We start from the raw sequence: 82,795 nt of genomic DNA, 5'->3' as shown, positions 1-82,795 counted from the left end.
GAATTTGAGACGTTCTATACCAAGAACATCTTGCTGAACGAGGGTATCCGCGCTTGGATGGCTCCTCAAGATCAGCCTCACGAAAACTTTGAATTCCCCGAAGAGGTTCTGCCACGTGGTAACGCTCTCTAATAGTTCTATGGTTGCAGGCGGTCGCGACCAAGAATCATCAGGTTACGCCTGGTGGTCTGGTAACGCCCGACTGATCAATTTCTCCGGTAAGTTGCTGGGCGCTCACGTTGCCCACCAAGGTCTGATTGTTTTCTGGGCTGGAGCAATGACTTTGTTTGAAGTCGCTCACTTTGTCCCAGAAAAGCCTATGTACGAGCAGGGATTAATCCTGCTGCCTCACCTCGCCACGCTGGGCTGGGGTGTTGGCCCTGGCGGTGAAGTTATCGACACCTTCCCTTACTTTGTTGTCGGCGTTCTGCACCTGATTTCATCTGCTGTTTTGGGTCTGGGTGGCATTTACCATGCCGTTCGCGGTCCTGACACCCTCGAAGAATATTCCGCCTTCTTCGGGTACGACTGGAAAGACAAGAACAAGATGACCACCATCCTGGGGATTCACCTCATCCTTTTGGGAGCGGGTGCGCTGCTGCTGGTGGCTAAGGCCATGTTCTTTGGCGGTGTGTACGACACTTGGGCACCCGGCGGTGGTGATGTTCGCGTCATTACCAGTCCTACGCTCAACCCAGCAGTGATCTTCGGCTATCTGTTGAAGTCTCCCTTTGGTGGCGACGGCTGGATTGTCAGCGTCGATAACATGGAAGACATCATCGGCGGTCACATTTGGGTCGGCCTCACTTGTATCTTCGGTGGTATCTACCACATTCTGACCAAGCCTTTCGCTTGGGCGCGTCGTGCATTCATCTGGTCTGGAGAAGCTTATCTCTCCTACAGCTTGGGCGCACTGTCCCTGATGGGCTTCGTTGCCTCCTGCTACGTTTGGTTTAACAACACTGCTTACCCCAGCGAATTCTACGGGCCAACGGGTGCTGAAGCATCTCAAGCTCAGGCGCTGACCTTCCTGATCCGCGACCAACGCTTGGGTGCTAACGTAGGTACTGCTCAAGGCCCAACTGGTTTGGGTAAATACTTGATGCGATCGCCCACTGGTGAAATCATCTTCGGTGGTGAAACGATGCGCTTCTGGGATTTCCGCGGCCCTTGGTTGGAGCCTCTGCGCGGTCCTAACGGTCTGGATCTGAACAAGATCAAGAATGACGTTCAGCCTTGGCAAGCTCGTCGCGCTGCTGAGTACATGACCCATGCTCCGCTGGGTTCTCTGAACTCTGTGGGCGGCGTTATCACGGATGTGAACTCGTTTAACTACGTGTCTCCCCGTGCTTGGCTGTCTACTTCTCACTTTGTCTTGGGCTTCTTCTTCCTGATCGGCCACCTGTGGCACGCTGGTCGCGCTCGTGCGGCTGCGGCTGGATTTGAAAAAGGCCTTGACCGTGAGAACGAACCAGTAATGTCTATGCCTAACCTAGACTAAAAAAGTGAAAAGGTATAAGAAATAATTTCTTTTTACCTTTCCTCTTAAAAAAGCTCCTGTGTAAAAGCAGGAGCTTTTTTTATGCCAATAGAAAAGTAAAATTAATAGTACGCAGGCTTGTTAGAAAAGCTGATAGCTGAAGGGTTAATATTATGCGCGACTCTCATTTGACTGATGTTTTAGAGTGGACGCCCGCAGCAAAGACCAAGCTGAAGAATATTCCTTTTTTTGTACGTGCCCAAGCTCGTCAAAGGATTGAGCAGTTTGTTAGGGCGGCTGGGGAAGAAGTTGTGACAGCTGAGTTAGTAGAGCAGGCGCGGTTGGAGATTGGTCAGTAAGAGCGATCGCGTTCCGCTTTTCGTTGGCTTTATTTTGTCAGGGGCGATCGCCAGCTATCCTGGCAAACCCCAAATTTGCTGGTATGTTGGTAGTTCGAGTGCGGGTAAACACTAGATATCCGCTTAAGTGACTTCCTCCTTCGCCTTACGCATTACGAATTGCTCGTGGGGCATTCTAGTCATTTACTGATTTTCGAGTATCTTCTAGAGCAATCCTAGTTTAAAGGCGATCGCATATTTTCTAGGTGATGGTGGGTTACGGCGCGATTTAAGATTTATCGTTGGTTTCATAAATTAATTACCGCACCGTAACCCACCATAAAGATGTTGGCTGGTTATTTACTCGTCTCAACTACCTTCTACATTCATTGCTGATAGCATCGACTGTTGGCTTACAGCTTTATAAATTGCATCCAAATACTGCATCACCCGTTGGGAATCTGAAGCCTTTTTGTCCCCTAGAGGAATTGGCCCCAAAACATCTAAAATTGTGTCGCCGCTGGGTGGTGCGATAACAACTAAGGATGAGTCTAGCGGCTCGTTATACTGCCAAAATTGCTCGATATTTATTGGGGTTGGCTGTCTCGGTGGTTCGCTAACTGGCGCATCAGTAATTTCCGGCTGAGACACTACATCGCCACCACCCCTCAACTTTCGCAATACATCAATAATTTGTTCTTTGGTTCGACCCCGCAACTGAAATATTACAAACGGATCTTCGCTGAAGCGATCGCCTAACTGATAATATACCGCCCCAATGTGTTTGCAGGGTATCTCTTTATCAGGACAACTGCACCGCGAATGAACCTCCGAGAGCGTAAATGGAAATACACTTAGGCCATTTGCAGTAAACACTTCTTCAATATTTGGCGGCATTTCTCCCGCTAAAAGTTGTGCTGAAAAAATTGCTCTTTCAGACATTGTTTCAATCGTATATCCCCACTGTTCATCAGTAAAAGGGTCTAGCGACAGGGAAACTTGATAAGGTTCTGGTGCTGTACCTTGCACTTTGGCTAAAACTTTTGCACCTTTAAACTCGATGCTGAGAACGTTCCCTTGCATTGCATAATTTCGTGCCCTTTCTAATCGCTTTTTGAAACGCGATTTTTCTAGCAAATCAATCCATTGTTGCGCCCACCATTCGCGGGTTTCTATTTCGTAATCGCTCATATGAACTTTGGTAATGGGTAATTGGTAGTTGTCCTATGACAAAAATTTATTCTTCGTCAATAACAGCACTGCGGTCTAACAATAGTAAATTACGCAACCCATCGGTATCGAGTTGGGTTAACCACTGTTCGCCTGCATCAACGGTTTGTTCTGCAAGCGCTTTTTTACTTTCAATTAATTCATTAATTCTTTCTTCCAAAGTTCCTGTACATACAAATTTATGTACCTGAACGTTGCGAGTTTGTCCAATGCGAAATGCCCTATCAGTTGCCTGATTTTCTACAGCTGGGTTCCACCACCTGTCAAAGTGAAAAACATGATTAGCCCGTGTTAAGTTAAGGCCAGTTCCACCCGCTTTTAGGGATAAAATAAATATTCTTGGCCCTTGGGGGTCGTTCTGAAAACGGTCTATCATCTCCTCTCGTTGTTGTTTGCGAGTCCCGCCATATAAAAACAGAGTTTCCCAGCCCATCTTTGACTCTAAATAGGGTTTGAGCAGCTTTCCCCATTCGGCAAATTGAGTGAATATTAAAGCGCGATCGCCTTCTTCTAGCGCTTCTTCTATCATTTCCTCTAAACGCAACAATTTTCCTGAACGTTGCGGAGTCCCCAGCGTGTCTTCCTTCAAATATTGTGCGGGGTGGTTGCAGATTTGCTTTAGTCTTAGTAGGAGAGTAAGAATCATCCCGTGACGCTTGATACCCTCCGCTTCATCAATATCGTCCAAAGAGCGATCCACGAGTTTTTGATAAAGTGCAGCCTGCTCGGATGATAATCCGCAAAATACATTCATTTCAAGTTTTTCTGGCAAATCTTGAATGATTTCGCGGTCGGTTTTGAGACGGCGGAGAATGAAGGGTTGGACGAGCGATCGCAATGTCTCCAAGGAATCTTTATCCCCATACTTTTCAATCGGCATCGCAAATCGTCGCTGGAAGAATTGTCGCGATCCTAAATAATCGGGGTTGAGAAAATCCAAAATAGACCACAGTTCTTGCAGCTTATTTTCTACCGGGGTTCCTGTTAGCGCAATACGAAAACCAGCCTTAAGCTGACGCACCGCTTGCGATTGCTTTGACTCGGAGTTTTTAATATTCTGTGCCTCATCTAGAACTACTCCCCGCCAGGAAATACTCTTCAAAGTTTCGGCATCTCGAAATGCTAGCGCATAACTCGTGACTACCAAATCGTTACCCTTAATCGCCTTAGCAAAAGCTTTACCTTTTGCACGTTTATCACCGTGATGTACTAAAACTTTTAGCGTTGGGCCAAATTTATTAACTTCCCGTTCCCAGTTACCCAATACTGAAGTAGGGCAAACTAATAGCGTTGGTTGGTCTAATTTTTGTTGCTCTTGCAGATGCAGTAAAAATGCAATAGTCTCGATAGATTTTCCTAATCCCATATCGTCTGCGAGACACGCTCCCAAACCCCAACCCTCTAAAAATGACAACCAACCGACCCCCCGCGCTTGATAAGGACGCAGTTGACCGTGAAAACTAGCTGGGGGAGCGATCGCCTCAATCGTCTTGTTATCACTTAAAGTTGTCAGCAGCCCTTGCAATGCCCCAGAAGCCTCAAAGCTGACTACGGGAAGTTTTTCAATTGTTTTAGTATCCCCCGTACTTAAGCGCACAGCATCTTCCAGAGAAAGAACTACCTGCTGTTTGGGCGTCGCTAAAAGTGCCTGCGCTGCCTTAATATCTGATGGTTGCAGCGCTATCCACTCGCCATTTACTTGCACGAAGGGAGTCTTGAGCGCTACAAGGCGGTCAAATTCCTGCTTAGATATGGTTTTTTCACCAATAGCTAATTCCCACTCAAAATCAAGCAAGCTCTGCAACCCTACACCCCCGGCTAGCGGCGTCGCTGCGCGGATTTTTAGACCTAAGCGGGGAGCTTTGCCATCGCGATTTGCCAAAAAAGGCGGCAAAACGACTCCTAATCCACTATCTTGCAAGCGCCATGCAGCTGCATTAATAAACTCATACACCTGAACGGGTGTGAGAGTACAAGATTTGGGATGTCGATTCTGTAAGCTGGTTTGAATTGGCGGATATATCCGGGAAGCCAACCCCAAACCTCTGAGGAATGTTTCTTGGGGATGGCCAATTGTGCGATTTTTGAAGATAAGACGCGCTTCGGCGTGCTTCCAAATGGTTTCAGCATCTACTAAAAATTCGCGATCGCTGTCCGCCTGCAAGAAATACTCCAAAGTCCAGTTGCTTGAGCTAGAAGCTGGCGGTTGTAGAACAAAACAGGTAAAAAACAGCTTTTCGCCCAAAGCCAAGCTGTTTACAAGCGATGGGGAGAATAGATGATCTTGCACTGGCTCTGTCCAAGCTTGAAGAGCCGCTTGCAGACGTTCCCAGCCCTGGGGTGCTGCCTCAACAGTGGCAGATTTTTCTCCCAAGGCTTGCAGCCATTTTCTGATAGTGGGTTCTGTTGGAGGTGGCGACTGTGCTAAGACGCGATTAATCGGCGTCTCCAGACAACTCCGCACCCTCACATCTACTGTACTGCCCAGGAATCCCAACAGTAATTCCTCTGGTTCGAGCAATTTTGCATTTTGGATTTTAGATTTTGAATTTTCTTCCTCGCTCAATCCAAAATCAAGGTGGTAGGTGCGGCAGCTTCCTGGCATAGTAGCGGCAAACTTGGCTAGGCGATCGCGATCTACGCCGCTATCTAACAGCGATCGCCACCTGGCTACTACTACACCATTCTTCTCTTGTTGGAGTGTGGGCAAAAATTTACACCGTGCCAGCAGATCTAAGCTCCACCGGGCAACTTGCGACCAAAAACGTAAATCTGGCCCCACGTATGCATCGGCTGCCTTAAACGAGCCAAGGGGCAAAGCCTGCAAAAATTTAACCGCTTCTAGTGCGTTTAGGCACAGCCCCTCAACTTTCCAGGGTTGTAGAGTGCAAAGGCGAATTTCCTCTAGTGAAGTTCCAGAATAAGCAGGGTAAGAAGCTTTACCTTTTTCCAAGATCTGAGTGGGGAGGGAAATAACCTGATGAACCCATCTCGAACCATTCTGCTCCCCCACGTCAATAAATTTAGCTAAGGAAATGCGGTTCTTTCCCAAAAAGTCTGTCAACTCCTCCTGCGTCATCGCTAAAGGATGAGATGGCACCCCCTCAGTTTTAGAAGATAACTCAGGCGTCATTCGCCGCCAGGTTTCTCCCCAAATGAACAAATAACCACCACTCGGTTGAACTAACCAACTACCGTGTAAAGTTGCCATTCCACAAATCCTGAAACTTGAGACAAAATACTAAAGACTTTTTTAAGAGCGATCGCCTTGCCCCTTCAGGTGCTGGGTAAGCGTCCTCAAGTATGCGCGGCGAACTGAGTCTAAACGATGAAAACAAGTAATTTTATTTATACAAACCAAAAATACCAGCTTCCCCCCTATTGAATTAGACATCAACCTGGGCAGTGCTATAAATTTGGGCGTAAGACTTGAATATTCATAAGTAAAACTTCCTTAGTTCCTTGTTGTTTATCATCCACATGATCCATAGTGCATAGCGTTATTACCCCCTTAGTCATCTCTCTAAAGGCAGCAGAAGTCCATCAGTGCTAGGATTGCCACAGATAAAGAAAAGAGAAGGACAAAGTACCGAATGGTAGAGCTAGATAAGTCAATATCCTTTGATGGACGGGATATTCGACTCAAAGTGGGGCTGCTTGCTCCTCAAGCGGGGGGTTCCGTTCTTATTGAGTCAGGAGAAACGACCGTTTTGGTAACTGCCACCCGTGCAGAAGCAAGAGCTGGCATAGATTTTCTGCCTTTATTGGTGGATTACGAAGAAAGACTCTACGCGGCTGGTCGAATTCCGGGGGGTTTCCTGCGGCGCGAAGGTCGTCCGCCAGAAAAAGTTACCCTTACCAGCCGTTTGATCGACCGTCCTCTCCGTCCACTATTTCCCAATTGGCTCAGGGATGACATTCAGGTTGTAGCAACCACGATGTCGATGGATGAAGAAGTGCCACCGGACGTGCTGGCTGTGACGGGGGCTTCCATTGCGGTGCTGTTGGCAGGGATTCCTTTTAATGGGCCGATGGCGGCAGTGCGCGTGGGTTTGGTAGGTGATGATTTTATTATCAACCCTACTTACAAAGAAATCGAAGCAGGCGACTTAGATTTGGTTGTAGCTGGTTCGCCCGATGGTGTCGTGATGGTAGAGGCTGGTGCCAACCAGTTGCCAGAGCAAGACATCATTGAGGCGATTGATTTTGGCTATGAAGCCGTGCGCGACCTGATTCAGGCGCAGCGGGATTTGATTGCGGAATTGGGAATTGAGATAATAACAGAAGCCCGTCCCGAAGTAAGTTCAGTACTAGAGGAATTTATTCGCGATCGCGCTGCTACTGGAGTCAAGGAAATCTTAACTCGCTTTCTAGACAAAAATGAACGCGATGCGGCTTTGGATGAAATCAAGGAATCTGTCGCAGTAGCGATCGCAGAATTGCCAGAAGAAGATCCCATCCGCGTCTCAACCCAGGAAGATAGTAAAGCACTAGGCAACCTCTTCAAAGACCTGACCAAAAAACTAATGCGCCGCCAAATTATGGAAGAAGGCGTGCGCGTAGATGGTCGCAAACTAGATGAAGTGCGTCCTGTTTCTTGTCGCGTTGGCCTGTTGCCCCAGCGAGTGCATGGTAGCGGTCTATTTAACCGGGGGCTTACCCAGGTGTTATCTGCGTGTACTCTCGGAACTCCTGGAGATGCCCAAGACTTGGCAGACGACCTGAATCCCGAGAATGAGAAGCGCTATCTGCATCACTACAACTTCCCGCCCTATTCTGTTGGCGAAACCAAGCCGATGCGTGCCCCAGGACGGCGAGAAATCGGTCACGGTGCCCTAGCTGAACGCGCGATCGTTCCTATATTGCCGCCCAAGGAAGTTTTCCCTTACGTGTTGCGCGTAGTGTCGGAAGTTCTTTCTTCCAACGGTTCCACTTCTATGGGATCGGTCTGCGCATCTACACTTGCTTTGATGGATGCTGGAGTCCCGATTATCAAGCCAGTCAGCGGTGCAGCAATGGGGCTGATCAAAGAAGGCGAGGAAGTGCGGATTTTAACAGATATCCAGGGAATAGAAGACTTCTTGGGAGACATGGACTTCAAAGTGGCGGGTACAGATAGTGGTATCACCGCTTTGCAGATGGACATGAAGATCTCTGGGTTGTCGATGGAAGTAGTTTCCCAGGCGATCGTTCAAGCAAAAGCGGCGCGGCTGCACATCCTGGATAAAATGCTATCCTGCATTGACAAGCCAAGGCCACAGATGTCGCCCTATGCGCCCCGCCTGCTGACCCTGAAGATCGATCCTGAGTTAATTGGCTTGGTGATTGGCCCTGGTGGCAAGACAATCAAGAGTATTACCGAAGAAACGGGTGCCAAGATTGACATCGAAGACGATGGAACTGTTACAGTTTCAGCCATAGATGGCGAAAAGGCGAAGCGAGCGATCTCCATTATCCAGTCGATGACCAAGAAGCTAAACGAGGGGGATGTCTACGCTGGTCGCGTGACAAGAATTATCCCCATTGGTGCTTTTGTGGAAGTGCTTCCTGGAAAAGAAGGGATGATCCACATATCTCAACTGGCCGATTATCGAGTTGGTCGAGTAGAGGATGTTGTAGCTGTCGGCGATGAGGTGATTGTCAAAGTGCGCGAAATTGACAACAAAGGCCGAATTAATCTTACGCGGTTAGGCATCCACCCTGACGAGGCAGCTGCGGCTCGCCAAGCGGCAGGACTAGGCTAAAAACTGCGATCGCCTACATTAGAGAGTTATGAGTTATGAATTTTGAGTTTTGAATTAATAACTCATAACTCATAACTCATAACTATTCGATTACTAATGAAACGCTTTTTCGTAGCTTTAATTCTTGCGATGTTGGTGTCAGCTTGTGGTATTTCTGAGGCAACCACTAGACAGATGACACCAACAGAATTAGGTTTATCATCTCTGCGGACTCTCGCCCAAAACCGGGGAATATCTATCGGTACGGCAGTAGATGTCAAGCCATTCAGAAAAGAGCCTCTTTATAACTCGGTACTGGCACATGAATTTAACCTGCTAGTACCAGAGAATCAAATGAAATTTGCATTGCTGCATCCAGAACGCGACACTTATGATTTTAAGGATGCAGATGCTATGGTCGCTTTTGCCAAAGCGAATGATATGCAGGTGCGCGGTCACACGCTTTTGTGGCATTTATCAGTACCCCGTTGGCTGAGTGAAGGCAATTTTACACGGGATGAACTGATGGACATCCTGCGCGATCACATTTATACAGTAGTAGGCCATTATCGCGGTTCAATAATAGCCTGGGACGTTCTTAATGAGGCGATTGATGCTAATGGCTATATTAAGGATTCCATTTGGCAACGAGTTATTGGGCCTGAATACATCGATTTGGCTTTCCGGTGGGCGCACGAAGCAGACCCGCAAGCACGTCTATTTTATAACGACTACGGTGCTGAAAGGCGCGGGCAAAAAGCAGACGCCCTCTATAATTTTGTAAAAGGTATGCTGGAACGTGGCGTACCTATAAATGGTGTGGGTTTACAAATGCACGTTGGTTTAACTGCATCCCCAGATCCGCAAGAATTTGCCGATAATTTAAAGCGTCTTGCAGCACTAGGGTTAGATGTAGATATTACAGAAATGGACGTGTTAATCCAAAACTCAAAAGTCAAAGGAAGCCTAGAAAAAAAATTTGCCGAACAGGGGCGACTTTACGGCGAAAATTTCCAAGTATGCGTATCAGCTCCAAACTGTAAGGCTTTTGTGATTTGGGGCTTTACTGATAAATATAATTGGGCTGTTAGTTTTACTGGCCGTCCCGACAAGCCGCTAATTTTGGATGAGTCTTATCGCCCTAAACCTGCTTACAATGCACTTTTAAAAGTGCTGAGTGAGAAATGAGGAAACAAAAATTTTGAGTTGATAGTTTTACTTCCTGTTTTATCCAACAAGGCAAATTTATCAATTGGAAAATTTGCCTTGCTGTTGGGTAATATTTACAGTTGAGAGATTTGGATAATAAAACGCTAAAGCTGAGGAAGTTTTCTGGCTAATTCACCAGAAATTTTAGCGATCGCTCTCTCCCACTGTTTGATGATTCGTCGTAAAATATCCTGTTCTGGAGCCACTACGTTATCCCTAACATACTGGTCTATGTTGTCTAGTTCGCCGCTAGCTTTAGCTAGTGCAGCAAGCCCCTCAACTAGACTGGTATCTGCTTGATATGTGGAAACAAGTATGGCGATTTTTTCCAGCCGATCGATTGCAGTCAGAACGGATGGCCTTAAAGCCTGCTGAATTGAAGACGAGTTATAAGTAGAAGAGTCTTTAAACTCCTCACCTTTAACCCTTAATTCCTCGTGCTTCATCAACTCACTCTTAACTCTTAACTCCTCGCTCTCCTCTTTTAATTCTTCGCTCTTAATTTTTAACTGTTCGCTGTTAACCGACTCATTATCGTCTTTTAATTCTTCACTCTTAACTGCTAGCTCCTTACTTTTAGCTGCTAAATCATCACCGATAGCTCCTAACTCAACACCCACTAAAAACGTAGTCATCGCATCAAAAGATTCAGCAATTTCTACACCGTCTGGGTAGTCGGTTAAACTCGTATAAATTGGACGATACGCGAACAGATCGAAATTCTCAGCTGCGATTGTTTTTTCGTCTACCAAGTGGTAGAGCAGACGGGCAAATCTAGTTAGCGGAGTTTTACGGCGATCGCGTCCAAAATTTGTCAAACTCCAAATTAACCGCTCTGCTAGTAAGTTTTCCCAACTGCCCCACACTACACACTTATTCGCCAATTCCCCAAGTAATAAGTGCTTCATTGTGGGGAATCCTTGGCTATCTTGCTTGCTTATCGGCGGTACGACGTAACTATTAAATTCTGGACAGCTTAATAAGTTATAAAAAACTTGTAGCGGTCGGGGGGATTTGTGCAAATATGCCTTTAAAGCCCGTTGGGCGGCAGCGCGTTGAAACGGGTTGCGAGCTACATCTGCCACCAAGCGCAGCCCCTCGCGTTCATCTCGCTGCAAGCGTCGCTCAATGTACTTGCTCGTACCTGGAAGCGGTAAGACAATTAACTCGTCCCATTCTATAGGATGTCCTTTTTTGCGACTCGTCAGGGCAAGGCCGAGTTCAAGCGGGTAGAATAGGGCACGCAAAGCGCCTATGGCGACTGGAATGTTGAAGAGGACGCCGACTCTGTAGCCCAGCCTCGTGCCAGAAGCCAAGCGCACTCTCCCGATGGCTTCTCCTGTGTTTACGAAGCCAGACGCTACTACGCCAACGGCTACGCCAATAATGCCGATGAAGACAATACTTGCCAGTACGCCGATGGCTTGTCTGCTGGCAAGACTGAAGGCTACGCCAACAATCGCGCCGACGGCTATACCAAACACGATAACTATCGTCTGTACGTCAAACGTCACAGCACCGAAGGTATCCCTCAACCAGGGGCTAACTTGGACTTGATCGGCCCAAAGAACTGCAAAGCTGAAGATCCAGCCGCCAGCAATTCCAAGTGCTAACGCTGAGAGGATGCTGCCTGCAACGCCGAAGAGAGCAACGCCTACAGCTAAAACAAGCGTGGCAACGAACAGGGCAAACAGGGCTGTTAAAACGGCGAATATTCTAAAAGCGATCGCGCTTCCCCCAAGTAAGCTTTGGGCTTGTTTCATGGGTATTTCTTGCCCAGAATCTAGGTTCCAGACTTTGGGTAATAAACCGCCATCAGCAGAAATTGCCCGAATACCGTCTGGCAGTGCGATCGCGCTCCTCACCCAACCGCTATTCCCTTTAAGGGTCTGTAATTCGGTTCCTGTAGCGATGTCCCACACTTTGATTGTGCCGTCAGATGATGCAGAGATTGCCTTTTGTCCCTTGCTGCCCGTGCTTACTGCGTTCACCCAACCTTTATGACCTGTAAAGGTTTTTAATTCAATCCCCCGCTCGATGTCCCAGGCTTTAACAGTATCGTCAGATGAGGCAGATATAGCTGTTTTCCCGTCTGGGGTGAGGGCGACATCTTTGACAAAGTTGGCATGGCCTTTGAGGGTGTGGAGCGCCGTTCCTTGTTGTAAATCCCAAACTTTAAGCGTGCGATCGCCTGAAGCTGAAACTACCCGTTGTCCGTCCGGTGTCACCGCAAGTGCTGTCACAGATCCGGTATGACCCTTGAGGGTGCGTAATTCCTTCCCAGCCTGCAAGTCCCAAATTTTGAGCAGTCCGTCAGCCCCGCCGGAAATGGCTCTATTTCCTGGTAAGACTGCAATAGCGCTGACAGTATCGGTATGGCCTTTGAGCGTGTAAAGTGGTTTACCGCCCTTCAGGTTCCAGATTTTGAGAGTGCGATCGCCTGAAGCCGAAATTACCCGTTCTCCATCTGGTAGCAACGCTACTGCTGTAAGCCAGTGAGAATGACCTTTAAGAGTAGAAAGCGATTTTCCCCTTTCGAGATCCCAGACTTTAAGCCTGCCATCGGCTCCCGCTGAGACTGCCTTTTTACCATCTGGCGTTACTGCTATGGCATTAACCGAGGCACTATGGCCTTTCATCGTCTGTAATGCCGATCCCCGCTGCAAGTCCCAAACTTTTACTTGGCCATCAGCCGAGGCAGAGATAATTCGATTCTCCCCGGCTAGGGCGATGGTATTGACGCCTGCGGTATGGCGCTGGGTTGTACTGGTGATATATATGGCGCCGACTAAGCCGACTAGAAGCAAAAAGGACGCGATCGCTCCTGCCAGCATCAAATAAAGGTTGCGATAAGCTTTAGATCTCAAACTACCCCTTATCTTACCCACCCCCTCTCGCTGATAAAGTTTGGGATCGGCCTGATATAGGTAGGAATGGAGCGCCGTAGGACGAAAGAAGACCCAGTAGGCTAGCAGTAAATAGTGGCGCAAATTTAGCGGATTCAGATAGTCGGGTAATTTGCCCCGATAAGTGGGGAAGTTAGGCATTACTGACTCTACTGGTTATGGTTTAACGGCGGTATAGAGGAGGGCTTAATCAGGTTTCCCGGATATATTAAGCTGTTGGCATTTAATTTGCCTATAAGCACTACCCAAAAGCATTGAAGCACATCGCTTTTCTTTCTTTTGCATGAGTGCCGTCGTTCCCAGGGCTGCTGCGGGGGGAATATTTTTGACTTGCTATCTGTCACCAACATAACCAAACCCAGCCCTACACGCTTGAACTGTAGATAAGCACCCACTGGGCTGCACAAAGCCTTAAACTTAAGTTTATTTCCTTGTTTGTAGTTGACTAAAGGTCTGTGCGAAAAATTGTAATTGCTGGTAACTGGAAAATGTACAAAACCCAGGTAGAGAGCCTGGAGTTTTTGCAAGAATTTAAGCCCCATCTTGACGAAACCCCCGACGATAGGGAAGTTGTCCTTTGCACTCCCTATACTGCCTTGGCGATCATGTCTAAGAGCATGCATAATGGCCGCGTGCAACTGGGTGCCCAAAATGTCCACTGGGAAGAGTCGGGAGCTTTTACGGGTGAAATCTCTGGCCCCATGCTGACCGAAATTGGAGTGCGCTACGTTATCGTTGGTCACAGCGAACGGCGTCAATTCTTTGGCGAAACAGATGAAACTGTTAATCGGCGGCTGAAGGCTGCTCAGCAGTATGGCCTGATTCCCATTCTCTGTGTAGGGGAAACGAAGCAACAACGAGATGCTGGTGAAACTGAATCGATTATCGCCAACCAGATAAAAAAAGACCTTGTTGATGTTGACCAGCAAAAGTTGGTTATCGCCTACGAACCCATATGGGCAATCGGCACTGGGGACACCTGTGAAACCAAGGAAGCGAATAGGGTAATCGGTCTAATTCGCAGCCAGCTGAGTAATGCTAACGTATCCATTCAGTACGGCGGTTCTGTCAAGCCTGACAATATCGATGAAATTATGGCACAGCCAGAAATCGATGGGGTTTTGGTGGGGGGAGCCAGTTTGCAGGCTGAAAGTTTTGGCAGGATTGTAAATTACAACTAGCTGTTATTGCTCATTGTTCATTGCTCATTGTCTATTGTTGACGACTATGAACAATGAACGATGAACAATTAAGTATGAACTGTGAAAATGTTATGGCAACTCTTCGTGTAAACCCAACCCCGTTAACATTGCGGGGTAAAATTTTTGATTGGGGACAGCGTACTTATTTAATGGGGGTGTTAAATGTAACCCCTGACAGCTTTAGCGATGGAGGAGAGTTCAACACGCAATCCTCTGCTTTAGCACAAGCGAAATATCTGATGGCATCTGGTGCGGATATTATCGACGTTGGCGGTCAATCAACTCGACCGGGTGCGGCTGAAGTTTCCTTAGAAGAAGAACTGCATCGAGTTATACCAGTGGTGCAAGCAATACGTGTTGGGGGGTGGGGACTGGAAAACCCCGGACTAGAGACTATCAATTCCCAATCCCTAATTCCGATTTCAGTAGATACGACGCGAGTAGCTGTGGCAAGAGCGGCTGTTGCTGCTGGGGCGGATATTATTAATGATATTTCAAGTGGCACTTTCGACCCAGATATGTTGCCTGGGGTAGCAGAATTGGGAGTTCCAATTGTATTGATGCACATCCGGGGGACGCCGCAGACGATGCAACAATTTACTGATTATGAGGATTTAATTGGCGAGATTTATGAGTTTTTGGAGCGTAGGGTTGAGGCAGCGATCGCATCCGGTATTGCCAGAGATAAGATTATCATTGACCCCGGAATCGGATTTGCAAAAACTTACGAGCAAAACTTAGAAATTCTCCGCCGCCTAGATGAGTTCCGCACTTTGGGCTGTTCTATATTAGTAGGGCCATCGCGTAAAAGTTTTATCGGGCGCATTTTAAATCAACCCGATCCAAAAGCTAGAGTTTGGGGGACAGCGGCGGCATCTGCGGCTGCGATCGCCAAAGGGGCAGATATTCTTAGAGTACATGATGTCGAAGAAATGCAGGCGGTCAGCCGCGTCGCCGATGCGATATTTAGAATAAATAAGTAAAAACTCAAAAACCAAAAGAAACAGTAAGAACAAAAATTTTATTTTTACCTAACACGCGATCGCGTAATAATTTTATTGTTAAATTTTGCCATTTCCGTTGTTACCGTTAGGTGCATCAGATTCATTAGACATCAAACCGTTAATCGCTTCATTCAAAGCTTTGGGGTCCATAAAAACCACTTTAGAGTTGGCGCTTTCACCCAGTTTTTCACTAGCATCTACATAGCGTTGAGCCACCAAAAAGTGCAATACTTCGCGAGTATTTGGATGCGACTCTAAAGCTTGCGAAAGCAGTTGTATAGACTTCACGGTTCCTTCCGCTTCTAAAATCGCCGCTCGTTTCTTACTCTCAGCGGCCCGTTCTAATTCTAGAGACTCCATCACCGTCTTGGCGGGCGTAATGTCCCGCAGCTCCACCCTCGTTACCTTAACCCCCCAAGAACCAGTAGCCTCATCTAACTGGTGCAAGAGCGTCTGATTAATCTTGTTTCTAGAAGAATAAGTTTCTTCTAGTTCTAATTGACCAAATGCAGAACGAAGGGTGGTTAAAACAAGGTTTTGAATGCCTTGTTCAACATCCTCAACAGCATAATATGCTTTTTCTAAATCTAGAATCTGCCAGTAAATAACCGCATCGGCTCTGAGAGAAACGTTGTCTTTAGTTATTGCTTGCTGCGGTTCAATTGCCAAAACCTTCTCGCGGGTTGTGTCCTCTACGACAATACTCTCGACAAAAGGAACAACTAAGTTAACGCCAGGAGATAGTTTTCGGTTATAACGCCCCAACCGCTCTACCAATGCTTGATTGCCCTCATTGATAACTTTCACAGAACCTATAGTAGAGCCAATAATAACCAGAACGAGGGGGGCAACGATGGAAAGGATGGGGTCCATAATTATATATTTTTAGTAATTGCTGCTAATTGTTAGTGTAAAACAATGTCCCGGATGTCCTTGCGGCCATCCGGGAATCAAAGTCACTATAGATAGGTCTGGGGACTAATTGTTAATAGCTGAGGCGACATCAAGCCACCTGGATACATTCGTCGGTAGCTCTGCATTTAGACGCAAAGGCAGTTCTTCGGTCGAAAGGGACTGAGCGTAGGCGGATGTTAAAAAGGGCTGGTAAGTTTTAGCCTCTGGCGTTGTTTGTTTGATGAAAGCGAGAGTAACACCTTTGAGTAACTGTTGCAGCGGTTCGGCTACTTTGCCTACGCGCTCGTTGACGAGAGTATTTTTAGTTAAAGCTTCGCCAGAACTGCCAGCAGCAAATTTACTAATGCTTAAGTGAGTGGCACCGATGGCGGTGAGCAGATACTTGGAACCTTTGATCTGAGTAAAAGGCCGCAATTGATGGGTAAGTGCTGGCGTCAGAACATCGTCGGTTGAACTCAAGATTAATGTTGAGGTACTGATTTGGCTCAGACCATTTTTGCCAAACAGTTGACCGATTAAAGGGTTGAGAGCGATCGCTTGCACTACCCGTCGATCCCGCAGTTGCGATCGCGAGTCTTTTAAGCCTGCTGCTGCACACTGCAACCAGTCTCCCCCAAGTTTAGAAAGGGGATTGCGCTGTTTGCAAAACTGTCGCACATCCTCTATATTTAGCTCTCCCCCAGCCAAAGCTAAGACTGTGTAGCCGCCTAAAGAGTGACCGAGGGCGGTGACTTGCTGGGTATTTAATTTACCCTGTAGCACCCCTGGCTGCTGATTCATTTTAGCCAGCTCGTCTAGCAAAAAGCTGACATCTTTGGGTCGGTCTACAAACTCTGATGGTGCTAGCAAGCTGCTAGGGTCGGTGCCAATGGAGCCGCTGTAAATCCAGGTAGCATTACTACCCGGATGATCTAGGGCGGCGACGGTAAGACCGTGAGAAGCTAGGTGACGAGCTAAGTAGTCTAAGAAATTGCGGTCGGCAGCAAAGCCGTGAGACAAGACGACGAGGGGGCCGTTTGTATTTTCTGCCCAGTAAATGTTTACGGGAATGGCGCGATCGCGTTGTTTGTCTTGCAAGGTGAGCGTCTGCTCTTGCACTTTCTGTTCCCCAGGCGCAGCGGCGTCAAAGGGTGCGTTGAATGCGGCTCCCTCAACATTTAGTTCCCGCTCTAGCAAGGGGCCGAGGGCTTGGCTTTTCAAGTAGGAAGGATTAAATTCGAGAGCCATACCCAGCGCCGAACTGGCATCTAGGGTAATATTTTCCCCTGGATAAGCCCGCAAGAAACTAATGGCGCTCAAGCCGTTACCCCCACGTACTGCCAGAGCTAGCGCTCCTCTCACTTGTTCAATGCTACTATTGGGGATTGCCGTGCGGATTTTATCGATTAAATCATTTCCGGAAGGCGATCGCAGCAGGTCATCGACGAATTTATCTGCTAATTTTGGGTCTAGTTGCAGGCGTCGGGTCAACAATTGCTGCACTTGTGGGGTGAGCAATGAGGCGTAGGGTTTTAGACCGCCTGCCAACTCGCCTGTTTTGGCAAATTTCTCTAAATCTTCTACGCTTATCGACTGCTCAAACGGCCCTATTTTTAATGTAAGGCGTTCAGCAGCAGACGCAGGCAATATACTTGCGCTACAAGAGAGGACGAGCAGCCCACTCCACCATAAGCAGCGCTGTGCTAGCATCGGCGCTCTTTGAGCAATACTCTGGAATGCTCGCCGCGAATACCAGTCAAGCTTTAAATTCATGATTTAAGGTTCTACGGTTTTAGTGCAGCAAGGGTGATTTTGTAGAACCAATTCTACTGTAATTGTTCCCGATTGCCTGTATTAAGTGCAATTGCCATTGGCTCAGCCTGGAGTGGTGATGACTGATAGGTGATGGTTGAAGCTAATAAGCAATTTTCACTGGCCAATTGCTTATTGTCGCGGTTCTTAAGTTTTTAAATTTTTTCTAGTTTCCAGAGCCAAGTTTCATCTTGATTTTCATCCTTGTAAACAGGTTCTATTTTATAGTCTGGAGATTCTGCAAGTTTACGCCGTAATAGAGATTTTGAAGTTACATATACAAACACATCGCTGAACCCATCAGGAATAATGGGGACTGTTGGCTTAACTATCAAAAACTTTACTTTTGAGTCGAGTATATGGCTTACAGAGATTAGATTAAATAGAGGATAACGAGAAAGTTCGCTGAGTACGAGCGGGCGGCTAGTTGTATTGATTATGTTAGCGACTGGCCGATTGCTGTCGTTGAGACCCTTAGACCACCAAGCCTCTGCCGAGGCAGAGATCGCGCAAGAGATAATGCCTACCGAAAGCAGCGCGATCGCGATTATTTGCCAGAATTTTTGTCGCCATACTTTAACAAATGGCGTGGTTATTTGAGTAGCTATTAAGTAAGAAAGAGCTAACTGATTACCTAAATGCCAAGGTAGCAAATATCGACTATGAGCCGAGCGATTTCCTCCTAAAATTAAATCTGGTAATATTAGGGTTATAGCATTAACACACATCAAGCTCAAAATAAATAACCAAACCTCTTTCCTAGTATGACGACACAAGAAATAAATTGAGTATGCCAGTATACTAAAAAGTATTAAAATAGCAGGAGCAAGAGGTATTAAATATATAACTCTTGTAGAAGAGTTAAAGCCAAAATCAATATATGTACGGCTAAAGCTAGCAGCTAATGCTACAAGTTTAGATAATATTGGTTCTCTTAATCGTTCAGATTGCCAGCTAGTTGTACTAGCAGCACTGCGTAAGTTAATAAGAAAAAGTACAACCCAAGGTGAAAAAGTTAAAATTGCGGCAAAAGAAGCGATAAGGAAATTCGCTACATCTTTAGTAAAACGGAAGCCAGCGGTAGCCACTAGATAAATTGCGTGTGCTATTACTACCAATCCCGAAAATAGATGAGTATACAGTCCTAGTGCTGTGGTTATCGCGTAGAGAGTCCAATTACCTCGAGTTTTTAATCGCATTGCTCGTAAAAGCGACGCGCTTGATAGCAAGATGGTAACAATCCACAAACTATATGGCCGAGCTTCCTGAGCATACAGTATGTGGAATGGTGATACTGCTACTATAGCGATCGCTACCCATGCGACCAAGGGCGGTTCAAATAATTCTCGGCATAGCCAGTAGAGGCAAGGGAACGCTAATAAACTAATTAGGGCAGAAAAACTTCTCGTTACTGTAGGAGTACTACCCCACATCTGCACCCAGAATCGTGTCAGCACAAAATAAAGCGGCGGCAATTGAGGTTCTTCTAGTGCCAAACCTTTTATTGTATCGACAACTGTTTTGGAGGGATTTAGCCGCTGATACTTTTGTAAATCTTCGATGCCAATTACCTTTTGTTCTGAAAGTTGCGCGATTGCTTCTGTCTCTGTGTAGCCAGCAATCCGGAAGGAGGTAAAAGTCTCATCGAACCAGTATATTTTTTTGTCGATATTTAAAAATCGAAAAAATATACCCAATACCAATATGGCAACAATTAAAAATCGTAATTTGGCTTTCATAGAATTCAGCCCCATTGGAAGCAAGACTTAACTATCACAACTTACCCAAAAACCACTATCTGCCTGCAATAGAGAGTGTAACCGCTTCCTATTGCATAAATCTCGCTTCTAGAAACTTTAATAAAAAAAACTGCCTACTTTTAAGAAGCGGCAGCATATTAACAAAAGCCACAGAATTATATATTAGTAGCGCACGAGAAGGGACAGCATGGGGAACATATTGAGAACTAAACCCTCTCTAGAGCGATTTTTAGCTAGCGTTGTTGTCCATTTCCTTTGCTAGAATCGGCCCCACGACCTATCGTGCGATCGCCTTGCTGTTACGGGGCTGTGAAACAAAATGAGATGTTTCTCGCTGTAAGTTGCATTCGCGTTAATTTTGCGAAACCTAAACAGCTTTGCGACGGCGAAACATAGCGAGAACCCCAGCAATCAATCCTAGACCAGAAAGGCTAGCTGGTTCAGGAACGCTTGCAGTATCTCGGGCTGAGACAGTCACAATGAAGTCGTTGTAGTCGATTAATTCTCTTCTGCCGTCGGTGCTGGGTAAGGATGCAAAATCATAAGGTTTGTCTTCCCATCTCAGCTCCCAGGTGTTTATCGGCAGGCTATCAACCTTAACCTGTTCTCCATATTTAAATGCAGGTGTGTAAGGGTAAGATCTACCTATATTCATACTGGTTGCCAAGTAGACGGGAACAGGGCTGTCCCACCCCTTGCTTTGGAGAGCAAAAGTGTAATCTTTACCAACCTGAAAATCAAATTTTGCAGAGCAATTTGCAACAGCCGAGGTTGCCGTACCGCAGGTTCCTAAGAAATCGTTATTTATTCCAGAACCTGGATCTGCAATTTGCGTTTCCGAAAACAGAGAATAGAAGGTTCCAAGGCTTCCATCTGTATTTAATTCCTGCACACCAAATACCGATTTGTAATCACCGTGCGATTCCACGAAACCAAAATCAAGTGTGGTAGCTTTATCAAACTTGAGGATGCTATCAGTACCCAGGGTGAAAGCTTTTGCTGGTGCAGAAACCAGGGTGAGGATAGCAGTTGCAGCGGCGGCGGTGATGAAGTTGCGGCGGAAGCTCATGAGATTTTCCTTAAGATAAAGGTTTAGTTGGGAAGTATTTTTATTTATGGATAGTCTTTTTAGGCTGCGGTGGGCACTTTGAGTTAACAAGGCTACCTGTACCGTTCGCGACAATTTGGGGTTACTTCTTTTGTTTTAACTTAAAAGCATTTGCGAACACAAGCTTTTGGCACCTCTTTGCTAAGTCTTTACACCGTCAGACAATTATGTAAAGCTTTTATCAGCTTCAATTTGTCTTGACAATATAGTTTTATTTAACCTGTCAAAAGAGAATTTATTTATTAGTAATAATACGGTTTGAAAAATAGTTATTTTTTATTAAAGACTATTTCTAAGTAATATCCCTTAGCCCTGCCAGAGTTTTGGGTACTATCAATAGACTAAAATTTGGGAAACTTGATATACGGCGATCGTTCAAAGATGGCTAGTACCTTTACGAAGGATGGTTCAGCGGATATCAAAGCAGATACCCAGTGCGATCGCCAGAGAGCTTGGGAGAACAGAGCAGCCAGTTAAGGGAGGGCATTCAGGGCATCTGAGGAGAACATTGATAAATAAGTATTAAGCCAACTTGATATTACAGAAGTAACTAGGGCGGAGTATGGGAAGCGCGATCGCTTATAAATTTCCACAGCATATATAACAAAAAAACGCTCAGAGAACTTTTTTCAGGGAGCCATCCTCGTCGGAAGCACCACCCTGTAATGTTCTTGAGCGTTTAGAGAAGAACGAGCTAACTATTGAGGACAAAAGCCTTCAGAAGCAAAGCTGGCTTTTTCCTACAATCAGACGCCTTTAGACGTGTGGATTTTCAGCCAACTGTCGATTAGTGCGATAGTACCGCTGATAAGTAGCATAGGTATTGGGAGCGTACCCTTTAATGCCATTGGCAACCACACCCAAGACGGACGCACCGGAGATTCTTAATCCGTCTAAGGATTTCTTTAGCATGTCGCGGTCTGTCTTCTCAAGCCCCACAACGAGTATAATCCCATCGGTCTGGGCAGCTATGAGGTTGGTATCAGAAATCCCGATAAGCGGTGGGGTGTCGTAGATAACTAAGTCGAAAAAGGCTTGAAATTGCTCCATTAAATACTGCATTTTTTCAGATGAAAGCAGCTTAATAGGGTCTAACGGGGTTTGGCCTGCGGTCAACACAAACAGGTTGTCGTCATCGGGCGATCGCTGGATGGCATCATTAAGGCTCAAGTCTGTGGTAATTACCTCCGTAAGCCCTTGTACATTTGGTAAGCCCAACCGAGTATGTTGAGTCGGACGACGCAAATCCGCATCCACCAATAATACTCGCTGCCCGATTGCAGCTGCGGTCTGTGCTAGGTAGGTCGCAGTTGTAGACTTCCCATCTCCAGGTACAGCGGAGCTAATTGCCAAAGAGTGAATAGGCGTACCAGCACTGAGCAAACGGATATTCGTATAAAGAGAACGGAAAGCTTCAAAAAACGGAGAAGCCCAATCACTACCTCTCTTGTTGCCCTTTGCAGGCAAAACAATACCACCTTTGTCAGTTAAACTGCCTTTCTCTACTACAGCAGGTAGTTTCTTGGTTCTCCTAGATAGTTTCTTGAGTTGCTTGGCGTAAGGAATCACTCCTAGCAGTGGCAGTTTCGTAGCACCTTTAACTTCTTCAGGAGTGTGGAATACTGTGTGGAGAACCTCTGCCAGAAAACCACTTCCTATGCCCACCAGTATGCTCAAGATCAATGCAATAGCCAACTGGCGACTGGTTTGTTTAACTGAAGCTGGCATGGGTTGCCCAAATTCATCCAGCACTATTGCGGGTGGAGCAATTTCTTCCCACGGAGTTTCCCTTTGAGCAGCATCTAGCTTCAAAGCTACTCGTTTTGCTAAAAAGACCTTGAGGCTATCTGTTGCTATTTGTAAGTCCTGCTGTAAATCGCTATATCGGCGTAAAACGGTAGGAAATTCATTACGTTGCCGATTATTAATTTGCTGCTTTTCGTCAATGATTTTAGCGCGAGCCTCTAGTTCTTTGACTTGCCCGCCCACATTTTCCAGAATCCCTTGAGCTTGTCTAGCTAGCAGATTCCGCAAATTTTCCCGTTTTTCTCTTAAAGCCTGCATAGGCGGGCTATCTTCACGAAATTGAGCGGATTCTGTGGCAATGTCAGTTTCTATCTTTTGGAGCTGCCCTACTATGGTTTCGTAGGCCTTAGAATCTTTAGATATAACAGATAGAGAACTTCCTTGTTTCAACTGTTTTTGCAGATTTATGTATTGCGTTCTTGACTGAGCCAGTTCGCTTTGAACGCCTATTCGCTGTGTTTCAAGGGACTGAGCGGTATCCGTCAGAAATCTTCCGGTAGATTCCGGATCGCTCAAACTGTACTGCTCCCGAAGTTTTTGGAGTTGCCTTTGTAGTGTGTCAACTCGCTGCTGTAGCTCGGGGAGTTGTTCATCAATAAACTTAATTCCTCGATTCAAGCTTGTCAGGCGCTCTTGAAGACTGTACGTGAGATACGCATCTCTAAGCCTTCCCAATACAAACTTGATTTTTTTCGTATCTTTATCTTGGTAACGGACTTCTAAAATCTTAGTTCCGCCTTGTTTCCCATCTTTTTCATAAGTGACGCGGCTAATGGCTAGCTTAGTCAACAGGGAGTTATAGCTATTAATGTCTGGATACGCGCTCCTCAACTGATCGATCAGCGGCTCCATTAGTTTGGGACTTCTTAAAACCCGAATTTGAGTTTCGTAATCTACCAAATCGGAGTCGGCTACGCTTAACTTGGAAACGTCTGTAACGCCTGTTGAACTTCCAGTTTGAGCAAGCAATGAGAGTTTAGCCAACCGACCTTCAGCAGTGACAGGCTCAACTAAAACCCGAAAGTAGCCTTCATATACTGGAATAATTTTTTTTGAATTCCAGACTATCAAGCCTCCACTGATCGCACCCAGCGCGATCGCTACTCCCGCCATCACAAAGAATCGGCGTCGCGCCACTGCAAACAGCCAAGCCATATCCAACGTCACGCCATCTCCGCTGTCGGCTCCAGCAGCGTACATTTGAGGCATCGGCTGATTAGTCGGCTTGCCATTTCGCTTAGTTGAATAGGACTGGTAATCGTGTTCAGTATCCATACTTTTTTATTGACGCACTAGAGAACAAATCCTAATTTCCTGCCTCAACTTAATAATCCTCAAGTTGTTAAGCAAGCTACGACTTTTGCCACGAATGCTGAAGATTCTCATACCTAAAGCAGCCGCTTCTAATACTGTAGTCAGAGTGTCTACCGCATAGTTAATGTCTGAGCGGCTTTTTACACCGCTATCATTCTTACGGAGCGTAGTATGGGTTTCCTCAGTCATTGTTATCGTTTCTCAACCTGATAATTCCCAAGTTGTTAAGCAAACCAAAAATCCTGTCAGGGATGCTCAAGAGTGCCAGACCTGCACCCGCCGGTTCTAACACGGTAGTCAGGGTATCAGCAGCACGGGCAATTCCTGAACGACTTATTACAACAATGTCATTATTGCGGAGCATCGGATTGGTTTGCTCATTCATCCCTTGGGCTAAGTCAATATTAATGCTGCGTTTCGATACGCTACCGTCTGGATTAAGGCGAATCAGCCCGACAGCATCCCTTTTTGCCCTACTACGTCTGAATCCCCCAGCTGAAAGCAGAGCTTGATTCAAAGTAGTATTGGTTGGAAGCTTCAACGTCCCAGGGGTTTCAACTTCTCCTACCACACTAATTTGAATTGTTTCAGGAGAAAGATTTGCCATAGATAATTGATTGGACTCTGCGGGATTTAGTGCCGTTGCAGTGGGGACGATAATCGTATCTCCTTCTTGCAATATTGCATCTTGATTAATATCGCCTGCCTGCAATAATTGCCAAAGGTTGATACTAATAAGTTGTTCCGGCCCTGCTTTTGTCAAACGCCGTATCTGAACCCGCCGCAGATCTGCCAGTGGCTTAAGTCCTCCAGCCTGTTGAATGGCTATGGTCAAGCTTGGTGGCCTAATATTAAGGTCTGACGGCCCTCCTCTTTGGATTAAATTGTAGCTTCCAGGACGGAGAACTTCGCCTACAACTGCAACATTGACGGGTCGAGATGGGTCTGTGCCAAAGTTGGCACTGGCTATTTCCCGTGTTTGGGGCAGGTTTACGATAGTGGTTGTGGGTACAAAAATTCTGTCTCCATCGCGCAACGTTAAATAATCACCCCTGCCACCAGTTTGTATTAGTTCTCGGAAATCTAGAACGATGACTTGATCGGGCGCTCCTCTTTGGGGGCGCCGAAGCTCAACTCGACTAATATCAGCTGTGAGTGTAATTCCCCTAGCTAAGGTAATTGCCTGCGTCACGGTGGGATACTGAACTCCAGGAATATTACCTGCTCCTGGTACCAGAGGTATTGCGTAGGAACCCGGACGATTTACCTCGCCTGCAATAAAAACATTGAGAGGGCGAGGAGCTACAAGAGTTACGGTAACAATGGGGCGCTTGAGGAAGCGAGCATATGCAGACGACAGCCTATCAGCCGCTTGTGTCAATGTCAGCCCCTGTACGGGAACGCTACCCACCAAAGGCACGTTTAGCACCCCATCCGCTGGAATCTGAGAATCTCCGCTGTACTGGGGTACGTCAAAAATATTGATGCGAATGATATCTCCTCCGCCTAATGTGTAAGCCGTTCTTAGCGGCCCACTGTTGATGGTGCGGGAAGGAGAAAGACGAGTGCCTCTAGGCGCCTGCGCCATTACTGGCATTGGACAAGAAGCAACAATTAAAGCCAAGGCGGTTACACCTGCAACTGGCTTGGTTATTAGTTTAGAAAAACTTACAGATATCATGCTGTTGTAGATTCTGATAAAAATTCTCCCAAGTATCAAAATCTTCTGCTAAACCTAGTCAATGACGAACCCTTGCGGGGTGGAAACAGTATGCCGTCTTTTGCATATCAAAAGGCGCTTGCAGAGCTGATCCGGAAATAAAATGCACTAGAACTGATCTTTTAAGCAATACTTTAGGCATATTCATTGACAATTCTAGCGTCGCACCCTTTACATTCTACTCTACTACAGAATGCTTATCAGCCACTCAAACCTGCACTGTCTGACATTTTGAGTAATTTGTAACTACCAAACATGAATATTTTTCCAATGCACCTGTTAGTATAACTAATCCCATATATAACTTTTATTTTCCTGCGTATAGTAATTTCATAGGTTTATTTGTAATAGTTTTACTATTCTAGCGGTGCTTTCACCACTATGCTGCCAATGACTACCAATAACAGCCTAAATATACATCTGTATTAGGGATGATAAACCTGGTGATGTAGAACTAACAGCGGTGGAACCAACTGTGTGTAAACGCTGTTAGGTCGGAGGGAGCTTGAGAAATTTACCCAACGCAATTAATTCGATCGCATTTGTGGTAAAGCCGGAATTGCCGCCAGTTGAAATTCTCACAGCGGATATAGCCTTAAATTCCCCTAAGTTCTCCGGAAAATGTTGATGTAATCAAGAATTTTTTTTCAATAGCTGCTCTCGTAAAAACAACGCATATTCTTCAACATCTGAACGAACTAAGTGAACGCCATCTGAAGTTGTCCAGTTTTTCGATGGGGGTTCCGGTAACCACTCAAAAGAATCTTTAGGGAAAAGCGATCGCATAAGCGATCGCGACTGCTGGTACATCTTAGTATTCTGTACGCGCTCTTCGCCTGGTACATCAAATAGAACAACTCGCCAACCTTGCTGCTTAAGTTCTGCAAGCTGATTCTTAATGTACTCAGCTTCCGACCTTATTGCCTTCTCTCGTTTATCCGATAAAGGCTTATTGCCTTCTTCTACTAACCGTCCTATTTCTTTTTGTGTCAACTCTGGATTATTTATTTTATCTTTGTCCTGCTGTTTAGACCTATTTTTTAGATAATAAACTAGAACGCTGACTGGTCGGTATTCATCTCTAAACATTGGAAAAGCAAGACGAGTCAAGTAGAAAAATGGATCGTATAAAGAATCTACCAATTTAGCATCTACTTTTCTATCAATAGTATAATTAAGTTCAACCAGCAAAGTTGATGGCTTGACAGGCTTCTTTTTAATTACCTCCAAACCAGTTTGGCTAGCACCTCCGGCCATTGCTAAGTTGGTTACATTAGAACCAATATCCTCAGGCTTAATGTTATCGGTGAGTGAACTGCCTACTAGCACCATCGAATCTGGCTGGTTCTGGTAAACGTACCTTTGAGCTTTAATTACATTAGATTCAAATTGGGTAACTCCATTACTAGGTGGTAGCAGTCCACCCCAAATTGAAACTTGATACAAACCTAGCAAAAATATGCAGGTCAATACCGGAACAAAGAAAGGACGAAACTTAGACTTGAATAAATTAGAAGGCATATAACTAGAATTGGAAGTAAATAAATTCTTGAGAACTACCGCTATTCAGGAATAAGAGTACCAGCATGATACCTAGTGCTATATCTTTACCAACACTCCATAGCAAACTTTTTGGTTTAGCCAAATCCTCTGTTTGACGGTTCCGGAACGTTGGAAAATGAGGTATGTGATAAACTACTACTGGTAAAGAAAAAATCAATACAGGAACAATGTAAGTCAGTCCTGGTGCTACTTTAACGTTTCTAACTAGAGTAGCTAAAAAATCCATAGCTTCGCCAAAATTAGGTAGTTTAAACAAAAGCCATCCTAGTGAGACAAAGCAGAATACAAAAATAACCTTGATTAAATCAAAGAAGAACTGCTTCCAGATAGGGATTGATGGAGAAGTTTGCTCGTTTGATTTTTCTAGGCCGAGAAAGCGTTCTATTGCTAATCCAACGCCATGAAAAATTCCCCATACTGCATAGCTCCAAGCGGCTCCATGCCATAGTCCGCCAAGGGTCATAACTATCATTAGGTTTATATATGTTCTAGCTTTCCCCTTTCTATTCCCCCCTAAAGGGAAATATAGATAATCTCTCAACCAAGTTGATAATGATATGTGCCAGCGTCTCCAAAATTCCGCAATAGAGCAAGAAATATAGGGAAAGTTAAAGTTGTCTGGTAGTTGGTAGCCAAAAGCAGCGGCAACTCCTATAGCAATCAGAGAATATCCTGCAAAATCGGCAAATATCTGCATAGAGTAGCCGAAAAGCAATACTAAATTTGTAACGGTTCCCAACCCTTGGTAGTACGGATAGGTAATCCAGTAGGTGTAATCTTTTAAATTATCGGCTATTACCATTTTCAAAAAATATCCCACTACCACAGTTCGGAAAACAAAATTCCAAGGAATATCCCTAAAGTATTTGATCCCAATTTGGGGATAAAAGCTTTTAGCTTTTAAAATTGGTCCTGCAATTAAATGAGGAAAGAAAGCAACAAAAAAAGAAGTATTTATTATGTGGTTAGTCAGGTTTCCATCAACATAAGATGTTTGAGTGCTAGAAGCATCTTCCGCTCCTTTAGTTGGTTGACGAAGAACATCAACTAAAAGGCTAATGCCCTCAAATGTATAAAATGAGATACCTACTGGAAGAGGCAAATGTAAAAGTAAGTATACAATTCCTGCTTCAGGTTTATTAGAAGCCTGGAACGTATCAACGAAAAAATTCGTTAATAAAGCTCCATATTTAAACAGGCTGAGGATCAATAAGTTTACTGCTACTCCCCCTAAAGCCCATACTAATTTTTCACGATAGGAGGCATTAGCAACCTTGAAGCTAACCACTGCATTGATAAGAATTGATATTACTAGGAGAATCAGCAGCGCTGGTGAACTCCAAGCATAAAATATAAAACTAGCAACAACCAAAATGGGAACTTGTATTGTCCGCAATTTGGGATTGTAATAAATCAAGAAGGTAAGCAAAACGAAAACTAAGAAAGTTGAGCTATTGAATAACATCAGGTTTTCTTTGGATTATGTGTCAGTGGTAAAAGTTAAAATTTTCCTATAGTTAGGACTGCCTGGAGGTGAAAGTAACTTTGCTAGTGTGGTTGATTTAGAAGTCTAAGCGAGCTTCTAGCGTTACACTGCCAACGTTTGAGCTAGTGTTTCAATACCTGAAAAAAGCTGGCGTAGAAGGATGTGTACTCGCTGGATGCAGAGATTGCCAATCATCGGCACTGTATGGCTCCCAAACATGGCAAGACTGAGGTTCTTGCCTAAACGATTTCCTCGATGCGGAGGTCAACTGGCAAAACCTATAGCCTTTTCTCTTCTGGTGAAAAATAGTAGGCATCTGTTCTAAAGTTACTTCTTCGTGATTATAGTCGCTGATTGTAGGACGTGTCGAAGCTAGTACTTAAGGTTTGCTGACCCTCGGGGCATAAATTTTATTAGCTTAAGGCTGCTGTTCATCATTTGCCAGTCTTAGCCGAAGCCGATATTCGGCATTTCATGGAAGATTTGTAAGTAAACGTTTCCTTTTAGGGGTGAGACTCCTAGGGAAATTTGTGGGACGGGGCTACAAGTAGACAACCGACCGGGAGCTGATTGAGCTTGGCTTGTTAACCTTCAAGTATTCAGTTATAGTTTTAGGAACGGTCTTAGGGAACAATCTATATCTTGACAAGGTGTTCGCGCAACTGCTCGCTTCTACAAGGGATATTTTGACAATTGTATGAGTTAGCCTATATGGAAGCGATCGCTAACCTTCTACCGGGCAAACCAGACCTCAACTACCTTGGCAGAACAGCCGTACTATTTTCCTTGGGTTACTCGCTGGGTAGCGATCGCTCCAGCAACAAATGCGTAGTCCTCATTTTGAGTGCATTTATTGGGTAATGTCCCAACCGCAGGGATGCACAGATGATTTGCAGAGAATTTAAATACCAGTAGCTATCACCAGTGTTTAAACGCTCACATCAGCTTGTTTTGCCAAGAAAATGCGTTTATATTCACTTCCAGTCGTCAATGGGTCTGTAATTTATCCTGTTTACAACAAACCTTGTTTTTGTGCAAAAAGTCACTTCCAATTTGTTGCCCCTGCCTGCTTCTTTATCAGTTAAATATTATACAAACTTTTGTTGAACGCGGCACAGATTAGATGAAATTAGCATAAATATTCCATAAAGTTATGAAAGAATTACTTGTCAGCAGCCCTTTAATTATCCTCCTTATACTAGCTCTTGGGATAATTATTTTTATGTTGTTATTTAACTTCTTAGGTCGCAGCCCTAAATGGGCTGCGATTTCCGAGAAAATTTATCTGGGCATACTTATGTTCCCGATAACTGGTGCAACAGGAGTGACAATAATGCCTTTTAATAAGATAAATCCTATAAATTTATATAACCTTGATACCACTCCTCCAACTATTATTGGACTGCTAGCTTTTTATATTGCTGGACTGATTCTTTTATCTTCAAGACTTCGCTATACATTAAAAAACTTTTTAAATGTTATTGCAGTACTTATTACTCAAGATCCGTTTTTTTGTACTTTCTTTTTATTAATGGGTTTATCGGGTTTTTGGTCACAAACACCAGGGTACACTTTTAGAACAAGTATAGTTGTATTAATATGGAGCTTTTATTTTATTTATATTGGCAAAGAATTTTATTGGGAACAAATATATAAAATTTTGCGATGGCTAACGTTGTTTACAGTTGTATTAAGTATATATTACGCTACATTTCAACCCTCTATTGGAGTACACCCAGCAGGCTGGATGGGTATACTAGGCCATAAAAATCAGTTTTCATTTTATATGGCTCTAAGTGCAGTAGTTTGGTTATTGAATGCCATTAATAATCCTAAACAACGTCGTTGGTCTATAGTTGTAGTTATTTTGGCATTTTATGCACTAAATAAAGGTGGTAGTGGAGCAAGTAAAGTTTTAACGGTAGTATTGTTCAGCTTGTGGGGCTACCTAGGTTTTGTAAAAAAATTGAAACCACAGTGGGCTTTTGTTTCTGTACTGCTTTTCATAATAGTAAGCGTTTGCTTGAGTATTTTGATAACAGACAATTTGGAGTTTATTGTTGTAGATACTCTCAATAAGGATATGACGATTACCGGACGTACAGATTTTTGGCCACTGGTAATAGATAAGATTAACAGCGAACCGTTGCTGGGGTTTGGAATGAATGGCTTTTGGCAACCCTGGCGAGGAAAAGAATTTGATCCGGGTGGGTCGATCATAGTGGCAAAGACCCAGTTTGTGCCGCCCCATGCTCACAATGGCTTTTTAGATCTTGCTCTAGACTTAGGGTGGTTGGGGTTAGCATTATATCTCTTTTCCTTTTTTAGCAGCATTGCTAAGGGAGTTTTGTATTTGGGTCGTAGTCAAGGAACTGAAGCAGGACTGCCACTTTTGCTGTTGACGTATATCGTTATGACGAACCTTACGGAAACAGGGCTGCATGGTATGACTGGTCATTGGATGTGGTTTGTGATTATAACAACTCGAGTGAACATGGACGCTAGTGTGAGTAGCTTGAGCGAACATAGCAGATTCCAAAAACCTGTTTACTACGAGGAGGGAGGGGTCGCTAGAGCTGGGTAATAATATACTGAGTAGTGCCGCTTGGCTCAGGCCAGTTGCGATCGCTTAACCTGTTCTCACAATTAGCTTTTTGTAAACCTTTAAAAACTTCTGATGCTAGACAAGCTCGCGGCGGTCAGTCAAAAAATTACTCCTGGTCTGCGTAAGGTTATTGGTAACACAATCTGGCTGTCTGGCGATCAAATTCTACGCCTGTTTATAGGTCTGTTGGTAGGGCGTTTGGTTGCTGATTATCTAGCACCATATCAATTCGGACTTTACAACGTATCGCTGGCTTGGGCAGGACTATTTGGCCCAATTGCTAAATTGGGTTTGGATAACATTGTGGTGCGCGATCTCACTCGCTCACCCTCGGTCAAGAACGAAATACTGGGTACTGCCTTCGTCCTCAAGGTAATTGGTGCTGTACTAACCTTAGTGTTATCTATAGTAGCAATTACGTTAATAAAAAGCCCTGATAGCGACATTACACGTTGGTTGGTAGCAATTGTAGCAGCGGCAACTATATTTCAATCTTTTGAAACAGTTGATTTCTGGTTCCAATCCCAAGTACAAGCCAAATATACCGTTTGGGCTAGAACAGCAGCAGTTTTGGTAATCAGCATCGTCAGAATCGCCTTTATTCAAATGCGATTTCCCCTCGTTGCCTTTGCTTGGGCAATGTTTGCTGAAAATGTTTTGATTGCAATAGGGCTCGTCCTAGTCTATCAAAAGAACGGGAACTCTATAAAATTGTGGACGGGCAGCGTTGAACGTGGGAAAGCATTAGTCAAGGAAAGCTGGCCTCTTATCTTATCAGGCATGGTCATTATGATTTATATGCGTATAGATCAGATCATGTTGCAGCAGATGAAAAACGCTGAAGCTGTGGGACTTTATGCAGCAGCAGTTAAACCATCAGAGATGTGGTATTTTGTCCCAACAGCGATTGTTAATTCCGTTACGCCATCAATTGTGAAAGCTAAAGCAGCGGGAGAAAAAATATATTACGAAAGAATACAGACACTTTTTAATTTAGTGGTGTTGCTATCCTACGCCGTTGCCATACCTATAACTATTTTTTCCAGCCAAATAATTATGATAGTAGCTGGCAAAAAGTATATTGAAGCCGCACCAGTTTTAGAAGTTCTTGTTTGGGCGGGTTTGTTTGTATCTTTGGGTTTGGCAAGAGTTCCGTGGTTGATAACAGAAGGATTTATGAAGTTTTCGGCTGTAACTACAGCGATCGGCGCATTGATAAATGTAGTGTTAAATTTATTGCTAATACCTAGTTATGGCGGACTAGGGGCAGGCATTGCAACTGTTATTGCCCAATTCTTTGCTGCATATGGTGCTGGTGCATTTTATCCAAAAACTAGGAAAATATTTATTCAACAAACTAAAGCCCTATTTATGATTGATGTATTTAAAATTTTAATTAAAAAATTAAAGGGTTTATAAAGACTATATAAAGCAAGAAGAATATTGGCCTTTATTAGATAAAATAAAATACACCTTTGATTAGGAGGATTATAATATACTCAGCTTAGAGCTTCTAATTCAAGTAAAACTAGGCTTGCATGCTTATAATGCCTAATTTTATGTCTTGTCTGAGGGTGCCTTTTCCATAAGCTTATCAAAAGTACCCTGAATCAAATAGTGGAGAATTAAAAAAATGGCGGATTGGCAATTGAGAACCCCTGTAGCCTTAATCATTTTCAACAGACCCGATACTACTGAGAAGGTCTTTGAGGCAATACGTCGGGCAAAGCCCCCTAAGCTTTTAGTGGTTGCCGATGGCCCCCGTGCAGATAAACCAGATGATGCCGCAAAGTGCGCGGCGACGCGGGCAATTATTGAACGTGTTGATTGGGACTGCGAAGTTTTAAAGAACTATTCAGACATAAACATAGGCTGCGGGCGTCGTCCTGCTACAGGAATTACTTGGGTATTTGAGAATGTAGAAGAAGCTATTATTTTTGAGGATGACTGCTTGCCTCATCCAGATTTTTTTAGATTCTGCGATGAAATGCTAGAAAAATATCGAGATGATAAGCGTGTTATGGCAGTTGGTGGAACTAATGTGTTGGGGGAATGGAAATCAAATATTCAGAGTTATCACTTCTCTTATCACGGTAGCGTTTGGGGATGGGCTTCTTGGAGAAGGGCATGGCAGTACTTTGATTATGATATCAAAATGTGGGAAAACCCAGAGGTTAGAACTAGGATTAGAGATGTAATGGCTGATGATGAGCAATACAAAAAAAGAGAGGAAATATTTGAAAGTGTCTATCAGAAACAAAGACCTACAGTCTGGGATTATCAATGGTATTTTGCTAGAATGAGCCAGTCCGGGTTAACTGTTATTCCCTCGGTAAATTTAGTTGTAAATAAAGGCTTTGGGCATAAGGATGCAACACATACGAAATCAAATAATTTAGGCTTCCCAGATATTGATAAGTCCCCTTTTAAATTTCCTATCAAATTTAACGAGTTTACAGTCGTAGATCGAGATTTTGAAAAAGCGCTATTCAAAAAAATTATGCCCAGCCGCAACCTAATCGTTAGAATAAAGAACAAAGTGGCTAGGCTAACCGACCAACTTACGACCGTGAGAGATTAACGTAAGTTGTGCTACACAAAAGCGTTGCACGAATGGTTAGAGTAAGCAACGCCACTAGCTTCTTACAGTACATTCACATAAGTAAGTCGCGGTGACAGCAAAAAAATCCAAGGTTTAAGTGAATTTACGGAGGTATAGAAAGCCGAGGTAGCGTTAAGTTAATTTTAGAGTGATTATCTGTGAAGGTACCTAGCAAATTTTGATGTTTGTGCAACGAAGCAATCTGCTGAGGAGTTTGAGCTTGTAATGTAAAACACTCCTACTTCCTCTATTCCACAACCTTGAGTTAAATAGTAAATCAAGATTATGGAGGTTTTGGCGAACGTGAACAATTCTAAGCAATACTATGACGAAAACGGATACTATATATTCCGCAAGCTCATACCCGGTTACTTGATTGACAAGCTATTAGAGGAATATAAAACTAATATATTACCTTCAAAAGCCCCTTTTTTTAGACAATCAAGCAATAAATGGGAAAGCCACAAAATTTCTAATCATGGCTATGCTGAAGAATCATTCCTAAACGTTCACGATTACCCCAATTATCCAGCCTTTTGCGATGCAGCGAAAAACATTTTTTGCAGCCCAGAAGTGAAGAAAGCACTGGCAGAAATTACAGGATATGAAGAACATAATCTTGTACAGTCGATGCTTTTCGATATGAATACGGCTACACCAGCTCATCAGGATTGGTACTACCTAGATTCAATGCCACCAGGCCATTTGTTGGCAGGATGGTTTGCACTAGAAGATATCCAAGAAGAAGCAGGACGGTTTTACGTTTTGCCCAAGTCTAATATGCTTGATATGGAATTGACGGAAGATGAAAAAGCTTCCAATGGCCCTTACCTAAAAAAGGTGAAGGGATATTTAGATTCTCATCTAAGCCAAATAAGTGCGCCTGCGCTGCAAAAAGGAGATGTGTTGTTCTGGAATTCGAGGACAATTCATGGTTCTTTGCCAACCAAAAATACTCAATATTCTAGAAAGTCTCTGACAGCGCATTATTTGCCTAGCAACTATCAAAGTGGTAGCCGATATGCAACAACTCCTAGCGCTGTAGATTATGCTACATATAATGGGATGAAGTATCGGTTGGTTCCTTCTGCACAAAAAAAATATTCGCTGGGTGCAAAGCTGAAGACTGATTTGTTGCAGTATTTGTGGTATCGGCCAAAACTAATGCGTATGGCTCAAGCTGTTAAGAGGATAGTAAAAAAATCTTAGCAGTAAATTGATGCAAAATCGCTACCTAGAGTGACCGCTTGACGTGATTTGGCCACTCTTAACTTATCTTGGAAAGATAAAAAGGCGAACAAAGGCAAATGTAGCCTTGCTCTAAATAAAGGTTACAGCAACTCAACAAGATTCTACAACTCTTACATTAGGCGAAAATAGGCAAATAAAATGACGAAGGTAGGAATACTAACTTATCACTGTACAACTAACTTTGGTGCCACGCTCCAAGCTTATGCTTTGTCTCAAGTAGTTAAGGGGCAGGGATATGATGTTGAATTTATTGATTATCGTCCTACTCAGTTGATGGCGTTGTTTAGAAAAAATCTTTATTTTAGTGGAAAATTATTATTTCATAGAAATTTTATAGCGAACGCTGTAAGGGCTAAAAAGATGAGAGAGTTTTTGCTTTCTCAAATGGAGTTGAGTGAAAAAACATATACAAATAGAGAAGAATTAAAAACCGGGAATCATCAATATGATGTAGTGATATGCGGAAGTGATGAAATATGGAATATTCAATCGCCATTTACAGGATTTGATCCATCTTATTTCTTTGATTTTATTTCACCTAGCAATACTCGCAAAGTGAGCTATGCAGCTAGTTTTGGCTCTACAGATAGCTTAGGAAATTATAAAGAAGCAGTATGTCAGCTACTGCAACAATTTCACGCGATCGCAGTCAGAGATAGCAATAGCGTAAAACTTGTTAGCCACTGCAATCTAAACGCTACCAAAGTTCTAGATCCAACTTTACTGGGCGATTACAGCAAAATCATTAAAATTCCCAAAGTAGACAAAAAATATATTCTAGTATATGGAGGTCTAACTAAAGAAGAAAGCAATTATGTGAAAACAGTAGCCGCGAATGAAGGCTTAGAAATTATTTCGGTTGGAGAACCTTGGAAGTATGCACCAAAAGCAAACTATGTGGGAGCGGGTCCAGGAGAATGGCTTGGCTACTTTTACGGTGCATCATATGTTTTTACAAACTTTTTCCACGGCTCTATATTCTCAATTATTTATAAAAAACCTTTTACGGTTTTTAGTAGAAGCGATAAATCGATCAAGGTGGTCGATTTATTAACCGAGTTGGGAATACCGGAGCGAATAGTAACAGCAGATATGCTTCCCAAACTTGATAAAAAATTAAATACCAACCTCAATTTGGACTATACAAAGCTGCAAGAGAAGATAGAAGCTTCTAAAGACTATCTCTATAAAGCTCTGTCTAGCCAAAAGTAAATATAAGTGACTGAAAAAATAGATGTAGGAGAAAAAAGATGAAAAGTATAATCAAGCGCCTAGTACCAGAATCTGCCAAAAAAACGTTTTACAAGATACGCTTTGCCCTGAAACTGGCTAAAAATTACTACTATGATTTCAAAAGATACCTAAAATTTTCATCAACCTATGACCCCTATCAGTCAAAGATTAGACATCAAGGACGGATTCTGGCAACTTATCACGTCATTGAAAAAGGCTTGTCTTTGAAAAGTCCTAGAGTAGGCTTTGGTGTAGATGTAGTTAATTATTTAGTGCGTCTGCTCACAGAATATCAAGAGAAGTATGGTTTGGATGAAGCTGGGCAAGTTGCGCTGAACACTTTGTTCTCTTATTACAATTACAATCTAAGTCAGGGTTTAGATAATCAAGAGTTATATAAAAATATAACTGAAATAAAAAATAAAATTCCCAAGGAAGTGAATATTGTAACAGATGGAGGCGTAATTAAAGTTACAAAAGAACAAATAAAAGAGGCAGCTAATGTAAATTTCAAAGAATTTGTCAACGCCAGACATAGCATTAGGAATTTCGATACTAACAACGATGTGGATGTCAGATTGATTGAGGAGGCAGTATCTATAGCGCTGAAAACTCCTTCAGTTTGTAATCGGCAAACATGGAAGCTACATCTTTTTAGTGATGATGATATAAAAAGAAAAGTTTTGAGCCATCAAAATGGCAATCGCGGCTTTGGAGATACTGCTAGTAAGGTATTAGTAGTTACTACGGACCTGAATTTATTTATTGAGCCTGCGGAACGCAATCAATGTTGGGTTGATGGGGGTATGTTTGCCATGTCTCTAATTTATGCCTTACATTCCCTGGGTGTAGGTACGTGCTGCCTGAACTGGTCTGCAACTTACGAAAGAGACCAAGCCGTGAGAGTCGATGCCGGGATTGGAGAATCTGAGGCAATTATAATGATGATAGCCGTTGGTAATTTGCCTGACTCTTTGAATGTGGCGCGGTCTTCAAGAAGAAAAATTGAAGAAGTATTGACTGTAAACTGAGGAGATAAAATTCTGGCGTGAAGGTTTTGCATCTGAGTAATTCTGATACTGGAGGGGCGGGCCGTGCAGCTTATCGATTGCATAATGGCTTACAGGGAATCGGTATAGATTCCCAGATGCTGGTGCAATTTAAGGAGAGTGACGATAAAACTGTCTTGGCTTCACAGAAAAGTGTAGATAAACTGGTTGGTAAGTTAAAACTAACTGAATATTTAGATGAAGTGCCAGCGAAGTTTTATCGCCAGCGCGATCGCACTGATTTTTCTATAGAGTGGGTTCCTGATGCAATCGCCGACCGAGTGGCGAAATGCCAGCCAGATGTTATAAATATCCACTGGATTTGCAAAGGGTTTCTACAAATTGAAACTATCGCTAAATTAAATAAACCCTTGGTCTGGACTTTACACGATATGTGGCCGTTCACTGGGGGGTGTAACTATGCGGCAGATTGTACGAAATATACTGATTCGTGCGGTGCTTGTCCTATACTACATACCAGCAAAGAAAACGACTTATCGCGCTGGGTATGGCAGCGCAAAGCTAAAAGCTGGAAAAATATTAAGCTAGCCCTTGTTTCTCCCAGTCAGTGGTTGGCTGAATGTGCCAAAGCTAGTTCTTTATTCAAAGATGTGCCCATCGAGGTAATTCCTCATGGCATGGATATTCAAAAATACAGGCCAATTCCAAAAGAAGTGGCGCGATCGCTCCTTAACTTACCTCAAGATAAGCAACTTGTCCTGTTTGGAGCAATATATACCAACGCTCCCCGCAAAGGACTTCAGCTACTTCAGCCAGCCTTGCAAAGCCTCAGCCAGTCGGGATGGGGGGATAAACTCGAACTCGTTGTTTTTGGTTCATCTAGGCCAGAAAATCCCATCGATACGGGTTTTAAATCCCACTATCTAGGCAGATTTACCGACGATATTTCTCTAGCCGTAGTCTATTCAGCCGCCGATGTTATGGTAGTGCCATCAACCCAGGAAGCTTTCGGACAGACAGCCTCCGAGGCATTAGCTTGCGGTACGCCAGTTGTAGCTTTTAATGCCACAGGATTAAAAGATATAGTTGAGCATCAGCAAAGTGGATATCTTGCTCAAGCTTATAAAATTGAAGACTTAGCGGCGGGAATTGCCTGGGTGCTAGAAAATCCGGAACGACATCAAAAACTGCGCGATCGCTCTCGTCAGAAAGCAGAACAAGAATTTACCCTGGAACTCCAGGCAAATCGCTACTTGTCTGTTTTTAAAAGCTTGTCTATAAATTCAAGTTCCCCATGACAGGTATCTCGCTAGTCCCTTACTGTGAAAATTTGGGTAGTGGTAAATATGTAGTAATAACCACCTAAATTGGCAACCATTCATTAATAGAATCTGATAAAACAAATAAATGTAAGATGGGCTAGCGGGCAAGCATTCCTTCCACCGAAATTCCGCTATGCGCGATCGCCCAATCAACCTTTTGTAGAAAAAGCAGAAAGCTGCTTATACAGTAGGTAGCAGCCCAAGATATAAAATATTTGCACTTGGGCTGCGATTTTCTGCTATTCAACCAAACTATGACGCTTGAGATGCCACTGCCAAGCATGAGACAAAATTTCCTTTAGGTCTGAATATTGAGGATTCCAACCTAAAATTTTTCTAGCCTTGTCGCCACTCCCTACAAGAGCAGGCGGATCTCCAGGGCGGCGATCGCCCTCTACAGTTTTAATCTCCTTTCCACTTACCTGCTTTGCTGTTTCAATCACTTCTCTAACAGAAAAGCCATTGCCATTGCCCAAATTAAATACTTCAGTATTGCCGCCCTGCAACAAATACTCCAATCCCAGAACGTGAGCATCGGCTAAATCGGTAACGTGAATGTAGTCGCGAATGCAAGTTCCATCAGGGGTGGGGTAATCAGTGCCAAAAATAGATACAGATTCCCGTTTGCCTAAAGCCGCCATTAACGTCAGCGGTATCAAGTGAGTCTCAGGATCGTGATCCTCCCCCAGCAATCCACTCGGATCTGCTCCAGCCGCATTAAAGTAGCGGAAACGCACTGATTTAAAGTCATAGGCGGCATCAAAATCAGATAGAATTTGTTCCACCATCAACTTACTAACCCCATAGGGATTGATGGGATTTTGGGGATGATCTTCCGGGATGGGAGTTGTATGCGGCGTGCCATATGTAGCGCAAGTCGAAGAAAAGACAAATTTCTTGATAGACGCCGCCAGCATTGCTTCTAGAAGCGTCAGCGTTCCTGACACATTGTTGCGGTAGTATTTGGCTGGATCGACAACAGACTCGCCCACGTAGGCATAGGCTGCAAAGTGCATTACAGCAGCTATCTGATGCGTGGAAAATAGACGATCTAGCAAGGCGCGATCGCTCGTATCCCCAACAACAAGTTCTACCTTCAGTACCTCCTCGACAATCTCCCGATGTCCATATACCAGATTGTCAAGAACCACCACCTCATATCCTGCTCGTTGGAGAGCTAAAACTGCATGGGAGCCGATGTAGCCGCCTCCACCAGTTACTAGAACAGTTGGCTTAACTTGTGACACTTTAATACTTTCCTGTTAGTTTTTTGCGAATCTTGTTCTTATAAACATATACATTTCGCTGCAAATCTTCTACTTGCAGCAAAGCCTCCGCGGCCAATCCGCTTGTTCCTGACGCATCTCGGAGAAACTTCCGCCGAAAGAAATTCATCGGTTCGGAGTAAGGGTTGGAACTTGACAAAGTTGGTTTCGGCCCGCACCAGTGAACTACGTTAGCCTCGTCCTTTAGGACAACTGGCCCTGTTTCCTCCATGGGGAAACGTTTTTTAGCGTGTTCTGAGGGAAAATCTGGCACTATGAACTGCATATCTTCTTGCCCCAAGCGCAGCCTGCCTTGATCCGCTGCGCGGAATATCATGTAGTTTAAGAACCCCATTTCTCCATACTTAAATACATTGGGGTGTGCCTTGTTGAAATCCAGTATTTCAACATACTCTTCTAAGGTAAAAATACCCTTCGTGCCGAAGAAAGTGCCCGTACAAAAATAATTATTTCGATGCTTTTGCCAGTTAAATTCCGGAAAATACTGCTCTATTTTCTCAAGATCAAAGAAATACTCAGTAATAGCTTCGTCAGAATACTCATTACAGGGTCGATCGATAATGAAGTCGTAATCCTGAAAATTGGCAAACTTCCGAATATTTCCCCAAATAACTGTATCCGCATCCAAGACTAGAAAGTTCTTCCACGGACTTTCCCAAAATGCGAGCATCTTGGTCTTTCCCCATCCAAAACTTTTTTCCCTTAGAACTCCATTACTAACGTTAAGATGATTGATTACAGTAACACTATAAGCTTTTTCTAGGTTACTGAGTGAAAAGGTTCCATCAACAATCAGACAAATCGGTACATCACCCAGGAAATGCCTGATGCTAGCGCAGGCTCCCTTAGCAAAAACATAATCCTGGTCACAACATACTACGATAACGCCAAAGTCTTCCATAAGACCTCTCTCTAATATCAAGAGCGTAGTTTACGCTCTTGATATTAGATGCTTTTCAAATAGCTGCATCTTTTATTAGTAAAACTGTCCTTGACTGCCCTAATTTCCAGTGGTGTTTATCAATTGAGGCGCAGGCTCGCCATCCTCCCCCAGCAATCGACTTGGCTCTACTCCAGAGTTACTAAAGTAAGAGAAAGTCACCCCTCTAAAAGCATAGTCTGCATCAAAATCCGACAGAGTTTGCTTCATCATAAAATTAATTGCCCCAGAACGATTAATGGCATTCTGGGGAGCATTTTCTGAGATAGGAACTATATGGAGCGCAAGTAGTAGAATATAAGCGATAAATCGCTTATATCACCAACAAAGAGCTAGAAGTGCATGGGAGCCGATGTTGCCGCCTCCACCAGTTACTAGAACAGTTGGTTTAACTTGTGACACTTTAATACTTTCCTGTTAGTTTTTTGCGGATCTTTTTCTTGTAAACATATATATTTCGCTGCAAATCTTCTACTTGCAGCAAAGCCTCCGCGGCCAATCCCGTTGTTCCTGATGCATCTCGGAGAAATTTCCGCCGAAAGAAATTCATCGGTTCGGAGTAAGGGTTGGAACTTGACAGAGTTGGTTTGGGTCCGCACCAGTGAACTACGTTAGCTTCGTCGTCTACGACAACTGGCCCCGTTTCGTTCATTGGAAAGCGCTTTTTGGCGTGTTCTTGGGGAAAATCTGGCACTAGGAACTGTATGTCTTCTTGTCCTAAACGTAGCCTACCTTGATCGGCTGCGCGGAATATCATGTAGTTTAAGAACCCCATGTCTCCATACTTAAATACGTTGGGATGTTTATCCTTGAAATCCAGTATTTCAATATACTCTTCTAAGGTAAAAATATCCCTCGTGCCAAATAATACAGCAGGACAGACAAAAGGCCTATTTTGCCAGTTAAACCCAGGAAAATTCGCTTCAAATACGGGTATATCAAAGAAATATTCTTGAACCGCTTCTCGGGAATAGTCAGAACAAGGGCGATCGATGATAACATCGTAATCTTTGAAATTTGCATATTTGAGGATATTTCCCCAAATTATGACATCTGCATCAACAAGCAAGAAATGTTTAAAAGGACTTTCCCAAAATGCAATCATTCTGGTAGTTCCCCAGCCAAAGCTTCTTTGTTTCAGAACATCATGGGTCATGTTCATGCGATTGATGACTTTGGCTCCATAAGCCTTTTGGGCATCAGCTACTGAAAAAGTTCCATCAACCAGCAGGCAAATAGGTACATCACCCAAGAAGTGCCTGATACTAGCGCAGACACCCTTAGCCATGAAGTAGTCTTGGTCACAACAGATCACGATGACGCCAAAATCTTCCATAATAAGTTATCCGATTTTTTTTGTAAGTGAGGTGCGGGTAGAAAGTCAATCTGGAAATAACTGGAGCGACTTGTTGTGGCCTCCGGCGGGTGCTATCTTTGCCATATTGTAGCAGTACCAAATTAACAAATATCTGCACATGAAGCACCTAAGTATAGCCGTACTGATAACTTGCCATAATCGCCGAGATAAAACATTGGCTAGTTTAGCCAGCCTCTTCAACCAGGTACTCTCAGAAGGGGTGACACATGACGTGTATCTAGTGGATGATGGAAGTACCGATGGGACAGCCGACGCGGTGCGCCAAGCTTATCCCGACGTTAAGATTATCCAAGGGAATGGCAACCTATTTTGGAATGGGGGGATGCGAGTGGCCTTTGAGTCGGCTGTAAAAACAGACCACGACTACCACCTCTGGCTAAACGACGACACCCTGCTTTACCCAGAAGCTCTGAAAACAATGGTTGCCACATCTAGGAGTTTAGCTGAACAAGGTTATGATCGAGCTATCGTAACAGGGTCTACTTGTGACCCCCAGACGGGTGTCCTCACCTACGGAGGTATGGTGCGAACGAGTCCGCTGCGACCCTTAAAGTTTTCCTTAGTAGAACCAGAAGAAGTGGCCAAGCGCTGTGACACGATAAACGGGAACTGCGTTTTAGTACCGCGAGAAGTAGTGCAATTGGTGGGCAACCTAGATCAGGGATTCAGCCATTATCTGGGAGATTTTGACTATGGTTTGCGATCGCAGCAACTGGGTTGTACAGTCTGGGTAGCTCCGGGCTATATAGGAACTTGTTCGCAAAACGCCCCCCCTCGCACCACCAAAAATTCCTCTGAACTTGGCGCTCAATTAAAGAAAATGGCGCAACCTAAAGGTTTAGCCGTCAAAGAACAAATCCTTTACCCCTTTGAGGAGTGGAAGGTTTTTGCTCAACGGCATGGAGGTATATTATGGCCAATTTATTGGTTGATACCTTACAGGAGGTTACTTTGGCTCTCACTTTTCGGCGGTCGGCAAGAAAAAGGCGCTTGATGCGCTTATTTTCTAATAGCCTGACTTGTCTTTAGATTTACTAAAGCTAGAAGTATGGACAATCTCCGCATTGCTTGGCTTATTCCTTCCGTAGAACTAGGAGCTTACTGGGTTCCTGTTTTAAGGGAATTCAAAAAGGTGTTTAAAAACACCATTTTTTATACTGGTCTAGTTTGGCCTGGATTCGATGCATCCGTTCCAGGTGCGGACACGATCAAGTTAGTCGGAGAAATGAAGTCTCTAGAGATGACTAAGACAGCGACGGGTTACGACCGTCGCTTAATGGTTGTTTCGCCAGGAATAGTTAATGAGTTAATCCGATTTAAGCCGGATTTGATTTTGGCTCAGGCTTTTTCTCTATGGACTCTGTTGGCACTGCTTTTGAAACCTGTATTTGGCTGGCGCTTTGTGATCATTTACGACGGAAGCTCGCCTAATTCAGATTTTCGAGATAATAAATTTCGTACTTTAGTGCGAAAAGCGATCGCCCGCTATGCAGATGCCTTTGTTGCTAACAGTCATGGGGCAAAAGAATATCTTATAGATGCTCTTGACGCACCTAGCGATCGCGTCTTCACCAGAATGTATTTGGTTCCAGATGCTGACGCTTTGCAGCAAAGCATTCAAAATGTCACTCCACCCGACACTGGCCTAAAACGTCCAATATTTCTTTACGTGGGACGAATTACAGCCAGAAAAGGAATCAAATCGCTGCTCGATGCCTGCGCTATTTTACAAACTCAGGGATACAGTGAATATACCCTGTTAATCGTTGGCGAGGGAGATCAGCGAGAGGAACTTGAAGCCTTCATCAAAGACCGGAATTTGACTAATAATGTAACGTGGGTAGGATGGGTCAATTATGGAAGTTTAGGAGCTTATTTTCAGCGAGCGGATGTTTTTGTATTTCCTACTTTTGAGGATATTTGGGGTATGGTTCCCCTAGAAGCGATGGTATTTGGCAAACCCGTTCTTTGCTCAAAATGGGCAGGAGCCGCTGAAACAATCGTTGAAGGAGAAAATGGTTACATTTTCGATCCGCACGATCCTCAAGAACTAGCCTCTGTTATGCGTCGTTTCTTAGACAATCCAGAATTGATACAGTCAATGGGGGAGAAATCGCAGCAGATGGTAGCTCAACATAGTGCAAAATCAGCAAGCGATTCTTTCGTAGAAGTTATATCTTTTGTTTACGGAGATAAAAAGTGAGCGTTGTTATCATTACGGGTTCAGCTGGTTTAATTGGCTCCGAAGCCGCTACATTTTTTGCCAAACAAGGCTTTGAAGTAGTAGGCATTGACAATAATATGCGTCGCGTGTTTTTTGGTGACGACGCATCCACAGACTGGAACCGACAGCAACTTGAGGGTTCGTTAGGTGCAAATTATCGCCATATAGATGTTGATATTAGGGATTTTGAAGCGATCGCCAACATTTTTAAAGAGTATGGTTCCAACATTTCCTTAGTTATTCATACAGCTGCTCAACCTTCCCACGATTGGGCGGCGCGGGAACCTCTGACGGATTTTACCGTCAATGCTAATGGCACGCTTAATCTTTTAGAAGCCACCCGCCAATATGCTCCCGCCTCTGTCTTTATCTTTACTTCTACCAACAAAGTTTACGGCGATACACCCAATCGTTTACCCCTTATCGAACAGGAATATCGCTGGGAAATTGACCCCAGCCATACCTATGTAACGGGTATCCGAGAGGATATGTCTATTGATCAAACCCTACACAGTTTGTTTGGCGCATCTAAAGTAGCCGCTGATGTTCTAGTACAGGAATATGGACGCTACTTTGATATGAAAACTGCTTGCTTTCGCGGCGGATGTCTCACTGGCCCCAATCACTCTGGAACTCAATTGCACGGCTTCCTCGCCTACTTGATGAAGTGTACTGTAATTGGCAAGCCCTATACAGTGTATGGATACAAAGGCAAGCAAGTCCGCGATAATATTCATAGTGCCGATCTGATTGCAGCATTTTATGAGTTTTTCAAGGCTCCGCGAGTGGCAGAAGTTTACAACGCCGGGGGCGGTCGATACAGCAATTGCTCAATGCTCGAAGCAATCCAATCGTGCGAAAAAATTGCTGGACGAGAACTCAATTGGACTTATGCCGAAAGCAATCGTATAGGCGATCATATTTGGTGGGTGAGCGACAACGGGAAATTTAGTAAGCACTATCCTGACTGGAGCCAGAAATATAATGTAGACCAGATATTGCAGGAAATTTACGAATTCAACAAAGAACGTTGGCACAAAGAATCAGCCTAATGATGAATACAAGAAAGCAAGATTTGCTTCATACTTCTTGTGCCTGTGCTTTGAACATAAACGTCTGGCAGATATTGCAGGCTACTGATAAATTAAACAAAGGACGCTGGCGAGAAGAGGGGATTTCATGATAGATGCAGGTAAGAAAAATCTCTTGGGCGTTTGGGTAAATGCGGTTGATTACGAGGCAGCTGTAAACAAAATCATCACAGCGGCCAAGCAGCAGAAAAAAATGAGCGTTTCCGCGCTGGCTGTACATGGCGTGATGACCGGAGTTTTGGACGAAATCCATCGCTATCGTCTGAATCATCTGGATCTCGTATTGCCAGATGGTCAACCAGTACGCTGGGCGTTGAATTGGCTTTATAAAGCCCAACTTCCAGATCGAGTATGCGGGCCTACGACAATGTTGCTCGTATGCGAAAAAGCAGCAGAAGAAGGGTTGCCAATTTACTTGTATGGCAGTCGTCCAGAAGTGCTTGAAGATTTATCAAAGAATCTTTGCACCCGTTTTCCTAAACTCAAAATTGCTGGTTCTCAGCCTTCTAAGTTCAGACAAGTTTCTGCTGAAGAAAAGCTGGAAATTGTCGAACAGATTCGCCAAAGCGGTGCAGCTATTACCTTCGTGGGTTTGGGGTGTCCCAGACAAGAGGTATGGGTTTACGAATATGGCGACGCTTTATCCATGCCTGCGATCGCTGTCGGCGCTGCTTATGATTTCCATGCTGGCAACTTGCCAAAAGCCCCAGAATTCCTGGCGCAAATAGGCATGGAATGGTTTTATCGCCTTTTGCAAGAACCAAAGCGTCTTTGGAAGCGTTACATTTACTTGAATCCTCTTTATCTCTGGCTGTTAACTTTACAGATGTTAAAGTTAACCTACTTCGATCCTAAAGAAGCCACTCCTCCAGAGCAAGAAATGCGTTACGGCTAAGATGTAAAAACGTTGAATTCAACGTCTTTATATTTAATTGCCGCTGATGTGAACAACAACCTCACGGAGTTGTCCGCGTTGGCGATGTTCCCAGATGTAGATTCCCTGCCAGGTTCCTAATAGCAACTTTCCCCTGGCAATGGGGATCTGCTCTGAGGTGTGGGTGAGCGCAGTGCGGATATGCGCTGGCATATCATCTGGCCCTTCGGCGCTGTGAATGTAGCTTTTACCATCCTCTGGTACCAGTTTAGCTAGGAAGTTTTCTAGATCCTTAAGAACATCAGGATCGGCATTTTCTTGGATTATCAAACTTGCAGAAGTATGGCGTAGAAATATAGTACAAAGCCCTATCTCTATTTCCGACTCTGCAACAATTGCTTGAACTTTGGAAGTTATTTTGCTCAGAGATTTGCCCGGAGTTTGAACTTTTAGTAATTGTTGGTAGTGGCTCATATCAACTCCTATTGAATACTTATATTATCTGGCAGATTGCTGCTTGTTAACTGACAATCGCTCGATTTAGATTGGCGATCCGCAATAATTAAATATGGAACTATATTTATCAAAGATAATCAACCTATAAATAAAATACTATCTCTTGGGTAACTGATATCTGACAGCTATTAGCTATTGACCTCAAAATAGCTTAGAACGGCTCTAGCGATCGCCTGATTTCCCTCCTTATCCAAAACAGTAGATAGCCTGGGTGAATGGGGCTGTTGATGTAGAAACTCCCAACTGCCCTGAAAAAACTCAGCTGGCGGCAAAATTTGATGATATGCATAATTCTCGATACCTTCTAATAACACCTTAGCTTCAGCAAAGTCTTCGCGGGTTATCGAAACTATAGGAATCTCCAAACGCAAGGCTTCGGCAAAGGTACTGTAACCAGGTTTGGAAACTATGCGCCCGCATATAGGTATGAAATCAACCGGACGGTACTGACGATCGGTAATTTTGATTAAATTGGGTAGATCGGGGGCAAAGTAATCAAATGTGATGAACTGCCAATCGGGAAATTGCTGCAAATTATTGTAGGGAATTTCTTGCAGCCCCAGCCCGCCAAAAGTAAGCAACATAGTCTTATCCGCAGGAGCCGTAATATTAAATTTAGCCCTTAATTCCTCGGTCGCATAGCGGGGGGTACCGCCAGTTAAGCCGACATCTGTAATGGTGTGGAAAGCACTCATTGGTTCGTGGAGAGGGAGGCGAAACAAGCGATCGCACTTTTTGTAACAATTACTAATCCAATCGGCCATTTCACTAAACTCCCCTCCCCAATCTCGGTATATAAAGTCCCAGCCGAAATTACTCATCATCCAACACGGAATCGCAGCAGCAGAAGCAATTTCTGTAGCCAGCGGTGGCATATCTGCCAAAATCAAACCCACGCGATTTTGCCGGATAAAATTAACCTCGCCCGCCACAATAGATCTTTCCTGTTTGCGAATCTGGCGCAGTTTTTCTAGCGTGGCGTCTTTATCCATATTCAGGCTATCTGACTGGATGACGCCAACATCAAAAGCACGCTGGCGATGAATAAAATCGCCCTGAATGTAAGACTCTAGCAACCAACGCGGTGCAGTTGTCACAAGCATCAGTAAAATTTCTGGACACAAGCGCTGAATTTCCGCCGCGAGGGAACACGCCCGGACAGCATGACCGAAGCCGTGACTGGTGATAGCCAGATACAAAATTGGTCGAGACATAAAAATTTTAGATTTTAGATTTTGGCTTTTGGATTAGTATCAAATCCGGCTGAGTAACCCTAATTAGGCATAAGCCGCATATTTCAAATTCCTTGGTACGAAATTTTAATTTTGCATAGTGGTGGCAATTAACCGCATTTGATATAGCAGTTTTAAAGGATTCGCCCTGCGAGATACCCGACAACTCCTGTGAAGTCGGGTATCTGAACTCCTGGCATCTCATAACTCTACATAGGATTGCTAGATAACCTCAAATGTTCTAACAAGCAAGTTTCAAAGTTATCTATTTTCGTGCATTTGTTAGGAATTACTTAAATGCACAACAGCTTAATCCCCAAGCTAAAATCTAAACTCCAAAATCTACAATTGCTTTTAGCAGTTGCTCGATTTCAGACTCTAGGGTGAAGTAGTGAACGCAGGCTCGCACGCAGTTGGGATTTAGAATAGTCCTGAGCATGAAACCTTGCTGTTCTAGAAAATTTACGAGCGCAGAGTGTTTTTTTTGTTCGCTCAACTCGAAAGAAACCAGACCTGCTTCTGGGGGAGATGTCCGCAGACACTTAATATTAGGCAATTCAGATAAGCGTTGCCAGAGATACTTACTTTTTTCCAGGATCTGCTGGTAACGTTCCGACGCGGTTCCCAATTGTTGGTGAGTAGCGATCGCGCTCCGCAACCCAGCATATAACGGGTAGGCAGATGTCGCCACTTCATACCGTCGTGCGTCAGCCTTCCAACCCACCAATTTACCTTCATCATCATTAACAATGCTGCGCCACCCAACAAATGTAGGGGTTAAGCTTTCAGAGATCTCCGGTCGTATGTAAAGACCGCCTATGCCTTCTGGCCCGCACCACCACTTATGGCCAGTAAAGGCATAAAAGTCAACCCCCAATTCTGTCAAATTTAGAGGCAGAAGCCCAACAGATTGAGCCGCATCCACGAGAGTAAGTAACGGTTTCGAGCCATTATGTTGCCGACAGAGTTCAACAATTTCCGCTAGGGGCAAGACGTGGCCAGTATTCCATAGGATGTGGCTGAGTACCACCAAACGAGTATTAGGGTGCAGATGAGACGCGATCGCGCTTGCTGGGTTGCCCTCATTTAACGTCGCCAACAGAGGACAGATATCTACTTCCACATCAAAGCGACGACCAATTTGCTGCGCCGCCGCCACAATGCCTGGGTGTTCGCAATCTGTGAGTAGCAGGCGATCGCCAGATTGCCAATCTATCCCCCACAAAGCGATATTGCAACCGACAGTAACATCCTCCGTTAAAGCAATCGACTGCACTGGCGCCCCTAGTTCAGACGCGATCGCTTCTCTAGTTAGATTAGACTCATGGACGATCCAGGCATTCATTCCATTGCTAAAAGGCCCTGACTTCTGGATGTAATCATAAGCTTGCACGATAGCATCTAGCGATGCTCTTGGCATCGGCCCCTGTCCGCCATAGTTGAAATAAGCTTTATTCGCCAGACCTGGAAACAACTGACGATGGGCTGCTAACTGCGTTTTTTCTGTAAAAATCGACACTATTTTTTAAAACTCAAAATACAACACTAAACTTCTACCAAGCGGTATTTTTAGCACCGCTCAAGACCTGATAATATCGCTTGATTGCGACCCATTGCCTTTGCCTGGTAAAGCGCCCGATCTGCTTTGGATAAAAGCATTTGACTTGATATTGGCTCATTTGCGTGTACCATAGCGCCCCCAAGACTAATCGTGACAGGAATCTCTTGGGCAACACTCATTAGGCAAACTGGCTCAAGAGCGATCGCTAGTCGCAGTTGTTCGCCATAAGCCAGCGCCTGTAGGGGATTGATACCGGGCATTACAGAGACAAACTCTTCTCCACCATAGCGATAGAGGAAACTGCCAGGGAGACTGTTACTTTGTAAGCGGTGGGCAACGATTTGTAGCACCTTATCCCCAATCAAATGCCCGTAGGTATCATTGATTGTCTTAAAGTGGTCAATGTCAATTATCCACACGCTCAGATATCGGTAGACACTTCCCTCAGAGCGATCGCCTACTTTTTGCAGCAATCCAGGCAAACCCGTTTCTAGCGCCCTGCGATTTAGAACACCCGTCAGTTGATCCATTAGAGTCAGAGATTGCAACAATTCGTTTTGCAGGCGCAACTGCTGGTTTGCCTCCTGTAGAGATTTAGTTACTTGTCGCAAGCGCAGCCCCACTCTAATTCGTGCAATCAGCTCTTCAGGAGCAACTGGTTTAGAAATATAGTCATCGGCTCCATTCTCCAGACCAGCCACGCGATCGGGAAGCTCTAAACGAACCGTCAACAGTATAAAGTAAATCAATTGCAAGCGTAGATCGGCTTTGATTTTCTGACAAAGCTCAATGCCAGACATCCCTGGCATCGACCAATCGCAGATAATTAAATCGGGAGGGTTTTGCACAACCAGCTCCCAAGCTTCTTCTCCATTGCTAGCCGTTTCCACCACGTAAGTCGTATCTCTCAAATGGTGTGCAATCAGCTTCAGGCTCAATATGTCGTCGTCAACGACGAGAATTCGTGCGCTCATTATTCAGCAAGGTCATCCGAATCGCAAAGGTAGCTAGAGGGTAGACGTGGCAACCAAGGCGGTGACGGCATCATAAGCTTCTTCTAGTTGAGCCAGAAGAGAAACAGCATTTTCTAAATTGCCAACTTCTGCTTGCTGTTCTAGTTGAGCCGCCAGCGTCTGCACGGCTTTTGCTCCCACATTAGCACTGGCTCCCTGAATATGATGCATGATATTTTCCAGCCTTTTGAGATCAAAGCTACGTGCGGCGACTTGAGCTTGTTGCAGCCTGGTTTGAGTATCAGCCACAAACAGCTCTAGAAGTTCTTTAACAAAAATTGTGTCTCCTCCGCAAGCTTGAGTTAGGTAATTCAAATCTAAGACTTGTGGATTATTGGCAGAAACCGGATTAATCGAGTCTTTACCAGTATTTTCCGATCTCATAAACACATAACCCCCAAATACTGCAATGCTGTTTGTAATTATGCGATTTTCACAGATTTGGTGATGTAATCGTGAATTCCAAGTGCCAGAAATTCTTCGCTCATATGTTGCGAAGGGGATATGCGGCTTTGAACGTAATAACTTTAGTACATTAGCGTGAAATCTTTAGAATCGTTGGTCGAAGCTCAAACCAGCCTTCTAGAAGCCAGAGAATTAGCGCGATCGCCATTAAGCTCAGTTAAATCTGTTATTTGTCTCCCTGGCGTACTTAAACCCAGTATTAGCGCTGATGGCGAACATCGCCGCAGTTCAGCTTTTGACTAAGCATCGCAATAGTGATGCTCTGGAATCGTTAGACTGCAAGAGGAGCGATCGCGTATATTGTCGCTTTGTGACAATGGGCAGTTTTTGCAGGTTGACTATGGGTATTTGCATCAAAATGTTGATTAAAAAATTTAACTAAAACCTATGTGGCTGACAAATGACTTGCTGCTGCATTACCAACGCTGTCCCCGGCGGTCTTTTTTAGATCTATACGGCGATCGCAGTTTGCAAAAACCCAAGAGCGAATTTCTGCTAAAGCTGCAACAAGACAGCCAGAAATATCAGCAAAATATTTTAGCTAGCTTTAGCTTCTCCGAACCAAAATATCGCCGAGGAGATTGGGAGGCTGGTGCAAAAGCGACTTTGGAATTAATGCGCCAAGGCGCAGACTGCATTTATCAAGGCGTGCTATTAACACCAGCAGACAATTTAAAATTGGCGATTTTAGATTTGGGATTAGAGCCTAGCAGCGAAAATTATGAACTTGCTGGAGAAGACGTGTATGAAGAAAATCTGGCTCAACAAGTTAATAATCCAGAACATAACATCTTCTTGGTCAGTAATCCCGATTTATTAGTCAAACATCCCGGGCAATCCAACTTTGGCGATTGGATTTATATCCCCACTACGATTAAATTTGGCAGGCGTCCCAAGCAAGAATATCAAATTTCTGCGGCTTTTCATGCTTTAGTGCTGGCAAAGGTGCAAGGAGTTTTACCAGAAAGTTCGCAATTAATTTTGCGCTATCAAAAGCCATATGCTATCAATTTTGCAAAATGGTTGCCTCGGTTGCAGAAAATTTTAAATGAATGCATTGAAACATTACTATCAACTCAGACGCCAGAAGTATTTATTTCACGACAACGCTGCAATCTCTGCCGATGGTACAACCATTGCTATAGCGTAGCTCAATCCCAGCAGCACTTATCTTTGTTACCTGGAGTAACACCCAGCCGCTATGAGCATTTGCAAACGCTTGGGCTTACTGCTGTTGAATCCCTTGCTTCGGCTAACCCAAGCCATTTAGAACCATTGTTGGGGGAAGCAGTGGCGGAAAATCTGGTGCTTCAAGCTCAATCCACAGTGCATAATCGGGCGATTTTGAAATCGGCGCAGGCTTTCTATGATGGGGATTTTTTGGCGACATCCCCGATTGAAATATACTTTGATATTGAGGCAGAGCAAGAGCTAAATGTTGACTATTTACTGGGTGTTTTAGTTGTTGATAAGGTTGCAAAAACAGAAAAATTTTATCCGTTGTTAGCAGAAGAGCCAGGTGCGGAAGAGTTAGTCTGGCAACAATTTTTAGATTTAGTTGGGAGTTATCCAAATGCGCCCATTTTTCATTTTTCCCCCTACGAAGCTGATACTGTAAAACGTTTAGCTAAATTGTACAATACGCCAGCCTCGCAGGTATATCCAGTGCTAGCCCGCTGTGTGGATCTGCACGAGCGAGTAACGGCTGCTGTGATGCTTCCAGTGGAAGGTTATTCACTTAAAGCGATCGCGACTTGGCTAGGATTTGAGTGGCGCGACAGTACGGCAAATGGTGCCCAGAGCGTTTGTTGGTATGACGATTGGTTGGAGACAGGCGATCGCGCTTTCCTAGACTCTATCGTTCGCTACAACGAAGACGACTGCCGCGCTACTTATCACCTCAAGAATTGGCTGGCTAACTTTTTGCAAAATGCACGCCCTACCGTTTAAGAAGCGCAAACTTTACCTGAGTGACTAAGCTATTATGCCGCAAGGCTAAAATTAACTTATTCTTCAGAATGTCTCAGCGCCTAAGCTTAAAACTTTTTTTGTGTAGCCCCAGACTTCATTCTGAGGGCATTTATAAATTTTTGCAAGAGGTCTAATGCCGTTTGTCGTTCAAATTAACATTAGACAAAAAAGAGGATTTTGCCATGACACAAGCCATACCTAAAAAAGTTACATTTGACGAATTCATCGCCTGGTATCCAGAGAACTCAGAACACCGCTACGAACTGCATAACGGGGTAATCGTTGAAATGCCAAAGCCAACAGGCGAACATTCAGAACTTGGGGGCTTCCTATCCTACAAGCTAAATGTTGCAATTGAAAATCAAGAGTTGAACTGTTTCGTACCGAAAGAATGCGTAGTCAAACCTTTTCGTGACGAGTCTGGATACGAACCAGATATTATAGTTTTGGATCGGCAAGCTGTGGCCAATGAACCGCGTTGGTCAAAAGAATCTATTATTACAATGGGTTCGTCAGTTCGTCTGATTGTAGAAATAGTCAGTACCAATTGGCGCGATGACTACTTCACAAAAGCTGGGAATTATGAAGAAATGGGGATTGCTGAATACTGGATTGTTGACTATCTGGGCTTAGGCGGCAGGCGATTTATTGGTAATCCCAAACAGCCGACTTGTTCAGTTCACCAACTGGTTGATGGCGAGTATCAAGTCAGCCAATTCCAGGGGAATAGCCCCGTTAAGTCCCCAGCATTTCCCAACTTTAATTTAACTGCCGAACAAATTTTTCGGTTTGGATTGGAGCGAAGTTAAAATGCTACAGAGAATCTATTTTTAGGTTATGTTTCGTTACTTCAATTCAACGACTGCTAACATCAAACTTTAATAATCGGCATCTTATGGAATCGCCAAAATTAACCAAACAGGAATATGTTCGACTCGGTACGTTTAGCGTAGCTTTGGCGCTGGGAACGGCTTGCAGTGTGCTGGGTTCATCCGTTGTGGGTGTACCCGTTGCGGTAGCGGGAACTCTTTTAGCAGGTGTTGCTGGCGGAGTTGTGGCAAATGAAGCTGGTGCGATTTCAAAGCAACTGGGGAAAGATAAAGCTCCTCTCAGAAATAATGATTTAACCAGCACTGTAGGAAAAGCGATCGCAGCCGTAATTGTTGCCGTTGCTGACTCAAAACACTTTCCCAAAGAAACCGAAACCAGCTTGCGAAAAATGGCGAAACTGGCAGAGGCAGAATGGGAAAATATGGTTAAAAATCTGCCTGGGGAATTTGCACCCATTGAGGAATCGCAATTAACAGAATTTTTTGCCTATCGTCCAGAAAATTTTAGCAATCTTACCGCCTTGGATGTGGATTTGTGGGCAGCGTTGCTGGATTATTTGCGGTGGGAAGCAGGGGTTATTCTGGGAAAACCTGTAATAACGCATACTGCCGATCGCTTACATCAAATTTTCCCCAAAGCGTTGCGAGAAGCGCTGAGAGAGGATTTTCAATCGGACGGAAAAGCCTTTGCCAGGATGGTTTTGGATCTGTTCGCGGTGATGCGAGCGCAAATTAGCGAAAATCACGCTCTAATATCGCAACGGTTTAATGAAATTAAACAGCAAAACCCGTCAACAATTCCGGCTGATTTTAATTTGTATGAATTTGAGAAACGGCTGGAATTGTTGTCTCGAAAAAATCAAGAGGAAATCGCTGCTGAAGTAAGAAGCGTTGCCAGACAAATTGATTCTGGTTTTTTGGAGGTTTTGCAGCAAATGGGGGTGGTGCAAACTGGCATCACTGAGTTATTAGTCGGTTCTAACAATATCCTCGATCGCCTTGAAGATTTGAGCCAAAAATCCCAACAGCAATATGAGAAACTCCTAGATATTATCGCAGATAGCACCGATATTCAAACCCTGCAAACTAATTTTTGGCAATTCTTGCAGGAAAAAGCTAAATCTCCTCCCAATTGGCTCTTGTTTTTCACAGAAGAAAACTTGAAAATCGCAAAAGAGCAAACACCTCCTCCTTCTGTACAGAAACTTACGCCAACAATTCCCGCCAACAAATCGCTTTGGATGCTGATTAATTGGAAGATTACTAATTATCAATTACTGTTGTTTAATCGAAGCGAACAGGAACTATGTCTACTCTGTCCATCATCAGGTTATGCACCGAATTCTATTATTGAAGAATGGCCAATTTTGCTGCCTCTAAAGAACTCTTGGGCAGATGAAAACAACAGTAATTTTGAGTTTGGCACCGGAAAGGAGGAATTTTTAGCAATTGCCTTGGAGAAACCTTTGAGTTTGCTTTGGTTAACTCCCCGTCCAGAGGAAGAACGACCAGAATTGAATGCTAAACGGATTAAGGAGTTATCTGAACAATTGCGACAGCAAGACAATTTGCAAGTTTTTTATCAAAGTTTTGACGTTGTGGAAACTGTCCGCTCTTAGTTGGTAGTCAGAAAAACAATCACATAGAAGGTAGGAAAACAACAATGGACGAGAATCGTCTCGCCGCCTATTGGCAACTCATCCAAAAACTGCTCGAATGTCCTAACGGGGAAGAAGTGCAAATCTTAAACGCACACACCGAGATACTCGATCCCGGACTTTTACAAACGATAATCGCATTTGCTAATTTGTTCGAGGAGAACGGCAACCAAACTATTGCCAATCGTTTAACCAACCTATCTTTAAAAATGGGTAAAATTTTCGGTAGTGACCAGCAGCAAACAACTATCAGAAAACAGATAGCCGATATTTTATTACAGTGGGGAATTAAGCAGTTTTACATTAGCCAGTTTCCCCTAGCCTCTCAGTGCTGGGAAGAGTGCCTCATCATTTATAAAGCCATTTGCGATCGCCAGGGGGAGGCCAATTCTCTGGGAAATTTAGGTAGTGCTTACGACTCTCTGGGACACTTTGGACAAGCGCTCGATTTCCACAAACAGTCTTTAAACATTAAACGGGAAATCAAAGACCGCATAGGGGAAGCGATTTCTCTGATAGGTTTAGGTAGTGCTTACAACTCTCTGGGACAATTTGAACAAGCGCTCGATTTATACAAACAGTCTTTAAAGATTTTTATCGAAATCAAAGATCCCCAAAGGGAAGCCAATTCTTTGGGAAATTTAGGTAGTGCTTACGACTCTCTGGGACAATTTGAACAAGCGCTCGATTTATACAAACAGTCTTTAGCTATTTTTAGGGAAATTAAAGACCGTAAAGGAGAAGGTAATTCTCTGCAAAGTTTAGGGAATGTTTACCTCTTTCTGGGAAAATTTGAACAAGCAATCTCTTACCAAGAAAAGTCTTTAGAGATTAAACGGGAAATCAAAGATCGCAAAGGGGAAGCAGCTTCTTTGGGAAGTTTAGGGAATGTTTACCTCTTTCTGGGAAAATTTGAACAAGCAATCTCTTACCAAGAAGAGTCTTTAGAGATTAAACGGGAAATCAAAGATCGCAAAGGGGAAGCAGCTTCTCTGGGAAGTTTAGGCAATGCTTACGACTCTCTAGGACAATTTGAACGAGCGATATCTTATCACGAAAAGTCTTTAGCGATTTGTAAGGAAATCAAAGACCGCAAAGGGGAAGCAGCTTCTCTGGGAAATTTAGGGAATACTTACTACTCTCTAGGACAATTTGAACGAGCAGTTAATTTCTACGAACAGTATTTATCCATTAGTCAGCAAATCAAAGACCGCCAAGGGGAAGCGAACTCTCTGGGAAGTTTAGGTAATGCTTACCGCTCTTTAGAAAAATTTGAAAACTCGCTCGGTTTCTACCAAAAGTCTTTAACTATTTTTGGAGAAATCAAATCTCCCCAAGGGGAAGGAAATTCTCTGGGAAATTTAGGCATTGCTTACCGCTCTCTAGGACAATTTGAACGAGCGATCGAATTTTACGAACAGTCTTTAGTTGTTAAACGGGAAATTAAAAACCGTCAAGGAGAAGCGAATACTCTGAACAACATTGGCTATGCTTATTACAAATCGCAGCAAACAGAGAAAGCTATTGAAAACTATCGAGACAGTCTCAAAATTGCCATACCTGAAACCATGCCAGTTGAATGTTTTCCAGCAGGTCGCAACCTCGGCAACCTCGGCTTCACCCAAGGTAACTGGCATCTCGCCTTAGAAGGATACGAACCCGCGATGCAAGCAGTGGAAAAACTCCGCAAAGGATCAACCACTGACAAACGCCGCAAAGAAATCATTAAAGAAGCCATCTCCGTTTACGCCAACGCCGTCCAATGCTACATCAACCTCAAACAATACGATAAAGCCGTCGAAACCGCAGACCGTTCCCGTTCCCGCCACCTCGCAGACTTATTTTATAGCAGCAAAGACCTCTACCCCAAAGGCGAAATTCCCCCGGAAGTCGAAGAATACTATCGCCTGCAACAGCAAAGCAACCGTTTGCGTTCCTCTGACAATGAGGGGATGAAAGCACTCGCCGCCACTCCCCAACCAACCCCCAACGGCGACGCTATCATCGAAAAGATTAAAGAATTAGAAGTAGAAAAACAGCAAGCTTGGCTGAAAATTCGCAGCAAAGACGAAGTTTTGGCGGGTCAATTGCAACCAGACCCCCTCAGTTTTGAGGATATGCAAAAATTAATTCCCGATGCCGAAACCGCCATCCTCAATTTTTACACCACTGGCGAGCATACCCATATTTTCATCTTGCGGCAAAATCAACTAACCCAACTCCACACTTGCGAAGGTCAAGGATATGAAACCTTGCAAAATTGGATATTGAACAACTGGTTAATACCTTATAAAGAAAACCCAACCGCATGGCAAAATAAAATCGTTGAATTTCTATCCGAACTCGCTAACCGTTTGCAACTCAAAAAACTGATTGAAAAACATCTCAAAGACATCAAAGAACTGATTATTATCCCTCACCTATCCCTGCATCAAATCCCCTTTGCTGCCGTACCCTTAAATGACATTCCCATTCCCCAAATCGAGACAGCATCCGACAAAACACGCGGACGGAAACCTCAAACTCCACCCAGCAAAACCGAATTCAAAACCGAATCCAAAACCCCACCCCAACAACCCGAATACCTCAGCGATAAATTCCGCCTCCGCATCGTTCCCAGTTGCCAAATACTCAACTTTTGCCACCAGCGAGGCAACCTCAAACCGACCACGATGGGAATCGTAGAAAATGCCACAGGCGACCTCGTTTGCGCTGGATACGAGTGCGAAACCCTGGCAACGATGCACGAAGTTACCCAAGATAGTCGCCTCCAATACCAGCAAGCAACTATCGGCAACTATCAAAATTTACTCGATCGAGTGCAAGTCCTCCATTCCAGCCATCACGCTGAGTCGGATCTGAATAATTCCCTTGAATCAAAACTGCACTTATTCGACGGCGATATCAACCTCGGTCGCATTTTTACCTGGAGATTTTTGGACTTAGCCGACGTCTTCCTCTCCTGCTGCGAAACGAATTTAACCCTCACCCAAATTACTGACGATCCGCTCTCTATTGCTAGTGGTTTCCTCTGTGCGGGTGCTAGAAATGTGGTAAGTACCTTGTGGGCTGTGGATGAATTACCAACGGCTTTGTTTTGCATTTTATACTATCAGGAAAAGAAATATCATAGCCGATCGGAAGCGCTGCGAAAAGCACAATTTAAGCTACGCAACTTGACAGGCGATGAGTTATCTGGTAAGTATAAACGGCAGTTAGAGGATTATTTTGAGCAGAAAGAAACTGAGGAAAATGCCACAGAAATTATCAAACTTCAGGGGCGTTTAAAGTCGCTTTGCCAGAAAAACTTGCCCTTTGTCAGTCCCCATTATTGGGCAGGATTTGTATCGCAGGGTTTGGCGTAGGAGAAGCATCTTGTTTGGTGAGGATTGAGTTTTTGTAAAAAGGGCGAATAGAATTCGCATCGCTGCAAACTAAACCTGCGATCGCTGGTTGGCGTGCAAGATAAACTGCGATGTGCGATCGCTGGGTATATTCGCTTATACCAATATCTCTCTCAGTGGAGCGATCGCCCTCTCCTCAACTCTATCCTTCGCTCTCGACTCTTTCACAAAAACTTGCCCTTGCGAAACCGACTCACCTACAATATCCTCCCCAAGTTTGAATTTTTTTATAACAGGCATTTTATAACCTGTCCTTAAGAATCTCTTAGTTTTAAGATGATAGGTTACTGGTGTAGATTGTATGCCGTAACGGGGCTGTCATGGGCAATATCCCTGAAGTTTTTAGAAAGTTACGAAATCCGTCATTTTATATCCTCAGTGGATTCACGACTGCAATACTGGCGATACATCCAGTCCAAGCATTCACGATTACAAAGGTGGATTTATTAGGGCAATCTACCTTTCCTACAGGAAGCACATTTCAGGGAACAGAACTGGGAGGTCTATCAGGTATTACCTACGACGCCAGTAAAAATATTTATTACAGTATTTCCGACGATCGTAGCGAAAAGGCTCCAGCGCGGTTCTATACACTCAACATCGATCTCAGTCAAGGTTCCTTGCAACAAGGGGGAGTGATTCCTGTTGGCGTAACCACGCTATTAACTGAAAACGGTCAACCTTTCGCGCCGTTAAGCTTAGATCCAGAGGGAATTACCCTGACTAGCAAAGGAACCGTGTTTGTTTCTTCTGAGGGAGATGCTAGCAAATTAGTCGCTCCTTTTGTTAAGGAATTTTCGTTAAATGGTGAACAACTAAATACGCTGCCAGTGCGCGATAAGTTTTTACCGACAGCAACAAGCGATCGCGGTATCCGCAACAATCTAGCCTTTGAAAGTTTAACAATTACACCAGATCAAAAGTCTCTTTTCACAGCAACAGAAAATGCGATCGCTCAAGATGGCCCTGCGGCGGCGTTAGGTGTTAGCAGCCCTTCGAGAATATTAAAATATAACCTGGGTACAGGCAAAGCAGAACAGGAATTTCTTTATTTAACCGAGCCTGTTGCAGCTGCTGCTAATCCTGCTGGCACCTTCAGTACAAATGGTTTAGTTGATTTGCTAGCTTTAGATAACAATGGCAACTTCCTAAGCTTGGAGCGGTCTTTTTCTAAGGGAGTGGGAAATACTATTAAACTGTTTGAGGTGTCTTTAGATAACGCTGATGATATTAGTGCTATTGATAGCCTCAGCACTGTCAACCTCAACACGATAAAACCTGCTGATAAAAAATTGTTGCTGGATTTCGCTACACTAAATCTGCCTCTAGATAATATAGAAGGTCTGACCTTTGGGCCTAATTTGGCAGATGGGCGGCGCTCGCTTATTGTTGTCAGCGATAATAATTTCAGCCCAACTCAATTTACCCAGGTTCTCGCCTTTGGCATTGAGTCCAGTTCAACTCGTGAAGTCCCGGAACCTTCGGCGCTAGCAGGATTGGCTCTAATAACGCTCGTCGGAATAAAAGTAAAGCATCGCGCCAAAGCCTAGCGATCGCGCCATTCCAAGTAAGTTTATGACAAGTGGCTGTTGAAAAAGTAAGCGATCGCCCCTTACTAATCCGCCTTAAAAATAAGGACAGCGATCGCTTACTTTTGCTACTTTAGGTTGAGCGAAAATATTATGGATATGCTCAAGCCATACCCGTTTGGATAAAGCTAGTAATCTAGATACTTTTCTGTTAGTTTGTGAACCGCAAAAATTTTCCAGTCCTCATCTATATTTTCCAAAATAATTGAGAAATTCTTCCGGTCATAATCGCCCTCATAGGAAGTATCAAAGGCCAAATTGTTTTCTCCATCGATATAAGCCTTAATGAAGCAAAATTGCGAATTCAATTCATTGATATATTCGAGCATATCTTGCCTGGCAATGCTTGGCTTTGAGTTAAAGTAACTGGCAATGTATACTCCTCTATCTGGAAGATGTGTCAGGGCTAGACTTACTTTGCGAGGGTGCGTTGCGCCAATTGACGTGTCATCTTGTTCTTGAACGTTATATCCATTAAATTCCAAATGGTTGCGAAATTTGGCTAAAGGGTGCGCTGTTGCCTCATTGATATTGATGTCTGACATAGTGTTTCAGCCTCACAGATTTATTAGAATTTGAGGTTTGCCTTAATTTAGTATTCCCATAAAGCCCAGGAAACAAACAAGCTGGCACCAGTTCTTGGCATAGAACAATGACAAGTTTATTGATAACTTTATAGTATAATTTCTGCCATTTTATGTCTAGTTTGTATAAGTAGAAGCACCCCTATTTTTACTTGCTAATTTGCCGAATTTATTGCTCTAGTAATTAGGGCATCTTGGTAGCTATCGAGTGGCTGCTCCCCGCAAATACTGCTAGCTCAACACAAGCAGATCGAGCGATCGCGCGTCTGTCGCTCCACGCAAGCGAGATCTTGACTGACCCAGGCTTAATAGCCGCCCTATCGCCAAAGGGCTGGAATGGCTTTATCATATATTTTTACCAAGGGTGGCAAGCCTGCATCCCTTGGCTACTGTGGGTTCACAGCTTTTTTCAAAAATATCTCAAAAAAAAGCTTGACAAATTTATAAATTCTCGGCATACTTGAATTCGTGCCAATTAAGGGACTGTAGTTCAATTGGTTAGAGCACCGCCCTGTCACGGCGGAAGTTGCGGGTTCGAGCCCCGTCAGTCCCGTAAACCACTTTAGATTTTAGATTTTAGATTTTGGATTGAATCTAAAATCTAAAGAACAGTAGTCATGCTTTGTCGGAGAAAATCTGCTGTGACAGTTAGAGTTCGGATTGCCCCCAGTCCTACGGGGAATTTACATATCGGTACGGCGAGAACAGCTGTATTTAACTGGCTGTTTGCACGTCATCACGGCGGACAGTTTATCCTGCGGATTGAAGACACGGATGTAGAGCGATCGCGCGACGAATATACCCAGAATATCTTCGAGGGATTGCAATGGCTTGGTCTAACCTGGGATGAAGGGCCATTTTTCCAATCTAAGCGCCTCGACCTCTATCGCAAGGCGGTGCAAACCCTCTTAGACAAAGGCTTGGCTTATTGCTGCTACTCCTCAAAAGAAGAACTAGATCAAATGCGGGCGGAACAGGAGGCTAAAAAGCAGGCTCCCCGCTACGATAATCGCCACCGCAATTTGACACCAGAACAGCAAGCAGCTTTTGAAGCCGAAGGGCGACGCCCGGTAATTCGCTTCAAAATTGACGACGACCGCGAAATATCTTGGATTGACATGGTGCGCGGAAAAGTTAGCTGGAAAGCTAGCGATCTGGGGGGCGACATGGTAATCGCCCGCGCTTCCGATGAAGATGCCATCGGTCAGCCCCTCTACAATATGGCAGTGGTGGTGGATGACATCGATATGCAGATTACTCATGTCATACGCGGAGAAGACCACATCGCCAATACAGCAAAGCAGATTTTGCTTTACGAAGCTTTGGAGGGTAAAATTCCCGAATTTGCCCACACTCCCCTGATTTTGAACAAAGAGGGCAAAAAGCTTTCTAAACGAGATGGCGTAACCTCCATTTGGGACTTCAAGCAGATGGGTTACATCGCCCCAGGCTTGGTAAATTACATGACGTTGCTGGGTTGGACAGCACCCGACTCGACCAAGGAAATCTTTACCCCCGCAGAAGCAGCTAAAGAGTTTGGCTTTGAGCGCGTTAATAAGGCAGGGGCTAAGTTTGACTGGGATAAGCTTAATTGGTTGAACGGTCAATATTTGCACCAAATGCCAGCCCCAGAGTTGGTAGATTTGCTGATACCTTACTGGCAAAAAGCTGGGTATGAGTTTAATGCAGATAGCGATCGCCCCTTTTTAGAGCAACTGGCTGGTTTAATTGGCCCCAGCTTAAACCGCTTGGACGAAGCCGTAGAAATGAGTAACACTTTCTTTACTCAGACTGTAGAATATAAGGCCGAGGCATCTGCCCAAGTTCAGCAAGCTGACGCGAAGAAAGCAATCGGGGCTATTATCTCTGCTTTGGAGAGCGCTCAAACTCTAACCTCAGATGATGCTCAAAAGATTATCCAAACAGTGACCAAAGAGCAAAACTTGAAAAAAGGGTTAGTGATGAAATCCCTCAGATGTGCGTTGACTGGCGACGTACATGGCCCCGATTTAATGCAATCTTGGGTACTGCTGCATCAGCACGGGCTAGATTTGCCTCGATTGCAGCAGGCAATAGAAAAGTAAGAAAAAGCAAAAAGGCAAAAATAAGAGGAACAAAAAGATAAAGAGCATGAACTTATAATTTTGCCTTTATTTGGCCTTTTGCCTTTTTACTTTTGCCTTTTTCTGCGGAACTTGGGAAAACCTACCCTCGTCAAGGGTAGAAACAAAACTGTTAAGATTCGATAAAAAAAGTGCAATTTAAAGTATTTAGGATGCACAAAGCAGTAGCGAAGCGAGCGGCAAAATTCCTAGTGCCCTCTGGGTTGACACCCATCATGGCGATCGCCACGCTTGCAAGCGTCCTGTTATTCAAAATCCCACAAGGAAGCCAAGCGCAAGCGCAAACACCCCCAATATTCGAGAATGTCACTATTGGTAGTAAGTTTTCGCCCGATCCGCTTACCATTAGGGGTCTTAGTGGTGGCGAAGCATCGGCGAAAACCGTTGCTGGACGGCAAGAAACGCTAAATGGGCCTTGTGTTGGTTTTATGAACGAAAAACCAGACCATACCCTACGGCTGACTTCTTTTTTCAACTATCTATCAATCGTTGTAGAAAGCCCAGAGGACACCACCATAGTCATCAAGGGGCCTGGGGGTACTTGGTGCAATGATGAGTACCAAGGCAAAAATCCAGGTATTGCCGGACAGTGGCTAGCTGGTAAGTACCAAATCTGGGTGGGTTCCTACGACCAAAAAAAGTATCACCCGTACAGTATAAAAATCACCTCAGCACCTTTGCTCAATCCTGGCCCGTTTAGGCGGTAAACAGCAAGTCAAAAGTTTGTCATACAAAAGAAAGAAAGCTTTGCGCGTCTAAACTTTTGGCAATTGGGTATAGGCAAATTAAAGGTGAACCAGCGAACCTCGCCAGGATTGTAGATTTTGAAACCCCAAGCCGGTAGTTATTTTTAGAAATTAAATCTTTGCACCTACAAAGCGAAACGCGATCGCCCTTGGCGTTACGGCTGCAACTGCTGAGTGAATATATTTGCAAAAAGGGGATGCTCCCTTAGTCTAGATAAGAGAGTTGTAGAGTAGCGAAAACTGTGGCGTTCAAAATTGGTTTGCTGGGATTGGGGACGGTTGGAACGGGGACGGCGCAGATTTTGCTGGACTCCAACGGGCGCAATCCGCTGCTCGAAGAAATAGAAATTTACCGAGTGGGGGTGCGATCGCTTGACAAAGCCCGAACGGTACAACTGCCCGATGGCTTGGTGACAACGGACTTAGAGAGCATAGTACAAGATCCCGAAGTGGATATTGTCGTAGAGGTGATGGGTGGGCTGGAACCAGCGCGATCGCTGATGTTGAAAGCAATTGCCAACGGCAAGCATATAGTAACAGCCAATAAAGCAGCGATCGCTCGCTACGGCGATGAAATTTTCACCGCTGCCAACGCGGCAGGCGTCTATGTCATGCTAGAGGCAGCAGTAGGCGGCGGCATACCCGTAATTCAACCCCTCAAGCAGTCTTTGGGTGGTAATCGCATCCACAGCGTAATTGGCATTGTCAACGGCACGACTAACTACATCCTCACCCGGATGCAGACAGAAGGGGGTAGCTTCAAAGACATCCTCGCCGATGCCCAGAAGCTTGGTTACGCCGAAGCTGACCCAACCGCCGATGTGGATGGTCTGGATGCTGGTGATAAAATTGCAATTCTCGCTTCCTTGGCATTTGGGGGAAGGATTAAACTGCAAGATGTCTACTGCGAAGGAATTTCTCAGATAGGCGCGGCAGATATTGCCTACGCTGAGAAGTTGGGTTTTACGATTAAACTGCTGGCGGTAGCGAAGCGAGATACACCGTCTCATTTGTCAGTTAGAGTTCATCCTAGCCTCGTACCAAAGACACACCCGCTTGCGAGTATCAGCGGTGTTTACAACGCTATTTTGGTGGAAGGCGAACCAATTGGACAGGTGATGTTCTACGGACGGGGTGCAGGTGCTGGCCCCACCGCGAGCGCTGTAGTGTCGGATATATTGAATATTGCCGCTGTTTTAAAGGCTGAAAAAGCCAGTAGCCAGCACAAGAGTGAATCCAAAATCGAAAATTCAAAATCGAAAATTGAATCGCTGCATCCGCTATTAAGTTGCAGTCATCAAGAGTATTGCGCGATCGCCCCAATGGAGGAGTTAGTCACTCGATTTTACGCCCGGTTCCTAACAAAAGACCGTCCCGGCGTAATCGGCAAATTGGGAACCAGTTTTGGCAACCACAGTGTTAGTCTTGAATCCGTAGTCCAGACTGGATTTCAGGACGAATTAGCTGAAATTGTCGTCGTAACCCACGATGTCCGCGAAGGAAACTTTCGACACGCCCTTGAAGAAATTCGCAATCTAGAAGCAATAGATAGCATTCCTAGCATTTTGCGAGTCCTTTAAGCAGTAGCGGGTTTCGTAGATAAATGTGGAATCTCATCCATATTCTCTATAAACTCGCTAGGGAATTTTGAGGGATCGGTTTTAAGGCAGAATTGTAATAACAATAGGATTTACACTGTTCCGCCGCCCCAAAATTTTGGGGCGGCGGGCATCATGAGTGTATTAGCGTAAATCCCGATCGAGCTGACATAAATAATATTGTTTCCAACGGAAAAACGTTGTTATGCCAGGAATCGGCAATCTAAAATCCAAAATCCAAAATCCAAAATTGGTTTGCTGGCTCCCCTTGCTATCGGCACTCTTGTGGCTAGTTATCCCAAGTGAGGGAACTAAGGCTAATCCTATTACGGCAGGTGATAATCAGCAGCTACCTTCGCTGGGGGCTTCAGAGGACACCCAGACATCAAAAAATCGCGAAATTATTTTCGAGGCACCACAACGAGCAGTTGGGGAGTTTTGCCCGCCGCCAGCTTTATCTCGCCTGACTCGTCATAGAGTAGTAGCGGGTGAGACCCTGGAAAGCATTGCTGAAAGCTACAATCTCATCCCAGCCACGCTGATGGGTATGAATCCCAGTTTAAGGAAAGGCATGGCAAGAGTAGGGGCTGAGATACTAATTCCTCCTTATAACGGTATCCGCGTCCAAGTTCCTACAGGGAAAAGCTACCGGGATATTGCGTCCACCTACAACGTCCGTGCAGATGTGTTGTATGAGGCGAACGGCTGTCAAGCAGATCCGAAATTAGTGTTCGTGCCTGGAGTGAATTGGGCACCAATTCGTCCTTCAGCGCGGAGTAACGTGGCGATCGCGGGGTATCCTTTGCCAGCAATGACGGGTGTGATATTGGCTTATGGCTGGCAGATGCATCCAATTACTAATAAACTGGCCTTCCACAGCGGTATAGATTTGCTAGCAGCAGAGGGAACACCTGTTTTAGCGGCTGGCGACGGTACGGTAGCATTTGCGGGAGACAGAGGGAATTACGGTAATTTGGTTGTTGTCAATCACCAGGCAGGAAGACAAACTCGCTACGCCCATCTTGGCAGTATTAATGTTAGAACGGGACAGAAAGTTAGACAGGGAGAACAGTTAGGAACGGTTGGTTCTACAGGGCTACCTGACGCCGAACCAACGCACGTACATTATGAAGTTCGCTATAACTCAAATTTGGGTTGGGTAGCTGACGATCCAAAACCATTTTTATCAGATAGCGTTCAACAATCAGCAGTTAGAAAATAATTGCAAAAACACTTATTGTGTTAGTCTCGAAGCTAACGCAATAAGTGTTTTTTTCTTATTTAAATGTTGGCTAATTGTGGTTTATTTTGCACTGGGTTTGGTTCTTCAGTAATCCCATACATCGAGTTGTACAATTTGACATACTCCTTGGCCGATGTATCCCAACTGAAGTCCATTTTCATTCCCCGCTGTTGCAGTTCTTTCCATTGCGGTTTGAAGCGGAAACCTTCCCAAGCGCGAACCATGCAGGTGAACAAATCTAGCGGTTCGTAGCGGTCGAAGCAATACCCAGTACCAGCTTGGTTTACGGGATCGTTGAAAGAAACCGTATCGACCAACCCACCCGTGCGGCGCACTATCGGCACGCATCCATAGCGCATAGCCAGCATTTGGCTAATTCCGCAAGGCTCAAAACGGCTTGGCATTAAGAAAGCATCGCTACCAGCGTAGATGCGGCGAGACAGGGCATCGTTATAGAGTAAGTAAGTTGCCATGCGACCGGGATAGCGGGTTGCCATCTGCCACATTTGCGTTTCGTAGTAGCGATCGCCCGTCCCCAGTAAAATAAATTGAGCATCGGTATAAGCCATATAGCGGTCGAGCATCTGAATCACCAGATCTATCCCCTTCTGCTCTACCAACCGCGTTACCATGCCAATCAAAAATGCACCTTTATTTACTTCTAAACCCACTTCTTCTTGCAGCGCAATTTTGTTAGCTGCACGTTTTTCAAGGGTATCAGGTGTGAAAGTCTGGGCAATGTATTTATCATTGGCTGGGTTATAAACCTCAGTATCGATGCCGTTGACAATACCTGATAATTTCCCACTAATAAAAGACAGCAAACCTTCTAGGGTTTCACCGTAAGCGGTAGTCTGAATCTGTTGAGCATAAGTAGGAGAAACCGTGTTCACTCGATTTGCAAACTGCACGGCTGCTGCCATTGTATTGTGACCTTGCATATACCAAGGACACCAAGTAATCTTCTCCAAATACCAGCGCCAAGGGCCTTGATAAGCTAAGTTATGAATCGTGAAAACAGTAGTGATATCGGGGTCTTGGTTCATCCAGACAGGGATCATACCCGTGTGCCAATCGTGGCAGTGGATTATTTGCGGCTTCCAGTAATTCCAGCAAAACTCAGCCGCACCGTTGGCAAACAAGGTGAACCGCCATTCTTCATCGTCCCCAGAGTAAATGCGGCGCGGGGTGAAGGAGGGATGTCCAAACAAGTACAATGGGACATCCGTTCCAGGCAGGACGGTTTCATAGACGGCAAAGTTCTGGAACATGGCAGAACCGTTCCAGATGGGATCTTTGGGAATCTCCATTTTGTCGGGCAGCATGCCGTAGTAAGGCATAAAGATTCGCACATCATGCCCCATTTGCCTTAAAACTTTGGGTAGGGCACCGACCACATCTCCCATACCTCCAACTTTAGCGACGGGAGCAGCTTCTGCGGCGACGAAAAGAATTCGCATTTTGGGTTTTGTCTCCCCTGAGATGGTTGGTTAGTTATATTGAGTCCAGATAATAATAGCCGTCAAGCGGGATCGTTAAACAGCGATCGCTCTTGTGGGTTCTATGAAACTCAACTATAAGGTGCTTAATAAGGATGCCTGGTGAGTCAACTTCAAGGACGAAACCAACGGCAAGCATAACCAGGCTGAGTTGTTTGTAAATATCCTTACTAGCAAATTAATCGAGTAAGTCTACTTGATTACTGGAAGCATCATAATGAATGCTTTTGTGGCAGAGTTAGCCACTTAATAGCTGAAGTGGGGGAACGGGCAGGATTTCGCGCCAAGATGCCAAATCCCTGAGTCTAACTAGCTCCCATGGGATATCGTTCCCCATCATCAGCTTTGTTGCAGTCAATTTTGGATTATTTATTTTAGGGTTGATACATTCAACCTCTCAAATCCAAAATTAATGCTCGCGCCCGACTTCGGTGAAAATCTCCTCTAGAATCGCAGTAGCTCCCTGTTCCCGCAAGCGGTGTGCTAGTTGGATGCCCAGTTGTTCTGCCTCTGCGGCTTTACCAGCAATACTATCTTTGATAACCCGCTGACCATCCAGGCTTGCAACCAAACCAGTTAAGGTGAGCGTATCGCCATCAATCTTTGTATTAACACCAATTGGCACTTGGCAACCGCCCTCTAGCGTGCGAAGAAAGGCTCTTTCGGCGTAGCAGCGTTGAGCTGTTGGGGTATGTTCTAGTGCTTTTAGCAACTCCAGTATTTCGGTGTCACCATCGCGACATTCGATGCCCAAAGCGCCTTGTCCGACAGCGTGGAGGGAGACTTCAGGGGGGATGACTTGATGGATGCGATCGCTCATTCCCAGGCGATGCAAGCCAGCGACAGCTAAGATAATCGCGTCGTAATCGCCAGTATCGAGTTTAGCCAGTCGCGTGTTTAAGTTACCCCTAATATCCTTAAAAGTCAGGTGGGGGAAGTGGTGGCGAAGTTGTGCCAGTCGCCGCAGGGAAGACGTACCCACGATCGCACCTTCTGGCAAGGTGTCAAGTTGCTTATCTTTATGCTTTTCATGCACAACGAGAGCGTCAGCAGGGTTTTCCCGTTCGGTAACGCACCCTAAGATTAAGCCTTCTGGCAAGTTTGTAGGCAAGTCTTTGAGGGAATGCACGGCAAAGTCTGTCTCGTTGTTGAGCATTCCCAATTCGAGTTCTTTGGTGAACAGCCCCTTATCGCCAATCTTAGCTAAGGCAACATCGAGGATGTTGTCGCCTTGGGTACTCATCGTGTGGACTTCAAAGGTGTATTCGGGGAAGTGCTTCTGGAGTTCTTCCTGCACCCAATAGGTTTGGACGAGTGCGAGTTGGCTTTTGCGGGAAGCTATGCGAATAGTGCGAGGTTGAGCGGAAACAGTAGGGGACATAGAGCGATCGCGCGAACAAAGCGGATAGAGTCACTCGATCTAGGCTACCCCCAAGTGCCCTAGTGAATCAAGCAAATTTTAATACAACGTTTACATTAGGTTGACTCGCTTTAGCACCAAACTCAGAAGTCATCCAGTCACTCGAACGAGTGACATCCAACTAAGCTACCCAAAAAAAGCGACTGTTAACAGCATTTTCCTAACAGTTATAGTCGAAGACATCTAACCCAGTCTTTGATTATATACAACTCAATACATCAAAGACTTAAATTACCAAAACATAAACATGGAAATTTCCACATTTGAACTGCTTGTCAAGCCAATTGCACCTCCTCCAGCTAGTGCAGACGTTGCTCGCAGAGTTGTTCAAGGTTACTTTCTAACTGTCTCTAACCTAGAGGAAAGGAACTTTAGATTTAGGATTGATTTCTTTATTAGCTTGCCCAATCCTGGATTTGGAGATCCGAATTCTAGAATTCCAGATGGCAAAGTTAGCTTATTGTACGACGTTGCAGGACAAAATACTGAATTAACTCTCTCACGAGATGGCTTAACTAATAGATATTTCGCCTTCTTCGATCTGCCTGCTGGTAAAACAGCATCTGTGCAGTTATTACCTAAACTCACACCAGAAATTCTGGCAAACCCAAACCCCCAACTAGAAATTCGCGGCTATGCCTCAATATCTTTACCGCCTATATTTAGAAGGTTTACTGGGCCACTAGATTTAGATAATGGGACAGATGCGATCGCAGATACTAACGGTTCAATTGCTACCGATGTTTCTATTCGCCCTATTCCAGTTCCTCAGTTTATAGCGCAGAGCAAAGTTCCTGTATCAGTTTTGTTGACTCCCGAAGTTCGGGGAACTTTTCTACCTAGAGATTTGAATGCTGGCAATCTTGATGTCGATCAAATTAGCTATTCGCTACCCCTTGCTAGTGGAAAAGCACTAAACCTGATTTCTCCTGAACCAGGTTGGAGAAATTTTATAGGCCAAAACCTTGATGACATCCAAGCGGTACTTAAAAGTAGCGCCAGCGATTTAGAAAACTCTAAAACGCTTGTTGAAGCTCTTGCCAAACTTGAAACCAACGGGGTAGCGTAATTGTGTCAATGGCTGGCTAGCCCAATTAGGTATTCTCTAAAGTGCGTTATTTCTAAATAATGCATCCTGAGTTTTGCTAGTACAGCCATTAATAAGGCGCAAAGATAAAATAGGCGATCGCTTTTACTTCCTACCAGAAGTTGAGGTGAATCGCCTAAATCTATGCGCCTAAAATAAATTCGCAAAATTTAGGCAACCCGCTCATATTAATTCACAATTAACTTAATCAACCCATTTGTATTTAAACAGCAATGTCCCTATGAAACCCCAATTTAGATTTCAGCCGCTTTCTTTCAGTTGGGTAGCTCTTCATCCCAATCCTAAAGGTGTAGTCCAGTTTATAGGCGGAGCTTTCTTTGGTAGTTTCCCAACATTGTTTTATAGATATTTTTTAAGAAACCTGTTTGAGGAAGGATACACCATAGTTGCTCTACCTTTCAGGTTTAGTTTTCGCCATTGGCCGATCGCTATTAGTTTATTGAGGGAGCAGACTGTACTAAGACGAGAAATTGCAGCGATCGCGCAAAATTTAGGCTATCAACACGAAATCTATCAAGATAAAACAAATTATTTCTGGGTGGGTCACAGTCTGGGATGCAAATATCTGGCTCTGTTAGAAGTTTTAGACGATTTAAAAGTTGTAGAAGAATGCGTCGCCGACAGCCGATCTCAATATCAACGTATAGCAGATAGTATCCAGGATATCCCTCTCGACGAACGCTCTATCAAAGGTCAACCCTCTTTACTAATTGCTCCTGATATTAGCGATACAGAAAGCGCTATTCCTCAACCTCTCGCTTTTTTAGCGCATTTTCTCGACAAAGTGGGGTTGGGCGTACTCCCGACAAGAAAACAAACGCAGTGCTTTGTTGAACGGAGTAGGCTATTTAATTTAACAGCACTGATTTCTTTTGATAAGGATACAATCGCCGGAAGCGAAGACGATATTAAGAAAAGTCCGAAGGAAAGAGAAAAAAGTGATGTCGTTTGGGCGATCGCGCAGTTAAAGGCTAGAAAATTTCCTATTTTGCAAGAGGAGTTACCAGGTAAACATTTAGAACCTGTTGGTATCCAGATAGGTGATTATGTAGTGGATTTAAATCCATTGGATAAGTTTATTGAACCTATCAAATATAGATTTTTAGAAACTGTCGCCATCCAGTTTCTAGAGGAAGTTAAGCGCCGGGAAAAAGTTTTGTAGATACCTTTTACTGGTAAATTTATTGTTGGGAACCGCTATTAAATAGGGGCACTGGAGGGTAGCGTCGCGAATGAATTGAAAACCTGAAAATCGCCAAATCTAAGCAAAATTTGCTAGCTTGGGAATAGCTACCTGAAAAATTAACAGTATGTTCAACTGCCCGCCCAGACTAAATCCTGTATACTCAATGCCATTGCCTAATGCTTCGATATCTCTCTATAAGGGGCGCATGGAGTTTAGGAAAGAAGAAATAATATTACAAGGAGACGGTAGGCTAGACTTTGAATGGCTACCCTCACCCAAAATCAGATTCAACATAGATAATGCAAGCCTATTCAATACAAAAAAAAGTTTTAAGAAACTTCTTGGTAAGGGAGTTCTCAGCTTGTTGGATGCTGATACAAAGATATACACAGATGCTTATGCTTCAAGATTGCTCCTATTAGGAGATTCCGTGGTAGGTTACGCAGAAAAAGCCATTTCCCTGGGTTCAGGTCAAAGTTTAAGTTACGTGCTGTGTCATTTAGTTAACTTCCCCAAGTTTTTAGGAGGGTCTGTCTCGTCCAGTTCAGGTAACGCCAGTAGTTCAAGCCGGATTGTCTTTGAGGCGGAGGATTGGCGAATCACTATCGATGCTGTGGAGGAGATTTCAAACCTTATTGGAGCTTTGGAAGCTTTGGGCGGCTATGCCATAACCCATGTAGCTAAATTAGAGCGCTCTAATGGGGAAAGTTTCTCCTCAGACGAGGTAAAAAATTGGCTAGACGCTCTTTCCTTCTTCCTTTCTTTTGCACGGGGATTTCATAGTCCCCTGGTTCTTTCGGTCGGCTTTGATGAAAACGGCAAAAAAGTTTGGGAAGAGTGGGATTCACAACGTAGAAGCACCCCCTGGAAAGGCGTGATTTCTTGGTTTCCAGAAACTCATCCTAGTGGCTTAGTGGGGATATTCCCAAATTTTATGAAATACTGGAATAACCAAATTTGGAATGAAGATATACGCCAAGTACTTACCTGGTACATTGACAGCAACAGTGCTAGCAGTAATATAGAGGGACTAATTATATGGATTCACTCAGCCCTTGAGCTTCTTTTCTGGGTTTACTTCATAAAAGAAAAAGGCGAGAGTAAGAAAAAGTTCACCAACGAGAAATTGAATAAACTAATCAGCAGGCTTATCGAGGAATTCAGCATTTCCAAGACTCTGCCACAAAGCTTGACGAAACTTGCACAGGTAGCCCAGAAGATGCCTGATAAGTGTATAGATGGCCCTTATACATTTGTGGAGGTGCGAAACAGTATAATCCATGGCAATTGGCGGGAGAGGTTTTTTAATTCCAATCAACAAGAACTTTATAGAGAAGCGAGATCTCAGGCTTATACTTTAGGCTTGTGGTATTTGGAAATGGTGTTACTTAAGTTACTTGACTATCAAGGGCATTATTTCAATCGCCTTCGCCTATGGGCAGAGGAGATATATAGTGATTGTGAGCCTTTTACTTGAGCGCTGACGACAAGTGATCGTACCCCTCTATTCCACCTCCAACTGATTTTTGGCGATCGCGCTCCCGCTTAATCTACTTTATATCCCTGATATATGCTTCTAACTGTTCTGTCCGCTGTTTGGTCATCTCTGCAAGGCAACTACCGTAAATCAGGGGAGCCATACTTCCTCCCTCAACTTCACTTCGCTGAAAGGCACAATTGCTATCTCTAAATTTAATCCATGCTTGTTGTGCTGAAGTCAATTTCTGGCGTCGCGCAGAGGGCAATTTTGGTACTAGCTGTTGGTAAACTTGGTTCAGCCTTTTATCAGCCTGCTGATACGACAAACCAGCACAAGCGTTCATTTCTCCTTGAGTCTGAGGATTGTTGCAATTAGGCTTTTGAGCTATTAACACGCCTGCTAGATCGGGGGTTGCGATCGCTACTTTAGCGGCAATAGTACCCAAACCGATGATTGCTGTAACACTTACTATCGAAGCTAACAACTGACGCATAACTAAACCTGTAATTTACTTTAGCTATAACATAACAAAAATGCGATCGCATTCCATAAAAGTGGCTTTAATCAGCCGTAAATCTTATTGTTATTGTAAAGCATCTTAAATTATAAAAAAAATTATGGTAAATTAAGCCAAATCTTTCTGTCCCAAAGGTAAAACCTCTATGCGTAAAAAACTTGCTGCACTTAAGGTTTCGCTCTTTCTTGGTACTCTCGGCATCGTTTGTATGAGTGTTTCCTCTGCCCGTGCAGCCCTCTTGGTCGGCAATACTCAAGGTAACAATGTGGTACTATTTGACGAACAGAATGGGCAATTTCTAGGAGACTTTATTACTCCTGCCACAGGTGGGTTAATGGCTCCAGATGACCTCAACTTTGGCCCCGATGGTAACTTGTATGTCTCTAGCGGCAATACCCCTGAAAATTCTGCCATCCTGCGCTATGACGGCAAGACAGGAAAATTTATTGATGTTTTCGCCTCTGGTAGCGGCTTAGTTCGTCCCTATGGGACTGCCTTCGGCCCAGATGGTTATTTATATGTCAGCAGTTTTCTCACTGACCAAATTCTGCGCTACGACGCAGCGACAGGTAAATTTATTGATGTATTTGCCTCTGGTAATGGCCAACCAGGAGGATTAAACGGGCCAAATGATTTACTTTTCGGTGCTGATGGCAGCCTTTATGTGACAACTCAGGGCAGTATTGCTGTTAACGGTCAAGCGACTTTTCCAGGTCTTCCCAGCCAGGTGCTGCGTTTCGATTTGGCAACTAAAACTTCTACAGTATTTATCGACCAGCCAACACCATCACCCGACAGTTTTGGTTTTGTTAGTTTCCTGGGGTTAGCATTTGGCTCGAATAACGACTTGTTTGTTAGTGACTTTGCTAACGATATCAGACGTTACGATTTACAAACAGGAACGCAGATTGGGGTTTTATCCACTAATTACACGGGAACAGTTCCAAGCAGCAATTTCCTTGGTAATTTGGCATTTGGATCTGACGATACTCTCTACACTGTAGGCTTTGATATAAATACTAACTTAGGGGCAATCCTCCGTTATAACGGAGTTACAGGGCAACCCTCACCCTCTGCGGGTAATAATGGCTCAATTTTTGTACCTACTAGCAATAAATTATTGCGTCCTATCGGTATAACGTATACTCCAGAAAAGTTAACTCCAGTACCAGAACCTACGACAACGACTGGGTTGCTAACGATAGGCGCTTTATCTTTATTTTCCCTGCGACAACGCAAACGCCAAACAGTTAATTAATAACAATTCACTTGTTTATCGAACAAAATAACTCTCCCCCACTCTCTCAATTCCTGGGAGGAAGGGAGAGCTTTTGCGCGATCGCACTCGTCTCTTTTCCCTACGGCAACTCATTAGCGATCGCCGAATTTTTCAGTCTTCAATTTTTCGTTCGACAATCATCATTCCACCCCTGAATTTACCCTCAGCGGTATATCCTTGGCTTGTACGAATACAACAAGTATTGTTTTCGCTCAAATTAATTGTTTCAATACCAAGCAGTACGCCAGTTGCTTTGTCCCAAATCCGGAAAATAACTAGATCATCCCCATATTCCTCTGCGATCGCCGTGTAATTGGAAAAGGGAGGCTCGTTGCTTTCGATTTTTATAGAACCCTTACCTGCTAATATTCCCACGAAGTTTTGGGTGACACTCCTACCATCAGCAAATTGATAAGTGTTAGTTTGAATCCATTGATTATCAACTATCTTTTTACTGACAACGCCTGTGAAACGCTCAATTTCTTTACCATCAGCGTCCAGCCGTATCCAGGTGCCCTGCCAAACCCCAATATGTTTGGGAAATACCTTAAAATTATCCATTGTTGGCTGAGTTTCTGTATCGGGAATAGCCATATTAGTCTTTGCTACATTCATAAACTTAGTAGAAATATTATAAACGGTTGGCAGCGCGTGACTATCGCACCCTTTCCTTAATTTGGCTTAGTAGCAGCAATTAACTAATTAAAACTTACTGTCCCGTTTCACCCACTCAGGTGATGCGATCGCGCTTTTTCGCAACTTATCATATCTACATATGCAACCTAAAAAGTGCTAGTGCAACATTATTTCGCTGACTAGACTCAATCGCCAATCCATAGCAATCCCTTATCCAAACGCTCGAACACTCGGTTTAGCAGCGTCTGCTCTTGTTCGTTGAGTTTATCCTTGCTTAACACTGCGGACACTAGCAAACGTTGATCGACAGTAGTAATTTGCCGAAGGGTAAAAATTCGCTCAAATATTTTCTCTATAGGCACTTGCTCTAAATGGGCTTGAGCTTGCACAATCCTTAGCTCCTTAAGTATTTTTACTAAAGTTTACATATTTTTCTTCAATTCCACATATTCACAATGAGTGATTTCCCGCTTATCCCTGCTTTTTAAACAGGATAAATTAAGGTAGCAGTCTTAATCAGCTCCCCAAAGCAAAATAAGCTACACGCCGTAACCGTGATATCACCGCTGAACTAGAGTTGCGATCGCCCCCGTCAATCGGCTTAATCGTCTAGAGCAACGACGCTAACCCTACGGGAAACTGCTTCCCATCTATGCTTACCTCACCTTGACATCCTTGAGTAGGTTTGGCACATGACTGCTCCTGATAGACCAATTAATCTTTTTGAGTATGAAACCCTAGCCACGCAGCATTTATCACCAATGGCGCGGGACTACTACGCCAGCGGTGCTTGGGACGAAATCACGCTGCGCGACAACCGTGCAGCTTTTGAGCGGTATAAACTGCGACCCCGGATGCTGGTAAATGTGAGCCAGCGAGACTTAAGTACCACTATTCTGGGCAATCGGATCGAGATGCCAATTCTCATCGCGCCGATGGCTTTCCAATGTCTGGCTCATCCAGAAGGAGAACTTGCTACTGCCAGAATTGCTGCGAAGTTGAAAACGGTGATGGTACTTAGTACCTTAGCGACTAAAAGTTTAGAAGAAGTTAGTTCTGTAAGGGAACAAGGGAACAATAATATTAGCCCCCAGTGGTTTCAGCTTTATGTTCATAAAGATCGCGGACTAACTAAGGCACTTGTACAACGCGCTTACACCGCAGGCTACCAAGCGATTTGTTTAACAGTCGATGCTCCCATTTTGGGACAGCGCGAGAAAGATAAACGCAATCAGTTTGTTCTACCACCAGGAATGGAACTGGCTAATTTAGCTATGCTCAAAGACCTTGAAATTCCCTACAAATCTGGTGAATCTGGTTTATTTAGTTATTTCTTAGAACAGATTAACCCAGCAACTACTTGGCAGGATTTGGAATGGTTGCAATCTTTATCTCCCCTGCCATTGGTGGTTAAAGGTATATTGCGGGGAGATGATGCAAGAAAGGCGGTGGAATGTGGAGCAAAAGCCGTAATTGTTTCTAATCACGGCGGGAGGCAATTGGATGGAGCGATCGCATCCATTGATGCCCTAAGTGAAGTCGTTGCTGAAGTAGGAATCGAAATAGAAGTGCTGATGGATGGCGGCATTCGTAGGGGTACAGACATCCTCAAAGCACTAGCATTGGGCGCAAAAGCTGTGTTGTTGGGGCGTCCTATTTTGTGGGGATTAGCGTTGGGAGGAGAGGCAGGAATTCAGCACGTACTCGAATTATTACGAGATGAGTTAGACAGCGCGATCGCCTTGAGTGGCTGTGCTAAGTTACAGGATATTGACCCTAGTTTGGTGGTGCGGCTATCCACCTTATTTTCGCCTTAACTACTAAGCCTAAAAATGAATGTTATAGGCTTATCAACTATCCAGGATTTAAAGCGAAATTGAAGCTTAAATTCTAAAGTTTTATTTTGGTTTACCTACTTATAACTCTGTTTAGGTTATGACTGAACAAAGATTTAGACTCCCCGTGCCTTCTGCACTCAGAACAGTAGACAGTATGCTTGAAAAACTCCCTCCAGAAGCAAAGAAATGGGTAGAAAGCTTGCCCTGGAGCCAACGGAGCTATGTACTGTCGTTGTGCCATCTTATGTGTGCATCTACGCCAGAGATGCAAGCTGAGTTTTTAGATAATTATACGGCTGACGGCTTAGTTTCAAGAACGCTGGAAGACAGAGATACTCAACAACGAGTAAATCAATATCTAAAACAATTTCAGATTAAAACAGAGTTAAGTGAATCTGTCTTTAGAACTTATATTAGACAATTCTATATACATTCTTCTCAAGATGTACGCAGACAGCCTGACCTTTATTTAGAATCAGCCCTGCGATTAGTTGTGAGTACGGAAGAACGAAATAACGTATTTAACTATATTTTGGGTTTTGAACTAATCAAAATGATGTTTAAAATGAGTTGGTTGCAGCACGAAAAATTATACCAACTACAAATAAATCAAGAGGATTTTTATCATAAATATATAAAGCCTATTCAATATGCTCATAAAGTAAATGGAATAGTTACTCCCAAGCAAAAAGCAACTTTTTTTGATAAACGCGATTATTTTGTTCAAGAACCTGAGATCAAAGACAAGAAGCTAATAGAGTTAGAAATTGCAACTTTTACTACCCATACAGTCATGGATTTGGGTTTTTCCGTAATTCGGAATATAAATTCCTTGGTTTTTGACTATGAATATATTTTTAAGTCAGAGCAAGAGAGCGTATTCTCTCAGTAAAGTAAAATTCTCTGCATGACAGCTGAGTATCCCCGCCCCGTGCGCCCCGCAAGGGGGCTGAAGAAAGTCTTTACTAATAAAGCGCCCTGATTAGGCAAAATGAGAGTTATGCCTAACGAAACAGACGCGACAATAGTTCGTAGCAACACGCACTCTTGTCGCACGCTTGTAGAGGTAAAGAAAATGAAACTCAAAATATTAGCTACTGTTGCTGTCCTGAGCGCCACGAGCCTGCCTGTTCCTGCCAAAGCTGAAAACCTGCAACACGTTAAACAGGCAATATCCACAAGACAATGCCAGCAATGCGACCTAAGCGGTGCTGGATTGGTGATGGCTAACCTGCCGGGTGCCCGATTCGCTGGTACTAACTTCGCTGGTGCCAATCTTAGTCGGGCAAACTTAAGTGGCGCTGACCTTCGGGGTGCCAACTTCAGCGGTGCTAGTCTGCATGGAGCTAATCTCGCAGGTGCTAACCTTACGGGTGCTACCATCGATGGCGCCGATCTAAGAGATGCCTTTTTGGGGAATGCAAATTTTGTCGGTGTCAACCTGAATGCTGCTTACATTCAAGGGGCAACGGGACTTCCCCAAACCGCTGGGACGCCTGAAGATTTCTACAAATGGGCAGTGGTAGAAGCGGCTGACGGCAACGAAAGGGGAGCAATCGACCATTACAATTTGGCACTGAGTTTGAAACCAGACTTTGCCGCTGCTTACCTGGGGCGTGGAGTAGCGCGGTATCGGCTAGGAGATGAAGCTGGCGCGAATATAGATGCTAAGAAATCGTCAGAACTCTTTTTAGCCCAAGGAAGTCCCCAAGGCGTACAAATATCGCAGTCATTTATTAAGGCAATGGAAGAGGTCCGGAAACCAAGGAAAAAAGGTGGTAGCTCAAATTTTCTAGACTTCTTGGGAGGTATAGCATCGCTGCTAGTGAATGTTATGTTTTGAGTTAGCTTTTTTGCTTCTTTGAGCAGTGCGTAGCAAGGCTACGCACTGATAATACATATTGCAGCATTCTGTGATTTAAATCACAAAAAATACAAGCGTTTATCACATTTTTTTCCTGCTGCGATCGCACAGCCTTTCAGGGAATCAAAGCCATATTAGTGAAGAATACATATAGTTATGCGCTAGTCGTCTGTTGGTGGGGGGAGAATTTGAGATGTTAGAAAAATTACTACTTGCGGCTACTCTTACATTCTCGCTCAACCTATTTCTGGGGCTGGGCAGACCAACTGACGCCCCTACAAATGTAGGATCAGAGTTACAAGAAATTCCAACACAAACTGTTAGTCAGTTGCCTAAGTAAAAGGTAGTTATGAGCTTATCGCAAGACTTGTGGGAAGCAAATAAAGACCTAGCGCAAGCCTGCCTTAAACATCCGTTTGTACAAGGCATTGCTAACGGCAAGCTACCTACTGTGCGTTTTGCCTATTACGTTGGGCAAGACGCCTTTTTTTTAGAAGCCTTTGGTCGTGCCTACAGTTTAGCCGCTGTTAAAGCTCCTGATTGGGAGGGATTTGGTGCTTTCCATACGCTGGCAGGTGGTGTTTTGGAGGAACTGCGTCTGCATGAAAAATATGCCGCAGCATGGGGAGTAGATTTGCGAGCTGTCCAACCAGCACCAGCTACCCGCCGCTATACTGATTTTCTGATGGCTACAGCCTGGGGTTCTTATGCAGAAATTACCGCCGCGATGACTCCGTGCATGCGTCTGTATGCTTTCTTAGGTCAGCAGCTTGCTCAGAAGGGATTTCCAGACCACCAATACTCGGACTGGATTCGCACTTATAGCAGTGAAGAGTTTGAACACTTGGCGCGATCGCTGGAAAGTTTAACCGACCGCTATGCTATTGCTTCGCCCTCTGTGGAATCAACCTATCGTTATGCTATGTTGTGCGAACGAGACTTTTTTGAAGCGGCGTGGTCGGCTGAAAATATTGGTTAAATTTGGTAATAGCGGGGTGCGATCGCTCAACATTTCACTTAAGCACAGCGAGCTTAGTAAGGGTTGCAATCTGCTATTTGTTCCGGACGCGATCGCTCTAATTAACTATAGGGAATTCAATACTTCTAATGAAAAGCGAATTGAGGCCGAGTTGGGAGTTGCCTGCCACTTGGCTGCGGTTTTTAATTATTATCCTCTTACTACTGGGCGTATTTTTTCGTTTTGTCAATATCGATAAAAAAATCTATTGGCGCGATGAAGCTCTTACTTCATTACAAATTTCTGGCTACACCCAGACAGAATTGATCCAGCAAGTAGCCAACGGTCGGGTAATTGGCCTAGAAGATTTGCAGAAATATCAGCATCCGACGAGGGAAAAAAGCTTAACCGACACAATTAAATCTTTGGCAGTAGAAACCCCAGAGCATCCGCCACTATATTACGTGATGATGCGAATTTGGGTGCAATTGTTTGGTAGTACCCCCGGAGCAATTAGAAGTTTATCTGCTGTTATTAGCTTGTTGGTATTCCCTTGTATCTATTGGCTATGCCTTGAATTATTTCAATCATCGCTAACTGGATGGATAGCCATCGCGTTGCTAGCTGTCTCGCCATTTCACGTACTTTATGCACAGGAAGCACGCGAATATAGCTTATGGACGGTGACAATTTTGCTATCGAGCGCGGCACTTCTAAGAGCCATGCGGATTAACACCAAGTTAAGTTGGGGAATTTATGCACTAACTTTGTCGCTATCGCTATATTCTTATTTATTTTCTATATTCGTCGCCATTGGACATGGCATCTATGTAATTGCAACTGAAAGTTTCCGATTTAGCAAGACAGTTATTGCTTATCTAACCGCAGCGATCGCAGCCTTACTAATTTTCTTGCCTTGGATTGTCACTGTTATTACTAACTTGTCTCAACTTAGCAGTTCAATGGCCTGGATTAACTATAAATTAACCCTAGCAGCTTTGGCTCAAAGGTGGATTTTTAATCTAAGCAGGATTTTTATTGATTGGAACTATGGCTTTAGCTTTAAAAGTCCATTTCCCTATCTAATTATTATTTTGATATTGGTCTTGGTAGGATATTCGCTATATTTTGTCTGTCGTCATACGAGCAAACAAATTTGGTTGTTCATCTTGACCTTGATTGCTGTGACTGCACTAGCTCTAGCACTTCCCGATTTAATTTTTGGAGGGCAACGTTCAAGAGTTAGTCGATATCTACTTCCTTGTTATCTAGGCATTCAGTTAACTGTGGCTTACTTAGTCGCCACTCATATTAATTCGGGATTTGTTAGCACGCTACGACAAAAGTTTTGGCAACTGATTATGGTAGTCTTGCTTTCAGGTGGAGTTCTATCCTGTGTCATCAGTTCTCAATCCAAAACCTGGTGGAACAAGTCAGATGGCGCATTCACTTTGCATATAGCTGCCATTGTTAATAAAGCTACTTCTCCATTGATAATCTCTGATACTACTCCTGTAACTAACGTGCTGTCTCTCAGCCATCTGCTAAGTTCCCAAGTAAAATTTCAGCTTGTGGTTGAGGCAGCTATACCCCAAATTCCTAATAGCTTCAGCGATGTGTTTTTATTTAATTCCTCTAAAACTTTACGAACTAAACTTGAAAAAGAACTTAATTACAAGTTAAAACGCCCTACTAACTATGGTAATGCGCCGCTATGGAAACTATCTAAACCTAACTAATTCCTTTTTAGCTGTGTCCACAATTAAACGTAGTCCGGCACGGCTCGCCAACATTTTTGGAACTTTATCGTAGCGGCTCTGGTGAGCCTTACCGGACTACAAATTATGTTTAGTTTATTTATGCCACCTAACTAATAGCTTTTTCGCTGTGTTTAGAATATCCTCCTAATTTTATCGGCTATCTTCTGCCATACATTTTTATTAGTCTTAGTTGAAGAAACTTGAGTTGGCTTGGATTCATTTAAATAGCGGTATTGTTCCCATATATCCCAATAAGGACACCCAGGCTCGATGCGAATGCCTGCCCAGTGTAAATATTGCAGCGGCTGGTTTATAGTTGGGTCAATTAAAATATTATCCTGATGTT

Annotated in this window: 68 protein-coding genes, 1 tRNA gene and 1 pseudogene (1 of these 70 only partly in view); 40 read left to right on the top strand and 30 right to left on the bottom strand. The window is 44.1% G+C overall.

Annotation, left to right across the window (positions count from 1 at the left end; all coding sequences use genetic code 11):
• The 3 genes and pseudogenes from H6F77_RS17930 to H6F77_RS17920 all read left to right on the top strand — a co-directional run.
• A pseudogene (locus H6F77_RS17930) lies at nt 1–132 on the top strand (photosystem II D2 protein (photosystem q(a) protein)); the annotation flags it as partial.
• Nucleotides 116–1,501, top strand: coding sequence for a photosystem II reaction center protein CP43 (gene psbC / locus H6F77_RS17925; RefSeq protein ID WP_190489902.1), 1,386 nt, complete (start codon nt 116–118; stop codon nt 1,499–1,501). The pseudogene H6F77_RS17930 and the gene psbC, both read left to right, overlap by 17 nt.
• Nucleotides 1,502–1,653: 152 nt before the next feature.
• Complete coding sequence (locus H6F77_RS17920; protein ID WP_190489901.1) at nt 1,654–1,839, top strand: PCP reductase family protein; 186 nt, start codon at nt 1,654–1,656, stop codon at nt 1,837–1,839.
• Between the two features lie 348 nt (nt 1,840–2,187).
• Here the strand turns inward: H6F77_RS17920 and H6F77_RS17915 are convergent, their stop codons facing one another.
• Nucleotides 2,188–3,009: an SWIM zinc finger family protein gene (locus H6F77_RS17915; RefSeq protein WP_190489900.1), complete on the bottom strand. Its 822-nt coding sequence runs from the start codon at nt 3,007–3,009 to the stop codon at nt 2,188–2,190.
• A 46-nt stretch (nt 3,010–3,055) separates the two neighbouring features.
• A complete protein-coding gene (locus H6F77_RS17910; RefSeq protein WP_190489899.1) occupies nt 3,056–6,259 on the bottom strand; it encodes a sll1366 family intein-prone helicase in 3,204 nt (1,067 codons plus the stop codon).
• Between the two features lie 382 nt (nt 6,260–6,641).
• Between H6F77_RS17910 and H6F77_RS17905 the strand changes: the two genes are divergently transcribed.
• Nucleotides 6,642–8,792, top strand: a complete 2,151-nt coding sequence (locus H6F77_RS17905; protein WP_190489898.1) for a polyribonucleotide nucleotidyltransferase — start codon at nt 6,642–6,644, stop codon at nt 8,790–8,792.
• Between the two features lie 96 nt (nt 8,793–8,888).
• Nucleotides 8,889–9,959 carry an endo-1,4-beta-xylanase gene (locus H6F77_RS17900; protein ID WP_190489897.1) on the top strand — a complete coding sequence of 357 codons (1,071 nt, stop codon included), beginning with the start codon at nt 8,889–8,891 and terminating at the stop codon, nt 9,957–9,959.
• A 125-nt stretch (nt 9,960–10,084) separates the two neighbouring features.
• Here H6F77_RS17900 and H6F77_RS17895 read toward each other — a convergent pair whose 3' ends face one another.
• Nucleotides 10,085–13,027, bottom strand: a complete 2,943-nt coding sequence (locus tag H6F77_RS17895; RefSeq protein ID WP_190489896.1) for a beta-propeller domain-containing protein — start codon at nt 13,025–13,027, stop codon at nt 10,085–10,087.
• A 314-nt stretch (nt 13,028–13,341) separates the two neighbouring features.
• On the opposite strand from H6F77_RS17895, the gene tpiA reads away from it, so the two are divergent.
• Together tpiA and folP are read left to right on the top strand one after the other, a co-directional pair.
• Nucleotides 13,342–14,067 carry a triose-phosphate isomerase gene (gene tpiA / locus H6F77_RS17890; protein ID WP_190489895.1) on the top strand — a complete coding sequence of 242 codons (726 nt, stop codon included), beginning with the start codon at nt 13,342–13,344 and terminating at the stop codon, nt 14,065–14,067.
• A 92-nt stretch (nt 14,068–14,159) separates the two neighbouring features.
• Nucleotides 14,160–15,071: a dihydropteroate synthase gene (gene folP / locus H6F77_RS17885; RefSeq protein ID WP_190489914.1), complete on the top strand. Its 912-nt coding sequence runs from the start codon at nt 14,160–14,162 to the stop codon at nt 15,069–15,071.
• A 78-nt stretch (nt 15,072–15,149) separates the two neighbouring features.
• Here the strand turns inward: folP and H6F77_RS17880 are convergent, their stop codons facing one another.
• The 9 genes from H6F77_RS17880 to H6F77_RS17840 form a co-directional block, all read right to left on the bottom strand.
• Nucleotides 15,150–15,965, bottom strand: coding sequence for an SPFH domain-containing protein (locus H6F77_RS17880; RefSeq protein ID WP_190489894.1), 816 nt, complete (start codon nt 15,963–15,965; stop codon nt 15,150–15,152).
• Nucleotides 15,966–16,070: 105 nt separating this feature from the next.
• Nucleotides 16,071–17,759 carry an alpha/beta hydrolase gene (locus H6F77_RS17875; RefSeq protein WP_190489893.1) on the bottom strand — a complete coding sequence of 563 codons (1,689 nt, stop codon included), beginning with the start codon at nt 17,757–17,759 and terminating at the stop codon, nt 16,071–16,073.
• A gap of 194 nt (nt 17,760–17,953) precedes the next feature.
• The gene (locus H6F77_RS17870) at nt 17,954–19,537 is read right to left on the bottom strand and encodes a glycosyltransferase family 39 protein (protein ID WP_190489892.1); all 1,584 of its coding nucleotides are present in this window, start codon (nt 19,535–19,537) and stop codon (nt 17,954–17,956) included.
• Between the two features lie 388 nt (nt 19,538–19,925).
• On the bottom strand, nt 19,926–20,627 hold the full coding sequence (locus H6F77_RS17865) for a PEP-CTERM sorting domain-containing protein (protein ID WP_190489891.1): 702 nt from the start codon (nt 20,625–20,627) through the stop codon (nt 19,926–19,928).
• 795 nt (nt 20,628–21,422) lie between these two features.
• On the bottom strand, nt 21,423–23,747 hold the full coding sequence (locus H6F77_RS17860) for a GumC family protein (protein ID WP_190489890.1): 2,325 nt from the start codon (nt 23,745–23,747) through the stop codon (nt 21,423–21,425).
• A 6-nt stretch (nt 23,748–23,753) separates the two neighbouring features.
• The gene (locus tag H6F77_RS17855; protein WP_190489889.1) at nt 23,754–23,975 is read right to left on the bottom strand and encodes a hypothetical protein; all 222 of its coding nucleotides are present in this window, start codon (nt 23,973–23,975) and stop codon (nt 23,754–23,756) included.
• Nucleotides 23,968–25,467, bottom strand: coding sequence for an SLBB domain-containing protein (locus H6F77_RS17850; RefSeq protein ID WP_190489888.1), 1,500 nt, complete (start codon nt 25,465–25,467; stop codon nt 23,968–23,970). Before H6F77_RS17850 ends, H6F77_RS17855 begins: the two co-directional genes overlap by 8 nt.
• Nucleotides 25,468–26,139: 672 nt before the next feature.
• Nucleotides 26,140–27,027: a hypothetical protein gene (locus tag H6F77_RS17845; RefSeq protein ID WP_190489887.1), complete on the bottom strand. Its 888-nt coding sequence runs from the start codon at nt 27,025–27,027 to the stop codon at nt 26,140–26,142.
• Nucleotides 27,028–27,031: 4 nt separating this feature from the next.
• A complete protein-coding gene (locus H6F77_RS17840) occupies nt 27,032–28,534 on the bottom strand; it encodes an MBOAT family O-acyltransferase (RefSeq protein WP_190489886.1) in 1,503 nt (500 codons plus the stop codon).
• A 714-nt stretch (nt 28,535–29,248) separates the two neighbouring features.
• On the opposite strand from H6F77_RS17840, the gene H6F77_RS17835 reads away from it, so the two are divergent.
• The 8 genes from H6F77_RS17835 (at nt 29,249) to H6F77_RS17800 (ending at nt 38,554) form a co-directional block, all read left to right on the top strand.
• Nucleotides 29,249–29,416, top strand: coding sequence for a hypothetical protein (locus H6F77_RS17835; RefSeq protein ID WP_190489885.1), 168 nt, complete (start codon nt 29,249–29,251; stop codon nt 29,414–29,416).
• Between the two features lie 292 nt (nt 29,417–29,708).
• Nucleotides 29,709–31,139 (top strand): O-antigen ligase family protein, encoded by a 1,431-nt coding sequence (locus H6F77_RS17830; RefSeq protein WP_190489884.1) that lies wholly within the window; start codon nt 29,709–29,711, stop codon nt 31,137–31,139.
• A gap of 93 nt (nt 31,140–31,232) precedes the next feature.
• Nucleotides 31,233–32,579 (top strand): flippase, encoded by a 1,347-nt coding sequence (locus H6F77_RS17825; RefSeq protein ID WP_190489883.1) that lies wholly within the window; start codon nt 31,233–31,235, stop codon nt 32,577–32,579.
• 214 nt (nt 32,580–32,793) lie between these two features.
• Nucleotides 32,794–33,741, top strand: coding sequence for a glycosyltransferase family 2 protein (locus H6F77_RS17820; protein ID WP_190489882.1), 948 nt, complete (start codon nt 32,794–32,796; stop codon nt 33,739–33,741).
• 324 nt (nt 33,742–34,065) lie between these two features.
• Complete coding sequence (locus H6F77_RS17815) at nt 34,066–34,971, top strand: phytanoyl-CoA dioxygenase family protein (protein WP_190489881.1); 906 nt, start codon at nt 34,066–34,068, stop codon at nt 34,969–34,971.
• A 180-nt stretch (nt 34,972–35,151) separates the two neighbouring features.
• Nucleotides 35,152–36,225, top strand: a complete 1,074-nt coding sequence (locus H6F77_RS17810; RefSeq protein ID WP_190489880.1) for a polysaccharide pyruvyl transferase family protein — start codon at nt 35,152–35,154, stop codon at nt 36,223–36,225.
• A gap of 38 nt (nt 36,226–36,263) precedes the next feature.
• Complete coding sequence (locus H6F77_RS17805; RefSeq protein WP_190489879.1) at nt 36,264–37,277, top strand: nitroreductase family protein; 1,014 nt, start codon at nt 36,264–36,266, stop codon at nt 37,275–37,277.
• Between the two features lie 17 nt (nt 37,278–37,294).
• Nucleotides 37,295–38,554, top strand: a complete 1,260-nt coding sequence (locus H6F77_RS17800; RefSeq protein ID WP_190489878.1) for a glycosyltransferase family 4 protein — start codon at nt 37,295–37,297, stop codon at nt 38,552–38,554.
• Nucleotides 38,555–38,817: 263 nt separating this feature from the next.
• On the opposite strand, the gene galE is transcribed toward H6F77_RS17800, so the two are convergent.
• The 4 genes from galE to H6F77_RS17780 form a co-directional block, all read right to left on the bottom strand.
• Entirely contained in the window at nt 38,818–39,825 is a 1,008-nt protein-coding gene (galE, locus tag H6F77_RS17795) for a UDP-glucose 4-epimerase GalE (RefSeq protein WP_190489877.1), read from the bottom strand.
• A gap of 1 nt (nt 39,826) precedes the next feature.
• Nucleotides 39,827–40,765, bottom strand: a complete 939-nt coding sequence (locus tag H6F77_RS17790; protein WP_190489876.1) for a hypothetical protein — start codon at nt 40,763–40,765, stop codon at nt 39,827–39,829.
• A 99-nt stretch (nt 40,766–40,864) separates the two neighbouring features.
• On the bottom strand, nt 40,865–41,017 hold the full coding sequence (locus tag H6F77_RS17785; protein WP_190489875.1) for a hypothetical protein: 153 nt from the start codon (nt 41,015–41,017) through the stop codon (nt 40,865–40,867).
• Between the two features lie 190 nt (nt 41,018–41,207).
• A complete protein-coding gene (locus H6F77_RS17780) occupies nt 41,208–42,140 on the bottom strand; it encodes a hypothetical protein (protein ID WP_190489874.1) in 933 nt (310 codons plus the stop codon).
• A 139-nt stretch (nt 42,141–42,279) separates the two neighbouring features.
• Between H6F77_RS17780 and H6F77_RS17775 the strand changes: the two genes are divergently transcribed.
• The 4 genes from H6F77_RS17775 to H6F77_RS17760 all read left to right on the top strand — a co-directional run bounded on the left by H6F77_RS17775 (nt 42,280) and on the right by H6F77_RS17760 (nt 46,392).
• Nucleotides 42,280–43,176 carry a glycosyltransferase family 2 protein gene (locus H6F77_RS17775; protein WP_190489873.1) on the top strand — a complete coding sequence of 299 codons (897 nt, stop codon included), beginning with the start codon at nt 42,280–42,282 and terminating at the stop codon, nt 43,174–43,176.
• Between the two features lie 54 nt (nt 43,177–43,230).
• Nucleotides 43,231–44,385: a glycosyltransferase family 4 protein gene (locus H6F77_RS17770; protein ID WP_190489872.1), complete on the top strand. Its 1,155-nt coding sequence runs from the start codon at nt 43,231–43,233 to the stop codon at nt 44,383–44,385.
• On the top strand, nt 44,382–45,458 hold the full coding sequence (locus H6F77_RS17765; protein WP_190489871.1) for an NAD-dependent epimerase/dehydratase family protein: 1,077 nt from the start codon (nt 44,382–44,384) through the stop codon (nt 45,456–45,458). The genes H6F77_RS17770 and H6F77_RS17765 overlap by 4 nt, the downstream gene beginning before the upstream one ends.
• Nucleotides 45,459–45,585: 127 nt before the next feature.
• Nucleotides 45,586–46,392, top strand: a complete 807-nt coding sequence (locus H6F77_RS17760) for a WecB/TagA/CpsF family glycosyltransferase (RefSeq protein ID WP_190489870.1) — start codon at nt 45,586–45,588, stop codon at nt 46,390–46,392.
• Between the two features lie 33 nt (nt 46,393–46,425).
• Here H6F77_RS17760 and H6F77_RS17755 read toward each other — a convergent pair whose 3' ends face one another.
• The 5 genes from H6F77_RS17755 to H6F77_RS17735 form a co-directional block, all read right to left on the bottom strand.
• Nucleotides 46,426–46,845, bottom strand: coding sequence for a secondary thiamine-phosphate synthase enzyme YjbQ (locus tag H6F77_RS17755; protein WP_190489869.1), 420 nt, complete (start codon nt 46,843–46,845; stop codon nt 46,426–46,428).
• 170 nt (nt 46,846–47,015) lie between these two features.
• Nucleotides 47,016–48,101, bottom strand: a complete 1,086-nt coding sequence (locus H6F77_RS17750; protein ID WP_190489868.1) for a glycosyl transferase — start codon at nt 48,099–48,101, stop codon at nt 47,016–47,018.
• A 346-nt stretch (nt 48,102–48,447) separates the two neighbouring features.
• Nucleotides 48,448–49,638, bottom strand: coding sequence for an aminotransferase class V-fold PLP-dependent enzyme (locus H6F77_RS17745; RefSeq protein WP_190489867.1), 1,191 nt, complete (start codon nt 49,636–49,638; stop codon nt 48,448–48,450).
• Between the two features lie 50 nt (nt 49,639–49,688).
• On the bottom strand, nt 49,689–50,654 hold the full coding sequence (locus tag H6F77_RS17740) for a diguanylate cyclase (protein ID WP_190489866.1): 966 nt from the start codon (nt 50,652–50,654) through the stop codon (nt 49,689–49,691).
• Nucleotides 50,655–50,687: 33 nt separating this feature from the next.
• Entirely contained in the window at nt 50,688–51,077 is a 390-nt protein-coding gene (locus H6F77_RS17735; protein WP_190489865.1) for an Hpt domain-containing protein, read from the bottom strand.
• A 156-nt stretch (nt 51,078–51,233) separates the two neighbouring features.
• Here H6F77_RS17735 and H6F77_RS17730 point away from each other — a divergent pair, with 156 nt between their 5' ends.
• From H6F77_RS17730 to H6F77_RS17710, 5 genes are all read left to right on the top strand, one after another.
• Nucleotides 51,234–51,401: a hypothetical protein gene (locus H6F77_RS17730; RefSeq protein WP_190489864.1), complete on the top strand. Its 168-nt coding sequence runs from the start codon at nt 51,234–51,236 to the stop codon at nt 51,399–51,401.
• A 144-nt stretch (nt 51,402–51,545) separates the two neighbouring features.
• Nucleotides 51,546–53,108, top strand: coding sequence for a TM0106 family RecB-like putative nuclease (locus H6F77_RS17725; RefSeq protein ID WP_190489863.1), 1,563 nt, complete (start codon nt 51,546–51,548; stop codon nt 53,106–53,108).
• Between the two features lie 203 nt (nt 53,109–53,311).
• A complete protein-coding gene (locus tag H6F77_RS17720; protein ID WP_190489862.1) occupies nt 53,312–53,938 on the top strand; it encodes a Uma2 family endonuclease in 627 nt (208 codons plus the stop codon).
• A gap of 86 nt (nt 53,939–54,024) precedes the next feature.
• Nucleotides 54,025–55,578 carry a hypothetical protein gene (locus H6F77_RS17715; protein ID WP_190489861.1) on the top strand — a complete coding sequence of 518 codons (1,554 nt, stop codon included), beginning with the start codon at nt 54,025–54,027 and terminating at the stop codon, nt 55,576–55,578.
• 44 nt (nt 55,579–55,622) lie between these two features.
• Complete coding sequence (locus tag H6F77_RS17710; protein WP_190489860.1) at nt 55,623–58,982, top strand: CHAT domain-containing protein; 3,360 nt, start codon at nt 55,623–55,625, stop codon at nt 58,980–58,982.
• Nucleotides 58,983–59,117: 135 nt separating this feature from the next.
• Here the strand turns inward: H6F77_RS17710 and H6F77_RS17705 are convergent, their stop codons facing one another.
• The gene (locus H6F77_RS17705) at nt 59,118–59,261 is read right to left on the bottom strand and encodes a hypothetical protein (RefSeq protein ID WP_190489859.1); all 144 of its coding nucleotides are present in this window, start codon (nt 59,259–59,261) and stop codon (nt 59,118–59,120) included.
• Between the two features lie 80 nt (nt 59,262–59,341).
• Here H6F77_RS17705 and H6F77_RS17700 point away from each other — a divergent pair, with 80 nt between their 5' ends.
• Complete coding sequence (locus H6F77_RS17700) at nt 59,342–60,571, top strand: esterase-like activity of phytase family protein (RefSeq protein ID WP_190489858.1); 1,230 nt, start codon at nt 59,342–59,344, stop codon at nt 60,569–60,571.
• A 167-nt stretch (nt 60,572–60,738) separates the two neighbouring features.
• Here H6F77_RS17700 and H6F77_RS17695 read toward each other — a convergent pair whose 3' ends face one another.
• Entirely contained in the window at nt 60,739–61,155 is a 417-nt protein-coding gene (locus H6F77_RS17695) for a type III secretion system chaperone family protein (RefSeq protein ID WP_190489857.1), read from the bottom strand.
• Nucleotides 61,156–61,378: 223 nt separating this feature from the next.
• Complete coding sequence (locus H6F77_RS17690) at nt 61,379–61,543, bottom strand: hypothetical protein (protein WP_190489856.1); 165 nt, start codon at nt 61,541–61,543, stop codon at nt 61,379–61,381.
• Between the two features lie 130 nt (nt 61,544–61,673).
• Between H6F77_RS17690 and H6F77_RS17685 the strand changes: the two genes are divergently transcribed.
• The 5 genes from H6F77_RS17685 (at nt 61,674) to H6F77_RS17665 (ending at nt 66,883) form a co-directional block, all read left to right on the top strand.
• Nucleotides 61,674–61,747: transfer RNA gene (locus H6F77_RS17685), tRNA-Asp, on the top strand.
• Between the two features lie 88 nt (nt 61,748–61,835).
• Nucleotides 61,836–63,278: a glutamate--tRNA ligase gene (gene gltX, locus H6F77_RS17680; protein WP_190489855.1), complete on the top strand. Its 1,443-nt coding sequence runs from the start codon at nt 61,836–61,838 to the stop codon at nt 63,276–63,278.
• Nucleotides 63,279–63,469: 191 nt separating this feature from the next.
• Complete coding sequence (locus tag H6F77_RS17675; RefSeq protein ID WP_190489854.1) at nt 63,470–64,024, top strand: hypothetical protein; 555 nt, start codon at nt 63,470–63,472, stop codon at nt 64,022–64,024.
• Between the two features lie 281 nt (nt 64,025–64,305).
• The gene (locus H6F77_RS17670) at nt 64,306–65,643 is read left to right on the top strand and encodes a homoserine dehydrogenase (RefSeq protein WP_190489853.1); all 1,338 of its coding nucleotides are present in this window, start codon (nt 64,306–64,308) and stop codon (nt 65,641–65,643) included.
• Between the two features lie 223 nt (nt 65,644–65,866).
• Complete coding sequence (locus H6F77_RS17665; RefSeq protein WP_190489852.1) at nt 65,867–66,883, top strand: LysM peptidoglycan-binding domain-containing M23 family metallopeptidase; 1,017 nt, start codon at nt 65,867–65,869, stop codon at nt 66,881–66,883.
• A 59-nt stretch (nt 66,884–66,942) separates the two neighbouring features.
• Here H6F77_RS17665 and glgA read toward each other — a convergent pair whose 3' ends face one another.
• A complete protein-coding gene (gene glgA / locus H6F77_RS17660) occupies nt 66,943–68,364 on the bottom strand; it encodes a glycogen synthase GlgA (protein ID WP_190489851.1) in 1,422 nt (473 codons plus the stop codon).
• A 448-nt stretch (nt 68,365–68,812) separates the two neighbouring features.
• Nucleotides 68,813–69,784 carry a hydroxymethylbilane synthase gene (gene hemC, locus H6F77_RS17655; protein ID WP_190489850.1) on the bottom strand — a complete coding sequence of 324 codons (972 nt, stop codon included), beginning with the start codon at nt 69,782–69,784 and terminating at the stop codon, nt 68,813–68,815.
• A 286-nt stretch (nt 69,785–70,070) separates the two neighbouring features.
• Between hemC and H6F77_RS17650 the strand changes: the two genes are divergently transcribed.
• From H6F77_RS17650 to H6F77_RS17640, 3 genes are all read left to right on the top strand, one after another.
• Nucleotides 70,071–70,892 (top strand): hypothetical protein, encoded by an 822-nt coding sequence (locus tag H6F77_RS17650; RefSeq protein ID WP_190489849.1) that lies wholly within the window; start codon nt 70,071–70,073, stop codon nt 70,890–70,892.
• 259 nt (nt 70,893–71,151) lie between these two features.
• Nucleotides 71,152–72,093, top strand: coding sequence for a DUF1350 family protein (locus tag H6F77_RS17645; protein ID WP_190489848.1), 942 nt, complete (start codon nt 71,152–71,154; stop codon nt 72,091–72,093).
• Nucleotides 72,094–72,280: 187 nt separating this feature from the next.
• The gene (locus tag H6F77_RS17640) at nt 72,281–73,594 is read left to right on the top strand and encodes a YopA family protein (RefSeq protein WP_190489847.1); all 1,314 of its coding nucleotides are present in this window, start codon (nt 72,281–72,283) and stop codon (nt 73,592–73,594) included.
• A gap of 73 nt (nt 73,595–73,667) precedes the next feature.
• Here the strand turns inward: H6F77_RS17640 and H6F77_RS17635 are convergent, their stop codons facing one another.
• Nucleotides 73,668–74,090 carry a lysozyme inhibitor LprI family protein gene (locus H6F77_RS17635; RefSeq protein ID WP_190489846.1) on the bottom strand — a complete coding sequence of 141 codons (423 nt, stop codon included), beginning with the start codon at nt 74,088–74,090 and terminating at the stop codon, nt 73,668–73,670.
• A gap of 169 nt (nt 74,091–74,259) precedes the next feature.
• Between H6F77_RS17635 and H6F77_RS17630 the strand changes: the two genes are divergently transcribed.
• Entirely contained in the window at nt 74,260–75,372 is a 1,113-nt protein-coding gene (locus H6F77_RS17630; protein WP_190489845.1) for a Vgb family protein, read from the top strand.
• A 132-nt stretch (nt 75,373–75,504) separates the two neighbouring features.
• On the opposite strand, the gene H6F77_RS17625 is transcribed toward H6F77_RS17630, so the two are convergent.
• Both H6F77_RS17625 and H6F77_RS17620 read right to left on the bottom strand, forming a co-directional pair.
• Nucleotides 75,505–76,008: a DUF3598 family protein gene (locus H6F77_RS17625; RefSeq protein ID WP_242022257.1), complete on the bottom strand. Its 504-nt coding sequence runs from the start codon at nt 76,006–76,008 to the stop codon at nt 75,505–75,507.
• A gap of 206 nt (nt 76,009–76,214) precedes the next feature.
• Complete coding sequence (locus tag H6F77_RS17620) at nt 76,215–76,418, bottom strand: hypothetical protein (protein WP_190489844.1); 204 nt, start codon at nt 76,416–76,418, stop codon at nt 76,215–76,217.
• Nucleotides 76,419–76,721: 303 nt separating this feature from the next.
• Between H6F77_RS17620 and H6F77_RS17615 the strand changes: the two genes are divergently transcribed.
• The 6 genes from H6F77_RS17615 (at nt 76,722) to H6F77_RS17590 (ending at nt 82,428) form a co-directional block, all read left to right on the top strand.
• A complete protein-coding gene (locus H6F77_RS17615) occupies nt 76,722–77,846 on the top strand; it encodes an alpha-hydroxy acid oxidase (RefSeq protein ID WP_190489843.1) in 1,125 nt (374 codons plus the stop codon).
• Between the two features lie 118 nt (nt 77,847–77,964).
• Nucleotides 77,965–78,759, top strand: coding sequence for a cobyrinic acid a,c-diamide synthase (locus H6F77_RS17610; RefSeq protein ID WP_190489842.1), 795 nt, complete (start codon nt 77,965–77,967; stop codon nt 78,757–78,759).
• A gap of 108 nt (nt 78,760–78,867) precedes the next feature.
• On the top strand, nt 78,868–79,710 hold the full coding sequence (locus H6F77_RS17605) for a pentapeptide repeat-containing protein (protein WP_242022255.1): 843 nt from the start codon (nt 78,868–78,870) through the stop codon (nt 79,708–79,710).
• Between the two features lie 214 nt (nt 79,711–79,924).
• Nucleotides 79,925–80,071 carry a QAALIT motif small membrane protein gene (locus tag H6F77_RS17600; protein ID WP_190489841.1) on the top strand — a complete coding sequence of 49 codons (147 nt, stop codon included), beginning with the start codon at nt 79,925–79,927 and terminating at the stop codon, nt 80,069–80,071.
• Between the two features lie 9 nt (nt 80,072–80,080).
• Entirely contained in the window at nt 80,081–80,710 is a 630-nt protein-coding gene (locus tag H6F77_RS17595) for a TenA family protein (RefSeq protein WP_190489840.1), read from the top strand.
• A gap of 128 nt (nt 80,711–80,838) precedes the next feature.
• Nucleotides 80,839–82,428, top strand: a complete 1,590-nt coding sequence (locus H6F77_RS17590) for a glycosyltransferase family 39 protein (RefSeq protein WP_190489839.1) — start codon at nt 80,839–80,841, stop codon at nt 82,426–82,428.
• Between the two features lie 152 nt (nt 82,429–82,580).
• Here H6F77_RS17590 and H6F77_RS17585 read toward each other — a convergent pair whose 3' ends face one another.
• Nucleotides 82,581–82,795: the 3' end of an Npun_R2821/Npun_R2822 family protein gene (locus H6F77_RS17585; protein WP_190489838.1), read on the bottom strand. Its footprint extends 697 nt past the window's final position; 215 of the gene's 912 nt are visible here — the last part of the coding sequence; its start codon lies beyond the right edge, outside the window; the stop codon is at nt 82,581–82,583.

It is taken from the genome of Microcoleus sp. FACHB-831, from assembly GCF_014695585.1.
Taxonomy (GTDB): Bacteria; Cyanobacteriota; Cyanobacteriia; order Cyanobacteriales; family FACHB-T130; genus FACHB-831.
This window is presented reverse-complemented; position numbering and strand designations above follow the sequence as displayed.

Bases quoted from the DNA above. Each gene is read 5' to 3' on its own strand.
- H6F77_RS17920 (WP_190489901.1), top strand. From the start codon at position 1,654: ATGCGCGACTCTCATTTGACTGATGTTTTAGAGTGGACGCCCGCAGCA.
- H6F77_RS17915 (WP_190489900.1), bottom strand. From the start codon at position 3,009: ATGAGCGATTACGAAATAGAAACCCGCGAATGGTGGGCGCAACAATGG.
- H6F77_RS17910 (WP_190489899.1), bottom strand. From the start codon at position 6,259: ATGGCAACTTTACACGGTAGTTGGTTAGTTCAACCGAGTGGTGGTTAT.
- H6F77_RS17905 (WP_190489898.1), top strand. From the start codon at position 6,642: ATGGTAGAGCTAGATAAGTCAATATCCTTTGATGGACGGGATATTCGA.
- H6F77_RS17900 (WP_190489897.1), top strand. From the start codon at position 8,889: ATGAAACGCTTTTTCGTAGCTTTAATTCTTGCGATGTTGGTGTCAGCT.
- H6F77_RS17895 (WP_190489896.1), bottom strand. From the start codon at position 13,027: ATGCCTAACTTCCCCACTTATCGGGGCAAATTACCCGACTATCTGAAT.
- folP (WP_190489914.1), top strand. From the start codon at position 14,160: ATGGCAACTCTTCGTGTAAACCCAACCCCGTTAACATTGCGGGGTAAA.
- H6F77_RS17880 (WP_190489894.1), bottom strand. From the start codon at position 15,965: ATGGACCCCATCCTTTCCATCGTTGCCCCCCTCGTTCTGGTTATTATT.
- H6F77_RS17875 (WP_190489893.1), bottom strand. From the start codon at position 17,759: ATGAATTTAAAGCTTGACTGGTATTCGCGGCGAGCATTCCAGAGTATT.
- H6F77_RS17870 (WP_190489892.1), bottom strand. From the start codon at position 19,537: ATGAAAGCCAAATTACGATTTTTAATTGTTGCCATATTGGTATTGGGT.
- H6F77_RS17865 (WP_190489891.1), bottom strand. From the start codon at position 20,627: ATGAGCTTCCGCCGCAACTTCATCACCGCCGCCGCTGCAACTGCTATC.
- H6F77_RS17860 (WP_190489890.1), bottom strand. From the start codon at position 23,747: ATGGATACTGAACACGATTACCAGTCCTATTCAACTAAGCGAAATGGC.
- H6F77_RS17855 (WP_190489889.1), bottom strand. From the start codon at position 23,975: ATGACTGAGGAAACCCATACTACGCTCCGTAAGAATGATAGCGGTGTA.
- H6F77_RS17850 (WP_190489888.1), bottom strand. From the start codon at position 25,467: ATGATATCTGTAAGTTTTTCTAAACTAATAACCAAGCCAGTTGCAGGT.
- H6F77_RS17845 (WP_190489887.1), bottom strand. From the start codon at position 27,027: ATGCCTTCTAATTTATTCAAGTCTAAGTTTCGTCCTTTCTTTGTTCCG.
- H6F77_RS17840 (WP_190489886.1), bottom strand. From the start codon at position 28,534: ATGTTATTCAATAGCTCAACTTTCTTAGTTTTCGTTTTGCTTACCTTC.
- H6F77_RS17830 (WP_190489884.1), top strand. From the start codon at position 29,709: ATGAAAGAATTACTTGTCAGCAGCCCTTTAATTATCCTCCTTATACTA.
- H6F77_RS17825 (WP_190489883.1), top strand. From the start codon at position 31,233: ATGCTAGACAAGCTCGCGGCGGTCAGTCAAAAAATTACTCCTGGTCTG.
- H6F77_RS17820 (WP_190489882.1), top strand. From the start codon at position 32,794: ATGGCGGATTGGCAATTGAGAACCCCTGTAGCCTTAATCATTTTCAAC.
- H6F77_RS17810 (WP_190489880.1), top strand. From the start codon at position 35,152: ATGACGAAGGTAGGAATACTAACTTATCACTGTACAACTAACTTTGGT.
- H6F77_RS17805 (WP_190489879.1), top strand. From the start codon at position 36,264: ATGAAAAGTATAATCAAGCGCCTAGTACCAGAATCTGCCAAAAAAACG.
- H6F77_RS17790 (WP_190489876.1), bottom strand. From the start codon at position 40,765: ATGGAAGACTTTGGCGTTATCGTAGTATGTTGTGACCAGGATTATGTT.
- H6F77_RS17785 (WP_190489875.1), bottom strand. From the start codon at position 41,017: ATGATGAAGCAAACTCTGTCGGATTTTGATGCAGACTATGCTTTTAGA.
- H6F77_RS17780 (WP_190489874.1), bottom strand. From the start codon at position 42,140: ATGGAAGATTTTGGCGTCATCGTGATCTGTTGTGACCAAGACTACTTC.
- H6F77_RS17775 (WP_190489873.1), top strand. From the start codon at position 42,280: ATGAAGCACCTAAGTATAGCCGTACTGATAACTTGCCATAATCGCCGA.
- H6F77_RS17770 (WP_190489872.1), top strand. From the start codon at position 43,231: ATGGACAATCTCCGCATTGCTTGGCTTATTCCTTCCGTAGAACTAGGA.
- H6F77_RS17760 (WP_190489870.1), top strand. From the start codon at position 45,586: ATGATAGATGCAGGTAAGAAAAATCTCTTGGGCGTTTGGGTAAATGCG.
- H6F77_RS17755 (WP_190489869.1), bottom strand. From the start codon at position 46,845: ATGAGCCACTACCAACAATTACTAAAAGTTCAAACTCCGGGCAAATCT.
- H6F77_RS17750 (WP_190489868.1), bottom strand. From the start codon at position 48,101: ATGTCTCGACCAATTTTGTATCTGGCTATCACCAGTCACGGCTTCGGT.
- H6F77_RS17740 (WP_190489866.1), bottom strand. From the start codon at position 50,654: ATGAGCGCACGAATTCTCGTCGTTGACGACGACATATTGAGCCTGAAG.
- H6F77_RS17735 (WP_190489865.1), bottom strand. From the start codon at position 51,077: ATGAGATCGGAAAATACTGGTAAAGACTCGATTAATCCGGTTTCTGCC.
- H6F77_RS17725 (WP_190489863.1), top strand. From the start codon at position 51,546: ATGTGGCTGACAAATGACTTGCTGCTGCATTACCAACGCTGTCCCCGG.
- H6F77_RS17720 (WP_190489862.1), top strand. From the start codon at position 53,312: ATGACACAAGCCATACCTAAAAAAGTTACATTTGACGAATTCATCGCC.
- H6F77_RS17715 (WP_190489861.1), top strand. From the start codon at position 54,025: ATGGAATCGCCAAAATTAACCAAACAGGAATATGTTCGACTCGGTACG.
- H6F77_RS17710 (WP_190489860.1), top strand. From the start codon at position 55,623: ATGGACGAGAATCGTCTCGCCGCCTATTGGCAACTCATCCAAAAACTG.
- H6F77_RS17705 (WP_190489859.1), bottom strand. From the start codon at position 59,261: ATGCCTGTTATAAAAAAATTCAAACTTGGGGAGGATATTGTAGGTGAG.
- H6F77_RS17700 (WP_190489858.1), top strand. From the start codon at position 59,342: ATGGGCAATATCCCTGAAGTTTTTAGAAAGTTACGAAATCCGTCATTT.
- H6F77_RS17695 (WP_190489857.1), bottom strand. From the start codon at position 61,155: ATGTCAGACATCAATATCAATGAGGCAACAGCGCACCCTTTAGCCAAA.
- H6F77_RS17690 (WP_190489856.1), bottom strand. From the start codon at position 61,543: ATGATAAAGCCATTCCAGCCCTTTGGCGATAGGGCGGCTATTAAGCCT.
- H6F77_RS17675 (WP_190489854.1), top strand. From the start codon at position 63,470: ATGCACAAAGCAGTAGCGAAGCGAGCGGCAAAATTCCTAGTGCCCTCT.
- H6F77_RS17665 (WP_190489852.1), top strand. From the start codon at position 65,867: ATGCCAGGAATCGGCAATCTAAAATCCAAAATCCAAAATCCAAAATTG.
- glgA (WP_190489851.1), bottom strand. From the start codon at position 68,364: ATGCGAATTCTTTTCGTCGCCGCAGAAGCTGCTCCCGTCGCTAAAGTT.
- hemC (WP_190489850.1), bottom strand. From the start codon at position 69,784: ATGTCCCCTACTGTTTCCGCTCAACCTCGCACTATTCGCATAGCTTCC.
- H6F77_RS17650 (WP_190489849.1), top strand. From the start codon at position 70,071: ATGGAAATTTCCACATTTGAACTGCTTGTCAAGCCAATTGCACCTCCT.
- H6F77_RS17645 (WP_190489848.1), top strand. From the start codon at position 71,152: ATGAAACCCCAATTTAGATTTCAGCCGCTTTCTTTCAGTTGGGTAGCT.
- H6F77_RS17640 (WP_190489847.1), top strand. From the start codon at position 72,281: ATGCCATTGCCTAATGCTTCGATATCTCTCTATAAGGGGCGCATGGAG.
- H6F77_RS17635 (WP_190489846.1), bottom strand. From the start codon at position 74,090: ATGCGTCAGTTGTTAGCTTCGATAGTAAGTGTTACAGCAATCATCGGT.
- H6F77_RS17630 (WP_190489845.1), top strand. From the start codon at position 74,260: ATGCGTAAAAAACTTGCTGCACTTAAGGTTTCGCTCTTTCTTGGTACT.
- H6F77_RS17625 (WP_242022257.1), bottom strand. From the start codon at position 76,008: ATGAATGTAGCAAAGACTAATATGGCTATTCCCGATACAGAAACTCAG.
- H6F77_RS17615 (WP_190489843.1), top strand. From the start codon at position 76,722: ATGACTGCTCCTGATAGACCAATTAATCTTTTTGAGTATGAAACCCTA.
- H6F77_RS17610 (WP_190489842.1), top strand. From the start codon at position 77,965: ATGACTGAACAAAGATTTAGACTCCCCGTGCCTTCTGCACTCAGAACA.
- H6F77_RS17605 (WP_242022255.1), top strand. From the start codon at position 78,868: ATGCCTAACGAAACAGACGCGACAATAGTTCGTAGCAACACGCACTCT.
- H6F77_RS17600 (WP_190489841.1), top strand. From the start codon at position 79,925: ATGTTAGAAAAATTACTACTTGCGGCTACTCTTACATTCTCGCTCAAC.
- H6F77_RS17595 (WP_190489840.1), top strand. From the start codon at position 80,081: ATGAGCTTATCGCAAGACTTGTGGGAAGCAAATAAAGACCTAGCGCAA.
- H6F77_RS17590 (WP_190489839.1), top strand. From the start codon at position 80,839: ATGAAAAGCGAATTGAGGCCGAGTTGGGAGTTGCCTGCCACTTGGCTG.